General features: G+C 70.4%; 105 protein-coding genes, 1 tRNA gene and 1 pseudogene (2 of these 107 running past the window's edge). 26 read left to right on the plus strand and 81 right to left on the minus strand.

What is annotated here, in order from left to right; genetic code table 11:
- A protein-coding gene (locus tag SALPAC6_RS25200; protein ID WP_223874341.1) for a S1 family peptidase crosses the window boundary here: on the plus strand, positions 1-94 show its final stretch. 812 nt of this gene lie to the left of the window's left edge; 94 of the gene's 906 nt are visible here — the last part of the coding sequence; its start codon lies beyond the left edge, outside the window; it ends in the stop codon at positions 92-94.
- Between the two features lie 7 nt (positions 95-101).
- Here the strand turns inward: SALPAC6_RS25200 and SALPAC6_RS29885 are convergent, their stop codons facing one another.
- Both SALPAC6_RS29885 and SALPAC6_RS30915 read right to left on the minus strand, forming a co-directional pair.
- On the minus strand, positions 102-485 hold the full coding sequence (locus SALPAC6_RS29885) for a transposase family protein (protein ID WP_020493526.1): 384 nt from the start codon (positions 483-485) through the stop codon (positions 102-104).
- A 265-nt stretch (positions 486-750) separates the two neighbouring features.
- Positions 751-945 (minus strand): annotated as a pseudogene (locus SALPAC6_RS30915) (IS5/IS1182 family transposase); the annotation flags it as partial.
- A 285-nt stretch (positions 946-1,230) separates the two neighbouring features.
- Here SALPAC6_RS30915 and SALPAC6_RS26860 point away from each other — a divergent pair.
- A complete protein-coding gene (locus tag SALPAC6_RS26860) occupies positions 1,231-2,076 on the plus strand; it encodes an FG-GAP repeat domain-containing protein (RefSeq protein WP_223874456.1) in 846 nt (281 codons plus the stop codon).
- 106 nt (positions 2,077-2,182) lie between these two features.
- Here the strand turns inward: SALPAC6_RS26860 and SALPAC6_RS0101070 are convergent, their stop codons facing one another.
- Together SALPAC6_RS0101070 and SALPAC6_RS0101075 are read right to left on the minus strand one after the other, a co-directional pair.
- Positions 2,183-3,838, minus strand: coding sequence for a CocE/NonD family hydrolase (locus SALPAC6_RS0101070; protein ID WP_018251593.1), 1,656 nt, complete (start codon positions 3,836-3,838; stop codon positions 2,183-2,185).
- Positions 3,839-3,842: 4 nt separating this feature from the next.
- Positions 3,843-4,355 (minus strand): MarR family winged helix-turn-helix transcriptional regulator, encoded by a 513-nt coding sequence (locus SALPAC6_RS0101075; RefSeq protein ID WP_018251594.1) that lies wholly within the window; start codon positions 4,353-4,355, stop codon positions 3,843-3,845.
- 156 nt (positions 4,356-4,511) lie between these two features.
- Here SALPAC6_RS0101075 and SALPAC6_RS0101080 point away from each other — a divergent pair, with 156 nt between their 5' ends.
- On the plus strand, positions 4,512-6,638 hold the full coding sequence (locus SALPAC6_RS0101080; protein ID WP_018251595.1) for an MMPL family transporter: 2,127 nt from the start codon (positions 4,512-4,514) through the stop codon (positions 6,636-6,638).
- Positions 6,639-6,682: 44 nt separating this feature from the next.
- Here the strand turns inward: SALPAC6_RS0101080 and SALPAC6_RS25215 are convergent, their stop codons facing one another.
- Both SALPAC6_RS25215 and SALPAC6_RS0101090 read right to left on the minus strand, forming a co-directional pair.
- Complete coding sequence (locus SALPAC6_RS25215) at positions 6,683-7,090, minus strand: transglycosylase SLT domain-containing protein (protein ID WP_018251596.1); 408 nt, start codon at positions 7,088-7,090, stop codon at positions 6,683-6,685.
- Positions 7,091-7,147: 57 nt separating this feature from the next.
- Complete coding sequence (locus tag SALPAC6_RS0101090; RefSeq protein WP_018251597.1) at positions 7,148-8,563, minus strand: DedA family protein; 1,416 nt, start codon at positions 8,561-8,563, stop codon at positions 7,148-7,150.
- A 152-nt stretch (positions 8,564-8,715) separates the two neighbouring features.
- Between SALPAC6_RS0101090 and typA the strand changes: the two genes are divergently transcribed.
- Positions 8,716-10,584 carry a translational GTPase TypA gene (gene typA / locus SALPAC6_RS0101095; RefSeq protein WP_018251598.1) on the plus strand — a complete coding sequence of 623 codons (1,869 nt, stop codon included), beginning with the start codon at positions 8,716-8,718 and terminating at the stop codon, positions 10,582-10,584.
- Positions 10,585-10,653: 69 nt separating this feature from the next.
- On the plus strand, positions 10,654-11,502 hold the full coding sequence (locus SALPAC6_RS0101100; protein ID WP_018251599.1) for a serine hydrolase: 849 nt from the start codon (positions 10,654-10,656) through the stop codon (positions 11,500-11,502).
- A gap of 52 nt (positions 11,503-11,554) precedes the next feature.
- Here SALPAC6_RS0101100 and SALPAC6_RS0101105 read toward each other — a convergent pair whose 3' ends face one another.
- Entirely contained in the window at positions 11,555-12,352 is a 798-nt protein-coding gene (locus SALPAC6_RS0101105; protein ID WP_018251600.1) for a tyrosine-protein phosphatase, read from the minus strand.
- 205 nt (positions 12,353-12,557) lie between these two features.
- Positions 12,558-13,556 (minus strand): TerC family protein, encoded by a 999-nt coding sequence (locus SALPAC6_RS0101110; RefSeq protein WP_026189217.1) that lies wholly within the window; start codon positions 13,554-13,556, stop codon positions 12,558-12,560.
- A 450-nt stretch (positions 13,557-14,006) separates the two neighbouring features.
- Between SALPAC6_RS0101110 and SALPAC6_RS0101115 the strand changes: the two genes are divergently transcribed.
- On the plus strand, positions 14,007-14,306 hold the full coding sequence (locus tag SALPAC6_RS0101115) for an antibiotic biosynthesis monooxygenase family protein (protein WP_018251602.1): 300 nt from the start codon (positions 14,007-14,009) through the stop codon (positions 14,304-14,306).
- Positions 14,307-14,582: 276 nt separating this feature from the next.
- Here SALPAC6_RS0101115 and uvrB read toward each other — a convergent pair whose 3' ends face one another.
- On the minus strand, positions 14,583-16,685 hold the full coding sequence (uvrB, locus tag SALPAC6_RS0101120) for an excinuclease ABC subunit UvrB (RefSeq protein ID WP_018251603.1): 2,103 nt from the start codon (positions 16,683-16,685) through the stop codon (positions 14,583-14,585).
- A 355-nt stretch (positions 16,686-17,040) separates the two neighbouring features.
- On the opposite strand from uvrB, the gene SALPAC6_RS0101125 reads away from it, so the two are divergent.
- Positions 17,041-18,474 (plus strand): hypothetical protein, encoded by a 1,434-nt coding sequence (locus SALPAC6_RS0101125; RefSeq protein WP_018251604.1) that lies wholly within the window; start codon positions 17,041-17,043, stop codon positions 18,472-18,474.
- A 61-nt stretch (positions 18,475-18,535) separates the two neighbouring features.
- Here the strand turns inward: SALPAC6_RS0101125 and coaE are convergent, their stop codons facing one another.
- The 3 genes from coaE to SALPAC6_RS0101140 form a co-directional block, all read right to left on the minus strand.
- Positions 18,536-19,516, minus strand: coding sequence for a dephospho-CoA kinase (gene coaE, locus SALPAC6_RS0101130; RefSeq protein ID WP_188115263.1), 981 nt, complete (start codon positions 19,514-19,516; stop codon positions 18,536-18,538).
- A gap of 163 nt (positions 19,517-19,679) precedes the next feature.
- Positions 19,680-21,161: a 30S ribosomal protein S1 gene (gene rpsA / locus SALPAC6_RS0101135; protein WP_018251606.1), complete on the minus strand. Its 1,482-nt coding sequence runs from the start codon at positions 21,159-21,161 to the stop codon at positions 19,680-19,682.
- A gap of 389 nt (positions 21,162-21,550) precedes the next feature.
- Positions 21,551-22,360: a class I SAM-dependent methyltransferase gene (locus SALPAC6_RS0101140; RefSeq protein ID WP_018251607.1), complete on the minus strand. Its 810-nt coding sequence runs from the start codon at positions 22,358-22,360 to the stop codon at positions 21,551-21,553.
- A gap of 179 nt (positions 22,361-22,539) precedes the next feature.
- Here SALPAC6_RS0101140 and SALPAC6_RS0101145 point away from each other — a divergent pair, with 179 nt between their 5' ends.
- The gene (locus tag SALPAC6_RS0101145; RefSeq protein WP_018251608.1) at positions 22,540-23,118 is read left to right on the plus strand and encodes a dihydrofolate reductase family protein; all 579 of its coding nucleotides are present in this window, start codon (positions 22,540-22,542) and stop codon (positions 23,116-23,118) included.
- On the opposite strand, the gene SALPAC6_RS0101150 is transcribed toward SALPAC6_RS0101145, so the two are convergent.
- Positions 23,115-23,810: a helix-turn-helix domain-containing protein gene (locus SALPAC6_RS0101150; protein ID WP_018251609.1), complete on the minus strand. Its 696-nt coding sequence runs from the start codon at positions 23,808-23,810 to the stop codon at positions 23,115-23,117. The two genes, SALPAC6_RS0101145 and SALPAC6_RS0101150, sit on opposite strands and share 4 nt — an antisense overlap.
- A gap of 189 nt (positions 23,811-23,999) precedes the next feature.
- Between SALPAC6_RS0101150 and SALPAC6_RS0101155 the strand changes: the two genes are divergently transcribed.
- Positions 24,000-24,431, plus strand: a complete 432-nt coding sequence (locus tag SALPAC6_RS0101155) for a DUF3140 domain-containing protein (RefSeq protein ID WP_018251610.1) — start codon at positions 24,000-24,002, stop codon at positions 24,429-24,431.
- Positions 24,432-24,439: 8 nt separating this feature from the next.
- Here the strand turns inward: SALPAC6_RS0101155 and polA are convergent, their stop codons facing one another.
- The 7 genes from polA to SALPAC6_RS0101190 form a co-directional block, all read right to left on the minus strand.
- Complete coding sequence (polA, locus tag SALPAC6_RS0101160; RefSeq protein ID WP_018251611.1) at positions 24,440-27,139, minus strand: DNA polymerase I; 2,700 nt, start codon at positions 27,137-27,139, stop codon at positions 24,440-24,442.
- Between the two features lie 172 nt (positions 27,140-27,311).
- Complete coding sequence (locus SALPAC6_RS0101165) at positions 27,312-28,022, minus strand: ABC transporter ATP-binding protein (protein ID WP_018251612.1); 711 nt, start codon at positions 28,020-28,022, stop codon at positions 27,312-27,314.
- The gene (locus SALPAC6_RS0101170) at positions 28,012-28,935 is read right to left on the minus strand and encodes an ABC transporter ATP-binding protein (protein WP_018251613.1); all 924 of its coding nucleotides are present in this window, start codon (positions 28,933-28,935) and stop codon (positions 28,012-28,014) included. The genes SALPAC6_RS0101165 and SALPAC6_RS0101170 overlap by 11 nt, the downstream gene beginning before the upstream one ends.
- Positions 28,925-30,097, minus strand: coding sequence for a branched-chain amino acid ABC transporter permease (locus SALPAC6_RS0101175; protein WP_033666793.1), 1,173 nt, complete (start codon positions 30,095-30,097; stop codon positions 28,925-28,927). Before SALPAC6_RS0101175 ends, SALPAC6_RS0101170 begins: the two co-directional genes overlap by 11 nt.
- Positions 30,094-31,068 carry a branched-chain amino acid ABC transporter permease gene (locus SALPAC6_RS0101180; protein WP_018251615.1) on the minus strand — a complete coding sequence of 325 codons (975 nt, stop codon included), beginning with the start codon at positions 31,066-31,068 and terminating at the stop codon, positions 30,094-30,096. The genes SALPAC6_RS0101175 and SALPAC6_RS0101180 overlap by 4 nt, the downstream gene beginning before the upstream one ends.
- A gap of 67 nt (positions 31,069-31,135) precedes the next feature.
- The gene (locus SALPAC6_RS0101185; RefSeq protein ID WP_018251616.1) at positions 31,136-32,284 is read right to left on the minus strand and encodes a branched-chain amino acid ABC transporter substrate-binding protein; all 1,149 of its coding nucleotides are present in this window, start codon (positions 32,282-32,284) and stop codon (positions 31,136-31,138) included.
- 425 nt (positions 32,285-32,709) lie between these two features.
- Positions 32,710-33,330: an ANTAR domain-containing response regulator gene (locus SALPAC6_RS0101190; protein WP_018251617.1), complete on the minus strand. Its 621-nt coding sequence runs from the start codon at positions 33,328-33,330 to the stop codon at positions 32,710-32,712.
- Positions 33,331-33,429: 99 nt separating this feature from the next.
- Here SALPAC6_RS0101190 and SALPAC6_RS0101195 point away from each other — a divergent pair.
- Together SALPAC6_RS0101195 and SALPAC6_RS0101200 are read left to right on the plus strand one after the other, a co-directional pair.
- Positions 33,430-33,506 (plus strand) — tRNA-Leu (locus SALPAC6_RS0101195).
- A 477-nt stretch (positions 33,507-33,983) separates the two neighbouring features.
- Complete coding sequence (locus SALPAC6_RS0101200) at positions 33,984-34,463, plus strand: Lrp/AsnC family transcriptional regulator (protein ID WP_018251618.1); 480 nt, start codon at positions 33,984-33,986, stop codon at positions 34,461-34,463.
- 194 nt (positions 34,464-34,657) lie between these two features.
- On the opposite strand, the gene SALPAC6_RS0101205 is transcribed toward SALPAC6_RS0101200, so the two are convergent.
- From SALPAC6_RS0101205 to SALPAC6_RS0101230, 6 genes are all read right to left on the minus strand, one after another.
- Complete coding sequence (locus tag SALPAC6_RS0101205) at positions 34,658-35,656, minus strand: sulfite exporter TauE/SafE family protein (RefSeq protein ID WP_026189219.1); 999 nt, start codon at positions 35,654-35,656, stop codon at positions 34,658-34,660.
- Positions 35,657-35,752: 96 nt separating this feature from the next.
- A complete protein-coding gene (locus tag SALPAC6_RS0101210) occupies positions 35,753-36,223 on the minus strand; it encodes an RrF2 family transcriptional regulator (protein ID WP_018251620.1) in 471 nt (156 codons plus the stop codon).
- Between the two features lie 175 nt (positions 36,224-36,398).
- A complete protein-coding gene (locus SALPAC6_RS0101215) occupies positions 36,399-36,980 on the minus strand; it encodes a hypothetical protein (protein ID WP_018251621.1) in 582 nt (193 codons plus the stop codon).
- Positions 36,981-37,387: 407 nt separating this feature from the next.
- The gene (locus tag SALPAC6_RS0101220; RefSeq protein WP_018251622.1) at positions 37,388-38,272 is read right to left on the minus strand and encodes an acyl-CoA thioesterase; all 885 of its coding nucleotides are present in this window, start codon (positions 38,270-38,272) and stop codon (positions 37,388-37,390) included.
- A gap of 53 nt (positions 38,273-38,325) precedes the next feature.
- A complete protein-coding gene (gene pyk, locus SALPAC6_RS0101225; protein WP_026189220.1) occupies positions 38,326-39,774 on the minus strand; it encodes a pyruvate kinase in 1,449 nt (482 codons plus the stop codon).
- A gap of 368 nt (positions 39,775-40,142) precedes the next feature.
- On the minus strand, positions 40,143-40,967 hold the full coding sequence (locus SALPAC6_RS0101230; RefSeq protein WP_018251624.1) for an esterase/lipase family protein: 825 nt from the start codon (positions 40,965-40,967) through the stop codon (positions 40,143-40,145).
- A 264-nt stretch (positions 40,968-41,231) separates the two neighbouring features.
- Between SALPAC6_RS0101230 and SALPAC6_RS0101235 the strand changes: the two genes are divergently transcribed.
- From SALPAC6_RS0101235 to SALPAC6_RS0101245, 3 genes are read left to right on the plus strand one after another with little or no spacing between them, the layout of a single operon-like run.
- Entirely contained in the window at positions 41,232-42,206 is a 975-nt protein-coding gene (locus SALPAC6_RS0101235) for an ABC transporter ATP-binding protein (protein WP_026189221.1), read from the plus strand.
- Positions 42,203-43,054, plus strand: coding sequence for an ABC transporter permease (locus SALPAC6_RS0101240; RefSeq protein ID WP_018251626.1), 852 nt, complete (start codon positions 42,203-42,205; stop codon positions 43,052-43,054). Before SALPAC6_RS0101235 ends, SALPAC6_RS0101240 begins: the two co-directional genes overlap by 4 nt.
- A gap of 10 nt (positions 43,055-43,064) precedes the next feature.
- Entirely contained in the window at positions 43,065-43,316 is a 252-nt protein-coding gene (locus SALPAC6_RS0101245; RefSeq protein ID WP_018251627.1) for a helix-turn-helix transcriptional regulator, read from the plus strand.
- 89 nt (positions 43,317-43,405) lie between these two features.
- Here SALPAC6_RS0101245 and SALPAC6_RS0101250 read toward each other — a convergent pair whose 3' ends face one another.
- The 8 genes from SALPAC6_RS0101250 to trpC form a co-directional block, all read right to left on the minus strand.
- Positions 43,406-44,203 (minus strand): SGNH/GDSL hydrolase family protein, encoded by a 798-nt coding sequence (locus SALPAC6_RS0101250; protein WP_018251628.1) that lies wholly within the window; start codon positions 44,201-44,203, stop codon positions 43,406-43,408.
- A 155-nt stretch (positions 44,204-44,358) separates the two neighbouring features.
- Complete coding sequence (locus SALPAC6_RS0101255; RefSeq protein WP_018251629.1) at positions 44,359-45,864, minus strand: glutamate synthase subunit beta; 1,506 nt, start codon at positions 45,862-45,864, stop codon at positions 44,359-44,361.
- Positions 45,857-50,578, minus strand: coding sequence for a glutamate synthase large subunit (gltB, locus tag SALPAC6_RS0101260; protein ID WP_018251630.1), 4,722 nt, complete (start codon positions 50,576-50,578; stop codon positions 45,857-45,859). Before gltB ends, SALPAC6_RS0101255 begins: the two co-directional genes overlap by 8 nt.
- A gap of 194 nt (positions 50,579-50,772) precedes the next feature.
- Positions 50,773-51,960 (minus strand): FAD-dependent oxidoreductase, encoded by a 1,188-nt coding sequence (locus SALPAC6_RS0101265; RefSeq protein WP_018251631.1) that lies wholly within the window; start codon positions 51,958-51,960, stop codon positions 50,773-50,775.
- A 14-nt stretch (positions 51,961-51,974) separates the two neighbouring features.
- A complete protein-coding gene (gene lgt, locus SALPAC6_RS0101270) occupies positions 51,975-53,072 on the minus strand; it encodes a prolipoprotein diacylglyceryl transferase (protein WP_018251632.1) in 1,098 nt (365 codons plus the stop codon).
- Between the two features lie 106 nt (positions 53,073-53,178).
- The gene (gene trpA, locus SALPAC6_RS0101275; protein ID WP_018251633.1) at positions 53,179-53,982 is read right to left on the minus strand and encodes a tryptophan synthase subunit alpha; all 804 of its coding nucleotides are present in this window, start codon (positions 53,980-53,982) and stop codon (positions 53,179-53,181) included.
- Positions 53,983-53,986: 4 nt separating this feature from the next.
- Positions 53,987-55,219 (minus strand): tryptophan synthase subunit beta, encoded by a 1,233-nt coding sequence (trpB, locus tag SALPAC6_RS0101280; RefSeq protein ID WP_018251634.1) that lies wholly within the window; start codon positions 55,217-55,219, stop codon positions 53,987-53,989.
- A gap of 31 nt (positions 55,220-55,250) precedes the next feature.
- Positions 55,251-56,054 (minus strand): indole-3-glycerol phosphate synthase TrpC, encoded by an 804-nt coding sequence (gene trpC / locus SALPAC6_RS0101285; RefSeq protein ID WP_026189222.1) that lies wholly within the window; start codon positions 56,052-56,054, stop codon positions 55,251-55,253.
- Between the two features lie 467 nt (positions 56,055-56,521).
- Here trpC and SALPAC6_RS0101290 point away from each other — a divergent pair, with 467 nt between their 5' ends.
- The gene (locus tag SALPAC6_RS0101290) at positions 56,522-56,755 is read left to right on the plus strand and encodes a hypothetical protein (RefSeq protein WP_018251636.1); all 234 of its coding nucleotides are present in this window, start codon (positions 56,522-56,524) and stop codon (positions 56,753-56,755) included.
- A gap of 42 nt (positions 56,756-56,797) precedes the next feature.
- On the opposite strand, the gene SALPAC6_RS0101295 is transcribed toward SALPAC6_RS0101290, so the two are convergent.
- Genes SALPAC6_RS0101295 through hisI form a run of 3 tightly spaced genes read right to left on the minus strand, consistent with a single transcriptional unit; the run spans position 56,798 to position 59,354 of the window.
- Entirely contained in the window at positions 56,798-57,364 is a 567-nt protein-coding gene (locus tag SALPAC6_RS0101295; protein WP_018251637.1) for a Trp biosynthesis-associated membrane protein, read from the minus strand.
- The gene (locus SALPAC6_RS0101300) at positions 57,361-58,914 is read right to left on the minus strand and encodes an anthranilate synthase component I (RefSeq protein ID WP_018251638.1); all 1,554 of its coding nucleotides are present in this window, start codon (positions 58,912-58,914) and stop codon (positions 57,361-57,363) included. The genes SALPAC6_RS0101295 and SALPAC6_RS0101300 overlap by 4 nt, the downstream gene beginning before the upstream one ends.
- Complete coding sequence (gene hisI, locus SALPAC6_RS0101305) at positions 58,911-59,354, minus strand: phosphoribosyl-AMP cyclohydrolase (protein ID WP_018251639.1); 444 nt, start codon at positions 59,352-59,354, stop codon at positions 58,911-58,913. The genes SALPAC6_RS0101300 and hisI overlap by 4 nt, the downstream gene beginning before the upstream one ends.
- 118 nt (positions 59,355-59,472) lie before the next feature.
- Here hisI and SALPAC6_RS0101310 point away from each other — a divergent pair, with 118 nt between their 5' ends.
- The 3 genes from SALPAC6_RS0101310 to SALPAC6_RS0101320 are packed head-to-tail and all read left to right on the plus strand — an operon-like array spanning position 59,473 to position 61,589.
- On the plus strand, positions 59,473-60,210 hold the full coding sequence (locus SALPAC6_RS0101310; protein WP_018251640.1) for an ABC transporter ATP-binding protein: 738 nt from the start codon (positions 59,473-59,475) through the stop codon (positions 60,208-60,210).
- A complete protein-coding gene (locus SALPAC6_RS0101315; RefSeq protein ID WP_018251641.1) occupies positions 60,207-60,962 on the plus strand; it encodes an ABC transporter permease in 756 nt (251 codons plus the stop codon). Before SALPAC6_RS0101310 ends, SALPAC6_RS0101315 begins: the two co-directional genes overlap by 4 nt.
- A gap of 30 nt (positions 60,963-60,992) precedes the next feature.
- Positions 60,993-61,589, plus strand: a complete 597-nt coding sequence (locus SALPAC6_RS0101320) for a TetR/AcrR family transcriptional regulator (RefSeq protein WP_018251642.1) — start codon at positions 60,993-60,995, stop codon at positions 61,587-61,589.
- A gap of 61 nt (positions 61,590-61,650) precedes the next feature.
- On the opposite strand, the gene SALPAC6_RS0101325 is transcribed toward SALPAC6_RS0101320, so the two are convergent.
- Together SALPAC6_RS0101325 and SALPAC6_RS0101330 are read right to left on the minus strand one after the other, a co-directional pair.
- Entirely contained in the window at positions 61,651-63,417 is a 1,767-nt protein-coding gene (locus tag SALPAC6_RS0101325) for an ABC transporter ATP-binding protein (RefSeq protein ID WP_018251643.1), read from the minus strand.
- Positions 63,418-63,516: 99 nt separating this feature from the next.
- Complete coding sequence (locus SALPAC6_RS0101330; protein ID WP_050563424.1) at positions 63,517-65,394, minus strand: ABC transporter ATP-binding protein; 1,878 nt, start codon at positions 65,392-65,394, stop codon at positions 63,517-63,519.
- Positions 65,395-65,521: 127 nt separating this feature from the next.
- Between SALPAC6_RS0101330 and SALPAC6_RS0101335 the strand changes: the two genes are divergently transcribed.
- Positions 65,522-66,151 (plus strand): TIGR03085 family metal-binding protein, encoded by a 630-nt coding sequence (locus SALPAC6_RS0101335; RefSeq protein ID WP_018251645.1) that lies wholly within the window; start codon positions 65,522-65,524, stop codon positions 66,149-66,151.
- Positions 66,152-66,245: 94 nt separating this feature from the next.
- Here the strand turns inward: SALPAC6_RS0101335 and yczR are convergent, their stop codons facing one another.
- A complete protein-coding gene (gene yczR / locus SALPAC6_RS0101340) occupies positions 66,246-67,703 on the minus strand; it encodes a MocR-like transcription factor YczR (protein WP_020493528.1) in 1,458 nt (485 codons plus the stop codon).
- A 60-nt stretch (positions 67,704-67,763) separates the two neighbouring features.
- Between yczR and yczE the strand changes: the two genes are divergently transcribed.
- On the plus strand, positions 67,764-68,435 hold the full coding sequence (gene yczE, locus SALPAC6_RS0101345; RefSeq protein WP_018251647.1) for a membrane protein YczE: 672 nt from the start codon (positions 67,764-67,766) through the stop codon (positions 68,433-68,435).
- A 143-nt stretch (positions 68,436-68,578) separates the two neighbouring features.
- A complete protein-coding gene (locus tag SALPAC6_RS0101350; protein ID WP_018251648.1) occupies positions 68,579-69,040 on the plus strand; it encodes a hypothetical protein in 462 nt (153 codons plus the stop codon).
- A 34-nt stretch (positions 69,041-69,074) separates the two neighbouring features.
- On the opposite strand, the gene hisF is transcribed toward SALPAC6_RS0101350, so the two are convergent.
- The 10 genes from hisF to hisD all read right to left on the minus strand — a co-directional run bounded on the left by hisF (position 69,075) and on the right by hisD (position 76,496).
- Positions 69,075-69,842, minus strand: coding sequence for an imidazole glycerol phosphate synthase subunit HisF (gene hisF / locus SALPAC6_RS0101355; RefSeq protein ID WP_018251649.1), 768 nt, complete (start codon positions 69,840-69,842; stop codon positions 69,075-69,077).
- Between the two features lie 110 nt (positions 69,843-69,952).
- On the minus strand, positions 69,953-70,957 hold the full coding sequence (locus SALPAC6_RS0101360) for an NADP-dependent oxidoreductase (RefSeq protein ID WP_018251650.1): 1,005 nt from the start codon (positions 70,955-70,957) through the stop codon (positions 69,953-69,955).
- A gap of 5 nt (positions 70,958-70,962) precedes the next feature.
- Positions 70,963-71,412, minus strand: coding sequence for a MarR family winged helix-turn-helix transcriptional regulator (locus tag SALPAC6_RS0101365; protein ID WP_018251651.1), 450 nt, complete (start codon positions 71,410-71,412; stop codon positions 70,963-70,965).
- A 152-nt stretch (positions 71,413-71,564) separates the two neighbouring features.
- A complete protein-coding gene (priA, locus tag SALPAC6_RS0101370) occupies positions 71,565-72,290 on the minus strand; it encodes a bifunctional 1-(5-phosphoribosyl)-5-((5-phosphoribosylamino)methylideneamino)imidazole-4-carboxamide isomerase/phosphoribosylanthranilate isomerase PriA (RefSeq protein WP_018251652.1) in 726 nt (241 codons plus the stop codon).
- 16 nt (positions 72,291-72,306) lie between these two features.
- Positions 72,307-72,630 carry a hypothetical protein gene (locus SALPAC6_RS0101375; RefSeq protein WP_026189224.1) on the minus strand — a complete coding sequence of 108 codons (324 nt, stop codon included), beginning with the start codon at positions 72,628-72,630 and terminating at the stop codon, positions 72,307-72,309.
- Positions 72,623-73,291: an imidazole glycerol phosphate synthase subunit HisH gene (gene hisH / locus SALPAC6_RS0101380; RefSeq protein ID WP_018251654.1), complete on the minus strand. Its 669-nt coding sequence runs from the start codon at positions 73,289-73,291 to the stop codon at positions 72,623-72,625. Before hisH ends, SALPAC6_RS0101375 begins: the two co-directional genes overlap by 8 nt.
- The gene (locus SALPAC6_RS29610; protein WP_018251655.1) at positions 73,288-73,461 is read right to left on the minus strand and encodes a hypothetical protein; all 174 of its coding nucleotides are present in this window, start codon (positions 73,459-73,461) and stop codon (positions 73,288-73,290) included. The genes hisH and SALPAC6_RS29610 overlap by 4 nt, the downstream gene beginning before the upstream one ends.
- Before the next feature lie 31 nt (positions 73,462-73,492).
- Positions 73,493-74,104, minus strand: a complete 612-nt coding sequence (gene hisB / locus SALPAC6_RS0101390; protein WP_018251656.1) for an imidazoleglycerol-phosphate dehydratase HisB — start codon at positions 74,102-74,104, stop codon at positions 73,493-73,495.
- Positions 74,101-75,177, minus strand: a complete 1,077-nt coding sequence (locus SALPAC6_RS0101395; protein ID WP_018251657.1) for a histidinol-phosphate transaminase — start codon at positions 75,175-75,177, stop codon at positions 74,101-74,103. The genes hisB and SALPAC6_RS0101395 overlap by 4 nt, the downstream gene beginning before the upstream one ends.
- Positions 75,174-76,496, minus strand: coding sequence for a histidinol dehydrogenase (gene hisD / locus SALPAC6_RS0101400; RefSeq protein WP_018251658.1), 1,323 nt, complete (start codon positions 76,494-76,496; stop codon positions 75,174-75,176). Before hisD ends, SALPAC6_RS0101395 begins: the two co-directional genes overlap by 4 nt.
- A gap of 106 nt (positions 76,497-76,602) precedes the next feature.
- On the opposite strand from hisD, the gene SALPAC6_RS0101405 reads away from it, so the two are divergent.
- Positions 76,603-77,301 (plus strand): LON peptidase substrate-binding domain-containing protein, encoded by a 699-nt coding sequence (locus SALPAC6_RS0101405; RefSeq protein WP_018251659.1) that lies wholly within the window; start codon positions 76,603-76,605, stop codon positions 77,299-77,301.
- Here SALPAC6_RS0101405 and SALPAC6_RS0101410 read toward each other — a convergent pair.
- The 24 genes from SALPAC6_RS0101410 to mraZ all read right to left on the minus strand — a co-directional run bounded on the left by SALPAC6_RS0101410 (position 77,216) and on the right by mraZ (position 102,219).
- Positions 77,216-78,043 carry a DUF2567 domain-containing protein gene (locus SALPAC6_RS0101410; protein WP_018251660.1) on the minus strand — a complete coding sequence of 276 codons (828 nt, stop codon included), beginning with the start codon at positions 78,041-78,043 and terminating at the stop codon, positions 77,216-77,218. The two genes, SALPAC6_RS0101405 and SALPAC6_RS0101410, sit on opposite strands and share 86 nt — an antisense overlap.
- A 57-nt stretch (positions 78,044-78,100) precedes the next feature.
- Positions 78,101-79,522, minus strand: a complete 1,422-nt coding sequence (locus SALPAC6_RS0101415) for an AAA family ATPase (protein WP_018251661.1) — start codon at positions 79,520-79,522, stop codon at positions 78,101-78,103.
- Positions 79,523-79,584: 62 nt separating this feature from the next.
- Positions 79,585-80,772, minus strand: coding sequence for a hypothetical protein (locus tag SALPAC6_RS0101420; protein WP_018251662.1), 1,188 nt, complete (start codon positions 80,770-80,772; stop codon positions 79,585-79,587).
- Positions 80,773-80,819: 47 nt separating this feature from the next.
- Entirely contained in the window at positions 80,820-81,764 is a 945-nt protein-coding gene (locus SALPAC6_RS0101425; RefSeq protein ID WP_018251663.1) for an RluA family pseudouridine synthase, read from the minus strand.
- Positions 81,761-82,456, minus strand: coding sequence for a signal peptidase II (gene lspA / locus SALPAC6_RS0101430; protein WP_018251664.1), 696 nt, complete (start codon positions 82,454-82,456; stop codon positions 81,761-81,763). The genes SALPAC6_RS0101425 and lspA overlap by 4 nt, the downstream gene beginning before the upstream one ends.
- A gap of 62 nt (positions 82,457-82,518) precedes the next feature.
- Positions 82,519-82,938, minus strand: coding sequence for a TraR/DksA family transcriptional regulator (locus SALPAC6_RS0101435; RefSeq protein WP_018251665.1), 420 nt, complete (start codon positions 82,936-82,938; stop codon positions 82,519-82,521).
- 410 nt (positions 82,939-83,348) lie between these two features.
- On the minus strand, positions 83,349-83,666 hold the full coding sequence (locus tag SALPAC6_RS0101440) for a DUF167 domain-containing protein (RefSeq protein WP_026189225.1): 318 nt from the start codon (positions 83,664-83,666) through the stop codon (positions 83,349-83,351).
- Positions 83,656-84,204, minus strand: coding sequence for a hypothetical protein (locus SALPAC6_RS0101445; RefSeq protein WP_188115228.1), 549 nt, complete (start codon positions 84,202-84,204; stop codon positions 83,656-83,658). Before SALPAC6_RS0101445 ends, SALPAC6_RS0101440 begins: the two co-directional genes overlap by 11 nt.
- Positions 84,205-84,316: 112 nt before the next feature.
- Complete coding sequence (locus tag SALPAC6_RS0101450; protein WP_018251668.1) at positions 84,317-85,129, minus strand: DivIVA domain-containing protein; 813 nt, start codon at positions 85,127-85,129, stop codon at positions 84,317-84,319.
- A 41-nt stretch (positions 85,130-85,170) separates the two neighbouring features.
- The gene (locus SALPAC6_RS0101455) at positions 85,171-85,479 is read right to left on the minus strand and encodes a YggT family protein (protein WP_018251669.1); all 309 of its coding nucleotides are present in this window, start codon (positions 85,477-85,479) and stop codon (positions 85,171-85,173) included.
- A gap of 30 nt (positions 85,480-85,509) precedes the next feature.
- Positions 85,510-86,193 (minus strand): cell division protein SepF, encoded by a 684-nt coding sequence (locus SALPAC6_RS0101460; RefSeq protein ID WP_018251670.1) that lies wholly within the window; start codon positions 86,191-86,193, stop codon positions 85,510-85,512.
- Positions 86,194-86,380: 187 nt separating this feature from the next.
- Positions 86,381-87,127 carry a YggS family pyridoxal phosphate-dependent enzyme gene (locus SALPAC6_RS0101465; RefSeq protein ID WP_018251671.1) on the minus strand — a complete coding sequence of 249 codons (747 nt, stop codon included), beginning with the start codon at positions 87,125-87,127 and terminating at the stop codon, positions 86,381-86,383.
- 9 nt (positions 87,128-87,136) lie between these two features.
- Positions 87,137-88,252 carry a cell division protein FtsZ gene (gene ftsZ / locus SALPAC6_RS0101470; protein WP_018251672.1) on the minus strand — a complete coding sequence of 372 codons (1,116 nt, stop codon included), beginning with the start codon at positions 88,250-88,252 and terminating at the stop codon, positions 87,137-87,139.
- A 224-nt stretch (positions 88,253-88,476) separates the two neighbouring features.
- A complete protein-coding gene (locus SALPAC6_RS0101475) occupies positions 88,477-89,259 on the minus strand; it encodes a cell division protein FtsQ/DivIB (RefSeq protein ID WP_018251673.1) in 783 nt (260 codons plus the stop codon).
- A 32-nt stretch (positions 89,260-89,291) separates the two neighbouring features.
- Complete coding sequence (murC, locus tag SALPAC6_RS0101480) at positions 89,292-90,836, minus strand: UDP-N-acetylmuramate--L-alanine ligase (RefSeq protein ID WP_018251674.1); 1,545 nt, start codon at positions 90,834-90,836, stop codon at positions 89,292-89,294.
- Positions 90,833-91,939, minus strand: coding sequence for an undecaprenyldiphospho-muramoylpentapeptide beta-N-acetylglucosaminyltransferase (gene murG / locus SALPAC6_RS0101485; protein ID WP_020493529.1), 1,107 nt, complete (start codon positions 91,937-91,939; stop codon positions 90,833-90,835). The genes murC and murG overlap by 4 nt, the downstream gene beginning before the upstream one ends.
- Positions 91,939-93,363, minus strand: a complete 1,425-nt coding sequence (locus SALPAC6_RS0101490; RefSeq protein WP_397538794.1) for an FtsW/RodA/SpoVE family cell cycle protein — start codon at positions 93,361-93,363, stop codon at positions 91,939-91,941. Before SALPAC6_RS0101490 ends, murG begins: the two co-directional genes overlap by 1 nt.
- A gap of 209 nt (positions 93,364-93,572) precedes the next feature.
- Complete coding sequence (gene mraY, locus SALPAC6_RS0101495; RefSeq protein ID WP_018251678.1) at positions 93,573-94,697, minus strand: phospho-N-acetylmuramoyl-pentapeptide-transferase; 1,125 nt, start codon at positions 94,695-94,697, stop codon at positions 93,573-93,575.
- Positions 94,694-96,109: a UDP-N-acetylmuramoyl-tripeptide--D-alanyl-D-alanine ligase gene (locus tag SALPAC6_RS0101500; RefSeq protein WP_018251679.1), complete on the minus strand. Its 1,416-nt coding sequence runs from the start codon at positions 96,107-96,109 to the stop codon at positions 94,694-94,696. The genes mraY and SALPAC6_RS0101500 overlap by 4 nt, the downstream gene beginning before the upstream one ends.
- Positions 96,106-97,650, minus strand: a complete 1,545-nt coding sequence (locus tag SALPAC6_RS0101505) for a UDP-N-acetylmuramoyl-L-alanyl-D-glutamate--2,6-diaminopimelate ligase (RefSeq protein WP_450097613.1) — start codon at positions 97,648-97,650, stop codon at positions 96,106-96,108. Before SALPAC6_RS0101505 ends, SALPAC6_RS0101500 begins: the two co-directional genes overlap by 4 nt.
- Positions 97,651-97,741: 91 nt before the next feature.
- Positions 97,742-99,892, minus strand: a complete 2,151-nt coding sequence (locus tag SALPAC6_RS0101510) for a peptidoglycan D,D-transpeptidase FtsI family protein (protein ID WP_026189228.1) — start codon at positions 99,890-99,892, stop codon at positions 97,742-97,744.
- Positions 99,893-99,894: 2 nt separating this feature from the next.
- Positions 99,895-100,485: a hypothetical protein gene (locus SALPAC6_RS0101515; RefSeq protein WP_018251682.1), complete on the minus strand. Its 591-nt coding sequence runs from the start codon at positions 100,483-100,485 to the stop codon at positions 99,895-99,897.
- Positions 100,475-101,584, minus strand: coding sequence for a 16S rRNA (cytosine(1402)-N(4))-methyltransferase RsmH (rsmH, locus tag SALPAC6_RS0101520; protein ID WP_018251683.1), 1,110 nt, complete (start codon positions 101,582-101,584; stop codon positions 100,475-100,477). The genes SALPAC6_RS0101515 and rsmH overlap by 11 nt, the downstream gene beginning before the upstream one ends.
- Before the next feature lie 206 nt (positions 101,585-101,790).
- Positions 101,791-102,219 (minus strand): division/cell wall cluster transcriptional repressor MraZ, encoded by a 429-nt coding sequence (gene mraZ / locus SALPAC6_RS0101525; RefSeq protein ID WP_018251684.1) that lies wholly within the window; start codon positions 102,217-102,219, stop codon positions 101,791-101,793.
- A 350-nt stretch (positions 102,220-102,569) separates the two neighbouring features.
- Here mraZ and SALPAC6_RS0101530 point away from each other — a divergent pair, with 350 nt between their 5' ends.
- The 3 genes from SALPAC6_RS0101530 to SALPAC6_RS0101540 are packed head-to-tail and all read left to right on the plus strand — an operon-like array spanning position 102,570 to position 105,317.
- The gene (locus tag SALPAC6_RS0101530; protein ID WP_018251685.1) at positions 102,570-103,817 is read left to right on the plus strand and encodes a MurT ligase domain-containing protein; all 1,248 of its coding nucleotides are present in this window, start codon (positions 102,570-102,572) and stop codon (positions 103,815-103,817) included.
- The gene (locus SALPAC6_RS0101535; protein ID WP_018251686.1) at positions 103,807-104,529 is read left to right on the plus strand and encodes a type 1 glutamine amidotransferase; all 723 of its coding nucleotides are present in this window, start codon (positions 103,807-103,809) and stop codon (positions 104,527-104,529) included. The genes SALPAC6_RS0101530 and SALPAC6_RS0101535 overlap by 11 nt, the downstream gene beginning before the upstream one ends.
- Positions 104,526-105,317, plus strand: a complete 792-nt coding sequence (locus SALPAC6_RS0101540; RefSeq protein WP_018251687.1) for a TVP38/TMEM64 family protein — start codon at positions 104,526-104,528, stop codon at positions 105,315-105,317. The genes SALPAC6_RS0101535 and SALPAC6_RS0101540 overlap by 4 nt, the downstream gene beginning before the upstream one ends.
- Before the next feature lie 169 nt (positions 105,318-105,486).
- Here the strand turns inward: SALPAC6_RS0101540 and leuS are convergent, their stop codons facing one another.
- From leuS to mbhE, 7 genes are all read right to left on the minus strand, one after another.
- Positions 105,487-108,351, minus strand: a complete 2,865-nt coding sequence (gene leuS / locus SALPAC6_RS0101545) for a leucine--tRNA ligase (protein WP_018251688.1) — start codon at positions 108,349-108,351, stop codon at positions 105,487-105,489.
- A gap of 238 nt (positions 108,352-108,589) precedes the next feature.
- Entirely contained in the window at positions 108,590-108,946 is a 357-nt protein-coding gene (mnhG, locus tag SALPAC6_RS0101550; protein WP_018251689.1) for a monovalent cation/H(+) antiporter subunit G, read from the minus strand.
- A complete protein-coding gene (locus tag SALPAC6_RS0101555; protein WP_018251690.1) occupies positions 108,943-109,200 on the minus strand; it encodes a monovalent cation/H+ antiporter complex subunit F in 258 nt (85 codons plus the stop codon). Before SALPAC6_RS0101555 ends, mnhG begins: the two co-directional genes overlap by 4 nt.
- 3 nt (positions 109,201-109,203) lie before the next feature.
- Positions 109,204-109,590, minus strand: a complete 387-nt coding sequence (locus SALPAC6_RS0101560) for a Na+/H+ antiporter subunit E (protein ID WP_018251691.1) — start codon at positions 109,588-109,590, stop codon at positions 109,204-109,206.
- Positions 109,587-111,071 (minus strand): monovalent cation/H+ antiporter subunit D family protein, encoded by a 1,485-nt coding sequence (locus SALPAC6_RS0101565; RefSeq protein WP_018251692.1) that lies wholly within the window; start codon positions 111,069-111,071, stop codon positions 109,587-109,589. Before SALPAC6_RS0101565 ends, SALPAC6_RS0101560 begins: the two co-directional genes overlap by 4 nt.
- Positions 111,050-111,373 (minus strand): sodium:proton antiporter, encoded by a 324-nt coding sequence (locus tag SALPAC6_RS0101570; RefSeq protein ID WP_018251693.1) that lies wholly within the window; start codon positions 111,371-111,373, stop codon positions 111,050-111,052. The genes SALPAC6_RS0101565 and SALPAC6_RS0101570 overlap by 22 nt, the downstream gene beginning before the upstream one ends.
- Positions 111,370-114,120, minus strand: coding sequence for a hydrogen gas-evolving membrane-bound hydrogenase subunit E (mbhE, locus tag SALPAC6_RS0101575; protein ID WP_026189230.1), 2,751 nt, complete (start codon positions 114,118-114,120; stop codon positions 111,370-111,372). Before mbhE ends, SALPAC6_RS0101570 begins: the two co-directional genes overlap by 4 nt.
- 321 nt (positions 114,121-114,441) lie before the next feature.
- On the opposite strand from mbhE, the gene SALPAC6_RS0101580 reads away from it, so the two are divergent.
- Positions 114,442-115,343: the 5' portion of an AAA family ATPase gene (locus SALPAC6_RS0101580; RefSeq protein WP_018251695.1), read on the plus strand. It continues 157 nt past the right edge of the window; 902 of the gene's 1,059 nt are visible here — the first part of the coding sequence; its start codon is at positions 114,442-114,444; its stop codon lies beyond the right edge, outside the window.

A 115,343-nucleotide genomic window follows, 5' to 3' on the forward strand; every position in this document is an offset into this window, starting at 1 on the left:
GGAAAACACCCCGCCCGGCTGCAACGCAGCAGGATGGGCCACCGGCAGTCAGGTGAGTCAAGTTGTCCAGTCCGGGGACTACACCGGTGACTGAAGTAATCTCAGCGACTTTGCGGTAGGTACTTGTACTCGAAGTGGGTCAGGTGAAGTGCGGCGGCGACGATGTCGCTGATCCGGCGTGGGCTGGCGGTGGTGCGCCGGAGGGTTTTCCAGCGTCCGGTCAGGATCGCGAAGCCCCGTTCGCCCTGCCAGCGCAGTCCGCGTAGTAGCCGGTTGTAGGCGCGGTTGTCGGGAGCGAGTTGTTGCCTGCCGGTGGGTTGCTTGATCGGGACTTTGACGCCTTGGCCTGCGCCTTCGTAACCGGAGTCGGCCAGGGTGGGCAGGTCGAGTTCGGAAGCGGCCCAGTTCAGGGCGGCGGTGATGCCCTGCACTTGGGCGCAGGTGAGGTCGTGTAGGTGCCCCGGCATCACCTCGGAGGTCCACACGGGCAGTCCATCCGGACGCATGATCGCTTGAACATTTCCGCCGAAGTCGCGGGTGCTTGCCGCAATACCAGGCGTCGATCGTGTCGCCCTTGACGCTGACGGTGGTTTCAGCCACCCGGTCGCAGTCGAACAGTTTCCCGTCCAGGATCACGTACGACCAGCCGTCGTCGGCGACACGGCGCAGGGCCGCGTGCAGATCCTGGGCCTGCGCGGCCAGCACCGTGACGCCTTCAGCCAGGTACCGGTACGCGGTCGCGCGGGAGATCCCGAACCCGGCGCCCAGCAGGGTCACGTCCTCGCCTTTACGGAACCAGACGAGCACCAGGAGCGCTTGGTGGAAGCAGGTCAACGCGCGAGTGTCGCGTCGTGTCCCCTTGGCGTTGCGTTGCGCGGCCAGCAGCCGGCCGAGGTACTGCACGAGTTCCCTGGGGACGTCGGCCGTGGCACGATATGCGATCACGTGGGGTCCTCACCGTGTGGGTGATCTTGTGGTGAGAACTACCTACCGAGGGCCCCACGCCCACTTCCAGCACCGTCCGATCTCATCGCTTTCGCCCGTGTCGCACCAATCAACACCTTCGCGTCGCTGAGATCAGTTCACTGCATACCCGACCTGATCAACCAGAATCCCGGTGGGACGCTCCGTGGCTGGCACGGCACCGGCGACCTCACCGCCGACAACAAACTATTCACCAACTCATACATCGTCGGCGGCGGCTGGACCACCTCGTCGTACCCACGCATCATCACCGGCGACTTCAACGGCGACGGCCGCACCGACATCATGAACCACAACACCGCCGGCCAACTCCGCATCTTCCCCTCCACCGGCGACCTCACCGCCGACAACAAACTATTCACCAACTCATACATCGTCGGCGGCGGCTGGACCACCTCGTCGTACCCACGCATCATCACCGGCGACTTCAACGGCGACGGCCGCACCGACATCATGAACCACAACACCGCCGGCCAACTCCGCATCTTCCCCTCCACCGGCGACCTCACCGCCGACAACAAACTATTCACCAACTCATACATCGTCGGCGGCGGCTGGACCACCTCGTCGTACCCACGCATCATCACCGGCGACTTCAACGGCGACGGCCGCACCGACATCATGAACCACAACACCGCCGGCCAACTCCGCATCTTCCCCTCCACCGGCGACCTCACCGCCGACAACAAACTATTCACCAACTCATACATCGTCGGCGGCGGCTGGACCACCTCGTCGTACCCACGCATCATCACCGGCGACTTCAACGGCGACGGCCGCACCGACATCATGAACCACAACACCGCCGGCCAACTCCGCATCTTCCCCTCCACCGGCGACCTCACCGCCGACAACAAACTATTCACCAACTCATACATCGTCGGCGGCGGCTGGACCACCTCAGCATTCCCACGCATCATCACCGGCGACTTCAACGGCGACGGCCGCACCGACATCATGAACCACAACACCGCCGGCCAACTCCGCATCTTCCCCTCCACCGGCGACCTCACCGCCGACAACAAACTATTCACCAACTCATACATCGTCGGCGGCGGCTGGACCATCTCGTCGTTCCCACGACTCTTCTAACTTGACCTTTAACCTGCCGGGCGGCGACTCCCGCCGCAGTGGTTAGAGATCACGTTTGGGGCGGCGGCCAGGCCAGAAACTGGCCGGCCGCCCACCCACCTGAGGCCTACAACTCGCTCGGCACGTCCCGTGCAATGGGCAGGACCAATGCCGACGGGTGCTGCGGATCGTGCAGGATCTCCCGCCATCCGGCGCGCAGGGTGACCGCGGTGCCGAGCGGTTCGCCGGTGCCGGGGTTCCGCGCATACCGGGGGTGGGCCCCGCCGGAGATCTGCACCCGCAGTCGGTGACCGGCGGCGAACCGGTGGGCCACCGGCCACAACGGCACCGCGACGCGGACCGCGCCCGTCGGGTCGGGCGAGAAGGCGGGCGGCCTGACCCGGACCAGCCCGTCACAGACGTTCCAGGAGCGACCCCGGCGGTCCACATCGCACAGCCGCACGAAAACGTCCAGGTGAGGTAGCTCGCTGCGGACGAAGACCTCGGCCTGGACCGGTCCGATGACCTCCACTGCCGCCGTCAACACCGCGCTGGTCCAGGTCAGCACGTCGGAGCGGGCCTCGACGGGCCGGTTGTCCACCTTGCCGGCCTGCTGGGCCACCAGCAGCGGACCCCCCACCGAGGGGGTGGGATCGGCCGGGTCGTACCAGAAGCCGTCCGGGGCTGAGGCGGGCGACGGCGCAGCACGCAACGCGCCCTCCGGGTGTAGGTACCAGGGAGTCGGCGTGGCTGGGGGCGGCCAGTCCGGCAACTCCCGCCAACCGCCGCCGGGGCCGCCGACGTGCAGGCGGACCGGGGCACGAGCGCGCCCCGGATAGCCACCCAGGTGCTCGTCGAGCCAGTCCAGTCCGTCGCGGAGCGCGGCGACGAAGAGCCCCGGACTGCCGTGCGTCCACGGCCCGACGATGAGCCGGGGCGCGGCACCGGCGGCACGCAGGGCCGCGAAGTCGCGCAGCTGGGCGGGGAGAAAGATGTCGTGCCAGCCACCGACCATGGCTACCGGGGCGTGCACCTCGGCGAGCCGGTCGCCGAAAACCCGGGCCTGCCAGTAGGCCGCGTCGGGCGTGTGGTGGCGCAGCCACTCCTGGAAGAAGGGCACGGTCACGCCGGTGGCAACCCGGTCCGCCTCGGCCAACGGCAGGTGGGACAGGCCGGCGGCGAGCCGGGGCTGGCCACGCCGGAGTTCCCACTGCCGGGCGAGCCACCCGACGGTCTGCGCCTGGAGCAGCTCGACCCAGGTGAGCACGGTGTCCAGGGCGAAGGACTCACCCGGATACGTCGAGTCGCGGGTGCCGGAGGCGGTCACCACCGCGACCATCGCCCGAAGGTCCGCCCCGGCGTCGGCGGCGACGGCCCACTGGACGAAGCCCTGGTAGCTGGCCCCGAACATGCCGAACTCGCCGTTCCACCAGGGCTGTCGCCGTAGCCAGTCGAGGGTGTCGAGGCCGTCCTCGCGCTCGTGTACCAGCGGGTCGAACCGGCTGCCGGAGCCTCCGGTGCCCCGGCAGGACTGGATCACCACGTGGTAGCCCCGCTCGCCGATGAGCCGGCCGAGCAGCCGCATCGGCCCACCCCGCCCGTACGGGGTGCGGATCAGCACCGTGGGCGCGGCCGGGCGGTCCGGGGCGTAGTGGTCGGTGCGCAGCGACACGCCGTCGCGAGCCCGGACCGGGATGTCTCGGGTCAGCCTGACCCGGCGGGTACGCGGTGGCGGCAGGCGCAACACGGCCGTGGCTGCCCGGGTTGTCAGCGCCGCGAGCACGGCCTCAGCCGTTCGCCCGGCGTGGCTCGGGGCGGGCGGCCCGGACCGCGTCGCGGTGTTCGCGGAGCGTGGCCCGGACGGCCGTGACGAAACGGTGGACGGTCTCCAACTCGTCGTCGGTGAAGCCGAGCATCACCGCGTCGGTCCGGCGGCCGAGCGGTTGGAAGAACTCCTTCGCCACCTCGGCGCCACGGTCGGCGTAGTGCACCAGGACCTTACGTCGGTCGGTGGAGGTGCGGTCGCGGCGGACGTGGCCGGCGCGTTCCAGCCGGTCGAGGAGGGCGGTGACCGACCCGGAGGAGAGGTCGAGTTGTTCGCCGAGGCGACCTGGGGTGATCGGGTCGCCGTGCAGTTCGGCGTCCATGACGGCGATCAGGGCCTGCAGGTCGGTGGCACCGAGTCCGTGCAGGTTGGCGAAGGCATGGCCGACATGTTGGGCGTCCACCGCGTACCGCCGGAGCTCGTTGGCGATCTCCGCGATCAGTTGCTCGCGCCGGGTGTCGCGTCGCCGGTACATGCCCTGACCTGCCACGTCCCGATTTTCTCCTCGTCCTGGTGATGTGGTTGCAGCATAGCGGAGAGACCGATAATCTCGTTTATCGAGATACTCGGCAGTCGCGTATTCTCGACGTGAATTACCGAGCCGTCATCCCGTCGAGCCCACGAGGAAACGATGTCCGTCTTCACCCACGTCGCCCGGGGCAGGTGGGCCGCGTGGCTCACCGTGTTCGCCACGATCGTCCTCGGCGCCGCCGTCTTCGGGCTGCCGAAACCCGACAACCCCGCCCCCGTCTCCGCCACCGGTCTCTCCGACCAGTGGCAGTCCACCCAGGTCGAGCGGCTCCAGGAACAGCTGCCTGCCAGCGAGGTCCAGCCGGCTCTCGTCGTCCTCAGCCGCGCCGACGGCGGAGCGCTCACCGCCGCCGACCGGGGGACCATCACCGGGCAGGTCGACGAAGTACGCCGGTTCGCGGTCAGTGGGCAGGTGCCGCCACCGCAGGTCGCCCCGGACGGCTCGGTCGCCCTGATCGCCGTGCCGCTCTCCGCCGCCGAGGGGCAGGAGCGAACCGTCGAGACCATTGACGAGCTGCGAGCCGCGCTGGCCGACACCCCGGCAGCCCTCACCGTCGAGGTCACCGGGGCACCGGCCTTCACCACCGACCTGACCCGGGTCTTCGACGGCGCGGACACCACCCTGCTGGCGGTAACCGCCGCCGTGGTGGCGCTGCTACTGCTGGTCACCTACCGCAGCCCGGTCCTCTGGATGGTGCCGCTGGCGGTCGTCGCCGCCACCGAGCAGCTCACTCTGCGCGCAATCGAGACGATCGTTCCGGCGGTCGGGATCAACCTGCAGTCAGGGGCCGTCACCGGCATCGCCAGCGTCCTCGTCTTCGGCGCCGCCACCAACTACGCGCTGCTGCTGATCGCCCGCTACCGGGAGGAGCTGCGCCGCGAGGCGGACCGCTTCACGGCGATGCGAACCGCCCTGGGCCGCACCGCGGAACCCATCCTGGCCAGCGGCTCCACCGTCGTCCTCGGCGTTCTCACCCTGCTGCTGTCCGAGCAGGAGAACAACCGGGCGCTCGCCGTGGCCTGCGCCACCGGTGTCGTGTTCGCCATGTTCTCCGCACTCTTCGTGCTCCCGGCCGCCCTGGTGCTCTTCGGCCGTGGCCTGTTCTGGCCGTTCGTCCCGCGCCTCGGCAGCGCGGTCACCGAAGGCCGCCTGTGGGGCCGGCTCGGCAGCGTGGTCCTGCGCCGCCCGGCCTCCGTCGCGATCCTGGCGACGCTGCTGCTGGCCGGTCTCGCCCTCGGCGGCCTGGGCATCCGCACCGGGCTGTCGGAAACCGAGCAGTTCCGGGTCGAACCGGAGGCGGTCGCCGGAGCGCAGACCCTGGCCACCGCGTTCCCCGCCGGGACCACCCAACCGGTCGCGGTGCTCACCACCCCGGCCGCCGTTGATGCGGTCACCGCGGCCGCCGCCGCGGTGCCCGGTGTCGCCTCAGCCCGCCCGGGTAGCACCGGCGCCACCATCGCCCAGGTCGACGTGGTGCTGACCGCCGAACCCGGCACCGCCGCCTCCGACCGGGCGGTACGGGAGCTGCGCACAGCGGTCGGCGCGGTACCCGACTCCGCCCCACCCGCGGTTGCCGGCACCGGCCCCGTCGACGGAGCCCTGGTCGGCGGCGCCGTCGCCGCCGGCTACGACACCGCCGAGGCCAACACGCTGGACCTGCGGCTGATCCTGCCCATCATTCTGCTGCTGGTCGCCGCCGTCCTGGTGCTGCTGCTGCGCGGCCTGCTGGCCCCGGTGCTGCTGGTACTCACCGTGATCGCATCGTTCTTCGCCAGCCTCGGGGCGGCGTGGCTGCTCTTCGACCACGTCCTCGGCTTCCCCGCACTGGACAGCGGCGTGCTCCTGCTCGCGTTCGTGTTCCTCGTCGCCCTCGGGGTGGACTACAACATCTTCCTGGTGACCCGGGCCCGGGAGGATGCCCGCCGCACCGGGACCCGCGACGGGATGCTCTCGGCGCTCCGGGTTACCGGCGGCGTCATCACCAGCGCCGGGGTGCTACTCGCCGCGGTCTTCGCGGTCCTCGGCGTGCTCCCGCTGATCCTGCTCACCCAGATCGGAGTCATCGTCTGCATCGGTGTCCTGCTCGACACCCTGCTCGTCCGGACGGTGCTGGTCCCCGCCCTCGTGTTCCTGCTCGGCGACCGGTTCTGGTGGCCCGGCCGCCCGCCGGCGGTGGCCCACAGGCAGACCCCGGCCACACCGGCGCCGGTCTCCGCCCACGACTGACGACCCTCGTTCGGGCGCCTCCGGGTGGGCGGGCGCCCGAACCGTCAGTGGGCGAGACAGACGCACTCGGTCATCAGAACGCGCACGTTGCCCACATAGCGCGGATTCGGGATGGTGATCGCTCCCTCCCCGCTCGCCACCGCAGCGTGGCCGTAGTTGTAACTGGCGATCACCGCGTTGAGCAGGCACGAGCTCACCTCGGCCGAGCACAGCGCGGCGGCCAGCCGGTAGTCGCCGTCAAAGTGCAGGTCGCCGATGTACTTGGTCAGCCAGGCCAGGTAGTTCGCACCGAGATAGGCGTTGTCGCGGTGGTCCCACACGTCGTAGCGCTGCCCGAACCGTTGGTTCATCCAGTCGGCGGTCGCGGGCATCACCTGCATCAACCCGATGCCGCCGTCACAGGCGACGATCGTGGACTGCCAGCCGCTCTCCTGCCACGCCGTCGCCTTCACCAGAGCCGACGGAATCCGAATGTCCGGTGCGGAGGTGCGGCACTCCGGCTCGGCGCGTCACCCGCCGGAGACCCCCTGCGGCGGGCGCGACTCGGTTGCCGCCGGACCCGGCGAGTCAACGGCGTCCGGGGCCACACCGACCGCCCGGTCCCGGGTCACCCACGCCACCATGAACACGGCCGTCCACGCCACCCCCAGTAGCACCCCGGAGAGCGCGCTGCTGGCGGTGCTCAGGCCGAGGTACAGCCGGGCGCCACCAACGCCCACCACCCCGGCGGCAGCGCCGGTCCAGGCAGCGACCGCGACCGGCCAACGGGCACCCCGGGACAGCAGCCAGGCGAGGGTGCACAGGCTCGCGGCGATCACGGCGGTCTGGGTCGGGAACAACACCGGCGGGCCGGACCGGTCGGGTTGGACCACGTCGGCGGCGACCGCCAGCACCACCAACGGCATGCACGCGCCGACGGTGCCCAGCACGCTGAGCAGGTCCGCCCGCCAGGGTCGCTGCTGCCAGGCCACCCCCGCCGCCACCACCGACACGAACAGGATCACCACCGGGCCGCGCAGCGCCGAAACCACGGCCAGCGCCACCTCCACCGCCTCCGGCGTACGACGGGCGGCGAACCAGTCCGCGACGGCGCCGTCCACCACCGACAGCCCGCTGCGCCGGACCACCACGCCGAGCCCCCAGGCAACGGCGAGCCCCGCCAGGAACAGCAGCAGGAGGCCGGCAGCCAGGTTCAGCAGCAACGTCCACCCCGGACCGAGGGACCGGGCGAGCAGGCCGAACAGCGCACCGTAGCGACGGGTCAGGCCTCGCACCGGGGGCAGGCCGCTCGCCCGGGACAGCAGCGCCCGTACCGGATCCGGGTTTCGACCCAGCCAGCGCCCGGCCAGCAGCACCGCCAGCACCGCCCCGAGCAGCACCAGGACCGCGCCCGTGGCCTGGCCGAGCAGGTGCGAGACCGTCTCGTACGACTCGCCGGCCAGGTGTCCGGCGATCACCGAGCCCCCCACCCAGGTCACCACCCCACCCAGGTTCCAGGGCGCGAACCGTCGGTACGGCATCTGCCCTGCTCCGGCCAGCCGGGGCACCAGGGTCCGGGCGAAGGCCACCCAGCGGCCGGTGAAGACCCCGCGGCCCCCCAGCTTTCCGAGCATCGCGTCCGCGCGGCGCCACCGGTGTGGCCCGATGCGGGCACCGAACCGGCTGGCACGCAGCCGGGGTCCGTACCGGCGACCGGCCCGGAACGCCACCGCATCTCCCAGCACACCCGCGGCGATCATCACCAGCAGCGCCGGCCCCAGCGGCAGGGTTCCGGTGTGGGTGAGGAATCCGACCAGCAGCAGAGTGGCCTCCCCGGGCATCAACAACCCGAAGACGAGCGCCGTCTCCGCGGCCACGATCAACGCCGCGACCAGCAGGATCAGCCCCGGCGGCAGCTCCTGCAGCCGGTTCACCAGCTCATCCACCCATGCCCCTGGTCACAGGGGTCAGCTTGCCAGCGGTCGATCGCGAGTTACAGGCGTTTCGGTAGAGATCCGGGATACCCCTGGGGCGGCCTGGGAAGACCCGAGATGACCCCGACGCCGCGCCGGATCCGTGCAGGCGGAAGGATGGAGGCATGCAGCTTCGCACCGACCTCCGCAACGTCGCCATCATCGCCCACGTCGACCACGGCAAGACCACCCTGGTTGACGCCATGTTGCGGCAGGCTGGCGCCTACGGCGCCCGGGGCGAGGTGACCGAGCGGGTGATGGACTCGATGGATCTCGAACGCGAGAAGGGCATCACCATTCTCGCAAAGAACACCGGCGTGCGGTACGTGCCAGCCGACGGCTCCGACCCGGTGACCATCAACATCATCGACACCCCGGGGCACGCCGACTTCGGCGGTGAGGTGGAGCGCGGCCTCACCATGGTTGACGGGGTCGTGCTGCTGGTGGACGCCAGTGAGGGCCCGCTACCGCAGACCCGGTTCGTGCTCCGCAAAGCCCTGCGGGCGCGGATGCCGATCATCCTGGTGATCAACAAGGTGGACCGCCCCGACGCTCGGATCAAGGAGGTCGTGGACGACACCTACGAGCTCTTCCTCGACCTGGACGCCGACGATTCACAGATCGACTTCCCGATCGTCTACGCCTGCGCCCGCGACGGACTCGCCTCCCTCACCCCGCCCGCCGACGGCGCTGTTCCCCAGGACAGCCAGAACCTCGAGCCGTTGTTCCGCACCCTGCTCGACACCATCCCGCCGCCCACGTACGACGAGCAGGCCCCGCTCCAGGCGCACGTCACCAACCTCGACGCCTCGCCGTTCCTCGGCCGACTCGCCCTGTGCCGGGTCCGGCAGGGCACGATCACCAAGGGCCAGACCGTCGCCTGGTGCCGCACCGACGGCAGCAGCCAGCGGGTACGCATCTCCGAGCTGCTGATGACCGAGGGCCTGGAGAGCAAGCCGGCCGACTCCGCCGGGCCGGGTGACATCATCGCCGTCGCCGGCATCCCGGAGATCATGATCGGGGAGACGCTCGCCGACGCGGAGGACCCACGGCCGCTACCGCTGATCACCGTTGACGAGCCGGCCATCTCCATGACCATCGGCACCAACACCTCCCCGCTGGTGGGCCGGGCCAAGGGCGCCAAGGTCACCGCGCGGATGGTCAAGGACCGGCTGGACCGGGAGCTGATCGGCAACGTCTCGCTACGGGTCCTGCCGACCGAACGGCCCGACGCCTGGGAGGTACAGGGCCGCGGCGAGCTGGCCCTGGCCATCCTGGTCGAGCAGATGCGCCGCGAATCCTATGAGTTGACCGTCGGCAAGCCGCAGGTCGTCACCAAGGAAATCGACGGGAAGACCTGTGAGCCGGTGGAGCGGCTGACCATCGACGCGCCCGAGGAGTACCTGGGCGCGATCACCCAGCTACTGGCCACCCGCAAGGGCCGGATGGAGCAGTTGGTCAACCACGGCACCGGTTGGATCCGGATGGAGTGGCTGGTCCCGGCGCGGGGTCTGATCGGATTCCGCACCCAGTTCCTCACCGAGACCCGGGGCACCGGCATCCTGCACCACGTCTTCGAGGCGTACGAGCCCTGGTTCGGCGAGCTCCGGACCCGCAACAACGGCTCACTGGTCGCCGACCGGACCGGCACCGCCACCTCGTTCGCGATGATGAACCTGCAGGAACGCGGCACCCTCTTCGTCGAGCCGAGCACCGAGGTGTACGAGGGCATGATCGTCGGAGAGAACTCCCGCTCCGACGACATGGATGTCAACATCACCAAGGAGAAGAAGCTCACCAACATGCGTTCGTCGACCGCCGACGAGACGGAGAAGCTGATCCCGCCCCGCAAGCTCTCCCTGGAGCAGGCCCTAGAGTTCTGCCGCGAGGACGAGTGCGTTGAGGTGACCCCGGCCGCGGTGCGGATCCGCAAGGTGCTGCTCGACCAGACGCAGCGGGCCCGGGCGGCGGCCCGCCGCAAGCACTCCAGCTGAGGCTACGCCGGGGCGCCGACACCGCGAGACGCGCGGAGGGCGCCCCGGCCTACCAGCTACCCTCAGTAGGTGATCTTCGCCGGTCTCGATGCGCACCTCGACCGGATGCCCGGCACCGTCTCGGCCTACCTGGCTAGTCTCGACGCCACCCCCACCTGGACCCGGCACCCGGACACCACCCACTACGCGGCCAGCACGATGAAGGTGGCCGTGTTGGTGGCGCTCTACCGCGCCCTGGAGGCCGGGCGCCTCGCCCCGGACACCGCCGTACCGGTCCGCAACGAGTTCGACTCGGCCCAACCCGGCGCCGCTCGGTTCTCCTGCACCCGCCCCGTCCACACCGACGACGACGTCTGGGACCAACTCGGCGGTACCGCCCCGCTATGTTGGCTGGCCGAACGCATGATTGTCCGATCCAGCAACCTCGCCACCAACCTGCTCCTGGACCAGGTCGGCCTGCCGGCCGTCGCCGACGTCTGGGCCCGGGCCGGAGCCCGGCACAGCAGCACCGGCCGCGGAATTGAGGACCTTGCCGCCCGTGCGGCCGGCATCACCAACCTGGTCACCACCGCCGACCTCGCCGCACTCCTGCGCGGCCTGGCGCGCGGCGCCACCCGGCCCGGCCCACTGGCCACACCGGAGAGCTGCGCCGCCATGCTCGACATCCTCGTCGCTCAGGAGCACCGCGAGGATCTCGCCGCCGGCCTGCCCGCCGGCACCCGGATCGCCCACAAGAACGGCTGGGTACGTGGTGTGCGGCACAGCGTTGGGGTCGTCTACCCCGACGACGCGCCCCCGTACGTCCTCGCCGTCTGCAGCACCGGCGACCACCCCGACCACCGCCCGGACGAGGATGCCTGTCAGCTCATCGCCGACATCTCCGCCCGTGCCTTCGCCCACCGCCACCGGCTCGGCTGAGCCGGGGCGCCGCCGCTTCGGAGGGCACCAGTTCGCCCCGCCACGGGGTAGGTCACTCCAGCAGCCGCGCCCGCAACGCCGCCACCAGTTCGTCGTTCACCCCAAGCCCGTCACGCAGGTACGACCCGAACGACCCGTACACCCGCCGCGCCTCGTCGTACCCGGCGTCAAGGTACTCGTCGCGTACCTCCAGCACCGGTCGCACCACGGTGACGTCCAACGCCGGGCTCCGCCGACGCATCCCGGCGAGGAGCACCTCCCGCAGGCTCTCGGTGAGCGCGTTGTTGGCGAGGTAGTCCGCCCGGATTGTGGCCTCGTCCACCCCGAGGGCGTGTAGCAGCACCGCCGTCAACCAGCCGGTGCGGTCCTTACCGGCCGAGCAGTGGTAGAGCAGGGGCAGGTTCGCCGCCTCCGCCGCCAATCGCACCGCCGCACCGTAGCCGGCCCGGGCCGACTCCCCGGTCACGAACCAGCGGTAGATGGATCGCATCGCCGCCGGAGTGCCCTCCTGCGCCAGCTCCGCATACGCGCTGAGGTCGTGACCGAGCAGCACCGCCGACACGTAGGTGAAGACCGGATGCGCCACGTCGTACACCGGCAGGTGGATCACCTGAGGTTCCCCCGGCAGCCGGTCCGGCGGGGCCACCGCCGCCTCCGTGGCGTCCCGCAGGTCCACCACACAGGCCGGCATACGCTTCGCCAGCACCGGTAGGTCCTCGTCAGTCAGCCGCCCCAGCGCCGGGGTACGCAGCAGCACCCCGGTGCGCACCCGACGGCCCCCCGCGCCGACCAGACCGCCGAGGTCACGTGCGTTCGGCGCGCCCACCAGCGCCAACTCCCGACCGGTCATACCGGTATTCCGCTCCGCCTGCGAGCCCCACTCGCCCGCACACCCGCCACAGAGGGCCACTCGTCCACGCAGTCTCCAATCGCCCGCCAGTCTCCTCCAGGGTGCCCGATGACGATCACGGCGGTACACCCCGGCACGGCGGTGGTGGCACCGGCTGCGGCGGGCCGTTGCGCCGCGAAGCTGGACCAGGTTCCAAGGTCGGTCCTCAGTCGCGGACCTGGACCAGGTTCCGACGTTGGTCCCGGGACGACTTCACCAGGCTTGCCACCGTCGCCAGCGTCAAGGTACCCAGGATGACCGTCAACGAAAGCCAGATCGGAATGTGTGGGGCCCACCCGACGTGCTCGCCTCCGTTGACGAACGGCAGGCTGTTGTCGGCCAAGGCTTCCAGCACCAGCTTGACGCCGATGAAGCCGAGTACCACCGCGAGGCCGTGGCTCAGGTAGATCAGCCGGTCCAGCAGGCCACCGAGCAGGAAGTAGAGCTGCCGCAGGCCCATCAGGGCGAAGACGTTCGCGGTGAACACCAGGTACGCCTCCTGGGTGATACCGAAGATCGCCGGAATCGAGTCGAGCGCGAAGATCAAATCTGTCGTGCCGATCGCGATCATCACGACCAGCATCGGGGTGAACACCCTTCGCCCGTGCTCGTACGTGGTGAGCTTCGCGCCGTCGTAGTCCCGCGAGATCGGCAGCGCCCGGCGGCTCCACCGAATCAGGACGTTCTCACTGAAGTCATCCTCATCCGAATCGCCCTGTCGAGCGAGGTTGATCGCCGTGTAGATCAGGAAGGCACCGAAGATGTAGAAGACCCACGAAAACTGGGAGATCAACGCCGCGCCGGCGGCGATGAAGCCACCACGCATCAACAACGCGAGCACGATGCCGATGAGCAGGACCTTCTGCTGGTAGACCCGGGGCACACCGAAACGAGCCATGATGATCACGAAGACGAAGAGGTTGTCCACCGACAGGCTGTACTCGGTGAGCCAACCGGTGTAGAACTGCCCCGCCGCGCTCGGCCCGGAGACGAGCCAGATTCCCGCACCGAAGACCAGTGCGAGGGCGACGTAGAAACCGACCCAGAGACTCGACTCCCGCATGCTGGGTTCGTGTGGGCGACGACCAATGATCAACAGATCAATGATGAGAATCGCGGTCAGTGCGACGAGCGTCCCCGCCCACACCAGTCCGGACACGTCCAAGGCTCAACCTCCGGCAGACACGCAACAATCGGCGCACCGTACGCCCGGAAGGGGGTGGGTGTGCCGATGACGCCGACTATGGTGACTGTCGGAGGTCTCTTCCGCCACCGCCCCTGCCGGGGCGACGACCGACGGAGCCGGGTCAAGTACCGGGTTCGGCAATCGACCGTGCTGACGACTCCATCGCGGGGGAATACTCCCCTCCGCCGTTCATTGTCGCCCACCGTGCGGAGCCACCGCACGTCGGGCGGGCGGTGTCCCCTGCACGCCCGCCAACTGCCTGGTCACAGCGGTGAGGCGTGCGGGCGAAGGTACCGTTCGGGAGGCTGTCGAGCTGCCCCACCGAGAAGACCGAGAAGCCCGGGCTGATGGTAGACGGCCCGGTTGGCCCCTGGCGATCGTGACTACCCGGACGGTGGGCCGGCTCCGCCACCGTGCGAAGCTGCTCACATGGTGCTCGAAGTTGCATTGATCGACGTGCTGCCAGGACATGAGGACGCCTTCGCAGCCGCATACACCAAGGGACGCCCGGTGCTGGCCGACACGCCCGGCTGCCGCTCGGTACGAATGACTCGCGGCGTCGAGTCCCCGTCCCGGTTTGTCCTACTGGTCGAGTGGGACTCGGTCGAGGCGCACGAACAGAACTTTCGTGCCTCCGACCGGTTTGCCCGGTGGCGGGAGCTGATCAGCCCGCACTTCGCCGATCCGCCGCGGGTCGAACACTTCACCGACGTGCCGGGCGGACGATGACTGCCCGGACGACCGGTACCCCAACGGCCGGGCCCGTCGACAGGTGACCAAGCATTGACCTGGGCGCGACCAAGGATGTCGCACCCAGCGCTTACGGTATCCCCACACGCGCTGACCGCTGGCCCCGATGCGCTCGGGGGCACCGGGTCCGGTTGGTCGCGCCGTTCGCACCCGAGTGCACGCCGCCGGCCCGGCGACCAGCGGCGTGACACCCCGTCGCCGTAGAGATACCGGCTGATCGGGGGGCGGGTGACGACGGTCAACAACGCTGATGGGTCACGACACGCCTGCGGCGTCCATCCCGCGCAGTTCCTTCTTCAGCTCCGAGATCTCGTCGCGAATTCGGGCGGCCAACTCGAACTGCAACTCCCGCGCAGCGGCGAGCATCTGGCCATTCAGCTCCTGGATCAGCTCAGCCAGCTCCGAACGGGCCATTCCCTCCCGGGCCGGCCCGGCGGCGGCTCGGCTACGGCTACGGGCCTCCTTCACCGGCGCCTTGCCCCGAGAGAGCTGCCGGGCCGCTCCACCGACCCGGGTGTCGGTCTCCTCCGCCTCCCGGTAGATGTCATCGAGAATGTCATGAATCTTCTTGCGCAGCGGCTCCGGACTGATGCCGTGCGCCTCGTTGTGCGCGATCTGCTTGGCCCGGCGCCGGTTGGTCTCCCCGACCGCCTCCGCCATCGACGGAGTGATCTTGTCGGCGTACATGTGCACCTGGCCGGAGACGTTACGCGCCGCCCGCCCGATCGTCTGGATCAATGACCGGCCGCTGCGCAGGAAACCCTCCTTGTCGGCGTCGAGGATGGCGACCAGCGACACCTCCGGCAGGTCGAGCCCCTCCCGTAGCAGGTTGATGCCGACCAGCACGTCGTAGTCACCTTTACGGAGCTCCCGCAGCAGCTCGACCCGACGCAGCGTGTCCACCTCGGAGTGCAGATAGCGCACCCGAATGCCGTTCTCCAGGAGGTAGTCCGACAGGTCCTCGGCCATCTTCTTCGTCAACGTGGTGACCAGCACCCGCTCATCGCGCTCGGTACGCAACTTGATCTCGTGCATCAGGTCATCGATCTGACCCTTGGTCGGCTTGATCACCACCTCCGGGTCGACCAGGCCGGTCGGTCGGATGACCTGCTCCACATACTCGCCCTGCGCGTGCTCCAGTTCCCACGAGCCGGGGGTGGCCGACAGGAAGACCATCTGGCCGACCCGCTCCAGGAACTCGTCGAAGCGCAGCGGCCGGTTGTCGGCGGCGCTGGGCAGTCGGAAGCCGTGGTCGATCAGCATCCGCTTGCGGGACGCGTCGCCCTCGTACATCCCGCCGATCTGCGGGATTGTCACGTGCGACTCGTCAACCACGGTGAGGAAGTCGTCCGGAAAGTAGTCGAGCAGGCAGTGTGGCGGACTGCCGGGCAGCCGGCCGTCGATGTGCATCGAGTAGTTCTCGATGCCGGAGCAGAAGCCGACCTGCCGCATCATCTCGATGTCGTACGTCGTCCGCATCCGCAGCCGCTGCGCCTCCAGCAGGCTTCCCCGCTGCTCCAGCTCGGCCAGCCGCCCACCTAGCTCAGCCTCGATGTCACGGATCGCCCGCTCCATGCGCTCCGGCCCGGCCGCGTAGTGCGTGGCGGGGAAGATCAGTAAGTGGTCGACCTCCCGGACCACATCGCCGGTGAGCGGGTTGAGGTAGTAGAGCCGCTCCACCTCGTCCCCGAACAGCTCGATCCGGACCGCCAGTTCCTCGTAGGCGGGAATGATCTCCAAAGTGTCACCCCGCACCCGGAATGTGCCCCGCTGGAAGGCCATGTCGTTGCGGGCGTACTGAATGTCGACCAGTCGGCGCAGTAGCTGGTCGCGATCCAGCTCCTGACCGGTCACCACCCGGACGGCACGGTCCAGGTACTCCTCCGGGGTGCCCAGGCCGTAGATCGCCGAGACAGTGGCGACCACCACCACGTCGCGGCGGGTGAGCAGCGACATCGTGGCCGAGTGGCGCAGCCGCTCCACCTCCTCGTTGATCGAGGAGTCCTTCTCGATGTAGGTGTCGGTCTGCGGAATGTACGCCTCGGGCTGGTAGTAGTCGTAGTAGGAGACGAAGTACTCCACCGCGTTGTTCGGCAGCAGCTCGCTGAACTCCTTGGCCAGCTGGGCACAGAGTGTCTTGTTCGGCGCCAACACGAGCGTCGGGCGCTGCAGCCGCTCAATCAACCACGCTGTGGTGGCGCTCTTGCCGGTGCCGGTCGCACCGAGCAGCACCGTGTGCCGGTCGCCACGCCGGACCCGCTTCTCCAGATCGTCGATCGCGGCCGGTTGATCGCCGGCCGGCTGGAAGTCACTGACGACCTGGAAACGGCCGTCAAGCCGGGGAATGTCGAGCGCCATGGCCCCACCGTACGCTCGGTGGCCGACACTCCGGGACGACTACCGACCTTCGGTGATCAGCTTCGATATTCTCGTTGTCGGCCCCCAGCTGGCGAGCTACGCTTCTCGGGTAGGCCGCTCGCGGCGGCCGACCGGGCCGGCACCGGGCCCAGGACGGCCCCCCTACCCCCGGCACGTGGTCGCAGCACCCGCTTCCGGCGTGCGCACCCGACGTGGTCGCGCTGACCGCGCTGACCGGCCGCCGCGAGCGCACATCCGCGTCAGGAGTCGGCGGTGTCGTCGTACCGCATCCGCGCCGGCCGCCGCGAGCGCACATCCGCGTCACCAGTGACCGGCCGACTCCGTTCAACATCCCGTGGAGTCCTCCGCCCGCACCCGCCGTTCCCGCCGCACCCCCCGGCATCGGCTCCCGCCCCACACCCGGCCCATCTCGACCACGTCCGACGACACCCAGACCGGCCAGTTCCCCCGGGTCACCGGCCGCCGTCTGACCATCCTCCGTACGCTCGCCTCGGTTGCCCTGCTCGCCGCCACAGCACTGGTCCTCGGGCTGAGCTGGGTACCCGACCCAACCGAGCCATCCCGCCCGCCAACCGCCGACGAGCAAACCCGACTCGCCGCGGTACGGGTCACCAACTACCGCGACCTACGAGCCGGTGTGCACCTGACGGCGGGGACCGGAGCCGCCCGGACCGATCTGGTCGGTTGGGTCGACTGGTCCCGACCGCTGCTCTACCTCGATCTCGGTGGTCCGGGTGTGGACGCCCAACGGGGTCTGCTCCAGGCGACGCCCGCAGTGCTGCTGCTCCGCCCGGACCCCACCACCCCGGTGCCCCCGGCACCGGCGCCCCCGCCTCTGGTACCCCCCGCCGACGGATGGCGGCTGGCGGGCCCGCCGGCTGCCGACCGTCTCCGGCCGCTGCTCGACCTACTCTTCGCGCTCGCCACGGACCGGGTCGACCCACCGGCCGGGGAGACGGCACGGTGGATTGCCAGCGCCGACGGGGCAGACGTCCTCGCCGCCGGGCTACCGCCGGCCCAACCCGGCGCACCAACCCCGCCCGCCACCGAGGTCCACTGGTGGGTGGATCGGGAGGCGCGGCTACACCGACTGGAGGCCCAGCTCCCCGACCTCGGCCCGGTCAGTGTACGGCTGAACCGCGCCGACCGACCGTCGCTACGTCCGGTGGCGGCCCTCGGTGGGCAGGCCGGCACCCCCCGACCGCTTAACACTGCCGAACGCCGCCGCCTGGCGTCACTCCCCACCCAACTCCGCGCCGCGCGCGAGGCACGCGCCACGCTCACCGCACCGCTCGGCTCGGCAACCAACCTTCGCGGGACGGGATGGATCAACTGGAGCCGACGCAGCGCATACCTCGCGGTGGATGACCTTGACTCCCCACGTCGGCGAACCCTGCTCCGGCACGAACGTGGGCGCACCACCCAGACCGAGCTACCAGCAACCGTCAACGCCAGCGTGGACCCCGTGCTGCCACCGCTGCCCGTCCCCACCGCCGGCTGGGAACCCGCTCCCGACGCCGGGCTTACTGCCCTGCTTGACGCCGCGCTGAGCGCGACGACCCCCGCCGAAGCGAGCACGGCGCGGCGGATTCGGAGCGATCTGCTGGGCGACACCGAACTCGACGTGGTCGAGGTGGTGGCGGCCGCCGGCGAACCGATTCGCTACTGGCTCGACCGTTCCGGGCTCCCCCACCGGCTCCAGCTCCCAACGGCAGCCGGGACCTGGGCGCAGGTGGACCTCACATTCGAGGACGGTGCCGCCAGCTGACCCCCTCGACGCACACCGACACCGACCCCGGGCGGCGCAACGCGTCACCGCCGCGAGCCCGTCACGGCCGTCCGCCGGGCCAGCCCGCCTCCCGGACATAGACGCGCACCGGGCGCGCCGGGTCGGCACTGCCGTGCACCCGTTCCGGCCGGTGTGACGCGTCCCGCCCCGTCTCGGGGAGCCGGGGAAACCCCGCCTCCGCGAGCTGTTCGGCCAACGCTCCGTCCGCGTCACCGAGGCGCGGCACGGTGAGCTGGATATCGATCACGTCCACCGCGTCTGACTCTGGCACCGCGGTCGAGCCGATGTGGTCGATCCGCAGGTCGGCTGGGGTGACAGCGCGGTGGATCCGGGCGGCCAGCCGAGCGTACTGCTCGGGCCAGGTCTGGTCGGCCTCGACGCGCCCGGATCGAGGCGGCTGGGCGACCCGCCGGTCGCGAAGATTGACCGCGTAGGGCAGCAACCGGTCGGCCCAGAGCGCGTCGACCGCGCGGTGCAGTTCGTCGCGGGTTCCGTCGTTGGTCAGCAACACGTCCGCTGCTGCGCGGCGCTGAGCGTCGTCGGCCTGCGCGGCGATCCGCCGCCGTGCCTCGGCCGGCGCCATCCCCCGGTCGCGGGTCAGCCGCTCCAATCGGATCGACAGGGCCGTCTGCACCACGACCACCAGGTGATACGTGGGCCCGAGCCCGGACTCGACCAGCAGCGGTACGTCGTTGACGACGACCGCGTCGGGTGGCGCCGCGGCTACCAGCTCGGCCGTACGGGTCCGGACCCGTGGGTGGATGATCGCCTCCAGGGCGCGGCGGCCCGGTTCGTCGGCGAAGACCAGGGAGCCGAGCGCCGCCCGGTCGAGCGCCCCGTCCGGGCCGAGCACCCGATCACCAAAGGTGGCGACGATCTCCGCGAGCCCTTCGGTGCCCGGCTCCACCACCTCGCGGGAGAGTTGGTCGGCGTCCACGATCACCGCGCCCAGCCCCGCCAGTCGGTCCGCTACGGCGCTCTTGCCCGACCCGATCCCACCGGTCAGTCCCACCATCAACACCGGACCAGTCAACCGGATCAGCCGCCAGCACGCCACACCGGTCCCGGCTCACCCCGGTCGGCAGAAACGGCGGAGCCCCGCCCCGACGATCTGTCGATCGCCGAGACGGGGCCCGTTGTCAGTACGGCTCCGGCTCGCCGCGGGGCGGCCCAGAGCCCTCGGATCACTTGCCGCCGGCGAGCTTCTCCCGCAGGGCGGCGAGCGCCTCGTCGGTGGCGAGGGTGCCGGACGGCTCCTCCGCCTGCCGGCTCGGAGCCGCGGTCGTCGTGGTGGTCGGGCCGACGGCCGGCGGGTTGGCCGCAGCCTCGGCGTCGGCGGCGCGGGATGCCTGCACCTGCTTCTGGTGCGCCTCCCAACGCTGACGCGCCTCGGCGTACTGCTGCTCCCAGGTCTCGCGCTGCTTCTCGTAGCCCTCGAGCCACTCGCCCGTCTCGGGGTCGAAGCCCTCGGGGTAGATGTAGTTGCCCTCGGCGTCGTAGGTCGCCGCCATGCCGTAGAGGGTCGGGTCGAAGTGCTCCTCGCCCTCGACGAAGCCCTCGTTGGCCTGCTTGAGCGACAGCGAGATCCGGCGCCGCTCCAGGTCGATGTCGATGACCTTGACCATGACCTCGGAGCCAACCTGGACGACCTGCTCCGGGATCTCCACGTGGCGCTCGGCCAGCTCGGAGATGTGGACCAGGCCCTCGATGCCGTCGTCCACCCGGACGAACGCACCGAACGGCACCAGCTTGGTGACCTTACCGGGCACGATCTGCTGGATCGCGTGGGTGCGGGCGAACTGACGCCACGGGTCCTCCTGGGTCGCCTTCAGCGACAGCGAGACCCGCTCGCGGTCCAGGTCGACGTCGAGGACCTCGACCTCGACCTCCTGGCCCACCTCGACCACCTCGGACGGGTGATCGATGTGCTTCCAGGAGAGCTCTGAGACGTGTACCAGGCCGTCCACGCCGCCCAGGTCAACGAAGGCACCGAAGTTGACGATCGAGGAGACAACGCCCTTCCGGACCTGCCCCTTCTGCAGCTTGTTGAGGAACTCGGTGCGCACCTCAGACTGCGTCTGCTCGAGCCAGGCCCGGCGGGACAGGACCACGTTGTTGCGGTTCTTGTCCAACTCAATGATCTTGGCCTCGAGCTCACGGCCGACGTACGGCTGGAGGTCCCGCACCCGACGCATCTCGACCAGGGAGGCCGGCAGGAAGCCGCGCAGCCCGATGTCGAGGATCAGGCCGCCCTTGACCACCTCGATAACCGAGCCACGGACGACGCCGTCCTCGTCCTTGATCTTCTCGATGGTGCCCCAGGCGCGCTCGTACTGCGCCCGCTTCTTCGAGAGGATCAGCCGCCCCTCCTTGTCCTCCTTCTGGAGAACAAGGGCCTCAATGTGGTCACCGACCGAGACGACCTCGGCGGGGTCCACGTCGTGCTTGATCGACAGCTCCCGAGAGGGGATGACGCCCTCGGTCTTGTAGCCGATGTCGAGCAGGACCTCGTCCCGATCGACCTTGACGACGGTGCCTTCGACAATGTCGCCGTCATTGAAGTACTTGATGGTCTCGTCGATCGCGGCGAGGAAAGCCTCTTCGCTTCCGAGATCGTCGACGGTGACCTTGGTGGCGCTCGAGGGGGCCTCGATGCTGCTCGTCATGTGGGCGGTTGCTCCGGTCGGATGGTGTGTCATCACGGATGTGAGCCGCGGTGACCTGTTCGCGCAGACGGACCCGCCGCCGGACACACCGTACGATCACTGCGCGGGATCATGATGTGGCTCCGTCGACCGCGCACCTGCTCCCTACCGAGGCACACAATCCGCGAGCGCGTCGTCTAGCCTACCCTCTGCATTACCACAGCGTGCAAGGCCTCCCACCCGCTCACCATCGCGCCACCTGCGAAAGCGGATTATCGTCGAATAACGCGCCCGACCTGCCACCCGAATCACACCGCCCCCACCGGCACCACCCAGCGGACGCGCCCGGCAGCACCGAGGCCGCACCCTCGCCCACCTATTGCCAAGACCATGCTTCTGTCGCTGGGTCATCAGGTGGCGGGCCGCTCGGCGACGAAGATGGCGGTCCCCGGGATCAGCCGGCCCCGCAACGGGCTCCACTGACCCCAGGTTTCTTCGTGCCCCGGCGGCCACTCCGGTTCCACCAGGTCGCGAAGGACGAAGCCGGCCGCACTCAGCTCCCGGATCCGATCGCCGACGGTGCGGTGCGCCTCAATGTAGGTCGGCACTCCCGCCGAGTCCTCTTCCAGGTAGGGGCGACGGTCGAAGTAGGAGTGCACCACAACCAGACCGTCCTCGCCGGCGTCATCCACAAAAACCCAGCGCAACGGATGGGTAACCGCGAAGACCCAGGCTCCGCCGGGTCGCAGCACCCGAAACACCTCGCGCATCAACGTCGCCGAGTCCGCGACAAACGGAACCGCACCAAACGCGGAATGTACGGTATCGAAGACGCCCGCCCCGAACGGCAACGCCAGGGCATCAGCCTGCACGAGCGGGATCCGCACGCCCGAGCGCTCGGCGGCCAGCCGGGCCTGCCGCAACATGCCGGCGGACAGGTCGAGCGCCGTAACCTTTGCCCCCTGCCCGTCCAGCCAGCGGGAGCCCGCGGCCGCGCCACAGCCCAGCTCCAGGAGCCGAGTCCCACCAACGGCACCGAGCAGCCTCGCCTCCGCCTCCCGTAGCCCCTCGGGACACCACACAAGATCAACATCCCCGAGGAACGCGCCGTGCTCCGCCTGATAGCTGTCGGCGTCGTGGTCCCACCACCGTCGGCTCGCCGCCCGCCCCTCAGCCGCTGACACCACACGTCGGGTGACCGCCGGTTCGGACTGCTGCATCCTGCCAACGGTACGGATCGTGGCAACCCCCGCGCGCAGCGGCCGTCGTTTTCGTCCAAGACCCCGACGGTGGCGGTGCCTAGCATGGGCGGCGCGCTCCACCACGGTGCGTCGGCCCGGCACTACGGCTGTTCGATCGACATGGTGACGCTGGTCGCCTACCCATGGGAGCACGAGACATGCGTAAGCTGGTCTACACCGGGTTCATCTCGCTCGACGGCGTCTTGGACTCCCCCGGCGGCGGGCCGGGTGAGGAGCACCGCAGCGGCGGTTGGGTGTTCAAGGACATCGAATTCCTACCCGAGGTCTTCTCGCTCAAGGGCGAGGAGCTCAAGGAGACCTCGGCGCTGATGTTCGGCCGCCGAAGCTACGAGGCGTTCGCCCCGATCTGGCGCGACTCGGACGACCACGCTGACTACCGGGAACTACCCAAGTATGTCGTCTCGACCACGCTGCCCGACGACGCCCTCGTCCCGGGATGGGGACCGACGACGGTCCTACGATCAACCGACGAGGTTGTCGAGCTCAAGCAGCGCGAGGGCGGCGCGATATTCATCCATGGCAGCGCGGACCTCGCCCGACGGCTCTCCGACGCCGGGTTGATCGACCGGTACCACCTGCTCTGCTTCCCACTCCTGCTCGGCGCCGGGAAGAGCCTGTTCAGCACGGCGGACAAGGCCAAGCAGGTACTGCGTCTCCGGGACACCGCGGCCTACCCGAACGGTGTCGTCAAGCTGCTCTACGACGTCGTCCGCTAACCCAGCTCCAGGGCGATCGGGCCGCCAGCACCCGCGCGGAGTTGCCGCGCCGTACGGCCCACGTACCGGCGCAGCGCACGAGCCAGGTGCGGCTCGTCGACGTACTCGAGCCGGGAGACGACATCGGCTACCGGGGCCGCGGCGGCCAGGAGTGCCGCCGCCTCGCGTACCCGTTCGACCTGCCGTACGGCGCCCTGGGTGAGCCCGGTCGCCGCTCGGAATCGACGTTCGACGGTCCGCTGCGAAACCGTTGGCCGGTGGCCTCGGCGGACCGCGGTGACGATCGGGTCACGGACTATGGCTCCCGTACGGACCAGGCGGTTTACCAGGGCCTCGGCGTCATCCGCGCCGGGAGTCTCCCAGCGGACGCCGGCCAGCCGGAAGGTCCGGCGGGTGGTGTCGGGAAGCTCGGCACCGCCGTCCACAAGAGCCGGCGTCGACACGGCCCGGAGCGACGTACCGACGGCGAAGTCGATCCCGACGAAGCTCGCGCCCTCCGGCACCGGTGCGGCACTGGTCTTCGTCTCGGGTCCGGTGATGGCCGCGTACGCGATGCCCTGCCGTTCCCAGAACACCAGGCCCCAGCAGACCGTCGCTACCGAGGTCATCTCCACGACCCCGGTACTCGTGCCGGACCACACGGCGTCAATCCAGGACGAGTCGGACCCGCGGGTCTGGAGTTGTAGGGCCACCGGACGAGGATAAGGGGGCGCTCACCGTACCCTCGCTGACTCACCGGAAACTGGACAAGGCGAACCGGCGCACCGCCCGACCTGCCGTTCCCGGATGCCGCTTTGGCGGGGCCGTCGGGCCGTTTCCGCAGATCCGGACCGGGTATCCCGGACCTGGCCGGACCGGCTTCAGACGGGAGGTGCCACGCCGTGAGCCGTCGGAACGACCCACAGCAGACGTACCAAGAGTTCACCGCGGCGGTGAACATGCGCCCCGGTGAACTGTCGACGTGGCTGGAGACCGAGAAGTCCAAGCATGTGGGCTGGCGGAGACGGGGCGACCAGGGCAGTGAGACGGTCGGCCACCGCTCCGGCCGACGGATCCTCGACCTGCTCCGGCGTCGGCGGGGTGACCTCTCCGAGGACGACTACCGGCACATGCGGAAAGTTGTCGGCTATGTCCGCCGGCACATGGCGCAACGGCCCAGCGGCGACGTTCGGGACACCCGATGGCGGTACTCCCTGATGAACTGGGGGCACGACCCCACCAAGGGCCCGCTGCCGCCACCGGGGGGCCCGTCCCGCAAGGCGCTACGCCGGCATGGTGCCCCACCCCGGGAACGCCGGGGCCCCGGCCGGTAGCGGGCCGATCAGTGGTCGGCGCTGTTCCAGTCCCGCCCCTCGCCGACCGACACCTCCAGCGGCACGGACAGCGGGTACGCCCCGCCCATCTCCCGCCGGACCAGCGTCTCCAGTACCTCCCGCTCCCCGGGGGCCACCTCGAAGACCAGTTCGTCGTGCACCTGGAGCAGCATCCGGGAACTCAGCCCGGCATCGCGCACCGCCGCGTCAACGTTCATCATCGCCACCTTGATGACATCGGCGGCAGAGCCCTGGATCGGAGCGTTGAGCGCCATCCGCTCGGCCATCTCCCGCCGCTGCCGATTGTCGCTGACCAGGTCGGGCAGGTAGCGGCGACGGCCGAGGACGCTCTCGGTGTAGCCGTCACGCCGGGCCCGGGCCACCACCTCCCGCAGGTAGTCGCGCACCCCACCGAAACCGGCGAAGTAGGTCTCCATCAGCCCGCGCGCCTCTTCTGCGGTAACGCCGAGCTGCTGGGAGAGGCCGAACGCGCTCAGCCCGTAGGCCAGGCCGTAGTTCATCGCCTTGATCTTGCGCCGCTGGTCGGGGGTGACCGTCTCGACCGGTACCTGGAAGACCGACGAGGCGGTGGCGGCATGGAAGTCGTGGCCCGAGTTGAAGGCGTCGATCAGGGCCTCGTCCGCTGACAGGTGCGCCATGATCCGCATCTCGATCTGGCTGTAGTCGGCCGTGAGTAGGCACTCATACCCTGCGCCGACCACGAACGCCCGGCGGATCCGCCGCCCCTCCTCGGTGCGGATCGGGATGTTCTGCAGGTTCGGCTCGGTGGAGGAGAGCCGGCCGGTGGCCGCCACGGTCTGGTTGAAGGTGGTATGGATTCGACCGTCGTCGGAGACCGACTTGAGTAGCCCGTCAACCGTGCTCTTCAGCTTCGCCACGTCCCGGTGACGCAGCAGGTGCCCGAGCACCGGGTGCGGGTTCTGGCCGTGTAGCCACTGCAGGGCGTCCGCATCGGTGGTGTAGCCGGTCTTGATCCGCTTGGTCTTGGGTAGCCCCAGCTCGCCGAAGAGGATCTCCTGCAGCTGCTTCGGGGAGCCCAGGTTGAACTCCCGCCCGACCGCCTCGTAGGCACCCTGCGCGGCGGCCTTCACCTCCGCGGCGAAGTGCGCCTCCAACTCGGAGAGGTATTGCGTGTCGGCGGCGATGCCGGTGCGCTCCATGCCCGCGAGGACCCGCATCAGCGGTAGCTCCACCTCAGCCATCAGCCGGGCCGACTGCTCACCGTCCCGCGACAACTCCGCGTCGATCGCCTCGGCGAGGTCGAGGGTAGCCCGCGCCCGCAGCATCAGGTTCTGCTCTGCCGCACCGTCATCGCCCAGGCCGTCGAGGGTGAGCTGGCCGGCTTCCGGCAGGTCAACCCGCAGCTCCCGGTGCAGATAGCGCAGGGCCAGGTCGGTCAGGTCGTAAGAGCGCTGGTCGGGCCGGGCCAGGTAGGCGGCGATCTGCGTGTCTCTGGTGATGCCTTGGATCGACCACCCGCGCGCGGCGAACGCGAGCACCGCCGGCTTGCTGTCGTGCAGCACCTTCGGTCGACTCAGATCAGCCAGCCACCCCGCCAGGGCGGCCTCGTCGGCGGCGTCGAGACGGCCGGGGTCGCACCACGCCCCGGCCCCGGCGGCGGTCGCCAGCGCCATGCCGGTCACGTCGGCGAGGTGCCGCCGGTTGGGCCCGGTGTCGAGCGTGACGGCGAGCCCGACCGGCGTGTTCGGTGTCGCGTGCGCCCCCAGCCAGGCGGCGAGCGCCCCCGGCTCGACGAGGAGCTCCCCCGCCAGGTCGAACCCTGCCTCGGCTTCCGGCTCAACAGCCTCCAGGTACTGGTAGAGCCGATCCCGAAGGATGCGGAACTCCAGCGTGTCGAAAACCTGGTGCACCGCCTCCCGGTCCCAGCCAGCCCAGCGTGTCTCCGCCAGTGGCAGGGGCAGCTCCAGGTCGGCGACGAGGCAGTTGAGCTCGTGATTACGGATCACATCGGCGAGTCGCTCCCGCAGATTTGCCCCGGCCTTGCCCTTGATCTCGTCGGCCCGGGCGACGACACCCTCGACCCCGCCGTAGGCGGTGATCCATTTGGCGGCGGTCTTCGGGCCGACGCCCGGGACGCCGGGCAGGTTGTCGCTGGTCTCGCCGACCAACGCGGCGAGGTCCCGATAGCGCTGCGGGGGTACCCCGTATTTCGCCGTCACCGCAGCCGGGTCCATCCGGGCCAGGTCGGAGACGCCCTTGCGGGGGTAGAGCACCGTGACGTCGTCGTCAACGAGTTGGAAGGCGTCCCGGTCTCCGGTCGTGATCAGGACCGACATCCCCTGTTCGCGGGCCTGCCGGGTGAGCGTGGCGATCACGTCGTCCGCCTCGTAGCCCGCCAGCTCGACCGCCGGGACGCGCAACGCCGCCAGGATCTCCTTGACCAGGCTGACCTGGCCCTTGAAGTCGGCCGGGGTCTCGCTGCGGCCAGCTTTGTACGCCGCGTACCTCTCGGTGCGGAAGGAGTGCCGGGAGACGTCGAAGGCAACGGCGATGTGCGTCGGCTGCTCATCCCGAAGAACGTTGATCAGCATGGAGGTGAAGCCGTAGACCGCGTTGGTCGGTTGCCCCGTCGTGGTGGAGAAGTTCTCGACCGGGAGGGCGAAGAACGCCCGGTAGGCCAGGGAGTGTCCGTCAACGAGGAGCAGGCGCGGCTTCGTGGCTGTCACGGTGGCGACTCTAGTCCGTGCCGCCGACAGGGCCGGGCGGCGGCACCGGGACGCCGGTGCGGAAAGTCACGTAGGGCGCGGTCGTCCTCGTGGGGGTGACCCGGACCCGCCGCGGCGAGCGGCGGCCGGTCGTCCGGTGCGGGACAACCGGCCGCGTGGGCGGCGACGCCGATCAGGCCACGCCCAGATACGCCTCCTTGACCGATGGGTCGTGCAGCAGGTCCTGGCCGGACCCCTCCTTGACGATCCGGCCGGTCTCCAACACGTACCCTCGATGCGCCCTGGAGAGCGCCTGCTGGGCGTTCTGCTCCACCAGGAGGATCGTGGTCCCCTGCTGGTTGATCTCCACGATGATGTCGAAGATCTGCTGAATGATCATCGGGGCGAGCCCCATCGACGGCTCATCCAACAGCAGCAGCTTCGGCCGAGCCATCAACGCCCGCCCGACCGCGAGCATCTGCTGTTCGCCGCCGGAGAGCGTTCCTCCCAGCTGACGACGCCGCTCCGCCAGCCGCGGAAACAGCTCGAACACCCGCTCCAGGTCGGCGGCGATTCCCGCATGGTCCCGGCGGGTATACGCTCCCATGTCGAGATTGTCCAGGACCGTCATACCCGGGAAGATGCCACGTCCCTCGGGCGACTGGCAGATGCCCCGCCGTACCCGCAGATCGGCTCGGAGGTTGGTGATCTCCTCCCCGTCGAAGCGGATCGCCCCCTGACTGACGGCCCGGAGTCCGGAGATTGCCCGCATGGTGGTGGTCTTACCCGCGCCGTTCGCGCCGATGAGGGCAACCACCTCACCCTCGTTCACGTGCAGGCTGATCCCGTGCAGCGCCTCGATCCGGCCGTACCGGAGGGTCAGATCGTTAATCTCAAGCAGCATCTGCGGGCTCCCCCAGGTACGCCGCGATCACCTTCGGATCGTCCCGCACCTCGGCGGGCGCCCCCTCAGCGATCTTCTTACCGAACTCCAGCACCACGATCCGATCGGTGACCCCCATGACGAGGCGCATGTCGTGCTCGATGAGCAGCACCGTGAAACCGCGATCCCGGATCTTGCGGATCAGTTCGAGGAGCTCCTCCTTCTCCGCCGGGTTGAAGCCGGCCGCCGGCTCGTCCAGGCAGAGCAACTTCGGCTCGGTGGCCAGCGCCCGCGCGATCTCCAACCGGCGTTGGTAACCGTACGGAAGGTTGCGGGCCAGGTCGTTGGCACGGTCGTCAATGCCGACGAAGCGCAGCAGTTCGTACGCCTTACGCTCGCCGGCGCGCTCCTCGAGCGTGTGCCGCGAGATACCGAACACCTGGGCGCAGGAGCGGCGAACCTGCTGCCAGAACCGCACCAGCCCGGCGGACGAATCGACCGTGGGCAGTTCCTCTGGCTTCGGCTTGACCCGGTACAGCCGGAACAGCGCACCGACCACACTGGTGCGGTGCTGGGAGTCCGCACCGACCAGCACGTTCTCCAGCGCGGTCATCTCCGGGAAGAGCCGGATATTCTGGAACGTCCGGGCGATTCCCATCTGGTTGATCCGGTGCGGCTTCCGTCCGCTGACCTGCTGCCCGTCGAACCGGACCTCACCGGAGGTCGGTCGGTATACCCCGGTCATCGCGTTGAAGCAGGTGGTCTTGCCGGCCCCGTTCGGACCGATGAGCCCGAGGATCTCACCCTTGTACAGGTTGAAACTCAGATTGTCCAGCGCCACCACACCGCCAAAGCGGAGCGTGACCTCGTCCACCTCAAGCAGCACCTCGGGCTTGGCGGCGTCCTCGGGCGATGTCTTCTGCTTAGGCAACATGTACCGGGGCCTCCTTCGCCCTGTCCTGCAGCTCGCGTGTTCGTCGCCGACTCGGCAACAGACCCTGCGGGCGCAGCAGCATGATGAGCACCAATGCTAGGCCGAAGGCGAGGACCCGGTACTCCGAGAAGTCGCGGAACCGCTCCGGCAGGTACGCGAGCAGGAAGGCACCGACCGCCACGCCCGCCATGTTGCCGGAGCCACCGACCACCACCATCGCGACGAACAGGATGGAGAGCTGGACGTTGAAGGTCTCGGGCTGGATGAAGGCCGACCGACTGGCGAAGAGCAGACCGGAGAACCCGCCCAGGGCAGCACCGATGGCGAACGCCCAGAGCTTGAACTTGAACGGGTAGACGCCCATCACCGCGGCGGCGTCCTCGTCCTCCCGGATGGCCAGCCACGACCGCCCCACCCGGCTGTGCTCCAGTCGCCGGACCAACAGGACCATCAGCAGCACCACGCTCAACGCCAGCCAGTACCAGGGCTTGATGTCAAGCAGGCCGAAGACCTTGTTGTCGGGCGACGGCGGGCCCTCCGGGCCGGGAATGCCGGGCACGCCCTGCGCCTCGCCGGCCCACCCCGAGTTCTTCGCGACGATCCGAATGATCTCGCCGAAACCCAACGTCACGATGGCCAGGTAGTCACCCCGAAGCCGCAGCGTCGGCCAGCCCAGCAGGACGCCCGCGACCAACGAGAAGGCCAACGCGATCGGGATGCAGATCGCCCACGCGATCGCCCAGTCCTGGGAGAGGCCGAACTGATCCTGCAACGCCCCCACAACCGGCGACTCGGCCGACCCGAACAGCGCCACGCTGTAGGCGCCCACCGCGTAGAAGCCGACGTAGCCAAGGTCGAGCAGGCCAGCCAGCCCGATCACGACATTGAGCCCGATCGCCACCAGAACGTAGAGGGCGCAGACGAAGAGCACCCCAGCCCAGTTGGCGCCGCCATCGATGGAGTCGGTCCGGAACCAGTCAAGCCCCGGGATGATCAGGTTCGTCCCCGGGATGTCGCCGAGGAACGGCAGGTAGTAGAGGAAAGCAACGCCCGCGAGCAGCGTCAGCCAACGCTGCCAACGGGGCAGCGCACGCCACCGGTCACCCATTTCCCCCAGCACGTGTCGGCGCCGCTCGTTGAATTGTCGTAGTGCCTCTGTCATGCCCTCGCCTTTCCGAGAGACTCACCGAGCAGGCCGGTCGGGCGGAAGATCAGCACCACCACGAGCACCACGAAGGCGGCCACATCCTCCCAGGTGGATCGGGTCAACGTCGCCGCGTACACCTCGATGACCCCGAGTAGCAGGCCACCGAGCAGCGCGCCACGGAGGTTGCCGATACCACCGAGCACCGCCGCGGTGAACGCCTTCAGCCCGACCACGAAGCCGATGTCGAACTTGGTGATCCCGTACCGCATGTTCCACAACAGGGCCGCGGCGCCCGCCATCAATCCACCCAGGACGAAGACCAGCATGATCACTCGGTCCTGGTGCACCCCCATCAGCGCGGCGGTGTCTGGGCTCTGCGCCACGGCCCGCACCCCGCGGCCGTACCGCGTCCGGTTGATGAACTGGTCCAACCCGTAGAGCATGGCGAGGGCGGAGACCACCATGATGATCTGCACGTTGGTGATGTCGGCACCCGCCACCGAGAGCACTGTCTCCTGCTTCAGCAGCGGCGGAATCCCGATCACGAGTCGGTTCTCGGTGAATCCACGCCCCGAGAAGAACCCGGCCATCCACAGCGCGAAGATCTCCACCAGGACGAGCGAGAGCCCGATGGCGGTGATTAGGAAGATCAGCGGCGGCGCGTTCATCCGGCGTAGTCGCCGGTAGGCGACCCGTTCGACGGTGAGCGCGGTGGCACCCGAGGCCAGCGCACCGACCACCAGACCGATGAGCAGGTAGACGATCGCCATCCCGATCGGCGGGTTGTCGGCCACCCCGAGCAGCGACCAGGTGCCGAGGATCGCGAAGGTACCCACCATGAAGATCTCAGAGTGCGCGAAGTTGATCAGACGGAGCACACCATAGACGAGCGTGTACCCCAGGGCGACGAGGGCATAGATCGCCCCCTTGGACAAGCCGTCAACAGTGTGCTGAGCGAGGTCGCCGAATAAGGCATCGAAATTCACGGGTTTCTCCCCTTTGGCACCGTTGCGCGGCCGGGGAAAGCCCCGGCCGCGCAACGGTCATCCTGGCTCAGCTGAGCTTGATCTCCTGCTGGGCCGCGATCTCACCGCCCTTGATCTCGTAGGCCCAGATCACCACCCGGGACTCGTCCACGTCACCGTTGTCGGCGAACTTGAGGGACTTCGAGACCCCCTCCTTGTCGTAGGAGTCGACCCACGCCAGCAGATCCGCACGCGTGGTGTTGCCCTCGGCCAGGCCCTCGATCAACACGTTCGCCGCGTCGTAGCCCTCAGCGCCGTAGGAACCCGGAGGCCCGCCGTACTCCGCTTCGAAGTCAGCGCTGAAGGTGCCACCGGCCTTGTCCGGCGGCAGGCACGGGCAGGTCACGATCACACCCTCGGCGCTGGCCCCGGCGCCCTCCGGGAAGGACGGGTCGTAGAGACCATCGAAGCCGAGGAAGGTCGTCGTGATGCCGGCCTCCCGCAACTGCTTCACCAGCGGAGCCGCCTCGTTCGTGTAGCCGCCGTACGCGATCGCGTCCGGCGCGGCAGCCTTGATCTTCGAGATGGTGGCGGCGAAGTTGACCTGCTTCTCCTGCACCTGGTCGGTGCCGCCCGCCAACGCACCGAGAGACTTGGTCAGCTCGTCGGCGATGCCGGCGCCGTAGGTGGTGCCGTCATTGATCACGAAGACCTTCTTGGCCTGCACCACGTCCCGGAAGTAGACGGCGGCGGCGGCACCCTGGACGGCGTCGTTACCGACCACCCGGTGGAACACCTCGTTGCCGCCCGCGGTCAGCTCGATCGCGGTCGCCGACGGGCTGACCATCACCATTCCGGCCGCCTCATAGACAGCCATCGTCGCCTTGCTCTCACCGGAGAACGCGCCACCGATGACGCCCAGGAAGGACTCGTCGCCGGTGACCTGGTTCGCGACCGGCGTGGCCTGGGTCGGGTCGCCCTGGGTGTCGAACTCCTGCAGGGTCACCTCGCAGTCCGGGTTCGCCTCGTTGTGCTGCTTCACCGCAAGCAGTGCGCCGTCGCGCGACGGAATCACCAGACCTGAGTTCGGGCCGCTGAAGGCGCCGAAGATGGCGATCTTGCCACCGCAGTCACTGCTGCCGGCGGTGTCGTCCTCCTCCGCCTGACAGCCCGCCGCGGCAATAAGGGCTGCCGACAATCCAACGGCGCCGAGCGCCCGTACGTACTTACGCCTCACGGCTACAGACCTCCTCCAGTTGCAGGAGCCCGAGCATACCCGAGGCAGGCGACCACACCAGTACGGCAGCCTCCCCACCTCAATGTGAGCCCGCACACCTGCTACGGCTCGTGATGGCGGATCGTACTGGGTCGATAAACGGTCCCGGAAGGCCTCGAAGCCACGCTTGTCAAAACGTTACTAATGCATATGCCGATGCGATCCGAACCCGTAACATCCTTCACGACCGGCCGGAGGCCGCGAGCACATCGGCGGTGACCAGCCCATTCGACCACCACCAGCAACACCGGCATCAATCGATCCGGCAGGAGAAAAGATCAACTTCTGGCTCGGTTCGCGCCGGGACGCACCCGAACGTACGGACGCCACGGCGGCGCCAACCCCGGCCGCAACGACCGTCGGGGAGAGAGGGAGAGGGACCGGAGCTACTGGGCCGGACGGGTTACCTCGCCACCGGCGGTCTCCTGGAGGATCCGCTCGGCGACCTCCTTCATGGTCATCCGGTGGTCCATCGCGGTGCGCTGGATCCACTTGAAGGCTTGCGGCTCGGTCATCCCGTACGTGGTCATCAGCGCACCCTTGGCACGCTCGATGATCTTGCGGATCTCCAACCGGTCGGTAAGGCCAGCAACCTCCGCCTCCAGGGCGGCGACCTCCGAGTAGCGCGACAACGCGATCTCTACCGCTGGGACCAGGTCGCTCTTCTGGAAGGGCTTGACCAGGTACGCCATCGCGCCGGCTGCCCGTGCCCGCTCCACCAGGTCCCGCTGGCTGAAGGCGGTCAGGATGATGACCGGAGCGATCCGCTCGCCGGCGATCCGCTCGGCGGCGGCCAGCCCGTCCATAATGGGCATCTTGATGTCGAGGATGACCAGGTCCGGCTTCAGCTCCTTGGCGAGCCGAACAGCCGTCTCACCGTCACCGGCCTCACCGACGACCTCGTAGCCTTCCTCGACGAGCATCTCGGCGAGATCCAGCCGGATTAGCGCCTCGTCCTCGGCGATCAGGACCCGCCTGCGCTCAGCGTCCGTCTGCGTCTCGGCCACGAGCAACTCCCACCAGTCCGTACCGACACCCGACCGGGTGCCGCGCCCCTTAGCCTAGTAGGTACTCTATAAGCCGACACCGAGGCTGTCGGTGGCGCTGTCCCCGTATTCCAACCGGTAGAGAAACGGAGCTCAAACCTCCGACAGTGTGGGTTCGAATCCCACCGGGGACACCACCCCACCGTGGCGTGGGCGGCGGTTGGCACATGGCGAGCGATGAAAGCTGCGGACCACGGCCCCGGTGGGGAGCGCAACGACGGCCACCCGGCCCGCCCGCTCCGCAGCAATGCGCAGGGCCCTTCGCCGCCGGGTAGCCGGCAGCCGCACCAGACCACCGGCGGGAGTGCGCGCTCGGCCAGCACCTCGACCGCCGCACCATCACCGCGCTGACGCTGCTTCAGCGTCTCCGCCGCCCGGCGGGGCGGGCTGGGTGACGAGCCGTAGCACCAGCTCGCAGGGCACCGTGGGGCTCCGGAGGGGCTGCTCGAAGCCTCGTCGATGGGCGACGAGTCGCCCCTCGACCGCGCGTTCGCTTCGGCATCCGGAGGCCATCACGGGGGCAATGAACATCTGACTCCGCAGGACCATCCTCTCGAACCAGGTTCGACGACTCTGCCATTGAAACTTGCAAAAGTTCGAGTAAGGATGTCACCATGGCCTCTTCCCCGAGTACGGCACAGCGCTACGCGAGCCTCGATGACACCGACCGCGCGATCCTGACGGAGTTGGCCGCGGACGGCCGCCTCCCGAACAACGCCCTCGCCGAGCGAGTAGGGGTGGCGCCGTCGACCTGTCTCGCCCGAACCAGGGCGCTACGCGGATGTGGGGCGATCCGCGGCTTCCACGCCGAAGTGGATCCGGCGGCGATGGGCCTGCCGCTACAGGCGCTGATCTCGGTACGACTCTCCGCCCACGACCGGGCCGTGGTGGACGCCTTCCGAGCCCGATCAGTAGGCCTACCGGGGATGGTGGCGGTGTTCCACGTGGCCGGTGCGGACGACTACGTGCTGCATGTCCGGGCCGCGTCGGCGGACGCGCTGCGGGACTTCGCGCTCGACCACCTGGCAGTCGATCCGGCGGTACAGCACACCCAGACCAGTCTGATCTTCGAGCAGGCACGGGGCCTGGGGTAAGACGAATCACCGCCTCGGTGACGCGCCGAAACAGGATCTTCACGTCCATGTCACGCCTGAGACGCGGACCGCGCCTAGTTTTGGTGTCGGTGGTGGTTGGCACTCCCGGTCGGGACGGGTCGGGGGCTGCCAGGTTGTGGTGCACCGGGCCGGCGTCGACGGATTCCGCGAAGCCGGTCCGGTGCCTCACTCGCTCACCCAGCCCTACGGACCGGCCCAGAGTCGGCCACCGCCTCCCGGGACGGTTCGGTGTCGGCCTCACCCCAGGGCGGTTCGGTAGCGCTATCACCGCGAGACCGCGTGGCGCCGCGGGCAGCGGCGACGACAGCCCGGGCACGACGGGCACGTAGCAAGGACCGGAGCGCGAACGCGAACGCGACCCCCCAGGCGAGCGCCAGCAGGGCATATCCCGCGGACCGCACGCCCGCACCGAGATCGAGAGCGTGCATCAGCGTACGAGCGTTGGTCAGCACGATCACACCGCCGACCACCGCACCGAGCAGTTGGGCCGGGACGAGGCGTACCAGCCAGGCGGCCACCGGCGCCGCGATCAGACCACCGGCCAGTAGCGCGAGCACCATCGGCAGCAGAAAGCCCTCGGAGCCGAGCCCGATCAGGAAGCCGACGCTGGCCGCACCGGCGACGAGGAACTCGGCGGTGTCCACCGATCCGATCACCCTGCGGGGTTCGAGTCGCCCACTGACCAGCAGCGCGGGGGTCGCCACCGGACCCCACCCCCCGCCGCCGGTCGCGTCAACGAAACCGGCGACCAGTCCCAGGGGGCCGAGGAAGCGGCCGCGCAGCCGGCCGGCCCGTCGTTCGGTGCGCAGCGGTCGGGCGAAGCGCACCAGCAGGTACGCCCCGAGGGTGAACAGAATTGCCGCCATCCAGGGTGCGGCGGCAGCGGTGGAGAGCGCGGACAGGAAGGTCGCTCCGGCGAACGCGCCAAGGGCACCGGGCACAGCGATCCGCCTAACAACGCGCCAGTCGACATTGCCGAACCGCCAGTGCGCCACACCCGCGGCGAGCGTGGTGCCCACCTCAGCAAGGTGCACCGAAGCCGAGGCCGCGGCCGGCGCGACACCGGCGAGTAGGAGCAGTGTCGAGGAGGTCAGCCCGTAGGCCATGCCGAGAGCGCCGTCAACGAGCTGCGCGGCCAACCCGACGAGCGCGAGGATCAGCAGCCTACGCACCACGCCTCCCTCATTTTCGGATATCTCCTATCGACTTGGTCGACAATGCGGGATGAGTGGGGCCTGGGTCAACCATCTGCAACGGCGAGTCTCGGCTCAGGTCCAGGCGCGCGGGTCGGCGACCAGTTCGGTAACCCGCGATGGAAGGGCGCCGTCGGCCACGTCGGCTACGGTGACCAGCTCAAGGATCTGGCGTTCGCTTGCCCGCAGGGCGATCCACACATCCTGCAGGGCCCGCGCGGCACCGTGGTAACCGAGCTGCTCCGGGCGCTGCCCACGGACATGGGCCAGCGGACCATCGATCACCCGAATAACCTCGGCGAGGGAGATCTCGCCCGCCGGCCGCGCCAGCCAGTAGCCTCCCTCCGGGCCCCGCTGGGCCTGCACCACACCGCCCCGACGCAGCTGCAACAGGATGCTCTCCAGGAACTTCGGCGGGATCTCCTGGGCTCGGGCGATCTGGTCGGCTGTCACGAGCCGCCCTCGGCCAGTCGAGGCACCGCCGGTCGCCGAGGCGAGCTCGGCAACCGCGCGAAGGGCATAGTCGACCCGGGCGGAGAGACGCATGGCAGACAGGCTAGCCGGCTCGGCCGCCAACGACCGACCATCCCTCGGCCCACCGAGCCGAAGCCTGTGCCCGGGCTGCCCAGACATGGCTGATGGCCGGCGCCCTGGTTCGGGTGCCGGCCACCAGTTTCTTTCCCCCTTGTATGGGTTGGGTCGTGTGTGTGGTGCGGGTGGGTCAGCTGGTCCAGTGCTCGGCGACGAGGTCGGCGGCCTGGGTCTCCCACTGGGCGTAGTGGAACGGGAACGCCGACACCTGCACCGTCTGCGCGGCCTCGGTCAACGGCATGTCCTGCCAGCCCTCGACCTGCTTGAGGCCGTTGAGGAAGGCGGTGGTGGAGTAGGCGGGGTCGGTGATCTGCTCCACGCTGCCCCAACCGGACGACGGGCGCTGCTGGAACAGGCCCTGCGAGTCGTGGTCGTTACGCGCGCCCAGGTGGCCCAGGTTCTCCAGCTTCGACTCCTGCAAACTGGTGGCGATCGCCACCACGGCGGCCCGCTCGTCCATCCCGGCGGCCTTCGTGGCCTCGATGATGGCCTTCACGTTCGACACCTGCTCATCGCCCAGGGCGATGCGCGACTGTGTGCCCTGGGTGCCGTGCGGGATCAGCGCGCTGATGTCGGGTTTATCGGCCTGCACGGCAGCGGAGGCCGAGGCGGGGGTGGGGTCGGTGAGGGTGGCCAGCGGGCCGGCGACGACACCGGTGGACAGGGCCAGACCAGCGATACCCAGCACGCTACGACGCAGAATCGTGTTCATGAAGGATTGCTCCATTCGGGGGTCGACACCCCACACCCGAGGGGGTTCGGGGTGGGTGCGAGCACCGTCCGGCGCTCAACGAAACTAAGGGGAAGAGGTCGGCGACCGCGGGCCTCATCGGGGGCACACGCACGGCGCCGGGTCCAGATGTAACGACCGGCCGGCCACCATCATTCCCGGCGGCCCATGCCCGGCGTCACCCGCCCGAGCGGGGCACCTCCACGGCCGTACGCAGGGTGTAACGCCCCCACGCCCACCGAGATTCCACCACCACCGTGCCCCCGACCACACCCCACACGGGCACAAAACCGTCATCAGGCGCAGTCGACGTGAGCTGTTCGGGCACGGCCCTTCTCCAGCGGTGAATCGGTGGAAAGGGGCCGTGCCTCCTCCTGAAAAGCAAAGCGTCAGGCCCCGACCTTACGCAGTAAGCCTTCCTGCACGGCGCTGGCGATCTGCCGGCCGTCCCGGGTGAACATCCGACCGGCCGCCAACCCGCGCCCCCCGGACGCCGACGGGCTCCAGCAGTCGTAGAGGAACCACTCGTCGGCGCGGAACTGCCGATGAAACCAGAGGGCGTGATCGAGACTCGCGCCCACCACTCCGCCGGGCCCCCACACCTCTCCATGCACCGACAGCACCGAATCCAGCAAGGTGAGGTCGGAGGCGTACGTCAGAGCGCAGGCGTGCAGCAGCGGATCATCCGGGAGCTTGCCGTCGATCCGCATCCACACCCGCTGGTTCGGCTCGGCCGGACGGTCACCAGGGCGCACCCAGCCGGGCTCGCCGACGTAGCGGACGTCGATCGGCCGGGGAATCAGCGCCCAGATACCCAGCCGCTCCGGGTAGCGGGCGAGCCGGTCGCTCATCGTCGGCACCTCGTCCGGGCCGGGCACGTCCGGCGGGGAGGGGGCGTGGTGGTCCAGCCCCTCCTCCTGACGTTGGAAAGACGCCGACATGAAGAAGATCGGTTTGTCGTGCTGCAGCGCCACCGACCGGCGGACGGAGAAGGACCGACCGTCGCGGACACACTCGACCTGGTAGTCGATGGGCACACTTGGGTCGCCCGGCCGTACGAAGTAGCCGTGCAGGGAGTGCACGAAGCGCTCCGGATCAACCGTCCGCCCGGCGGCAACCAGCGCCTGACCGGCGACCTGCCCCCCGTACACCCGCTGTGGGCCGACCTGCGGGCTCATCCCCCGGAAGGCTCGCTCGCCGGTCGGGCTGAGGTCCAGCACCTCCAGCAGTTGATCGACCGCGGCCTGACCGACCACCGCGCCGGACTCGCCCACCGGGGCCTCCAGTCGCAACCGCGGGGATCGCGGGCCCGGTTCGCTCCGAACGCTCACTGGAGCGCCCGGGCCGCAGCGAGGTCAACCAGCGACCCGAGCTGGTGCACGCGCAGGGTGTTGGTCGAGCCGGGGGTTCCGGGCGGGCTTCCGGCGACGATCACGACGTAGTCGCCGGGGTTGGCCAGACAGAGGCCGAGCAGCGCCTCGTCAACCTGCCGAAACATGGCGTCGGTGTGCTCAACGAAGGGCATCAGGAACGTCTGCACCCCCCAGGAGAGCGCAAGCTGGTTGCGCACCTCCGGCACCGGGGTGAACGCGAGCAGCGGCAGGCCGCAGTGCAGCCGGGAGAGTCGCCGGACGGTGTCGCCGGTCTGCGAGAACGCCACCAGGGCCTTGGCGTCGATCGCCCGGGCGATCGACGACGCGGCGATGGTGAGCGCACCCCCGTGGGTCCGCGGATCGTGCTGGAGCCGAGGCACCGAGATCGAGCCCGCCTCCGTCGTCGCCACGATCTTTGCCATGGTGCTCACGGTGAGCACCGGGTACTTTCCGACGCTGGTCTCACCGGAGAGCATCACCGCGTCCGCGCCGTCGAGCACGGCGTTGGCCACATCGGAGGCCTCAGCCCGGGTAGGCCGCGAGTTCTCAATCATGGAGTCGAGCATCTGGGTGGCGACGATGACCGGCTTGGCGTTCTCCCGGCAGAGCTGCACCGCGCGCTTCTGCACCAGGGGCACTTGGTCCAGCGGCATCTCCACGCCGAGGTCACCCCGGGCCACCATGATCCCGTCGAAGGCCAGGACGATCGCCCCGAGCTGATCCACTGCCTCCGGCTTCTCCACCTTGGCCAGCACCGGCCGGTGCACGCCCTCCTCGGCCATGATGGCGTGGACCAGCTTGATGTCGTCGGCGGAGCGGACGAAGGAGAGCGCCACCAGGTCGACACCGAGGCCGAGGGCGAACCGCAGGTCCTCGGTGTCTTTCTCCGAGAGCGCGGGGACGCTGACCGCCACATTTGGCAGCGACACACCCTTGTTGTTGGAGACCGGTCCGCCTTCGGTGACCAGGCAACGGATGTCGTTGCCGGTGACGTCGGTGACCTCGATCGCGACCCGGCCGTCGTCAATCAGCAGCCGGTCGCCGGGCTTCACCTCCTGGGGAAGCTTCCGGTAGGTGCAGGCGACCCGGTCCCGGGTGCCGAGAATGTCCTCACTGGTGATCACCACCGAGTCACCGGTGCGCCACTCGTGCGGGCCGTCGGCGAACCGGCCAAGCCGGATCTTGGGGCCCTGAAGATCGGCGAGAACCGCGACCGGCCTCCCCGCCGCCTCGGCTGCCTCCCGCACCAGCCGGCAGACCGCCTCATGATCGGCGTGACTTCCGTGGCTGAAGTTGAGCCTCGCCACATCCATTCCGGCCTCAACAAGGCCACGAATGCGTTCCGGCGAGGAGACGGCGGGGCCAAGTGTGCAAACAATCTTTGCGCGGCGTGTCACGCCCATCAGGCTAATCTCTCCTCCGGGCCGGTCCTCGGGCCGACCCCTGTCGCAATGCGAACACGTTCTCCGACGCTGCGCGGCTGCACGGCCGGCAGTGGATAGCCACCGGGAACGTCGTGGGGGGCGGGCGTCGGCGACCGCGTGCCCCGAGATCGTACCGCCCGCGGTAAGCCTGGGAGAAAGGCATGGGTGAACAGCGCACAGACATTCGACCTCGGTCGCTGGCTTCCGTTCCCCGCCCCACTGCGAGCAGGAAGTCACACACCTCGATTGGTCCGAAGTAGCTCGGCATGCGACCCGGGATACCAGCAGAGCAGCCGGCACAGCCCGGTGGGGTGGTCGGCGCGCCGACCACCCCACCGGAAACACTCCTAGACGGCCCAACAGTTGGGGTGGATCGACTCGTCACGCAGCGCCTGCCGGATCACCGTGTAGGTGGTCCCGTCCAGCGCCAACCCGAGGTGCCCGACCACCCGCAGCGGACACCAGCCCTGAATCAGCACGTTGCTCGCCCCGTCAGCCAGCGCGGCGTTGTCCACCGGCCGCACCAGCTGATCCTGCCACGTGCGGATCGTGGTGTAGCTGACCGAGCCGGGGGTGTCATCACCAGCGTTCAGGTTGGCGAGGAAGTCCGAGCCGATCGCCATCTGCTGACAGGCCACCACACCGGCGCAGCTGCCGAGCCCGAGGAAGGCGATGATGTTGGCCACGTAGGTCCCGTGCTGCGGGCTGCCGAGGCTGACGTACCGGCCGACCGCTCCGGTGCCACCGAGCCGCTTCAGGTAGTAGCGGGCCACCAAGCCCCCCTCGGAGTGCCCCACCAGATCCACGCGGGCGGCACCGGTGGTGGCGCGCACCTGGTCAACGTAGTCGGCGAAGGCGCGGGCCGAGGTCGGGATGTCGCCGAAGCCCAGCCCCGGCAGTTCGTAGATGAAGGGACGGAAGCCGTCGGCGTCCAGGCGCGCGGCGAGGGGCGAGTACGCGAAGGCGAAGCCACTCAACCCGCCCACGATGATCACGGGGTTGTCGGCTACGTCAGCCGGGCCGGCTGCGGCGGGACTGCTCGCCGGGGCGTGGTGAGTGGACGTTTGCTCCGTCGCGGTACCGGCGGGCGCCGCGCTGGCGGCGACGCCCGGGACGGCGATCGTGGCGCCGAGCGCGAACGCGAGCACGATGGCGGTCTTTCGAAACAACATGGATGCACCTCCATGAGGGTGGTGGGTGCGGTGCGTGTCCGATCGACCGGTGCGAACGATGATGCGGGCAGAAATCATTATTCGTCAATATCTAGCTACCCCTCAGTAACCTGTTGTTCCACCTACGGCACACTCCGGCTGTCCAGACAAAGGCCCCATAGGGGAAAGCAGCTCGCGGAACCATCGCACCACGGCGCAGGCACCACCCCTACAGGAGAGAGTCGCTATACCTAGAACCGTAGTATAAGTGCTATCTTCCAGAGTATGACTACAGTCGAACGGTCGGAGGCTGTCGAGGCCCCCCGAAATCCCGACGATCATCTGGTCCTCGACGTTCGAGACCTACGCATGCGCTACGGCACTGTGGACGTGCTGAACGGCATCGACCTCACCGCCCAGCGCGGCGAGGTGATCGCGCTGCTCGGGCCGAACGGTGCCGGCAAGACCACCACCATCGAGATCCTTGAGGGGTTCCGGCTGCCCTCAGCCGGCTCGGTCCGGGTGCTCGGCGTTGACCCCGCCCGTGGGGACGAGCGGTGGCGTGCCCAGGTCGGCGTGGTGCTCCAATCCTGGCGTGACCACGGCCGGTGGCGGGTCCGGGACCTCCTCTCCCACCTCGGCGACTACTACGCGCCGTACGCGACCGACCGGATCCAGCGCCCGTGGCCGGTGGACGACCTGCTGGCGGCCGTCGGGCTGACCGCACATGCCAACGCTCGGGTGTCCCGGCTCTCCGGCGGGCAACGGCGGCGGCTCGACGTAGCGGTCGGCATCGTGGGCCGGCCAGAGCTGCTCTTCCTGGACGAGCCGACGGTCGGCCTCGACCCGGCGGCCCGGCGCGAGTTCCACGAGCTCGTGCACCGCCTCGCCGACCTGGACCGCACCACCATCCTGCTGACCACCCACGATCTGGCCGAGGCGGAGAAGCTCGCCGACCTGATCATCATCCTGGCCAACGGCCGGATCATCGCCCGGGGCTCGCCGGACCAGCTCTCCCGCCGCCTGACCACCGATGCGGAGATCCGCTGGACCTGCGATGGCCAACGTCATGTACACGCCACCACGGACGCCACCAGTTTCCTGCGCGACCTGCTCCGCGAACGCGGCGACCAGGTGCGGGAACTGGAGGTACGCAGAGCCAACCTGGAGGACGCGTACCTGGCCCTGGTACACGAGGAGGAGACCGGAATCCGTACCGGCTGGGCCGAACGGGTGTGGCAGCAGGAGGAGAACCGATGAGCCCGAAGACCACCGCACTCCGGGCCGGCCTGCGGCGCGGAGCCATCGAGTTGCGCAGCACCTTCACCAACTTCCAGGACCTGTGGAACTACTTCTTCCCCACGGTGGTGCTGCTGGTTGCCGTCTTCTTCATGCGTGGGGCGACCGTGCCCGGCACCGACTTCTCCCTCGGTGCGCGGACACTGCCCAGCGCGCTGGGCATGGGCCTACTCTTCGGCGGGCTGCTCGGGTTGGCCCAGCACCTCGTCGTGGACCGGGAGGACGGCACCCTGCTGCGGGCCAAGGCCATCCCGAACGGGATGCTCGGCTACCTGGTCGGCAAGCTGGTGCTGGTCTCGTCGGTCGCGATGATCGGCCTGGTCGTCCAACTGGCCCCCGGGATGCTCTTCCTGGACGGGCTACGGCTGGGCGACCCCAGCGCCTGGCTCACCCTGGCCTGGGTGGTGCCGCTCGGGCTGGTGGCGACCCTCCCGCTGGGCGCGATGATCGGTTCTCTGATCGAGAACCCCCGCAACATGGGGCTGGTGATCCTGCCGGTGACGGGCCTCATCGCCGTCTCCGGCATCTTCTACCCGATCAACGGCCTGCCCGGCTGGCTCCAGGGCACCGCCCAGGTCTTCCCGCTCTACTGGCTAGGCTTGGGCATGCGCTCCGCGCTGCTCCCGGCCGACCTGGCGGCGGTCGAGATCGGCGGGTCCTGGCGCCATCTGGAGATGGTTGCCGTCCTCGGGGCGTGGGCGGTGCTCGGACTCGTGTTGGCGCCGGTGCTGCTGCGCCGGATGGCCCGCCGGGAGTCCGGCTCGCGGGTCGCGGCTCGCCGGGAGCAGGCCATGCAGCGGGTCGGATGAAAGGGCATCGATGAGCGAGACCGTGCACAACCGGATCGCGGTGCTGCGCGCCGAACGGAGTATCTCCCGACGGCAGCTCGCCGACGCGCTCGGAGTGCACTACCAGACCATCGGCTACCTGGAGCGGGGGGAGTTTCGGCCCAGCCTGCACCTGGCGCTGCGAATCGCCGCGTACTTCGAGGTGCCGGTCGAGGTGGTCTTCTCGATCGAACCGTTTCCCCGCATCGGCGACGCCGCCGTCGGGAACCGTCGCCCCGCGTGAGCCCGGGGCGGCGGCCAGCACCGCCGACGTCCGCACCTGCCCACGGCCGGTCGGCGGTCCAACAGGGACCGCCGACCGCCGGGCCGGGTTCAGCCGGTGACGGCGTTCAGCGCCGGCAGGTAGCCGTCGCGGTAGCCCTCGTCGTTGGGGTGGTACGCCTCGATGATCCTGGTGACGTCGTTGATCCAGGGTTCGTCGCCGCAGACGCCATGGCCGGCGAAGTAGGAGCGGGGGTCGGCGAAGGTGGCACCGGCCGCGGCGGCGCGGTCGGCGGTGATGCTGGTAAGGAGGTCAGCGGCGTCGTTGAGCTGCTGCCGCTTGGTGGCGCTCATCCCGAACAGGCCACACCAGCCGGTCTCGAAGAGGCGCGGGTAGCCGAGCACGATCAGCCAGGCGTTCGGCGCCCGATCCCGGATCGCCGCATAGGTGGCGTCCAGCCGGCCGGGCAGGGTGGTCTGGGCGAAGTCCCGGGCCTCGTCGATGGCCTCCGTGCAGGCCGAGGTGCTGCCGAACCGACAGGTGAGCATCACGCTGGCGAAGCCGGCGTCATTCCCACCGATGGTGACCGTCACCATCGTGGTACTGGCGCTGAGCGAGTCGACCTGGCTGTTGATGACGTCAGCGGTGACCGCGCCACCACAGGCCGGGAACTGGAAGCTGGTCACCGCATTCGCCGCAGCCCAGCGCGGGGCGTAGGACTTCTGACTGCGCAGGCAGCTAGATCCGTCGTACGGGCCGGCGCCGACGCCGGAGGAGTACGAGTCGCCGAGCGCGACGTAGTTGATGGTCGCGGCCTGCGCGGTGCTGGGGACCAACACCGCGCCGACGACGGCGACGCAGAGGGCGACCAGCGCCGCCAGGGCGCGGGCGGGTGCACGGGGTGGCATGTGGACCTCCACAGGGCCGGGGGTGGTGGAGCCCAGGGACCGCGCGCGTGGCCAGGGTAGAGCTTGTTACTAGCTGGTAATACTACCGAAGCAATTCGCTAAAGTGAATATGATGCACCGCCGGCCGCCCCCGGCCCCAGCCCCTCGCCCGCCCCTCAGCCGGCCAGCGGCCGAGCGTCCGAATCCACCGGCGCCGGCAGCGAACCCCGCCCGTCCAGGTACGAGTGAATGGCGGCTGCGGCGGCCCGGCCCTCGGCGATCGCCCACACGATCAACGACGCGCCCCGGTGCATGTCCCCGGCGACGAAGACGCCGTCCACGTCGGTCTGCCAGTCCGAACGGGCCGCCACCGCGCCCCGCTCGTTGCGGGACACCCCGAGTTGCTCAAGCAGCGGCTGCGGCTCGGTGCCGTCGAAACCGATCGCCAGCAGCACCAGGTCGGCCGGCAGCTCCCGTTCGGTGCCCGGCACCGGGGTGACGATCCGCCGGCCAGCACTCTTCTCCACCCTCACCTCGGCGATCCGGACCGCCCGCACCGCCCCGCTGCCGTCGTCCACGAACTCCTGCACGGCGACGGCGAAGACCCGCTCCCCACCCTCCTCGTGCGCCGGGTACTCCCGCAGAATCCACGGCCAGGTCGGCCACGGATCCCGCGCCTCGTCCCGCTCCCGGGACGGCTGCGGGTAGAGGTCGAGCTGGTACACCGCGGCGGCGCCCTGCCGGTGGGCGACGCCGAGGCAGTCCGCGCCGGTGTCCCCGCCACCGATGATCACGACGTTCCGGCCGGCCGCATCGATCGGCGTGCCGTCCGGCAGCACCGCGGCGGCCGGCGGCTTGTCCCCCGCGGCGGCGACCACCCGGTTGGCCGCGACGAGGTGTCCCATTGCCTGGTGCACCCCGCGCAACGATCGCCCGGGGGTTGCCGGGGTGTCCCGGCTGGCCAGGGCACCGCAGGCGAGCAGTACCGCGTCGTGCTCGGCCCGCAGCTGCTCGGCGGTCACGTCGCTGCCGACCTCCACCCCGGTCCGGAAGCGCACCCCCTCGGCGGCGAGCTGCGCCAGCCGCCGGTCGATGTGCTGCTTCTCCAGCTTGAAGTCCGGGATGCCGTACCGCAGCAGGCCACCGAGGGCGTCGTCCCGCTCGTACACGGTGACCGCGTGCCCGGCCCGGGCGAGCTGCTGCGCGGCGGCGAGCCCGGCGGGCCCGGAGCCGACCACCGCCACCGAACGGCCACTGGCCGGCGGCACCGACCAGGGCCGTAGCCCGCCGCGGGCGACGGCAGCGTCGGCGATCTCCACCTCGACCTGTTTGATCGTGACCGGCTGCTGGCCGCCGAGGCCGAGTACGCAGGCCGCCTCGCAGGGCGCCGGGCAGAGCCGACCGGTGAACTCCGGAAAGTTGTTGGTGGCGTGCAGCGTCTCCACCGCGGCGTCCCAGCCACCGGTGCGGACCAGGTCATTCCAGTCTGGGATGCGATTGCCCAGCGGGCAGCCATCGTGGCAGAACGGAATGCCGCAGTCCATGCAGCGGGTGGCCTGCTCCCGGATCAGCTCTTCACCTGCCGGTGGGTAGACCTCACGCCAGTCCTTGATCCGCACCGGCACGGGACGGCGGGCGGGAAGCTGCCGGTCGTACCGCAGGAAACCAAACGAATCAGGCACGAGCTACCTCCTGGACGGCCACCCGCGCGACGGGCGACACCGGCGTGGACGGTGCGGACGACGCGGACTGCGCTGCCGGCGCCGCCAGGGCACTCATCACCGCGTCATCCACGTCGTAGCCGGCGGCTTCGGCAGCCCGCATGATCTCCAGCACCCGGCGATAGTCCCGCGGCACCACGGCGGTGAACTCCTCCACCGCCTCCGACCAGCGCTTGAGCAAATCCTCGGCGACCGCGGAGTCGGTCTCGGTGTAGTGCCGCTGGACCAGGTCGTAGAGGGTTGCCTGCTCCTGCTCACTCAGGGGCGTCAGGTCCACCAACTCCGTGTTGACCCGCCGACGATCCAGCCGCCACACGAACGCGGTCCCCCCGGACATCCCGGCCGCGAAGTTTCGCCCCGTCGGCCCCAACACCACGACGGTACCGCCGGTCATGTACTCGCAGCCGTGGTCGCCGACACCCTCGACGACAGCAGCCGCCCCGGAGTTACGTACCGCGAACCGCTCCCCCGCCCGACCGCGGAGGAACACCTCACCCGCGGTGGCGCCGTAGAGGATGGTGTTGCCGGCGATGATCTGATCCTCCGCCCGCCGGCCCGGCATGGCCTCCGCGTTGACGAAGGGGGCGGCCCGATCCGGGCGGAGCACCAACCGTCCACCGGAGAGTCCCTTGCCGACGTAGTCGTTGGCGTCGCCGTGCAGGCGCAGGGTGACCCCGGATGGCAGAAACGCACCGAACGACTGCCCGACGGTGCCGTGCAGGTCGAACTCGATCGTGTCGGTGGGCAAGCCAGCCCCGCCGTGGCGACGGACCACCTCGCCACCGAGCATCGCGCCGACGCTGCGGTGCTCGTTACGCACCGGCACCTGCGTCCGCACCCGGGTGCCGGAGCGCAGCGCCGGCTCGGCGAGCGCGATCAGCTCGTTGTCCAAGGCCAGCCCGAGACCATGGTCCTGGGCGCGGACGCCCCGCCGAGCGGCCTCCTCGGGGAACTCCGGCAGGCGCAGGATGGGGCTCAGGTCGATACCGGCCGCCTTCCAGTGATCAACTGCGGGAGCGACATCGAGCAGTTCGGTCCGGCCGATCGCCTCGTCGATCGAGCGCAGACCCAGCTCGGCGAGGTACCCACGGACCTCCTCGGCGAGAAAGAGGAAGAAGTTCTCCACGAACTCCGGCCGGCCGGTGAACCGCTCGCGCAGCACCGGGTTCTGGGTGGCGATACCGACCGGGCAGGTGTCGAGATGACAGACGCGCATCATCACGCAGCCCTCGACGATCAACGGGGCGGTGGCGAAGCCGAACTCCTCCGCCCCGAGCAGGGCCGCGACCAACACGTCCCGACCGGTCTTGAGCTGGCCGTCAACCTGCACGGTGACCCGGTCCCGGAGCTTGTTGAGCAGCAGGGTCTGCTGCGCCTCGGCCAGGCCCAGCTCCCACGGGGTGCCCGCGTGCTTGAGCGAGTTCAGCGGGGACGCACCGGTGCCGCCGTCGTGCCCGGAGATGAGGATGACATCGGCCTTCAGCTTCGCCACACCCGCCGCCACCGTACCCACCCCGACCTCGCTGACCAGCTTGACGTGCACCCGCGCCGCCGGGTTGACGCACTTGAGGTCGTGCACGAGCTGGGCCAGGTCCTCAATGGAGTAGATGTCGTGGTGTGGTGGCGGAGAGATCAGGCCGACGCCCGGGGTGGCGTGGCGAGTCCGGGCGATCCACGGCCAGACCTTGCTTCCGGGCAGTTGGCCGCCCTCGCCGGGCTTGGCACCCTGCGCCATCTTGATCTGCAGGTCATCGGCGTTCACCAGGTACTCGGTGGTGACCCCGAACCGACCGCTGGCGATCTGCTTGACCGCGGAGCGGCGAGCTGGGTCGTGTAGCCGCTCGACATCCTCACCGCCCTCGCCGGTGTTGGACTTGCCGCCGAGCCGATTCATCGCGATCGCGAGGGTCTCGTGCGCCTCCACCGAGATCGACCCGTAGGACATGGCACCGGTGGCGAAGCGCCGAACGATCTCGCTGGCCGGCTCGACCTCGTCGATCGGCACCGGCGGGCGCACTCCGGTGCGGAGCGTGAACCGACCCCGCAGCGCACCCCCCTGGGCGGCCAGCGCGTCAACTTTCGAGGTGTACGCCCGGAACACGTCGTACTGCCGGCTGCGGGTGGCGTGCTGGAGCAGGAAGACAGTCTCCGGGTTGAACAGGTGCAGCTCGCCCTCACGCCGCCACTGGTACTCGCCGCCGACATCCAGCCGGTCGGTCGTCGCCGTCCCCGGCTCCGGCCAGGCGTGGGCGTGTCGAGCGGCGACCTCAACGTGGATCCCGTCCAGGTCGACCCCGCCGATCTTGCTGGGAGTGCCCCGGAAGTACCGCTCGATGAGCTGGCTGTCCAGCCCAACCGCCTCGAAGACCTGGGCGCCGCAGTACGACGACACGGTCGAGATGCCCATCTTGGACATAATCTTCAGAACGCCCTTGCCGAGCGCCTTGACGTAGTTGCGCACCGCGGTGCCCGACTCGACACCGGCCAGCGCCCCCGTCGAGATCATGTCTTCCACCGACTCGAACGCCAGGTACGGATTCACCGCCGCCGCGCCGTACCCGACCAGCACGGCCGCGTGGTGCACCTCCCGGCAGTCGCCGGACTCCACGATCAGCGCCACCTGGGTCCGGGTCTGTTCCCGAACCAGATGCTGGTGCACCGCCGCGGTGAGCAGCAACGACGGGATCGGGGCGAGATTGGCGTTGGAGTCCCGGTCGGAGAGGACGAGGATGCGTACGCCATCCTCGATGGCCTCGGAGACGTGCCGACAGATCTCGGTCAGCCGCGCCCGGATGCCCGCGCCGCCCTCCCGGATCCGGTACAGGCCGGAGACCCGGACCGCCTTGAAACCGGGGAGGTTCCCATCTTCGTCGATGGAGAGAATCTTCGCCAGCTCGTCGTTGTCGATCACAGGATAGGGGAGCACGAGCTGCCGGCAGCTCGCCGGCCCCGGCTCGAGCAGGTTACCCTCCGGCCCGATCGTGGTCTGGAGACTGGTCACCAACTCCTCCCGGATGGCGTCCAGCGGCGGGTTCGTGACCTGGGCGAAGAGCTGGTGGAAGTAGTCGTAGAGCAGCCGCGGCCGGGTGGACAGCGGGGAGATCGGGGTATCCGTTCCCATCGAGCCGATCGGCTCGGCGCCGACCCGCGCCATCGGCGCGAGGAGAATCTTCAGCTCCTCGTCGGTGTAGCCGAACACCTGTTGCCGGCGACGTACCGAGTCGTGGGTGTAGACGATGTGCTCCCGGGCCGGCAGGTCGGTCAGCTCGATGAGGCCGGCGTGGAGCCACTCCTCGTACGGCTGGGCCGCCGCCAGCTCGGCCTTGATCTCGTCGTCGTGCACGATCCGGCCGCCCACGGTATCCACCAGGAACATCCGACCGGGCTGCAGGCGCCCCTTGGCGACCACGGTGGCCGGATCCAGGTCCAGCACACCCGCCTCGCTACCGAGCACGACCAGCCCGTCGGAGGTCTGCCACCAGCGGCCGGGACGGAGGCCGTTGCGGTCCAGCACCGCCCCGACAATCTCGCCGTCGGTGAACGCCACCGACGCCGGACCGTCCCAGGGCTCCATCAGGCTGGCGTGGAACCGGTAGAAGGCCCGTTGGTCAGCGGGCATGTCCGGGTCGTTCTCCCAGGCCTCCGGAATCATCATCAACACCGCGTGCGGCAGGCTTCGCCCCGCCAAATGCAGCAGCTCCAGGACCTCGTCAAAGTTGGCCGAATCGGACGCCCCCGGCGTGCAGACCGGGAAGATCCGACGAATGTCGCCGGGCAACGCCGCACCGGCTCCACCGGCGAGCATCGACTCTCTCGCCTGCATCCAGTTCCGATTGCCACGGATGGTGTTGATCTCGCCGTTGTGGGCGATGAACCGGAACGGGTGCGCCAGGGGCCAGGACGGGAACGTGTTCGTGGAGAAGCGGGAGTGCACCAGCGCGATGGCGCTACACATCCGCTCGTCGGTCAGCTCCGGGTAGAACTCCGGTAGCTGGTCCGGGGTGAGCATGCCCTTCCAGACCATCGTGCGGCCGGAGAGCGACGGAAAGTACGCCGCCACGCCGCGCTCCGCCGACTCCCGCTCGGCCTGCTTGCGGACGCGGTACGCCACCCGCTCCAGCTCGATGCCGGTCAACCGGGAACCAGCCGGGCCCGTCGCCGAGTCGGTGAGCCGGTGCGCGGTGACGAAGAGCTGCCGGACCCGGGGCATCGCCGCGAGCGCCGTCGCGCCCAGACCCGCCGGATCCACCGGCACATCCCGCCACCCAAGCAGGTCGGCGCCCTCGACCAACGCGTACTTCTCCACCACCCGGCGGGCCCGGAGCTCGGCCTCGTCGTCATCGGGCAGGAAGACCAGGCCGGTCGCGTACTCGCCGATCGGGGGCAGCGGGAAGTCCACCACCGCGCGTAGTAGCGCGTCCGGCACCTGGATCAGGATGCCCGCGCCGTCGCCGGTATTCGGCTCCGCCCCCCGGGCACCCCGATGGTCCAGCCGGCGCAGCGCGGCGAGCCCGTTCGCCACCACCCCGTGCGACCGCCGGCCGCGCAGATCCGCCACGAACGCGACCCCGCACGCGTCTCGTTCGTACGCGGGGTCGTAGAGCCCGCCGGTGGACCCGTTCGGGCCGGAGTGCGGGACCTGCTGCGGGATGCGGTGCGGGTACGGAACAGCCACCCGGGCCTCCTGTCGTCACTCAGGCTGAAACTTGGTCGGGACGACGTCGGCCCTCAAGGGTCATTTGAGTCTACGTTAGGGGGGGCCGCACAAGGCCAGTGCAGATTGATCACACCTTCCAGAGTGTGAGAAAGCACCTCTTCCTCACCACACCGCCCTCGGCGGGCTCCCCGCCGGTTGGCGTCCGGAGCCGGTCAGGACGGGGGATGCCACTGGTCGGCGGTCGTGCCGGCGCTGCCCAGCAGCCGGGGAGTGAGGGCGCCGAGGACCGCGTCGCGGGCGCGGAGCGCGAGCCGACCACGGGCCTGGAGCACCGCCGACATCCGTCGGGTCTGCCGAACCGTCGCCGCCACCCGGGGCCGTCGGGTCCGGTCGTAGGCGACGACCGCGTCCGGCAGCCGGGACTCCCGGAGCAGTGCAGCCAGGGTGGCGGCATCCTCGAAGGCGAGGCAGGCCCCCTGCCCCAGGTGCGGGGGCATGCCGTGCGCGGCGTCACCGAGCAGCACCGCCCCGCCCGGACCGGTGGGAAAGCCGTACGTGCGGGGCAGCGGGCGCAGCTCGCGGATCTCCCGTTGGACCAGGTCGGCCGGGTCGGTGGCGTCGAGTAGATCGGCGATGGGTGCGGGCCAGCCGGCGTACCAGCGACGCAGCAGGGCGAGCTGGGTCTCCGGCGACTCTGGCCGGGGCGCACCGGCGGCGGTGGCCACCCAGTAGATCCCGCCGCGGCTGGAGGCCCCGGACGAGCCCCGTTCCCCGAGCGACACGTAGATGAAGCGGTACCCGGCACCGAGGATCTCCCCGGTCGGCGGCAGGTCGGCGGGGAGTTGGTGCGCCCGGTACCACGGGATCACCGCCCGCCACGCGGCCGAGCCGCAACTGACCACCGCGGCCTCCGGTGCGAGTTGCGCCCGAGCCACGCTGTCGAGACCGTCGGCGGCGACCACCAGGTCCGCCTCGTAGGTATGTCGGCCGTCACCGACCGACGGTCGGGCGCCCGGCTCCGCGCGAACCGAACGGAGGGTCACGCCGGTCCGCAACTCCACACCCTCGCCCAGCCCGGCCATGAGCGCGTCGTGCAGGTCCTCCTGGTGCACCACCACCGGGCTTCGGTCCGCCGGGACCGGACGGGGCCGCACCAGCTGGTGTCCGTCGGGTCGGCGCACCCCACTGCTCGCCAACGGGGTGGCGATCGCGTCGAGCCCGGCCGCGAGGCCGAGAGCCCGCAGTGCGCGCACGCCGTTGGGCCAGAGCACCACCGCGGTGGGTTCCGGACGGATCCGGTCGGCGCGCTCGACCAGCGTGACCTGCCAGCCGGAGCGCGCCAACGCGCCCGCGACCGCAAGGCCACCGACACCGGCGCCGACCACGACCGCGCTCCGCATGCGGCCCTCCTCGCTCAGCTGTCGCGTTGGTCGGCGGAGCGGGCGGCATCCGCCGGCCGGTCGGTGGGCGGGTCGTCACGTGAGCCCCCGATCTCCGACCGCGACGCTGTCTCGCCCGTCTCCTGCCAGTGCCGGAACTGCTCCTCGGCGACCACCTGGTAGCCCTCCGGCGCCGCCGGCTGGGCACTCGCCTCGCGAGCGGAGAGGTCGACCTGCGACACGTCAGACTCGGGCACGGACACCAGCACCTCACGGATCGGGACCAGGTACTCGCGCGGTCCGCGCACCCGCAGGAAGTAGATCAACGCAGCGAGGAAGACCACCGCCGCGGTCCAGACGTTCAGCCGTACGCCGAGGATCGTGTTCGCGTCGTCGGTACGGATCATCTCGATCCAGAACCGGCCGGCCGTGTAGCCCAGCACGTAGAGCGCGAAGGCCCGGCCGCGGCCCAGCTTCAGCCGCCGGTCGAGGAGGAAGACGAAGGCGGCCACACCCACGTTCCACAGCGCCTCGTAGGCGAAGGTCGGATGGTAGAGCCCCGCCTCGAGGATGGGCGTCCCGGCGTCGTCACGCAGGGCCCGGCCCGTCTCCGGGTCCATCCGGTGGATCTCCAGGCCCCAGGGCAGCGTGGTGCGCCCGCCGTAGAGCTCGTTGTTGAACCAGTTGCCGAGCCGCCCAATCGCCTGCGCCAGCGGCAGCCCCGGGGCGAGGGCATCCGCCACCACCGCGAACGGAATACCGAGCTGACGGGCGGCATACCACGCACCAAGCGCGCCACCGGCCACGGCACCCCAGATACCAAGACCCCCCTCCCAGATGGCGAAGGCCTTGAGCGGCTCGCCACCGGTGCCGAAGTACTTCTCCGGCGAGGAGATCACGTGGTAGATCCGGGCCCCGATGATGCCCGCCGGCACCGCCCACACGGCGATGTCGAGCACCGCCCCCGGCGCCACCCCGCGTTGCCGCAGCCGCCGCTCGGTGACCCAGCAGGCCACCACGATGCCGACGAGGATGCAGAGCGCGTACGCACGAATCGGCACCGGGCCCAGCTGCCACACGGCGGTGGTCGGACTGGGCAGGGCCGCCAGAGGGGTCTGCGAGGCGAGGGTCACGAGTGCACAGGCTACCGCCGATCGGCCTTGCCGTGGCACCCCGGCCCGCGCGGCCGGTGGTGCGCACCTCCCGACCCGTCGGGCCGGTCGCCGGCCAGGGCCGGCGTCAGCGAGCCGGGCTCCGGACGCCAGCAGCGAGTTCGGCGCTCAGCTCACGCAGGGCGGTCAGCCCCGCCGGCAGACTGGCGGCATCGAGCAGGCAGCGGATCAGGGCACTGCCGACGATGACGCCGTCAGCGAACCCGGCCGCCGTACCGGCCTGCTCCCCGGTGCCGATCCCGAGGCCAATGCCGACCGGTAGGTCGGTAACCGCCCGAACCCGGGACGCCAGCACCGGAGCCGCCGCCGAAGCCTGCGTACGGGCCCCGGTGACCCCCATGATCGCGGTCGCGTAGACGAATCCCCGGCAATGCTCGACGGTCATCTGCAGCCGAGCGTCGGTGGAGGAGGGCGAGACGAGGAAGGTCCGGTCCAGCCCGTACGCGTCGGAGGCGGCCAGCCACTCCTGCGCCTCGTCGGGAATCAGGTCAGGCGTGATCAGCCCGGTGCCGCCCGCCGCGGCGAGGTCCCGGGCGAAGGCGTCAACACCGTACTGCTCGATCGGGTTCCAGTAGGTCATCGTCACCACGGGCGCGCCGGTCGCGGCCACCGCGTCGACGATGCGCAGCGTGTCGGCGACCCGGACCCCACCGGCCAGGGCGATGTCACTGGCCCGTTGGATCACCGGACCGTCCATCACCGGGTCGGAGTACGGAATCTCCACCTCGATGACGTCCACGCCCGCCTCGACCATGGCGGTCATCGCGGCGATGCTGCCCTCGACGGTCGGGAACCCGGCGGGCATACAGCCGACCAGGACGGCCCGGCCCTCAGCCCGAGCCTGGTCGAACGCAACCCCGATGCGACTCACGCTGTCACTCCTTGTCGAGGACGCCGAAGTACTCCCCGGCGGTGTGCACGTCCTTGTCACCACGGCCGGAGAGGTTGACCACCACCACCGGCTCCCGGCCCAGCTCGGCGGCGAGTTCCGGGGCGATCGCGACCGTGCCGGCCAGCGCGTGGGAGCTCTCGATCGCGGGGATGATGCCCTCGGTACGGCAGAGCAGCTCGAAGGCGGCCATCGCGTCGGCGTCGGTCACCGGCCGGTACGTCGCCCGGCCGGTGTCGTGCAGCCAGGCGTGCTCCGGCCCGACGCCCGGGTAGTCCAACCCGGCCGAGATCGAGTGCGACTCGACGGTCTGACCATCGGCGTCCTGCAGCACGTAGGTCCGGGTCCCGTGCAGCACGCCCGAGGAGCCACCGGTAATGCTGGCCGCGTGTCGACCGGTCGCCGGCCCGTCCCCGCCGGCTTCGAAGCCGTACAGGCGCACGCTCGGGTCATCGACGAAGGCGTGGAAGACACCGAGCGCGTTGGAGCCGCCGCCGACGCACGCGGTGACCGCGTCGGGCAGCGCACCGACCAGGTCAAGGCACTGCTGGCGGGCCTCGTCGCCGATGCCCCGGACGAAGTCGCGGACCAGGGCGGGGAAGGGGTGCGGGCCGGCCGCCGTACCGATCAGGTAGTGGGTGTTGTCGACGTTGGCGACCCAGTCCCGCATCGCCTCGTTCATCGCGTCCTTGAGCGTGCGTGACCCGGCGGTGACCGGCACCACGGTGGCGCCCAGCATCCGCATGCGCGCCACGTTCAGCGCCTGCCGTTGGGTGTCCACCTCGCCCATGTAGACCACACACTCGAGATCGAACAGGGCGGCCGCGGTGGCGGTGGCCACCCCGTGCTGGCCGGCGCCGGTCTCGGCGATGACGCGCCGCTTGCCCATCCGCTTCGTCAGCAACGCCTGGCCAAGCACGTTGCGCACCTTGTGCGCCCCGGTGTGGTTGAGGTCCTCCCGCTTCAACAGCACCTGTGCGCCGATCTTGGCGGAGAGCCGCCGGGCCGGGTAGAGCAACGAGGGGGTGCCGGCGTAGTCGCGGAGCAGGGCGGCGAACTCGGTCTGGAACGACTCGTCCCCCATCGCGGTACGCCAGGCGCCGTCGAGCTCGTCCAACGCGGCCACCAGGGCCTCGGGGACGAACCGGCCGCCGAACCGGCCGAAGTGACCGGTGGCGTCCGGGTATCGACCGGTCGCGGCGGGCATGTCGACGCTCATCGCGGCTCCCTTCGTTCTGACCAGCGCGCGCTCAGCGCGCCGGACGGGGTGTCGCTGGGTGGTTACCGGCGTTGACCAGCTCGGCCACCGCCTCACGGGGGCTCTTCTGGGTAACCAGGCCCTCGCCGACCAAGACCGCGTCGGCACCGGCCGACGCGTACCGGATGAGGTCATGGGGACCGCGCACCCCCGACTCGGCGATCTTGACAACCCGGCTCGGCAGGCCGGGCGCGATCCGCTCGAAGACCGACCGGTCGACCTCCAGCGTACGCAGGTCGCGAGCGTTGACTCCGATCACCTGGGCGCCGGCCTCCAACGCCCGGTCCGCCTCCTCCTCGTCGTGCACCTCGACCAGGGCGGTCATGCCCAGCGACTCGATCCGCTCCAGCAGGCCAACCAGCACCTTCTGCTCCAACGCCGCCACGATCAGCAGCACCAGATCGGCGCCGTGCGCCCGCGCCTCATGCACCTGGTAGCTGGAGACCACAAAGTCCTTCCGCAGCACCGGAACATCGACCGCGGCCCGGACGGCGGCGAGATCATCCAGCGAACCACCGAACCAGCGCCCCTCGGTGAGCACGCTGATCGCCCGGGCACCACCAGCGGCGTATTCGCTGGCGAGGTCGGACGGATCGGCGATCTCCGCCAGCCGCCCCTTGGACGGCGAGGAGCGCTTCACCTCGGCGACCACCGCCACGCCGGGCCGACGCAGGGCCGCATACGCATCCAGCGGTGGCGGGGCGGCGGCGGCCAGCTCTCGAATGCGCTCCAGCGGGACCTGCTCCTGTCGCCGAGCCACATCCTCGCGTACTCCGGCCAGAATCTCATCCAGCACGCTGGGCTTCGCCGAACCGGCGTCGCTTCCGCCCACGTGCGCATGCTCCGCAGTCACCAACGCTCCCCTCTCCGGGCGTCATGGGCCGATGCTAGGCGGCGTACCCGATACCGGCTGCCGGGGGTATGGCGCTTCTCACGAATCGGCTTGCGGCATAATGCCCAACCTCCAGTGAAGGTGAGCTCACACACAGCCATCACCTCCCGGCCGCCGATCAAGGGCGATGATCATCGACCACAGTCAGCCCGAGTATTGACGTGACGCTATCCGGCGAGCTGATCATCAGCCGGGCGCACCGGGGCGGGGCTGTGAGCAAGCTCAAGGCCAGCGGACTCTTCCCAGGTCAGTGCCGCGAAGGCAGAGTTGACGCGGCGGACACTCCGACGAACGTGAGTCGACGAGCATTTCTCTCGGGCAGACTCGATTCAGCGTCCGCCCGCGCCACCCACCGACCTCCGGGATTGATCATGAGCACTGAGAGCATCGGCCTCACCACCATCTCCCGTACGGTCGCCTCGCTCGCCGTCGGCGTGGTGCACACACTCGAACGCGCCGTGGTCGGCGAGGCGCAGATGCGCACCGCACGGGGCAACGCGTGGGAGGCCGTCTGCGCCGACCGGGCCCGCGCCGACCAGCGGGCCGAGTTGGACCGGATCATCGCCGAACTCACCGCGGACCGCGACCCGCAGCCAATGGGCTGAGTCGGCAGACCAGCCGGACCGGCCGCGGTCGGTGCGGAGCAGTCAGTCGTCCGTCGGATCCGCACCCCGATCCAACGCGTCCCAGGCGTCACCGGTGCTCCGGCCCGACACCGGGCCGGTCGCCGCCCCCGCTGACCGCTCGTATCGAGCGCCCATCACCGACCATCGGTCCCCCCGGGCCGCGGTCAGCACGCCGGCGACCGCGGCGCACCCGCCGCCGAGCAGGCAGAGCAGTGGCCACTGCCGACTGACCGCGCCGCTGAACCCCGCGAGCAGGCCATACCCGCCACCAGCGGCCACCACCGCCGCGAGCCCGGTCAGCACGCCGCCGAGGAGCCGCCGCACCCGCCCCCGGGTGGCCAGCACCGCGCCCCATCCGGCGAGGGTGACCAGGGCCAGTGCGGGCAGCCAGGGAAGTAGCTGCGCACCGGTGCGGGCAGCGCGGACCGGTGGCAACGGGGCGGGGCGGGGCTCCAGCTCGACCACCCAGGCCCGGGTCACCGCCCACATCGAAAGGCCCGCTCCGGCTACCCCGAGGAGCACGGCGTAGACCAGTTCCCGCCGGCCGGTCCGGGGCTGCCCCGGACCGGCCTCCTCCCGAGCACTCACCGGGCCGCACGCAGGGTCTCGGCCGCGGCGATGGCGGCCAGCACGGCGGCAGCCTTGTTCCGCGTCTCCTGCTCCTCGGCGGCCGGATCGGAACCCGCCACCACACCCGCGCCGGCCTGCACGTAAGCGCGCCCACGATGAATCAGGGCGGTACGGATCGCGATCGCCATGTCGAGGTCACCGCCGAAGCCGAAGTAGCCCACGGTGCCGCCGTAGAGCCCACGCCGTACCGGCTCCAACTCCTCGATCAGCTCCATCGCCCGAACCTTGGGGGCACCGGAGAGGGTGCCCGCCGGGAAGGTCGCGACGAGCGCGTCAAAGGCGGTGCGGTCCGCGGCGAGTACACCGACCACCGTGGAGACGATGTGCATCACGTGGCTGTACCGCTCGATCGTGGCGAACTCGGGCACCTCGACCGTGCCGGGTCGGCAGACCCGCCCCAGGTCGTTGCGGCCCAGGTCCACCAGCATCACGTGCTCTGAGCGCTCCTTGGGGTCAGCGAGCAGTTCGGCGGCGAGTTGGGCGTCGGCCTCCGGCGAGTTGCCGCGCGGTCGGGTGCCGGCGATCGGATGCAGCAGGGCACGCCGCTCTCCGTCCACCTCGGTGGCCACCTTCAGGTGCGCCTCGGGAGACGAACCGACGATGTCGAAGCCATCGAAGCGCAGCAGGTACATGTACGGGCTGGGGTTGGTGGCCCGCAGCACCCGGTACACGTCGAGCGGGTCGGCCTCGGTCGCCCGTTCAAAGCGCTGCGACAGCACGATCTGGAAGCACTCACCGGCCCGGATCGCCTCCTTGGCCGCCACCACCGCCTTCTGGTAACCGCTCTCGGGCGTACGGCAGCGCACGTCTCCGACGGGCGCCGCGCCAACGGTGGAGGCCATCGGCGGAATCGGCCGGGACAGCGCGGCAGTCATCGCGTCCAGCCGCCCGACCGCGTGGTGGTATGCGGCGGTGATCGCCGCCGCCCGATCCGGCGCCTCCGGCGGCGGCAGGATGGCGTTGGCCACCAGGAGCGCCGAGCCGTCGTAGTGGTCGAGCACCACCAGATCAGTGGCGAGCATCATCCCCAGCGCGGGCAGGCCGAGGTCGTCCTCGGTGCGTTCGGGCAGCCGCTCGAAGTGCCGGACCAGGTCGTACCCGAGATAGCCGACCATGCCCCCGGTCAACGGCGGCAGCCCGACGGTGTCGTCGGGAGGTGGCCCGGCGAGAGCGGCGACGGTGTCCCGAAGCACCGCGACCGGGTCGCCGGCGGTGGGTAGCCCCGTCGGGGGCTGACCCGTCCACACCGCGACGCCGTCGCGTTCGGTCAGGGTGGCCGCGCTGCGGACCCCGATGAAGGAATACCGGGACCAGGTCATGCCGGTCGAACCGACGCCTTGCTCGGCGGATTCGAGGAGGAAGGTGCCCGGACCACCGGCCAGCTTGCGGTAGACGCCGACCGGCGTCTCCGCATCGGCGAGCAGCCGCCGGGTGACCGGCACGACCCGCCTCCCGGCGGCCTGCTCGGCGAAGGTCGTCGCGTCCGGACGGACGGTGCCGTCGGTCATGACCGAACCTGCCGTTCGTCGCCGGACACACCCGTGACCGGCAGGTTGTTGTGGAAGCAGGATCGCCGGCCGGTGTGACACGCCGGACCGACCTGGTCAACATCGACCAACAGGGCGTCTCCGTCACAGTCGAGGGCGACAGCGCGGACGTACTGGTGATGTCCGGAGGTCGCGCCCTTGACCCAGTACTCACCGCGGCTGCGGGACCAGTAGGTGGCCCGACCGGTGGTCAGCGTCCGGTGTAGCGCCTCATCGTCCATCCAGGCGAGCATCAGCACCTCGGCGGAGCCGTACTGGCGGACCACCGCGGCGAGGAGCCCGTCCGACGTTCGGCGCAGGCGCGCGGCGATGGCCGGGTCCAGGTGGGACGGCCGGGCCGGACCGCCGCTCGGGTCCGAGCCGGGCAGGGCGCCGGGCGACGGCGCGTCAGGTACGGGCATAGTCACCCATTCTCCGATACCCGACGGGCGGGTGGTACGGCACCCGTGCGCCTTGCTCACCCAATGAAATTCACCTACCGTTGAGTTCAACGATAGGTCTTTGCCCAGGAGGTGCGCAGTGCAGGACGCCATCGCCCTTCGCGACCTGGTTGTCGACCGGGGCGGGCGACGGGTGCTGTCCGGAATCAACGCCACCGTGCCGTGCGGGACGGTGACCGGCCTGCTCGGGCCGAGCGGCAGCGGTAAAACCACGCTCCTGCGGGCACTGGTCGGGGTGCAGGTCGTCACCGCTGGCACGGTCACCGTCCTGGGGCACCCGGCTGGCGCCCCACAGCTACGCCGGCGGGTCGGCTACCTGACCCAGGCGCCGAGCGTCTACGCGGACCTGACCGTCCGGGAGAACGCCCGCTACTTCGCCGCCCTACAGGGGCGGGGCAGCGCCCAGGCCGACCAGGCCGTGACCGACGTCGGGCTGCGGGCAGCCGCCGGCCAGCTGGTCGCCACCCTCTCCGGCGGCCAGCGCAGCCGGGCCTCACTGGCCTGCGCGCTGGTCGGCGACCCGGAGCTGCTCGTGCTCGACGAGCCGACCGTCGGTCAGGATCCGGTGCTACGAGCGGAGCTCTGGGCCCGGTTCCACGCGATGGCCGCAGCCGGCACCACCCTGCTCATCTCCAGCCACGTGATGGACGAGGCCGCCCGCTGCGACCGGCTCCTGCTGATTCGCGAGGGGCGGCTGATCGCGAACGACACACCAGCGGCGGTACGCGCGGCGACCGGCGTGGACGATCTGGAGGAGGCGTTCCTGCGGATGATCCAGGCAACCGAGGCCGGCACGGCCGGGCAGGAGGCGTCGTGAATCCCCGAATCCTCGCCGCCACCACCGGCCGCATCCTGCGCCAGCTGCGCCACGACCGGCGCACGGTGGCGCTGCTCGTGGTCGTGCCCGCGGCGCTCCTCACGGTGGTCTACTACATGTACGCTGACCAGCCGACACCACCGGGCCAGCCGGCGCAGTTCGATCGAATCGCGCTGGTGCTGCTGGGGTTCTTCCCCTTCATCATCATGTTCCTGGTGACCAGCATCGCCATGCTGCGCGAACGCACCAGTGGCACACTGGAACGGCTACTCACCACCCCGTTGGGCAAACTCGACCTGCTCTTCGGGTACGGCATCGCGTTCGGCCTGGCCGCCGTGGTGCAGGCGGCGATCGCAGCCGCGGTGGCCTACTGGCTGTTCGATCTCGACACCGCCGGTAGCAGCGGGCTGGTCATCCTGATCGCGGCGGTCAACGCCGTGCTCGCCGTCGCGCTCGGACTCTTCTGCAGCGCCTTCGCCCGGACCGAGTTCCAGGCCGTACAGTTCATGCCGGTCGTGGTCGCCCCGCAGCTGCTGCTCTGCGGGCTCTTCGTGCCCCGCAACGAGATGGCCGGCTGGCTCCAGACGGTCAGCGACGTCCTGCCCCTGTCGTACTCGGTCGAGGCGTTGCAGGAAGTCGGCTCGAGCGCCGAACCGACCGCAACGATGTGGCGCGACCTTGCGATCGTGGGCGGCGCCACGGTGTTGGCGCTGGTACTCGCCGCCGCCACCCTGCGACGACGCAGCGGCTGACCCGGCGACGGCAACGAACGAAGGGCGACGATGGTACGACGGATCGGACGGCGACCCGGCAACCCGGACACCCGGGCGACGATCCTGGCGGCGGCCCGGACCACCTTCGCCGAACGGGGCTTCGACAAAGCCTCCATCCGTGCCATCGCCGCCACCGCCGGCGTGGACCCGGCGCTGGTGCACCACTACTTCGGCAGTAAGGACAAGCTCTTCCTCGCCGCGATGAACGCTCCGGCCGACCCGGCCGAGGTGGTACCGACGGTACTCGCCGGTGACCCCGACCAGGTCGGGGAACGGCTGGTCCGCGCCTTCCTCGGCATCTGGGACTCCCCCGCCGGCACCCCCGCGGTGGCGCTGCTGCGCTCGGCGGTCAGCAACGAGTGGACCGCGCGGCTGCTCCGCGAGTTCCTCACCACGCAGGTGCTGCGCCCGGTCCTCGACCACCTCGTCGTGGATCCGGCGCAGGCACCGCTCCGCGGGTCGCTGGTGGCCAGCCAACTCTTCGGCCTGGCAATGGCGCGCCACGTGCTCCGGCTCGAGCCGATCGCCAGCGCTGCCCCCGAAACACTCATCGGCTCCGTCGGCCCCACCATGCAGCGCTATCTCACCGGCCCGCTGGAGGGCTAGCCGCCCCGCTGAGGGGCTGAGTCGCCGCCGCTGAAGGGCTGCGTCGCTCGCCCCGCCGCAATCACCGGGTCTGCTCCAGCCACGAGGCGTAGAGCTTCCCGTACACCGACTCGGCGTCGCGGACCAGCTCCTCGTGCGCACCCCGCTGCACGATCCGCCCTCGATCCACCACGATCACCTCGTCGGCTGCCTGTGCCGTGGAGAGCCGGTGCGCGATGGCGAGCGTTGTCCGGCCCCGGGTCACCGCGTCCAGGGTGCGTTGCAGACGCACCTCGGTCGCCGGATCGACCGCGCTGGTGGCCTCGTCCAGCACCAGCAGATCCGGGTCGGCGACGTACGCACGGGCGAGCGCGACCAACTGCCGCTCGCCCACACTCAACGCCTCACCACGCTCCCCCACCGCGGTGTCCAGGCCCGCCGGGAGGCCGTCCAGCCAGTCCGCCAGCCCCAGCTCCACGAAGGTGGCGATGAGCTGCTCGTCGGTGAGGTCCGGCCGAGCGAAACGGACATTCTCTGCGACCGTGGCGTCGAAGAGGAACCCGTCCTGCGGGACCATCACCACCCGCGAACGCAGCGAGCCGAACCGCACCTCCCGCAACGGCACCCCGGAGAGCAGCACGTCCCCCTCGGTCGGATCCATCAGCCGGGTGAGCAGCTTCGCGAACGTCGTCTTCCCACTGCCGGTCTCGCCGACCACCGCCACCCGGCTCTTCGCCGGAATCTCCACCGAGATGTCGTGCAGAACCGGTGCGCCCCCCGGATAGGCGAAGCCCACCCCGACGAACCGGATATCCAAGGGACCCGGCGAAAGCTCCCGCCCCGCCTCGCCGGGGTCCGCGACATCCGGCTCGGCATCCAACACGTCAAGTACCCGCCGCCAACCGGCGATCGCGTTCTGCGCCTCGTTGAGCACCTCAGTGGCGATCTGCACCGGCTGCACGAAGAGGGTCACCAGGAACAGGAACGCGGTCACCTCCCCGACGCTCAACGTGCGGTCAGCGCCGAGCAGCACCCCCAGCACCACCACGCCGGCCAACGCCAACCCGGCCGCGATCTCCCCGACCGAGCTACCCAGGATGCTGATCCGGATAGCCCGCTGCTGGGCCCGCCGCTGGCTGTCGATCGCCTCGTCGAGCCGGCGCGCGGTGCGCCCGGAGATGCCGTACGCCCGGATCACCGACGCGCCCACCACGCTCTCGGCGATCGCGCCGAGCAGCGTGCCGGTGCGCTGCCGCACCATCCCGTACGCGCCGGCGAGCCGCCGCTGGATCCGCCGGATCACGAACACCGCCGGGCCGAACGCCGCGTACACCACCAGGGTCAGCTGCCAGGAGTACGCGAGCATGACCGCTGTGGTGACCACCAGCTGACCGAGGTTGATCAGCAGGATCACACCGCCCCACTGAAGGAACTGGGTGATCTGGTCGACATCGCTGGTCACCCGGGACACCAACGACCCACGCCGCTCGGACTGCTGGTGCAGCATCGACAGGTCGTGGACGTGTCGGAAGGCGCGAACTCGTACGTTGGAGAGGGCTGTCTCACTGACCGTGAACAACCGCCGCATCATGAGGTACCCGCAGGTAGTGGTCACCACGAGCACCGCCGCGGTGACGGTCACCACCGTCCAGATCACATCCAGGCGGAGGCCGCCGGCGATGCCGTTGTCGATGCCCTGCTGCACCGCCACCGGCACGGCCGCCCGACCAACCATGTAGACCAGCGCCAGGCCGAGCGTGCCCGCCAACCCGACCCGCAACTCCGGGGAGAGCGCCAAGCCTCGCCGCAGCGTCCGCCAGGTCGACTCAGCCGCCGCCTCCGGCGCCATGGTGCTACTACTCACCGGTCCCACCCTTCGCTCGCGACTGCGGGGCTCGCAAGCTCACTCCTCGCACTCACCGGTCCCACCCCTTCGCTCGCGACTGACTCACCGGTCCACCTCCAGCTCGAGGCCGGTTGTCAGCGGCGGCGGGACCTCGTCGTACTCCTGCTGCTGGGCCTGCTCCACATCGGCCTGCTCGTAGGCGGTGACCAGCTCGGCGTAGCCGGGCACGGTGGCGAGCAGGTCGGGGTGCGTGCCCCGGGCTACCACCCGCCCGTGCTCCAGGTAGACCACCTCGTCGGCCAGGGCGATGGTCGCCCGCCGGTAGGCGACCACCAGGATCGATGTCGCCGCTTTTCCCGGCTCCGCGGCGCGCAGTCCGGCCAGGATCGCCGCCTCCACCCGCGGATCGACCGCGCTGGTCGCGTCATCCAGCACCAACAGACGCGGCCGACCAACGAGGGCCCGGGCCAGGGTGAGCCGCTGCCGCTGCCCCCCGGACAGCGACGTGCCCCGCTCGCCGACCCGGGAATCCAGGCCCTCCGGGAGAGCGGCGACGAAGCCGTCCGCCCCGGCCAACCGCAGCGCCGCCCACACCTGCTCATCACCGAGGCCGGGCCGGTCCAGGGTGATGTTCGCCCGCACCGAATCATCAAAGACGAACGGCACCTGCGCCACGAGTGCGACGGTACGGGTCAGCGAGTCCGCGGTGAGGTCACGTACGTCCACCCCGTCCACCTCGACGGTGCCCGCACGCGGGTCAACCAGCCGAACAGCGAGCGAGGCGATGGTGGACTTCCCCGCGCCGGTCGGCCCGACCAGGGCGACCGTCCGCCCTGCCGGAACGGTGAAACCGACCTCACCCAGCACCTCGGTGCCGGGCAGGTGCGCCTCGGCCGGCTCGTACGCGAAGTGGACGTCGCGGAAGGTGAGCGTTGCCGGACCGGCGTCGTCGGGGTCGAGCGTCCTCGCGCCGTACGGCATCTCGCCGGTGGCGTCGAGGACCCGCCGGACCCGTTCCCAGCCGGCGACGCTGCGCGGCAGCTCGGCCAAGACCCAGCCGATCGCGCGGACCGGGAACGCCAGCACGGTGAAGAGGAAGGCGACGCTGACCAGCTCGGCCACGCTGATCGCGCCCTGCCGCAACCGGAGAGTGCCGACCACCAACACGGCGAGCGTCCCGAGGCCGGGCAGGGTTTCCAGCATGGGATCAAAGAACCCGCGCAGCCGCCCCACGGACACCAGCGCATCCCGCAGGTCGCGGGCGCGCGCGGCGAACCGCTCGGTCTCCTGCGCCTCCCGGCCCATCGTCTTGACCACCAGCGCGCCGTCGAAACTCTCGTGGGCGATGCCACTGACCTCGGCCCGCAGCCGCTGGGCGCGGTCCTGCCGGGGCGCCATCCGGCGGGAGTAGACGACGTTGACGGCGAAGAGCGCCGGGAAGACACCCAACCCGACCAGGGCGAGCGCCCAATCGGTGACGAAGAGTGAGACCACCGCACCGACCAGCATCACCAGCGTGCCCACGGCGAAGGGCAGCGGGGCTACCGGGTGCCACGCGGCCTCGACGTCGGAGTTCGCGTTGGACAGCAGGGTTCCGGTGGCGTTGCGCTGGTGCCAGGAGAGCGGCAGGTCAAGATACCGGCGGGTGACCTGACGACGGTAGGCGGCCTGGAGCCGAAACTGCATGTAGCCGGCCCCGAGTCGGCGGCCGAGGATGCCGACCACCCGCAGCACGCTGAGCCCGAACAACGCAACGGCGGCCAGGGCGAGCGCAGCGGCGGGCACCGAGCCCTCGGCGATCGCCGGAACGACCACGTCGCCGACCACCGCACCCACCACGTACGCGCTGGTGACGACCAGCAGCCCGAAGAGCACACTGGAGCTCGCCGCGACCGCGAAGATCCTGGGTTGCTCCCGAATCGCCCGGCCGAGGACGACCAGCCCCCGCCACAGCACGTCCCGACTCGTCCCGCTCGCCACGTTCTCCCCCGCCGTAAGTCGCCATTATCTCTCTCATCCTTACCCGCTGGAACCCGGTCTGCCGAGTCGGGCGGGCCCCGGTGCGGTGCAATCGGCACAGCGAGCGTGTTGGGCCTACCATCAGGACATGCCGCAGTACGCCCGATCGGAGCGAAAGACACTCGCCGACCTGATGCAGACGCTGGGACCGGACGCACCCACGCTCAACGCGGGTTGGACCACCCGGGACCTCGCCGCCCACCTGGTGCTCCGGGAACGCCGCCCGGACGCCGCTGGCGGCATCCTGTTACCGCCGCTACGCAAGTACGCCGAGCGGGTCCGCCGACAGCTCGCCGCCCGCCCCTGGGATGGCCTGGTTGACCAGGTACGTCGGCCGCCGGTGTGGAGCCCGATCAGCAATCCGCTGCTCGACGAGGCGGCCAACACGATGGAATTCTTCATCCACCACGAGGACGTTCGCCGGGCAGAAGCCCACTGGCAGCCCCGCGACCTGCCGGCGGGGCTGCAACAGGCGTTGTGGCAGCGGGCATCGGGGCTGGCCCGGCTGACGCTGCGCCGTTTCCCCGCCGAGGTGCTGGTCCAGGCCCCGGGGTACGGGCAGCGAGCCGCCGGTCGGGGCGGCGAGCAGCTCCGGTTGGTGGGTGCCCCCAGTGAGTTGGTGCTCTTCCTGAGCGGACGGCAACGGGCGGCGCGGGTACAGATCGACGGCCCGACGGGCCCGGCAGACCGGCTGCGCGACGCCCAGCTGGGGCTGTGAAACGCCCGTACGATCGACAAGCGCCGCCGGCCAGCCGTGCCTGAGCCCGCCGGATGGCGGAAGCATCACCGTCTGGGCTGGCGCTGCGCGCGGTTCAGGCGATGACCGCTGGCTCCGACCACTGCGGCCGGCCGACGCGGTCCAGGCCGTAGCGGGCGGCGGCGATCCGGTCGACCGCCTCCACCAGATCGGCCTCGGGAAGGGTGAACGGCAACCGCAGGAAGCGCTCCAGCGTCCCGTCCAGACCGAACCGGGGGCCGGGGGCGAGGCGAACGCCCACCTGCTCGGCGGCGCGGGCGAGTGCGCTGGAGACCGGACCGTCGAGCTCCGCCCAGAGGTTGACTCCGCCCTGCGCCACGGTCACCCGCCACTCGGGCAGGCGCTCGGCGAGGGCACCGAGCAGGACGTCCCGCTGGGCGGTGAGCTGGGCTCGCCGGGCCGCCACGATCGCCGGCCCCTGCGCCAGTAGGTGGACGGCGACCAGCTGGTCCAGCACCGGACTCGCCATGTCCACCCCGATGCGGACGGCGGCGAGCCGCTGCACCTGTGGCGCGGACGCACGGATCCAGCCGATCCGCAGCCCGCCCCAGTACGTCTTGCTCATCCCCCCGATGGTGAGCACCCGGGAGTGTCGGTCGAAGCTGGCCGTGGGCGGGGGCATCACCACACCGTCCAGGGACAGGTCAACAAACGATTCGTCGATCACGAGTTCGGAGCCGACGGTGTGCGCGGTGGAGACCAGCCGTTCCCGTAGCTGGGCCGACATCAGGTGGCCGGTCGGATTCTGAAAGTCGGGGATCAGGTAGGCCAGCTTGGGCCGCCCCTGGCGGAGGGCGCCAAGCAGGAGGTCAGCGTCCCAGCCAAGGGCATCCGGGGCGAGGCCGTGAGTGCTGATACGCGCCCGCCGGGCGTGCAGCGCGGCCAGGGCGTTCGGGTAGCTGGGCGCCTCCACCAGGACACTGCTGCCCGGACTATGTGTGAGACGGAGCACCAGGTCCAGGGCGTGCTGGGTGCCATTGGTGACCATGACCTGCTCGGGTGAGGTGGGTAGGCCCCGATCGTCGTACGTGCGGGCGATGGCCTCCCGCAGTTCGCTGATACCGATCGGGTGGTAGCCCGCCCCACCCAGGTAGCGGGGCAGGTCCGCGGCGGCGGCCTGGGCGGCGGGCAGCAGCTCGGGCGGGGCGGCAAGGGCCGCGACTCCAAGATCAAGCATCTCGCGGCCGTCGAGCGGGGTCCAGAGGCCGCACCCCGCCATCCGATGGTTGCCGGGGAGCATGGTCCAGCTGCCAGCACCTCGCCGGCTGGCGAGATGGCCGCTGTCGCGAAGCTCCCGGTAGGCCGCGGTGACCGTGGTCCGGCTGATCCGCAGCGCCTCCGCCAGCTCCCGCTCGGCCGGCAGCCGAACGCCCAGCGACAGCCGCCCATCGGCGAGCAGCCCCCGGACGGCCGCGGCCAGCGCCGCGTAGTCGGGGCTACGTCGACGGCCGGGAAGCGCATGCCACTGACCGAGCAGCCGGGCCAATTGGGTTCCGCGTATCTGACTCGTCATGGGGCCACTCCAGCAACATTGGCTCTACTGGTTACTTGATTGGCTACTAGATTGGCACGGGTGAACCAGATTGGCAATCTCAGCTACCGGCCCGCGCGACGGCTGACCCAGCTCTACGCTGGGCTCACCCTCTACGGCGTGAGCCTGGCCCTGATGATCCGCTCCGGCCTCGGCCTGGACCCCTGGGACGTCTTCCACCAAGGGCTCGCCGGGCACACCGGGCTCTCCTTCGGCACGGTGACCATCGCGGTCGGGGCGCTGGTGCTGCTGCTGTGGATCCCACTGCGGCAGCGGCCGGGCCTCGGCACGGTCAGCAACGTGGTGGTGATCGGTCTCGTGGTGGACGCCACCCTCGCCCTGCTACCGGCGGACCTGCCGCTCGCCACCCGAACCGCCCTACTCGTCGGCGGGATCGTCGCCAACGGCACGGCGACCGGACTCTATCTCGGCGCCCGGCTCGGCCCCGGCCCCCGCGACGGCCTGATGACCGGCTTCGTCGCCCGCCGGCCACGATTCTCGATCCGGCTCGTCCGCACCACCATCGAGGTCGCCGTACTGGGGCTGGGCTGGCTGCTCGGCGGCGCGGTCGGCCCCGGCACGGTGGCGTATGCCCTGACCATCGGCCCGCTGACCCAGTTCGTGCTGCCCCGCGTGACGGTCCCTCCTCCGCCCAACCCCACCCCGCCCAGCCCCACCCCGCCCACCTCCACCCCAGTCCCGGCTCCCGGTTGAGCCGTGCACTCCCGCGCACCGTCCCCGTCACGCCCGCCCCCCAGCGGCTGTCCGGCCTACCGGTAGCGACGCACAGGACGACCCGTTGTAGTCCAATGGGAGGAGGTGTTTCCTTTCCGGCGGGGGATCGGCACAATCTGGCCATGGGGGAGAGACAGTGGCAGTGGACGGACGCTTGGATCTTCGTTTCGCTGGTGATCGCACATGGCGCCGGCCGGCACCGCCGAGCGGTGTCCAGCCGGCGGCCCCTGGGGGTCCGTCTCACCGACGTTCTCTCCACCGCCGACCACCTCAACCGCGCCATCCCCGAACGGCAGGAGGTCGAGGTGGCGATCCGCCGGTTGGTCGGCGCTGGCCTGGTCAGCGTCACCGACGGCTGGTTCCGGATCACACCGGAGGGCGAACGGCTCTGGCGCACCCGCCCCCACGCCGGCCTGGCCACCACAGTCGACACCGTGCAGGGCGCGTTGAGCCGTCGGCACACCCCGGGCGACGCGGACTGGCATCTGGACGAGGCCGAGCACGCGGCGGCGGTCCAGGAGTACGCGGTACGTTCCATCCCGACGCCGCGACGTTCCGTCGAAAACCACGCCCGCCGGGACTGACCGGCGTGGCCCGCCCGATGGCGGACGAAACGGGTTAGCGAACCGGGTGACCGGCCCCGCGAAGCGCGTCCTTGACTTCGCCGACGGTGAGTTGGCCGAAGTGGAAGACGCTCGCGGCGAGCACCGCGTCAGCACCGGCGTCAACCGCCGGCGGGAAGTGGCCCGCCTCGCCCGCGCCCCCGCTGGCGACCACTGGCACGTTGACCACCGCCCGCACCGCGCGGATCAGCTCCAGGTCAAAGCCGGTCTTGGTGCCGTCGGCATCCATCGAGTTGAGCAGGATCTCACCCGCACCCAGCTCGGCGCCACGCCGCGCCCAGTCGATGGCATCGATGCCGGCACCACGCCGGCCGCCATGCGTGGTCACCTCGAAACCGCTGGCCATCGCGGCGGAAGAGGTGCGCCGTACATCGAGGGAGAGCACCAGTACCTGCCGACCGAACCGCTCCGCGATCTCAGCGATCAGCTCGGGGCGGGCGATCGCGGCGGTGTTCACGCCGACCTTGTCCGCGCCCGCGCGCAGCAGCGCGTCAACGTCACTGACCTGCCGCACCCCGCCACCGACGGTGAGCGGAATGAAGACTGACTCCGCGGTGCGGCGGACCACGTCCAACATCGTGCCGCGGTCGCTCACCGAGGCCGTGACATCCAGGAACGTCAGTTCGTCAGCGCCTGCCCGGTGGTACGCCGCGGCCCGCTCCACCGGGTCACCCGCGTCCCGCAGGTTGAGGAAGTTGACGCCCTTGACCACCCGCCCGGCGTCTACGTCAAGGCAGGGAATCACGCGTACGGCCAGGGACATGCCACCAGCCTAGCCAACGCGATCCGCCGGTGGTCGACGTGTGCCACCGGTCATCGGCGGATCGCGTTGGGACGCTGCGTCCTACCGCCGAGGCGGGGCGGAACCCCTGCTCACATCCGAACCAGCATCTTGCCAAGGTTCTCGCCACGGAGCAGGCCCAGGAAGGCCGCCGGAGCGTTCTCGATGCCGTCGATGATCGTCTCGTCGTACGTGAGTTTCCCGTCGCGCAGCCAGCCGCCGACCTCCTGCACGAACTGCTCGCCCAGCTGCCCGTAGTCGGAGACGATGAAGCCACGCAGGGTGAGCCGCTTGCTGATGATCATCGCCAGGTTGCGCGGGGCGGCTGGCGGCTCGGTCGCGTTGTACTGCGCGATCATCCCGCAGATCGCGGCGCGGCCGTTCGGCCGCATCGCGCCGATCGCCGCCTCCAGGTGCTCGCCGCCCACGTTGTCGAAGTAGACGTCGATCCCGTCCGGCGCGGTGGAGTGCAGCGACTCCCGCACCGGTCCGTCGTGGTAGTCGAAGGCGGCGTCGAAGCCGAGCGCCTGCAGCCGCTCGACCTTTGCCGGCGAGCCGGCGCTGCCGACCACCCGGCTAGCCCCGCGAAGCTTGGCGATCTGGCCGACCATGCTCCCCACCGCGCCGGCCGCCCCGGAGACGAAGACGGTCTCCCCCGGCTGCATCGCGGCGACCTCGAGCAGTCCGGCGTACGCGGTGAGCCCAGTCATTCCCAGCACCCCAAGGTACGTGCTGACCGGGGCGAGGGCAGGGTCGACCTTCCGGACGGTCGTGGCGTCCAGCAGCGCGTACTCCCGCCAGCCGAGCCCGTGGAGCACGGTGTCCCCGAGGGCGAAGCCGTCGGCCTCGCTCGCCACCACCTCACCGACCGCCCCACCGTCGAGTGGCGCGTCCAGCGCGAACGGCGGGACGTAGGAGGCCACGTCATTCATCCGCCCCCGCATGTACGGGTCGACGGAGATGAAGGTGTTCCGAACCACGATCTGCCCCGGGCCCGGGGTGGGGATGTCGGTGGAGACCAACCGGAAGTTCTCCTCGGTCGGCCAGCCCTGCGGCCGCGAGGCTAGCTGGATCTCACGGTTGTCGGTCTTGCTCATGAGTGCTACCGCTCCTTGTGTTGGTGGATCGTTCTGGTGATCCGAGTGAGGGTGTCGCGCAGGACGACGAGATCGTCGGCGTCGAGCCCGGTCGCCTGGGCAAGCTGGCGTGGAACGTCGGCCATGCGCCCGCGCAGGGCCCATCCCGCCGGGGTCAGCTCCACCGCCACCCGTCGCTCATCGGCCGCCGATCGGCGCCGGACCACCAGGCCCGCCGCCTCCAGCCGCTTGAGCAGCGGGGAGAGCGTTCCGGAGTCCAGCTGCAGCCGGGTGCCGAGGCCAGAGACCGTCGGCGGCGGCTCCTGTTCGCCCTCCCAGAGCACCAACAGCACGAGATACTGCGGATAGGTCAGCCCGAACTCGGCGAGGATGGGCCGGTAGACATCGACCATGGCGCGCGACGCGGTGTAGAGCGCGAAACACACCTGCCGCCGCAGCACCAGATCATCGGTCACGCAAAAAGAGTAGCGCGCAGTTCAGTTGTGCACCACTGAACTGCGCGCTACGCGCCTCCTGGCTCCGCAACCACCGGTACGAGGAAGAACACAACCCACCCGCGGACCCAACATCTCGGCGGGCGCCAGCGTGGCAGGAGCGCCGGGTGAAATCAGGCGTCGGCCAGGGTCCGCAACGCCTCGGCCACGGTGAAGGCACCCGCATACAGCGCCTTGCCGGCGATTACCCCCTCCACCCCGACCGGCTCCAGGGCAGCCAACGCACGCAGGTCGGCCAGGGTCGAGACACCACCGGACGCGATCACCGGAGCGCTGGTGCGGGCGCAGACCTCACGAAGCAGCTCCAGGTTCGGCCCGCGCATCATGCCGTCCTTGGTGATGTCGGTGACCACGTACCGGGATGCACCGGCCCGGTCCAGCCGCGCCAGCACCTCCCACAGATCACCACCGTCCCGGGTCCAGCCCCGGGCGGAGAGGGTCTGCCCGCGCACGTCGAGGCCGATCGCCACCCGGTCGCCGTACTCGCCGCAGACCCGATCGCACCACTGGGGATCCTCCAGCGCGGCAGTGCCGATATTGACCCGAGCAGCCCCGGTCGCCAGCGCAGCCTGTAACGACGCATCGTCCCGCACTCCGCCGGAGAGCTCCACCCGCACGTCCAGGCGACGCACCACGTCGGCGAGCAGCTCCGCATTGGAGCCCCGGCCGAAGGCCGCATCCAGGTCAACCAGGTGAATCCACTCCGCTCCGTCCCGCTGCCAGGCCTGCGCGGCCTCGAAGGGATCGCCGTAGACGGTCTCGCTACCGGCGGCGCCTTGCACCAACCGGACCGCTTGCCCGTCAGCGACATCGACGGCGGGCAAAAGGGTGAGGCTCACAGAAACTCTCCTCGGATCAGGAACGACGGTCCAAGGCGATCACCACGATCGCCGGCAGTACGAGCAGCAGGAGCGCGACCAGCCCGAACCGCAACGCAAGATCATCTACCAGGGTCCAGATCATCAGGATCACGGCCACCGTCGACAGCACGATCGCAGCGCGCTCGCCTCGGGTTCGCCGAGGCAGCCGGCCGATCCGCCCCCGGCGTACCGTCGGGGTCAGCCGACGAAGCAGCGCGCGCCGCTGAGCCTGCCGGGCGAGCTGCCGCTGCCGCATCGCCCGCCGCTGTGCTGCCTCCGCCTCCCGGGCAGCCCGACGCCGCGCCCGCTCCTTACTCACTGACGCCCCCGGCAGAGTGGCCGGTCGCCGGCTGGACGCTCGACGAGAACGTACTCAACCAGTTGCGCAGCAGCGCGGCACCCGTGTCGGCGGACTTCTCCGGATGGAACTGGACGGCGCTGAGTGGACCCCGCTCCACGCCCGCCACGAACTCCGCCCCGTGGTCGGCGGTGGTCACGGCAACACCGGCAGCGGCCAGCGCGGCCACCCCGTCCGCCGCGTATGAGTGGACGAAGTAGAACCGGCTCTGGGCCAAGCCGGCGAAGAGCACCGAATCGGCCGGCGGAGCGACCGTGTTCCAGCCCATGTGCGGCAGCCGCGCAGCGGGGAGTTTCCCCACCTGCCCGGGCAGCAGCCCGAGCCCATCAGTCACCACACCATGCTCGGCACCACGCTCGAAGAGAACCTGCATGCCGACGCAGATACCGAGCACCGGACGGCCGTCGGCGACCCGCTCGACAATCACCGGACCGGCACCCAGCGCCGCTATTCCCGCCATGCAGGCGGCGAAAGCCCCGACGCCGGGAACCACCAGGCCGTCCGCCTCGGCAGCAGCGGCCAGATCGTCGGTCACCGTCACCTCCGCGCCGGCCGCCGCGAGGGCGCGTTCCACGGAGCGAAGATTCCCCGACCCGTAGTCCAGCACCACGACCCGGCTCACGAGCCCTCCCCCGGCAGCAACCACAGACCCCCGGCGACCGCCGCCAACATGGCCAGCGCCGCGGTGGTGAGCACCACCGCACGCGGCACCCCCTGACGGTGCAACGAGAGCGCCCCGCCGACCAGCACCCCAGCCAGAATCAGCAGCAGGGTCGGTAGCAGCCCAGCCATCAGCGCCGCCCTCTACTCACGACCACGGTCCTCACAATCTTCCCTTCGTGCTGGGCACCACGCCGGCAAACCGGGGGTCCACGGCCGTCGCCTCACGCAACGCCCGGGACACCGCCTTGAACTGGGCCTCCACCACGTGGTGGGCGTCCGGGTGCCCGCCCGGCCGGGCCGCCCGCAGCACGTCAACGTGCAGCGTGACCCGGGCCGACTGACCGAAGGACTCCCAGACGTGTCGGGTCATGCTGGTCGGGTAGACCGGTCCGATGTACGGGGCGAGCGCCGGCTCGTCGTGCACGACGTACGGCCGACCCGAGAGGTCAACGGCGGCCCGGACCAACACCTCGTCCATCGGAACGGTAGCCGAGCCATACCGCCGGATGCCGGCCCGGTCACCCAGCGCGCGATCAACCGCGGCGCCCAGCGCCAATGCCGTGTCCTCCATCGTGTGATGTGCATCGATGTGAAGGTCGCCGACGGTGTGCACGGTGAGGTCAAACCCGCCGTGCCGGGCGATCTGGTGCAGCATGTGGTCGTAAAAACCGACCCCGGTCTCGATATCGGCCTTGCCGCTACCGTCGAGATCGATCTCGACGAGAACCTTGGTTTCCTTGGTGACCCGCTCGACCCGGGCAGTACGACTCATGATGAAAGCTTCTCCACAGCGATCAGGAAGGCATCGGTCTCGGCAGGGGTGCCGGCGGTGACCCGCAACCAGCCGGGCAGGCCGACATCACGAACCAGGATCCCGGCGTCGAGCAGGACCTGCCACGCGGCGCGCTGGTCCCCGCCGACCTCGAACAACACGAAGTTGGCGTCGCTGTCGGCGACCCGGTGCCCGCGAGCACGGAGCTCGGTCACGATCCGGTCCCGCTGCACCTTGATCGCCGAGACGGTGCTCAGCAACTCGTCGCGATGCGCCAGGGCGGCCCGCGCCGCCGCCTGAGTCAGCGCCGACAGGTGGTAGGGCAGCCGGACGAGTTGCACGGCCGCCACCACCGCCGGGTCGGCGGCCAGGTAGCCCAGCCGACCGCCGGCGAACCCGAACGCCTTGCTCATGGTACGGGTCACCACCAGCCGGGGGTGGTCACCCAACAGCGACAGGGCGCTGACCGTGCCGGCCCGGGCGAACTCCGCGTACGCCTCGTCAACCACCACCATCCCCGGCGCCTCGGCCAACACCGCGGTGACCACGGCCAGGTCCAGGACAGTACCGGTGGGATTGTTCGGCGAGCAGAGAAACACCACGTCCGGACGGTGCTCACGGACCTGCGCCACCGCCTCGGCGACGGTCAGCCCGAAGTCGACGCCGCGCCGGGCCGGCGCCCACCGGGTGCCGGTGCCGAGCGCCAGCAGCGGATGCATCGAGTACGCCGGCAGGAAACCGAGCGCGGTTCGTCCCGGCCCACCGAATACCTGGAGCAGCTGTTGGTGGACCTCGTTGGAGCCGTTGGCCGCCCATATTTGATCAAGATTGAACCCAGCACCCAGGTACGCCGCCAAGTCGCCACGGAGCGCCACCGCGTCCCGATCCGGGTACCGGTTGAGGTCCCGCAGCTCGGCGGCGATCGCCCTGCCGATCGTCTCGGCCACCGCGTCCGGCACCGGGTACGAGTTCTCGTTCGTGTTCAACCGAACCGACACGTCCAGCTGCGGCGCCCCGTACGGGGTCAGGCCGCGTAGGTCCGCCCGGATCGGCAGATCGTCCAGGCTGGTCACGATGCGCCCTCCGACAGCCGAGCGGTGACCGCCTGACCGTGTGCCGGCAGGTCCTCCACCGTTGCCAGGGTGACCACGTGCGGCGCCACGTCCCGCAGCGCGTCCTGCGTGTACTCCACCAGGTGGACACCGCGCAGAAAGGACTGCACCGACAGACCCGACGAGTGCCGGGCGCAGCCCCCGGTGGGCAGCACATGGTTGGAGCCGGCGCAGTAGTCGCCAAGCGACACCGGTGACCAGGCACCGACGAAGATCGCCCCGGCGTTGCGCACCCGCAGCGCCCACTCGCGGGCATTCTCGGTCTGGATCTCCAGATGCTCGGCCGCATAGGCGTCCACCACCCGCAGCCCGGCCGCCAGGTCCGCAACGAGAACGATGCCGCTCTGCTCCCCAGCGAGCGCGGTGCCGACCCGCTCGGTGTGCCGGGTCGCCGGTACCTGCCGGGCCAACTCCTGGTCCACCGCGTCAGCCAGTTCCACCGACGGTGTGACCAGCACGCTCGCCGCGAGCGGGTCGTGCTCAGCCTGGCTGATCAGGTCGGCGGCCACATGCACCGGATCGGCGGTGTGGTCGGCCAAAATCGCGATCTCGGTGGGGCCGGCCTCGGCGTCAATGCCGACCAGGCCTCGCAGCAACCGCTTGGCGGCGGTGACCCAGATGTTGCCCGGGCCAGTGATCAGGTCAACCGGCGCGCAGAAGGCGGTGCTGTCGGGGTCAACCGGACTGCCGTACGCGAGCATCGCCACCGCCTGCGCGCCGCCGACGGCGTACACCTCGGTCACCCCGAGCAGGGCGCAGGCGGCGAGTACCCGCGGGTCGGGCAACCCGCCGTTGTCCTTTTGCGGTGGACTGGCCACGACCAACGAACGCACCCCGGCCTCCTGCGCGGGCACCACGTTCATGACCACCGTCGACGGGTACATCGCCAGGCCACCGGGCACATAGAGCCCGACCCGATCAACTGGCACCCAACGCTCGGTGACCGTGCCACCAGGTACGACCTGCGTGGTGTGGTCGCTGCGGCGCTGCGCGGCGTGCACCCGCCGGGCCCGGTTGATCGACTCCAGCAAGGCGACGCGGACCCGCGGGTCGAGCTTCCCCTCGGCCTCGGCGATCACCTCCTCCGGGACCCGCAGCACCTCCGGCGAGACCCCGTCGAACCGCTCACTCGCCGCCCGGATCGCCGAGTAGCCATGCTCCCGCACCTCCGCCACGAGCGGGCGGATCTGCTCGACAGCCGCGGAGACATCGAGCCGGGCACGGGGCAGCAGGCGGCGCGGGTCACGAACCCCGCCACGTAGGTCGATCCGGTGCAACATCCTTGCAAGTCTAGGCGGCTCGAGTCCGGGCTGACCGGCACGCCCACACGACGAGACGATGAGCCGAGACACACCCTCCGGAGGCCGATCGGGCTACCCTCGATCCGTGACTGCACGGCTGCCGGTGTTCCCGCTCGGGACCGTCCTCTTCCCCGGCCTGGTGCTGCCGCTGCACATCTTCGAATATCGATACCGCGCACTGGTGCGCCACCTACTCGCCCTGCCGGAGCAGGCGCCGCGCGAGTTCGGCGTAGTGGCGATCCAGGCCGGTTGGGAGGTCGCTCCCACCGCCCCGGACGGCCGCCCGTTGCCCGACGACGACCTCACGCTGCACGAGGTGGGCTGCACCGCCGAGCTGCGTCAGGTGACCGAGCTGCCGGACGGGGGCTACGACATCGTCACCGTGGGTCGGCAACGGTTCCGGATAGACAGCATCGACCGGGCCAGCGCGCCCTACCTGACTGCCGAGGTCCAATGGTTGCCCGAGCCGCACTCCCCGGATGAGGCCGGAGAGTTGTCCGTCCAGGTGACCACGGTCTTCCGGCAGTACCTGGGCCTGATCCGGGCTGACCCGGAGGAGGCCTCGGAGCAGCTCCCGGAGGATCCGACGGTCCTGTCGCACCTGGTCGCCGCGACGGCCGCACTGACCCTTGCCGACCGGCAGCGGTTGCTCGCCATCGACGACACCGCTGCCCGGCTCCGCGCCGAGCTGAGGCTGCTCACCCGCGAGGCGGCTCTGCTGCGCCAGGTCCGGGCGGTTCCGGTGCCGCTGAAGGAGTTGGCGTCTCCACCGACGCCCAACTGACGCCTGGCCCGGTTGACCCGTCGGGGGTTGGCTCCGGGCGCAACGACGGCCAACGGGACCAGCCCGCCAGCAGGGTGTAGCCGACCGCCGCACCAAACGCGGGCAGCAGCACGTTGCCGTACGGCACCGGCAGTAGACCCACCCACTCCACTCCCCCGGCCCGCAGCCGCGCGGGTTGTCCGAACGTCTGCCCCTCCGCGGCGGTCGCCAACAGGTGCTCGAAGGTGGCCAGCCCCACCCGTTGGCCGACCTGCCAGGCGACCAGCGCCGCGCCCAGCGACCCCAGCACGGCGGCAGCCAGTCCGATCGGACCCCGGGAGCGGCGCAGCAGGAACCAGAGGCCGACCGCGACCAAGAGGCCGAAGCCGAGACCGAGCAGGCTGAACCAACCGTCGGCAGCAATCGGCTGCTCCGGCTGCGACTCGCCGTAGACAGCGCCCGACTCGGTCTGCATCACCGGGGTGTCGGGGGCCAGCGTGGCCCAGAGCAACCCCAGCGGGACACCGAGGATCACCACTCCGAACGCTCCCGCCGCCGCCCACGAGAGCTGCGGCCGAAGCCGGGGCTGCGGCGCCTCGGCAACTGGCGGCGCTCCGTACCAGGTCAACGCGGCGGGCGGCACCGGTCCGGCGGCCGAAGCACGATCCGGGTACGGCGAGGTGGGGCCATCGCCCGGCGACTCGCCGTACGGCGGTACGGCCCTGGAACCGGGCCGGTCGGGGTCGGGGGTGTCCGCGCTCACCCGGTGATCCTCTCAGGAGTGGCGGCGCCGTGTGGCGCCGGTGGACGACACGCCCACTCAGCGGGCGAACGGCTCCAGCATCACCGCGGCGGCGCTCAGCCACGCCTCCCGGGTCGCCGGCTGAAGCTGGTGGTACTCGATTGACGAGCCGGACTCCAGGATCGGGTCATACGGCACCACGGTCACCGCCCGAGTCCGGGTGGCGAAGTGTCGTTCCAGGTCGGCGCGGAGCGCACTGCGCCCCGGCGTCGGGCACGAGATCAGGGTCACCGCGTTGTCGGCCAACTCCCCCATGCCCACCTCGGCTAGCAGGTCGAGCATCCAGTCAGCGCTGAAGGCGGCGTCCTCCCGCGGCACCGTGGTGACCACGAGTTGGTCGGCCGCCTGCATGACGGTACGCCAGTTGGGGCTCTCCACGTTGTTGCCGGTGTCCACACAGATCACGTCGTGGGTGCGGCGGAGCAGCTCCAGCACCCGCCGGACGGTGAACTGGTCCAGCCGCTGGGCGAAACGGGGGCTCTCCTCACCCGCCAGCACGTCGTACGAGCCGTCCGAGGCGTGCCGGAGATAGTCGTCGAGCTGGTCCAGCAGCTCCCGCCCCTCCTTGATCTCGATGTGCGCGAGGTCGCCGATCAGGTGCCGGATGGTGCGGGCATGCCGGGCGCTGCCCGCACGCAGCCCGAGCGTGCCCCGTAGCTCGTTGTCGTCCCAGGCCAGCACGCCTCGGCCACGCACGCTGCCGACGGTCGCTGCGGCCAGCACGGTCGCAGTGGTTTTGTGCACGCCACCCTTGGGATTCGCGAACGCCAGCACACGGGGGCCACCGAGCTCCCCCCGAAGTACGGTGGCCGCGCGTTCCGATCCACTTGTCGCTGCGGGCTGCCGCCACTCCACCCGGGCATAGCCCCGGCCTACCGCGGGCTGGTGCGCCGGCTCCGACCGATACGCCGGCACAGACCGATAGTCGTTCTCAGAGCGATACCCGGAATCAGCCTGATAGGCCGGCTCGGACCGGTAGCCGTTCTCTGCCGGCGGCGCGTGCCGGTAACCATTGTCGAGCAATGCGTAGCGGGACGGCACCGGCGGTGACTCCGGTTCGGAGTAGCGGGGCTCGGGCCCCGGAACCAACGGGGTCCGAAAGCCCGGAGCGGCCCCATCCGCCGGCTCGGCCGGAAATCCCGGCTCGGCCCGATATGCCGGCTCACCTCGGTGCCCCGCGTCCCGCGGATCAGCCCCGTAGGTTCGTGCCTCCGCGCCATACGGCAACTCGGCGGGCGTCGAGCCGGGGCCCGGCACGCGGGCCGCGTAACCGTTGCCGGCGGCCCGTCGCGGCAATGGCTCGGCTGGGGCCGCAGGCTCCGACCGTTCCGGCCCGGCTGGCTCAGCCGCGCGGCTACCGAGCCGCGCCCGGTCGAGCAACGCCCGCCACCGCGGTGCCGGTTCGGCCGGCTGACCCCAGCCGGTCTCGCTGCCCTCCACGGCTCGCCCTCCCAGCTTCGTGCTGCCCCGCCTGACAGGCTACGAACGAAAGCCTATTAGGGCTATACCGGTCCGCCTGCCACCGGGCCGACCGCCCCTTCCGAAACCGGCTCGGATGCCCCGCCGCCGACCGCGTTCGCCGAGGTAGCCGGCGTGGGTGACGCCGCGTCAGCGTAGCCGGAGCTGGGCGAAATCAATGGTGACTTCCTCCCCTCCGGGGCTGGGTCGGCAACAGTCTCCTCCGTCGGCGTCGGCGGGCTGGGGGGGACCGGCTCGGGATCCGGGGTGGGGGTGTCCGAATCCGGGGCCTCCGGAGTGAGGGTGGCCGGCGTGGGGGTGGTGACCGGATCTGGGACCACCGGATCGGGAACAACCGGGCCGGGAACAACCGGGTCGGGAACAGCCGGATCGGGAACAACCGGATCGGGGGTGGCCAGATCAGAGTCCGTGAGGGGGTGCGCAACCACATCCTGCTCCGGCAGGGGTGGGGTGAAGACGGTGCGGTCCAGCCGACGCACCTCCGGCGCGGGGTCAACGACCCGCACATCCGGCTGGGACGCCACCTGACGCAGCTCCACCGGCTCTGCGCGAACCACCGCCGCGTAGACACAGGCACACCCGCCGCGGTATGCCTTGGCTTCGGCCTCCGCCATCTGCGCCGCGCTGAGATACAGCGTGCGCTGCTCACGCTGCTCCGGCCTCCCGTCACTGACCGCGGCGGCCCGGGCCCGATAGTCACCCGCCTCCCGTTCCTTACGAGCCGCCAGGTCAGCCATGGCGGTGATCACGTCACCCGGCAGGCCCGGCACGCCGATCCGGACAACCTCGGTCTGCCGCTCCGGTAACGGCACCCGGCCGATGACAGCGGCGACCGGCACGTCACCGAAGACGCTGGCGGCCTGATGCGGCGTCAGGTACGTCGACAGTGAGACCAGCGCGAAGGTGTCGTCCTCCGGAGACGGGGACGCTGTCGGTAGGGCCGCCAAGTCGTCCGTGGCGTCCTGCAGGTAGCCGGGAATTGACTCCCCGGCGGCCACCCCGACCCGGGTGACCCCGTCCGCGGTGGGGGCGCCGGCCGGCGGAGCACCAATCGCCCACACCGCGGTGGCCGTCACCGCAAGGCAGGAGAGCAGCACCGCCGCGAGCAGGACCCCGGATTGGGCAGGGCCCTGGCCCAGCCGGTTCGCCGCGCCCACGAGGTGGGGTAACAGCCGCTGGTCCAGCTGCCGCAGCAGGTCACCGGAGCGCACGGACGGAGGCCCCCTCGTCGCGTTGGATCGGTCAGGTCATCGCGCGATTAGTCCCGCAGGATTCCCAGCGCGCGGTCCAGGTCGTCAGGGTAGTCGCTGACGAAGCAGACCTCCGCCCCCGTTCGGGGATGGCGGAACCCCAGCTCCCGGGCATGTAGCCACTGCCGATCCAGGCCGAGCCGCTTGGCGAGGGTGGGATCGGCTCCGTAGGTGAGGTCGCCCACACAGGGATGACGCAACGTCGAGAAGTGCACTCTGATCTGGTGCGTACGGCCCGTCTCCAGCCGCACGTCCACCAGGCTGGCCGCCGGAAACGCCTCAAGCGTGTCGTAGTGGGTGACGCTGGGCTTACCACCTGAGACCACCGCCCAGCGGTAGTCGTGGTGTGGGTGCCGATCGATCGGAGCATCGATGGTGCCGCGCAACGGATCGAGGTGCCCCTGCACCACGGCGTGGTAGCGCTTCTCCACCTCGCGGTACTTGAACGCCCGCTTCAGGACGGTGTAGGCCTGCTCGCTCTTGGCCACCACCATGATCCCGGTCGTGCCGACATCGAGCCGGTGCACCACGCCCTGCCGCTCTGCCGCGCCGCTGGTGGCGATCCGGTGGCCGATCGCGGCAAGCCCACCGACCACGGTCGGTCCGGTCCAACCGGGGCTGGGGTGGGCGGCCACGCCGATCGGCTTGTCCACCACCACGATGTCGTCGTCGGCATACACCACGCGGAGGCCGGACACCGCCTGCGGCACGACGGTCGGCGGAGCCGCCGGCGCCGGCAGCGTCACCTCGAGCCAGGACCCGGCCCGAATCTTGTAGGAATTAGCCCGCTCCACGCCGTCAACCAGTGCGGCACCCGCGTCAACCAGGGCCGCCGCGGTCGTCCGGGAGAGCCCGAAGAGCCGCGCGACGGCCTGATCGAGGCGGAGTCCGTCGAGTCCGTCCGGGACTGGCAGCGATCGTTGGCCACCGCCGGCCGTGTACGCCGCCGTCATGCCCGCTCCCGCGGCGCGGTGGGGGTTGCCCGTCGTCCGTCCCGGCCGAGCCGGCTACCGTCGCGCTGGCGGCCGGTCAGTTCAAGGAGCACCGCGAGGCACACGCCGCAGACCAGGGCGCTGTCGGCCACGTTGAACACCGGAAATGCCCGGCCGTACGGCTCGAGGACACTGATCATGTCGACCACGTGACCGACGAACCAGCCCGGAGCGCGGAAGATCCGGTCCATCAGGTTACCGAGGGCCCCGCCAAGCACCAGCCCCAACGACACCGCCCAGGGTGAAGAGCGCAGGCGCAGGGCCGTCCAGAGAATCCAGCCGATCACGAGGATGGTGATCAGCGAGAAGATCCAGGTGTGGTCAGCGCCGATGCTCCACGCTGCGCCGCTGTTGCGGGTGAGGCTGAGGTAGACCAGGCCGCCCAGGAGCTCGACCGGCTCCCGACCCTCCAACGTCTGTAGCGCCAGATGCTTGGTCCCGAAGTCGAGCGCCAGCACGGTGAGGCCGATGCCGAACAGGATCGACGCGGCACGGCGGCGGGTCGTCGCACCGGCGGCCTCGACGGGCCGGTCCGCCTCGACGGGCCGGTCCGCCTCGACGGCACCGTCCGGCTCGGAGGCCGGGCTGCCCACCGGCTCGGCGGATCCGGCCGCCTCAGCGCGGCCGGATCCCGGGGTCGGTCCTGCGGTCATCTGCTCCCCATCGACGCTCGCGGCGGCGGCGCCGCCTCACCGGGCTGCTGAGGAGCGAGGTCTCAGCGTCGCTCCGCCAGCTGCTTACAGGTCACGCAGAGGGTCGCCGACGGGAAGGCAGCCAGCCGCTCCACCGGGATCGGGTTGCCGCACCGCTCGCACCAGCCGTAGCCACCCTCATCGAGCCGCTCCAGCGCCCGCTCGACCTGCGTGATCCGTTCCAGGATGCTGTTCGCGAGGGAAATCTCCTGCTCCCGCTCGAACGTCTTGGTGCCGGTATCGGCCTGGTCATCCCCGGCCGAGTCGGTCAGCCGGTCGCGCTGCAGCTCGGTGATCTCGCTCAACGTCTGATCATACTCGGCGCGAAGCTCGTCTCGCCGCGCTGCCAGGGCTACCCGGATCTTCTCGGTCTCCGCTGCGCTGCGGGTGGACTTGGTCGCCGGCTTACGGCCGGCGGTCCTGGTGTCGGCTGGCTTCGCCATCGTCGCTCCCTTAGCCGCGGAGCCGCGGAGGACCGCGGCACCTGGACAGAGGCCGCCGCGTTCGGCGCCCCCAGGTACAAAACGGGCGCGCAGCCATACGGCCGCGCACTCCGGAGGTTCGCAAGGATACGGAACGTACAGGCGTCCGACAATGTGGCGCACCGACGCCCTGACGCCCACCCCGAATTAACACATCTCGGGCAAAAAGAACGCTAGCAGACCGATCGCTCCGGCCCTCGCCGTAATCGCCAAACCCACGCCGCCCGCCGCTGCCAGGCTCCGACTCGCGCAGCAGCCTCGGAAGCGTCCGCCGTCGCGGGTATCGGGCGGAGAACCGAGGGCCGGGCCACATACCAGGGGCCGGCCCAGGTACCAGAGGCAAGGCCAGGGCACGTGGTGGCCACCCCGCCCTATCCGTCGCGGAGCTGGTGCAGCGTCTGGGTGATCTCGGCGCCGACCCCACCGACATAAAAGATCTTGTTTCGGCTGGCCGCCCCAGCGCCCAGCGAAACCGCTCTCCGCCGGACTCCGAGCGCTTCGGCGAGGGCACGGCGCGCCGCCTCGGTGGCCTGCCCTCCCACCGGTGGTGTCGTCACCGCGATAACCAGAGCAGGGCCATAAGGACCCAGATAGCGGCCCCCAACCCGGGACCGAGACGATCCCGGCTTGATCCGGACCGCGACGGTCAACGAGTCACCGCCGCAGGCGGTGGGTGCCTCAGGCACCAGCGCCGCCGCTGGCGATCCGCCCTTCCTCGGTCAACAAGGCGGCGACCGGGGCGCAGTGGGCACACGGGGTAAAGCCGAGGTCTACTGCCTCGGCGACGGGAAGCGGCTCGGGCCCGCCGAGTAGCCGAGAACAGCCGGCCAGGTGGTAGCGGGGGTGGCCGTCAACCACCCACACCTCCCGGTCGAGTCGGGACAGCCGTGCTGCCTCCATCGGGGAGACCGACTGTGCAGCTGGCTCGTCGTTCGCAACCGGCTCGGCGACTGTGACCGGCGGCCCGGGTGGTTGCCGCCACCCGGTGCCGCCATGGTCGATCGGCGGGGGAAGATCCTGGCCAGGAAGCATGACGCCACCCGGCTGCCGGTCGGCGCTCCCACCGCCTCGATCAGCCTCGTACGGGGTCCGCTCCGCCGCAGCCCGGGCCGCGGCTGCCTGGCGGGCACCCACGACGAGCGCGACGGCGGCCAGCAGACTGGCGGCGATGGAGACGATCAGCAGGAGGCTGGATCCATCGGCGAGGCCAGCCACCAGCAACACCACTGCAACGAGAATGAGCAGGATACTGGCGACTATCAAAGCCCACTCCCGCGTCTCGTTCCGATTCTGAGCGAGACCGGGCGACCGTCAGCGCGACGACCGCCGGCCGGTGTGGTCAGCGACCGGCTTCCAGCGCACCAGGGCGACCGCCGCCGTAGGAGCCGGCGAGCCCCGCAGCGGCGAGGCCGTTTCCACCACCGGCACGCCCTCCACCATCAGTCCGGTCAATCTCGACATCCGGGCCCTGCCCACGGCTGTCAAGGTCACGCAGCTGACTCTCCAGGTACGCCTTGAGGCGGGTGCGGTACTCGCGCTCGAACTGCTTGAGCTCCTCGATGTGCTTCTGCAATGCGGTGCGCTTGGTGTCCAGGCCACCCATGGCCTCCTGGTGCCGCTGGCGGGCGTCCCGCTCCAGGGCGTCGGCCTTGGCTCGCGCCTCGCGGGTGACCTCCTCGGCCTTGGACCGAGCCTCGGAGAGCACCTGGTCAGCTTCCCGTCGGGCGTCGGTGACGTGATCGTCGGCGGTCCGCTGGGCCATCATCAGCACCCGGAGCGCCTGCTGCTCGCCGTCGCCGCCGGCCGGCACGGCACCAGCGCCGCGGACCTGCTCCAGCTCCGCCTGCATCGCGCGGGCTGCCTGCTCGGCCCCGGCCTTGTCCCGCTGGACCCGGTCGAGCTGGGCCTTCACGTCATTGAGCTCCGCGGCGAGCCGGGCGTCACCGGCGGGGCCGACCGGACCGGCGGGGCCACCGCCACGGCCACCGCGCTCCACCTGAGCGCGCAGCTCGTTGTTCTCCTCGATCAGACGGGCCAGCTCACGCTCGACCTCGTCCAGGAAGGCATCGACCTCCTCCTCGTCGTACCCCCGCTTGCCGATCGGCGGCTTTTTGAAGGCGACGTTGTGAACGTCGGCCGGGGTCAGCGGCATCGAAACTCCTCGGGTCAGTTGCGGCCGCGAAAGCGCATCGGTCATCCAGCGGTCCTGTTGATCGACGGCCCTAACACGAACTCCATCAGCACGAACAGGATAACCAGGAGCACAAGGGAGGCCAGGTCGATGCTCACGGTACCAATTCGCAGCGGAGGGATCACACGCCTCAACGCGTGGAGCGGGGGATCAGTGACGCTCCACACGGTTTCCAGCCCCGCCGACGCCCCACGCCCTGGTTGCCAACGCCGGCCATACTGAAGCACAGCACTCAACACAAATCGGGACAACAGGATAAGAAGAAAGACAAACAAGACCAGATACAGAACCTGGAGCAGGATTGACAACACGGCTGGCGACGTCCCTTGCACTCGGGCTGATCAACTGAGGCTGAAGAAGCCGCCCTCAGCGATCTTGGCTTTGTCCTCCGCGGTGACCTGGACATTGGCCGGCGAAAGCAGGAACACCCGGTTGGTCACGCGCTCGATCGTACCGCGCAGCCCGAACGCCAGCCCGGCGGCAAAATCAACCAGTCGCCGCGCATCCGCCTCATCCATCTCCGTCAGGTTGATGATGACGGGGACACCGTCTCGAAAGTGCTCGCCGATCGTCCGCGCCTCGCGGTAGGTCGTCGGGTGCAGCGTGGTGATCTGGTAGCGCTGCTCCTCCTCCGCCGGCACCCGCTCCCGGACCGGCGCCTGCGGCGCCAGGGCCAGGTTGTCGCGGGTGTGGTAAGTCAGCGCTCCAGACGACTCGGGGGCGGGCCGGGTGATCGACCGGACGCTGGTGCGTTCGACCCGCTCCGACTGCTCACCCTCCTCATGGTGATCCACGTCACTCGAGCGGGCCGCGGCCCGCTCGAGACGCCCCCGGTCACCGAGCCGCGAACGGGGCGGAGCAGCCTCCTCGACATCGTCGTCGTCTCCGAAGTCCTCGGAGTATCGGCTCGACCGATACCGTGACTCGAGGTACCCCCCCTTGTCGTAGCCACCATCGTCGTAGGCCCGCTCGTCGTCCTCCTCGACCAGACCGAGCCAGACCCCCGCCTTGCGCAGCGCACCCATCCCGCGCCCTTCCCATCCGCCCTACGGCACGCACCCCCGTGCCGTGTCGCCTGCCGCAAGTGGATCATCTCTGCTCGCCGGATCGACACCCCCCGGGCGCGCGCTTCGCGTCGCGCGCCACAACCCCGACGAGAGGAATGCCACTCCCACCAAACAACACCGATGTAATTTGCTCCTGGCGGTCAGGCTACCGCAGCGTGGGGCGCATTCCGAGTAACGCGCTGCCCACCCGGACATGTGTCGCGCCGTGCCGGATCGCCGATTCAAGATCCCCACTCATACCAGCCGACAACAACGTCGCCTGCGGATGCTGGACCTGGAACCCGGCCGCCACCTCCGCCAACCGGGCGAAGGCCCGGTCCGGCTCCCAGCCCAGCGGCGCCACCGCCATCAACCCGCCGAGCCGCAGCCCGTCGGCACCGGCCACCAGCTCGGCCACCGGATCGAGCCCCACGTCCGGGTCGGCGGAGTCGGGCAACGCACCGCCACGACCCACCGCCCCGTCGATGCTGACCTGAAGGAGCACCTCCAACGGCCGATCCCGTTCTGCCACCGAGGCCCGATCCAATGCCCGGGCCAACCGGACACTGTCGACCGACTGCACCACATCGGCGTATCGGACCACCGACTTCGCCTTGTTCCGCTGCAGCTGGCCGATGAAGTGCCACCGGGGCGTCACCCCCGCCGCAGCCACCTCGGCGGCTTTCGCCGCGGCCTCCTGGTCCCGGTTCTCCCCCACCTCGACGGCCCCGAGACCCACCAGGGCGACAACGTCACTCGCCGGGTACGTCTTGGTCACCGCGATCATGGCCACCTCCCCGGGGTCTCGACCGGCCGCCGCGCAGGCGTCGGCGATTCGGGTACGGACTCGGGCAAGGCCAGCTGCGAGATCGGCGTTCCGGTTGGTGGGCGCCGCGGCGGGGGTGTTGGTCATCGGTGGGGCTCAGGAACCGTTCTTGAGGAAGTCGGGAACATCGACATCGTCGAAGAGAACCCGACGCGGCGACTGCTGCGGGGCGGGGGTGGTGGACGGCGCCGGTACCGCTGGCGTGGCCGGTGCCGGCTGATTCTGATTCGTCTTGCGGGCCGGCTCGGCCGCCTTGTATGCGGGCGCGCCTCCGTCGAAGCCCGCGGCGATGACGGTGACCCGCACCTCGTCGCCGAGGGCATCGTCGATCACCGCACCGAAAATGATGTTGGCTTCCGGGTGGGCCGCGTCGGTGACCAGTTGCGCCGCATCGTTGATCTCAAACAGCCCCAGGTCGGAACCGCCAGCGATCGAGAGCAGCACGCCGCGCGCACCGTCCATGCTCTGCTCCAGCAGCGGGCTGGAGATGGCCGCCTCGGCCGCCTCCACCGCCCGGTTCTCACCCCGGGCACTACCGATTCCCATCAGCGCGCTGCCGGCACCGCTCATCACACTCTTGACATCGGCGAAGTCCAGATTGATCAGACCGGGAGTGGTGATCAGGTCGGTGATCCCCTGGACACCGGAGAGGAGCACCTGGTCCGCGGTGCGGAAGGCATCCATCATGGAGATGTTCCGGTCACCGAGCGCGAGGAGCCGGTCGTTCGGGATCACGATCAACGTGTCGCACTGGTTCCGCAGCTCGTCAATGCCGGCCTCAGCCTGCACCTGACGGCGCTTGCCCTCGAACGAGAACGGCCGGGTGACCACGCCGATGGTGAGCGCGCCAAGCTTGCGGGCGATGTTCGCCACCACCGGAGCGCCGCCGGTGCCGGTGCCACCGCCCTCACCGCAGGTCACGAAGACCATGTCGGCGCCCTTCAGGACTTCCTCGATCTCGTCGCGGTGATCCTCGGCCGCGTTCTTTCCGACGTCCGGATTGGCACCGGCGCCCAGGCCACGGGTCAGTTCCCGCCCCACGTCGAGCTTGACGTCGGCGTCACTCATCAACAGTGCCTGCGCATCGGTGTTGATCGCGATGAACTCGACGCCCTTGAGCCCAACCTCGATCATTCGGTTGACGGCGTTCACGCCGCCGCCACCGATACCGACGACCTTGATGACCGCCAGGTAGTTGTGCGGAGGTGTCATCTGAAGGTCCTTTCCCCCTCGAGATTGGCATGGGCCGCGCCACTCGGCTTGCCCAGGATCAACGGTTGACGACGCGGCCATCACCAGGGCTCGGTGTAAACCCTCACCCTCTACTAGAGGGTTACATTTATGTCAACCACTGATCCTCTTCGGGGCAACGTAAGCGCCTCCGCCCAATGTGCCAAGCAACCCGGCGGCGTGTCGCCCGGCGGGCAGATCACACATCACCGGACGGTCACCACGTCCGGAGCGCTGACATCGATCGTGGCCGCCGCCCCGTTCAGCAAAGCGGTGGCGACTCGCGCCTTATCTTCCCCCCGGGTCGCGTCCCCCCACACCACCCGCCGCTCATCGCGCAGGTGAAGCATGAGTCGGGCCAGCCCTTCCACCGTGATGTCCACGAGTTCGGCCCGTAGCTGCGGGGTGAGCTCGGCGAGCACCGCCAGAGCGGCCTGGGTCTCCGGATCGGCCGGCCCCGGCGCTTCCAGCCGGATCACCGGTAGGCCGTCGGGGGGAGCCGACAGCCGACGGAAGACGACCCCCGCGGCATCCACGACGAGAAACTGGCCCTCCTGCGGCACCACCGCCGCACCGGTCCGCTCGGTTAGCCGGACCACGAGGGCATCCGGCCAGTCCCGCGTCACGTCAACCCGCTCGACCGCCGGCAGGCCACCGATGCGCTCCGCGGTGGCCGCAAGGTCCACCTGGACCAACGGCGTGCCGTCGGGCACACCGGCGACGTCACGCACCTCGACCGGGGTCACCAACTCGACGCCCTCCACCCGCACCTCACGCACTCCGAACAGGCCAGTGCCGACCAGCACCCAGCCGACCAACCCCGCCAGCGCCAGTCCGCCAGCCGTGAGCGCCCAGGGCAGGACCGCTCGCATTCGGCGCCGCCGGGCCCGGGCCATGAACCGTCGGGTTGAGGCGGGCACCGCGTCCCGGCCGGCCCGAACCAGTTGCCAGCGGCGGACCGGCCCCCGGCGGCCGGCGACCCCCTCCACTCCGGAGGTACGCCGACGCGTAGGCCCCGAGCTCATCCGGCGGTGGAAGTATCTGGAGTGGAGCTACCCGGGACGCCGGGTACGGTGCCCCCCATCGTCGTCGCACGCCCAACGTCACCGCCGGGCACGGTGCCGGTCGAGCCCGCCGCGTCCCGCTTCGACAACGCGTCGAGTAGTTGGTCGCCCATGAGTGAACTGGGCGGCGCGCCCATCGTCACCACGACATCGCCCGGCTTGGCCCGGCGGGCCACCTCGATCGGCGCCGCCTCCCAGGAGTCCACGAAGACCTTCCGGTCGGCCGGCAACGGCACCGCCTCGATCAATGCCGCTGATCCCTCCCCCGGCTCCCGCAACTCCCCGGGGCCGAAGACCTCCAGCAGCACCAACTCATCAGCGATGGCGAGGGCCGCGGCGATCTCCGCCTGCAGATCCCGGGTGCGGTAGAGCCGGTAGGGCTGGAACACCACAATCAGCCCTCCGTCACCGGCCACCTCCCGCAGCGTCCGCAGGGCCAGCGCAATAGGTGTCGGGTGGTAGGCGTACTCGTCGTAGACCAGCACATCGTCCGCGACACCCTTACGCTCGAAACGCCGCCGCACGCCGGGAAAGGCCGCCAGCGCGGCCTGCGCCGCCTCCAGCGGCAGGTCCAGCAGGTACTCGGCGAGCACCGCCGAGGCGCTGTTGAGACCCATGTGTCGCCCCGGCACCGGCAGCCGGAACTCGCCCAACGACCGGCCATCGATCTCGGCGAGGTAGCGGATACCCCGGGTGGACGAGGCCATCTCGGTCAGCCGTAGGTCCGCGTCGGCCGAGGTGCCATAGGCGTACACCCGCCGCCCCTCGGCCCGCAGCGTCTCGGCCAGTCGCCGGCCACCCGCGTCGTCAGCGCAGGTGATGATGAAACCATCCGGGTCGGTAAGGCGGGCGAAGTCAGCGAAGGCCGCTTCCAGATTGGCCAGGTCGCCGTAGGTGTTCAGGTGGTCGGCCTCAATATTGGTGATGATCGACACGAATGGCCGATAGATCAGAAAGGAGCGGTCGCTCTCGTCCGCCTCCACCACGAAGTACTCCCCCGTACCGTGGTGTGCACCGGAACCAACCTCGGATATCTCCCCGCCGATCACGAAGGACGGATCCACCCCGGCCTGCTGGAGCACCATGGTCACCATTGAGGTGGTGGTGGTCTTGCCGTGGGTACCCGCCACCGCGACCGTCCGCCGGCCGGTCATCGCCGCGGCAAGCGCCTCGGAACGGTGCAGCACCCGCAGACCCCGACGGCGCGCCTCCACCAGCTCGAGATGGTCGGGCGGAATTGCCGAGGAGTAGACGACGGTGTCCACGCCATCGAGGTTGGCCAGCTCGTGACTCATGTGGATGGTGCCACCCAGCGCCCGCAGGCCCGCCAGGGATGGCCACTCACGCAGTTCGCTGCCGGAGACCGAGATCCCGCGGGTGAGGAGGAGCCGGGCCAGGCCGCTCATCCCGATCCCACCCGCCCCGATCAGGTGGATGACGCCGAGGTCCTCCGCGGTCAGCCGACCGGCCGGCGAGAACCTCGCCGCACTCTTCCCGCTCACCGGACCACCGCCTCATAGACAAAGTTGAGTAGTGCTTCGTCGCCGTCGCGATGCCCGTACGCGGCCGCGGCAGCCCCCATCGTGGCCAGCCGGTGCGGGTCACGGATCAACGGGATCACCGTGCTCTCCACCCAGGCTGGCGTCAGCTCGGCGTCGTCAACGAGTAGTCCGCCCCCAGCCTCCACCACCGGCAACGCGTTTCGTCGCTGCTCCTGGTTGCTGTGCGGGTACGGCACATAGACCGTCGGCAGCCCCACCGCCGCCACCTCTGCGCAGGTCATCGCCCCGCCCCGGCCGAGCATCAGGTCGGCCGCGGCGTACCCCAGCTCCATCTGCGACAGGTAGGGCAACGTCACGTACGGTGCGGGTAGGTCGGTCGGCACCGACACCGCCTCATTGCGTGCACCGACCACGTGCAGCACCTGCACTCCGTTCCGGGCCAGCTCCTTGGCTGCCCCACTGACCGCCAGGTTGATCGAGCGGGCGCCCTGCGATCCGCCGGCGACGAAGAGCACCGGCAGGTCCGGACGGAGACCGAAGTGGGCGCGGGCGGCGGTGCGCATGGCGGCCCGGTCCAGACCGGCGATGCCCCGGCGCAGCGGCACTCCCACCACCCGGGCCTCGCGCAGCGACTCGGCCTGCGCCGGCTGGTGCGGGAAGCCCACTGCGACGTGCTTGGTGAACTTCATGCCCAGCCGGTTGGCCACCCCCGGCGGCACATTGACCTCGTGGATGACGATCGGCAGCTCACGTCGCCAGGCGGCGAGGTACGCCGGGACCGAGACGTACCCGCCGAACCCCACCACCGCATCGGCCTGCACCTCGTCGATCACCTTGCCGGCTGCCCGGGCCGCGGTCCACATCCGGCCCGGGGTTTTCACCAAGTCCAGGTTGACCGAGCGGGGAAGCTGGTACGCGGGGATCTGACGCAGGTCATACCCGGCGGGCGGGATCAGCTCGTTCTCCAGCCCCTTCGGGGTGCCCAGGCAGGTGATCCGGATGCCGGAGTCGTGCCGGCGCAGGCAGTCGGCGAAGGCGAGTAGCGGGTAGATGTGCCCCCCGGTGCCACCTCCCGCAAGCACCACCGAACGCAGCGGACCCATCACCGTCTCCTCTCCTCCACCGACCCGCGCCGGGCCCGGTTCGCCCGGGCGGCACGCGGAGCGGCCTGGTCGTCTTCATACCGCCCCCGGGGCGCCCGGACCCGGGGAGCTGGTGGGGCGCCCGGGCGACGCCGGCCGGGAAGCGGCGGCAACGGGGCCCAGACTAGTCGGACCCATCGGGCCGGCGGACGGGCATGCAGGGCTCTCGCCGCATCAGGTTCGGCCCGGGCGAACGAGGCGAGCATGCCGACCGCGGCGAGCGTGACGACCAGGGCGCTCCCGCCGTCGGAGATGAACGGCAGCGGCACGCCGGTCAGCGGCAGCAACCCGATCACACCACCGATGTTGATCACTGCCTGGCCGATCAGCCAGGCGGTAGCCGCGGCGGCGGCGAGCTGCCGGAACCGGCCGGTCACCCGGCGGGCGATCCGCAGCCCGGTATACGCGAGCACCGCGAAGAGCGCCACGACCACACCGCACCCGACGGCACCCAGCTCCTCAGCGATGATCACGAAGATGAAGTCATTCTCCATCGCCGGAAGGGAGCCCCACTTCAGGGAACTCTTGCCCAGCCCGGTGCCGAACCAGCCCCCGTGCTCGATCGCGTACCGTGCTTGGAGCATCTGGTAGCAGTCGTGCAACTTGCAGGTGTCAAGCGGTGGCGGGTTAACGAAATTCGTCAGCCGCGCCAGCCGGAAGTTATCCCCGCCCTCCTCGCCCGCACTGCTCGACCCAGCACCGAGTGAAGCGACCGCCACCAGCAGACCGACACCGAACAGGCCGATCGCGCCCAGCATCGCGAAGACCCGCAACCGCACCCCGGCCGCCCAGAGCAGCCCGACGACCAGGGCCAGCAGACAGAGCATCGTGCCCAGGTCGTTGTAGCCGACCAGGACGAACAGCAGCCCCAGCACCGGGAAGAGCGGCGTGGCCAACTCCCGCCACCAGCCGAGCTTGGCGCCCTTGCGGGCGAGCACGTCCGCCCCCCACAGGACGAGGGCGAACTTCGCCAGCTCAGAGGGTTGGAGCTGGAACGGCCCGATGTACAGCCAGTTTATGTATACGGAGAACGGGCCAACCTGTTCGACACCGGCCAGTGAGCTGAGCGCGAGCAACAGGTTCAGGAGCAGCAGCAACCCCACCGTGCCCCAGAGGGCCGGCCAGGCGACCGCCTGGAAGGTGCGAACCGGCAGCCGCTGGCACGCCCAGAAGGCCACGATCCCGAACACCGCGAAGATGGCCTGCTCGGTCAACGACGCGGTGGCATCGCCGCGCTCGGCAAAGTCTTCCACGCTGGTCGCCGAGAAAACCATGGTGAGACCGATCAGCAGCAGCAGGCCGGCGCTGAACAGCAAAAGGTAGTAGGAGGCCAACGGCCGGTCCAGCAGGCCACGCAGCGCGGCCAGTCCGCCGGCGGCGCTCAGTCCGCTCAGGGGCGGAGCATCAGGAGGTTCCTTCGGTGGCCGCGCTGCCGGCGGACCCTCGACGGTACGCGTACCTCCCGGCAGCCAGCGCCGCCCCGTCCCCGAGCTGTCCTCAATTTCTGGTCCCTCCCCCACCCGCCCATCATCGCGGGTGGGGGAGGTGCGGCCCCCGCAACCGTCTCCTCGGCGTGTCGAGAAATGCGGTCCGGTCAACCGACGTTGGCTAGGTACTCGCTGTAGAAGAGGCCCAGGGCTATCGCCACACCGATGCCGGCGATGATCCAGAACCGCACCACGATGTTGACCTCGCTCCAGCCGGCGAGCTCGAAGTGGTGCTGCAACGGCGACATCCGGAAGACCCGCTTGCCGGTGGTCCGGAAGGAGATGATCTGGATCACCACAGACATCGTGATGATGACGAAGAGTCCGCCGATGATCGGCAGCAGCAGGATCGTCCGGGTCGACATCGCCATCCCGGCGATCAGACCACCCAGGCCCAGCGCGCCGGTGTCTCCCATGAAGATCCGGGCCGGCGAGGTGTTCCACCACAGGAACCCGACGCAGGCGCCGGCTGCCGCGCCGGCGATCAACGCGATCTCCAGCGGGTCCCGGACCGCGTAGCAGTACTCCTGGGTGTAGTTCGGGTCCGCGCACCAGTGCCGGTACTGCCAGAAGGCGATCAGCGCGTACGCCGCGAGCACCATCACCGACGCGCCGGTGGCCAGACCGTCCAGACCGTCGGTGAGGTTGACGCCGTTGGTGGCGGCCATCACCACGAAGATGAAGAGAATGACCGCGCCGACCTTGGTGAGCTCCAGTGCGGGGATGTCCCGAATGAAACTCAACGTCGTGCTGCCGACCGTCTCGGTGTTGGTCAACGTGCCCTGAGAGTCGGTCATGGTGCTCGGGAAGTAGAGCGCGACCACCCCGAACACCGCCCCGACCAGGATCTGGCCGAGCAGCTTGCCGCGCTTGTTGAGACCACCACTGTGCCGCTTGCGGACCTTCAGGAAGTCGTCAATGAAACCCACCGCGCCGGAGAACACCATCAGCCCCAGTAGCACCAGCGCCGTGATGGTCGGTTCGACCTGAGCGATCTGCGCGTCCGGCAGCGTGGTCAGGGCCAGGTGACCGGCGACGTACGCGATAACGGTGGCCAGGATGAAGACCACCCCACCCATCGTCGGCGTCCCCTGCTTGCCCTGGTGCATCACCGGCCCCTCGGCCCGAATGGGCTGGCCGGCCTTCAACCGGGTGAAGACCTTGATCGCAATCGGAGTGCAGAACAGCGAGACCAGGAAGGCCACCCCGACCGCGACGATGACCGCCCTCATGCCAGGCCACCGTCCGCTCCCGCGCCCCGATCGGGCACGGCGTCGACGCGCAACGCGTCCGCCACCTCCCAGGTGCGGTACCGCGAGCCCTTCACCAGGACGACGTCACCGGGCCGCAGGTCTCCCCGCAGCACCTCGACGGCGCCCGCCTGATCGGTGAGCTGCACCGATTCTCCTTCCCAGTCACGTACCGATGTTGCGCACTGATGGATTGGTGCCGCCGCCTCGCCCACCACGAGCAGACGGTCCACCCCGAGGTCGGCGGCGAGTCGGCCGACCTCGGCATGCCCGTCCTGCTCGTACGGCCCCAGTTCGGCCATGTAGCCGAGCACCGCGATGGTGCGCCGCCCCCGAAACCCGGCCAGCGCCCGCAGGGCAGCGGCCATCGAGGCGGGGTTGGCGTTGTACGAGTCATCGATGACGGTGACCCCGTCCACCCGCTCGAAGACGTCCATCCGACGACTCGAGACCAGCCCGAGCTCACCCAGGACGGTCGCCAGCTCGGTCAGCGGCATTCCCAGTTCCCGGGCCACCGCGGCGGCGGCGAGCGAGTTGGACACCTGGTGCCGGCCGGTCAGTCCGAGCCGCACCGGCGCGCGCCCCTCCGGTGTCACCAGCGTGAACGATGGCCGGCCCCGCTCGTCCAGCACCACGTCAACGGCGCGTACATCCGCATCGGCCGCCTCACCGAAGCGGACCACCCGCGCCCGGGTTCGCGTCGCCATCGCGGCGACGAGGTCATCGTCGGCGTTGAGCACGGCCAGCCCCTCGGCCGGCAGCGCCGCCACCAGTTCCCCCTTCGCCAGGGCGATGGTCTCCCGGGAACCGAACTCACCGATGTGGGCCACCCCCACGTTGAGCACCACGGAGATCTGCGGCGGTGCCACCTCGCAGAGGTGGCTGACATGCCCCACCCCGCGGGCCCCCTTCTCCAGCACGAGGTAGCGGGTGCCCGGGTCGGCCTGGAGCGCCGTGTAGGGGTGCCCCAGCTCGTTGTTGAACGACCCGGGCGGGGCGACCGTCGGCCCGAGTCGAGCGGTGAGGGCAGCGATCAGATCCTTGGTGCTGGTCTTGCCCGAGGAGCCGGTGAGGCCGACGACGGTCAGCTCGGGCAGCCGGTCCACCACCGCGCGGGCCAGTCGCCCCAGCGCTGTCCGGGCGTCGGCTACCAGCACCATCGGCACGCCGGGGAGCACCCGGGTGCCGAGCACCGCCACCGCACCCGCCCGGATCGCTCCTTCGGCGTAGTCGTGCCCGTCCACCCGTTCCCCGGGGAAGGCGACGAAGAGCCCGCCCGGGCCGACCTTGCGGGAGTCGAACTCGACCGAACCGGTGACCGCGACGCCCGGGTCAGCGGCGACCAACCGGCCGTCAACCGCCGCCGCCACCTCGGCCAGGCTCAGCCGGATCACGGCTGCCCCGCCTGGTCGCCAAAGCGGGCCCGCAGCGCGGCGGCCAGCTCAGTGCGGTCGTCGAAGGGATGCATCTGCCCACCAACCTCCTGCCCCTGCTCGTGCCCCTTGCCCAACAGCGCCACCACGTCCCCGGGCGCAGCGAGCTGCACCGCCTCCGCGATCGCCGCACGCCGACCGGGCACCTCCAGGACCTGCACCCCGGTGTCGGCGCGACGCACGCCGGCGAGCACCTCAGCCCGGATCTCGGCGGGATCCTCGGTCCGCGGATTGTCGTCGGTTACCAGCACCACATCCGCTCCCTCCGCGGCGGCGACGCCCATCAGGGGCCGCTTGCCCCGGTCCCGGTCGCCGCCGGCGCCGAGTAGGCAGATCAGCCGGCCGGTACTGAACTCCCGCAGGGCGGCGAGCGCGGCGACGATCGCGTCGGTCTTGTGCGCGTAGTCGACGACGCCGCGCACCGGGCCGGGGGATGGCACCAGCTCCAGCCGACCGGGCACGCCGCCGCAGTCGGCCACCCCCGCGACAGCGACCCGCGGCTCCACCCCGGCCGCCACCAGCACGGCGACGGCGAGCAGCGCGTTGGCGACGTTGTGCCGACCGGGCAGGGCCACCCCGGCGGGCAGGATCAGCCCGTCCGGACCGTGCAGGGTGAGGCGTTGCGCGTACCCCTCGCCACCGACCTCGTCGGCCCACCAGGTGGCGGAACGGTCGCCGGCCGCGGAGTAGGTCACGGTGGCGGGTCGGCGCAGCGGGAACAGCGCCGGATCGTCGTGGTTGAGCACCTCGACCTCGCAGCGGCCGTCGAAGAGCTTCGCCTTGGCGGCGAAGTAGTCCGCGGAGTCAGCGTGGAAGTCGAGGTGGTCGGAGCCGAAGTTGGTGTAGCCGCCGACGGTGAACCGGACGCCGCCGACCCGCCCCATCGCCAGGGCGTGGCTGGACACCTCCATGACCACGGCGGTGACGCCGCGCTCCCGGGCGGCGGCGAGCATGGCGTGCAGGTCGGTCGCCTCGGGCGTGGTCCGGACACTGTCGATCACCAGATCACCGAGGCGGGTCTCCACGGTGCCGATCAGGCCGGTGGTGTGCCCGGCCGCCCGCAGCCCCGACTCGACCAGGTACGCCGTGGAGGTCTTGCCCGCGGTTCCGGTCACCCCGATCACCGTCAACCCGCCGGTCGGGTCGCCGTACACCACACTGGCCAGGTCCCCCAGCACCGCCCGCGGGCTCGGCACCACCAGCATGGGCAGACCGGCTTCCGCGGCCGCCGCCGCGCCATCCGGGTCGGTCAGCACGGCCACCGCACCAGCCTGGGCCGCGGCCGGGACGAACTCGGCACCGTGCCGCCGGGCACCGGGAAGGGCCGCGTACAGGTCGCCGGGGCGGACCTCCTGGCTGGCGTGCGTCACCCCGGTGACCGTCGGTTCCGCTGGACCGGACCGGAGGTCGACGGCGTCCGCACCGGACTCGGCGGCGAGCCGAGCGGCGAGATTACCGAGCCGGATTCCGGTCACGCTACGAGGGCGAGGATTGCCGGACACGGCGTCAGACCCTACCCGGTCGTCCGGTTCCGGCCACACAGCCGCCCCGGTGGTTCGTCGGCACTCACCGATGATGTCCCGTCTTCGCTGTTCAGCGAGGAAAGACGTCAAAGTTGGGCGGCGGTGCCGGCGACTGCGGCACCCGATAGTGCTGCAAGGTGAACCGCATCATGTCGGCGAAGACCGGCGCGGCGATGTCGCCACCACCGCCACCGGGAGTGTGGGCGAAGACAGCGATCACGTAACGGGGCTTCTCAGCCGGGGCCATCCCGATGAACGACGCCACCTCACCGGGCTGCTTCCGCCCGTCAACCCGTCGCGTGCCCGTGCCGCTCTTCCCCGCCACCCGGTAGCCGGAGATTGCCGCGGCCTGTCCGGTCGCGCCGTCAACCGTGGTCACCGCCTCCATGATGGTCCGCAGCTCGGCAGCGTTCTCCGGGGTCAGCACCTCCCGGGTCGTCGGCGCCTCCGGCGTTGTCCGCTCTCCCTGCGGCCCGATGATCTCCTTCACCAGCTGCGGCGCGACGTACGTGCCGTCGTTGGCGATGGTCGCGTACACGGCAGCCATCTGGATGGCGGTGACGTCCACACTGTGCCCGATCGGCACCGACCCGTACGACGAGTCACTCCACTGGTCGACGGGGAGCAGCGCACCACTCGCCTCGCCGAGCAGCCCGACCCCGGTCGGCTCACCGAGCCCGAAGCGCTTCTGGTAGTCGATGAGCCGGTCCGGACCGAGCTGGTCGGCGATGGCGATGGTGCCGACATTGGACGAGTACGCCATCATCCCCGCCAGGCTCATCCGTCTACCGTTCACCGGGTGCGTGTCAGAGATACGCGTGTCGCCCTTGAGTACGCTGTTCGCCACCGGGAACGCCGTCTGCGGGGTGATGACGCCCTCCTGGAGGGCAGCGCCGAAGGTGATCGCCTTGTGCACCGACCCCGGTTCGACCACGAACCCGGTCGCCACGTCGACCCGGTCGGCCGGGTCGCTGTCGCGCCAGTCCGCGACGTCGTAGGTGGGGTAGGAGGCCTGGGCCAGCACCTCGCTGGTGCCCACCTCCAGGATGACCGCGGTGGCGGTCGAGCCGGTGACCGCCGCCATCGCCTCGGCCAGCTTGGCCTGCACCACGTATTGCAGGTCCCGGTCGAGGGTGAGGCACAGCGAGCTGCCCGGTTTCGCCTCCGTCGTCTCGCTGAAGCCCCCGGGGATCTGCGCGCCCCACCCCGCCTCGTAACGTTCCAGCCCGTCCTTGCCGGCGAGCACCTCGTCATAGCCGGCCTCGAGCCCTTCCAGGCCGGCCATGTCCTGGCCGGTGAAGCCGATCAGGTTGGCGGCCAGGTCCCCGCCGGGGACCTCCCGTCGCTCATCTCGCTTGGTGTCGACACCCTCCAGCTTCAGGTCCTCGATCTGCTCGGCCAGATCAACGTCCACCCCCCGTTTGAGGTAGACGAACTCCAGTTCGCCACCGCTGGGTTGCTTGCGTTTCCGCATCTTCTCGGCGAGCTCCGCCGCCGGGATGTCGAGCGGCTCGGAGAGCGCCTGCGCGGTGGTCACCGGGTCGTCGATCTGGGTCGGGTCGGCGAAGACATACCGGGTTTCGACACTGTGCGCCAGCACCTCGCCATCCCGGTCGTAGATCGAGCCACGCGGCGCCGGCAGAACAACGGACCGCAGCCGGTCCTCGATTCCGGCACCGGCGTAGTCCGGGTTCTCCACGACCTGCAGCGCGACGAGCCGAATACCGATGAGGGTGAACAGGGCCAGCGCCAGCGCGGTGCCGAGCCGCAGCCGACGGCCGGGGTCGGCCAGGCGGGGTGGCCTCAGCCGGCGGCGTCGCGTTGGCCGAGCTGAGGTTGGGCGCGGCGGGCGTCGCCGCGGCGGTGGCTCCTCCGCCGGTGGACGCCGGGGCACGGTGCGCACCACGGAGGTGCGACGCGGCGGGTTCGTCCGCCGGGCAGCACCGGCCCGCCCACCGCTGAGCACCTGGAGTGCCGGACGGAACGGGTCACCGGAGCGACTGCTATCTCCTCGCGGTGTCCGACGGGGCTCGGCGCGACCTGCGCGGGCGTCCCCCAGCCGCTGCTCGCCGATGCTGCGACCGCGAGGGGTGTAGGCCCGGGCCCCGGAGATGCCACCCCCCGACTCTGCCGGTCGGGGATCGGCCGGACTGTCGGTGCGGGACGGGCCGCGCCGGGACCCTTTGGCGTCCCGGCGCGGCTCCTCCGATCTCGGCGGCACAGCTATCCCCCGGTACCCGGCTGGCCGACCCCCGCCGCGGGCCCGCTGCCCGGCTGCGGCACATCAATGGCCGCGCCGCCGTCGGGAAGCTGGATATAGCCCGGCTCGAGCTCGACCAGGCCAAGCTTGCGAGCGGCTTCGAGCAGATTGCCCGGCGCCTCCGCCTCGGTGATCTGTTGGTTCAGCTGCTGCTGCTGCAGGTTGAGGGTGGTCTGCTCCCGCTGGAGTTGAGACAGCCGAATCGCGTTCTCGTTGATCTTGGTGTTGACCAACAGGATGCCGAGCACCCCACCGACCACCAGGACCACCACCAACGTGGCGAACGGCGCGCGCGGCACCGATACCGGCGCCGGTGGCGCCACCCGCAGCCGGGTCGTTCGGGTGTTGGCAGTCCGCGCGCTCGGGCGTAGCGCCGCGGTGCCCTGGGTCGGGAACGCTCGCGTGCCCCGCGCGCGGGTCGTCCCCGGCCGCCCCGCCGGGGGCGTCTGGGCGCCGGCGCGCGTGGTCCGCTCCGCCGCGACCCGGCCCCCCGACCGCGGCGTGCGCTGCCCGCCGCCGGCGCCGTTCCGGCGGTCGCGCTTGTCAATCGTCATGTCCCTCCCCCTCGTCATCCGTCGTCCCTGTCCCGTCGTCCCCCGAGGCCAGCCGCCGCACGGCCGACCCCGTCCCCGGTTGGTGCATCGCTCGGACCCGCCGCCGGTACCGTTCGCGGTCGGTACGCTGGCGCTGCTGCAGGGTCGGGTCGAGCCGTTCGGCGGCCCGCAGCCGCACCGAGGCGGCCCGTGGGTTCACCGCGACCTCCGCCTCGCCCGGCAGCTCCGCCCCTCGGCTGAGTAGCCGGAAGGTCGGGCCGGTCCCGGGCAACTCGACCGGAAGGTCGATCGGACCCTTGCTGCGAACCCGATCCGCGAGCGCCACCTTGGTGAGCCGGTCCTCCAACGAGTGGTAGGACAGGACCACCATCCGGCCCTCGATCGTGAGCCGGTCGAGCGCCGCCGGCAGCGCCGTCTCCAACGCCGCCAACTCTCGGTTCACTTCAATCCGTAGCGCCTGGAAGGTGCGCTTTGCCGGATGACCACCGGTGCGCCGGGCCGGCGCGGGGATCGCCTGCCGGACCAACTCGGCCAACCGCGCCGACGAGGTGATCGGGGCCCGGTCCCGCTCCTGAATGATCGCCGACGCGATCCGCGGCGCGAACTTCTCCTCGCCGTAGACCCGCAGCACCCGGGCCAGGTCCGGATGCGAGTAGGAATTGACCACCTCCTCGGCGGTCACTCCCCGGCTCTGGTCCATCCGCATGTCCAACGGGGCGTCCTGCGCGTAGGCGAACCCGCGATCGGGCGCGTCAAGCTGCAACGAGGAGACCCCGAGGTCAAAGAGGATCCCGTCCACCACCGGATGGCCGAGCCGGTCGAGCACCTCGGGCAACTCGTCGTAGACGGCGTGCTCCAGGTGGACCCGATCAGCGAAGCGGGCCAGTCGCACGCGCGCGTGCGCCAGCGCCTCGGTGTCCCGGTCGAGCCCCACCAGCATGGTCCGCGGATGCGCCGTCAGGATCGCCTCGGCGTGCCCGCCCAGCCCCAGCGTGGCATCGACGTAGACCGTCTGACCCGTCCGGTCCAGCGCGGGAGACAACAGCTCGAGACAGCGCTCAAGCAGCACCGGCACGTGTACACCGCGCAGCTCCCCCATGTCGCCCCCCACTGGTTCCGTCCCGTCTGTCGTGCCGTGCCTGTCGTCGGACGGTGCCCCCCGCCGTCGTACCACCAGATCCCCATCCGCTCCCGCCGACCTTCCGGCAACGGCCCCCGATCGGATCGTGCGCCTGGCACCGGGGAAGGGATGCCAGGAACTCGAAAGCGGCTGGAGATCTCGCGGTACGCCAGGCGCCGTCGCGCCTACAGACCGGGCAGCACCCCCTCCTCGATGTCAGCGAATTCGTCTTCGCTCTCGGCGAGGTAGCTCTCCCAGGCGACCCGGTCCCAGATCTCCACCCGGGTGTGCGCACCGATCACCACCAGATCCCGGTCGAGTGCGGCGTACTCCCGCAGGTGACCCGGGATGGTCACCCGACCCTGCTTGTCGGGGACCTCGTCGTGCGCGCTGGCGAAGAAGACCCGGCTGTAGGCCCGGGCCGCCTTGTGCGTCATCGGCTGCGCGCGCAACTGATCCGCGATGCGCTGGAACTCTGACGTCGGGAAGACATAGAGGCAACGCTCCTGCCCTTTGGTAATCACGACACCCCCCGCCAGCTCATCCCGGAACTTCGCCGGAAGAATCAGCCGACCCTTGTCGTCCAGGCGTGGGGTGTGGGTGCCGAGGAACACGGCCCAACCCCCTCGCCCTTCACGCGGCGTTCGCGGCGCCGCTGACCCCCGGGCCGGTGGGCCCTCCCGGCCGCACCATCGGGCCCCACTCTACTCCACTTCCCTCCACCCGCAACCAGAATCGCCCGCGTGGCGCGGCTGCCGCCCCGCCAAAACCGCACGTCAGAGCGGGTGGAGCGGAGTGGAGGGCGGCACCGCCCCGGGGACCGCCCACCATCCGACATAGATCGAATCCACTCCCTACCCCGATCCACTCGACCGCACCGGGGAACGAGCCGGACCGTTCCGCCCCAGCAGCGATCTGGAGAGTCCGCGGGTGGAGTAACCTCGCTCGCGTGACGGACGCGAGAATGCCCCTACGGGCGAAGGTGGCCAGCTCTGTGTCGCGGACCGCCGCGGCCCTGTCGCGGGCCGCGGGCCGCGGGGACGGATCGGTCATCGGTGGTTGGATCGGCCTCAAAATCGACCCGGAACTCCTCGCGCACCTCGCCGCGGGCCGCGCCATCGCCCTGGTCTCCGGCACGAACGGCAAGACCACGACCACCCGACTCGCCACCGCCGCGGTCGGCGTGCTCGGCAAGGTCGCCACCAACTCGTTCGGCGCGAACATGCCCACCGGGCACACCTCGGCGCTCGCCAAGGCCGGCAGCACCCCGTACGCGGTGCTCGAGGTGGACGAGCACTACCTCGCGCAGGTGCTGGACGCCACCGACGCCCACGTGGTGGCGCTCCTCAACCTCTCCCGCGACCAGCTGGACCGGGCCCGGGAGGTCGCCATGATGGCGCAGCTCTGGCGCGCGGCGCTGATCCGCCACCCCGACCTGCGGGTCATCGCCAACGCCGACGACCCGATGGTGGTCTGGGCCGCCACCCCGCCGACCAATCACGACCCGCGCATCACCCCACCCAAGGTCGTCTGGTTCAGCGCCGGCCAACGTTGGCACGACGACTCCTGGGTCTGCCCCGAGTGCGGCTCGACCATCGCGCGGCAGGACAACCAGTGGTGGTGCACCGGCTGCCCGCTGCGCCGGCCACAGCCGCAGTGGTCCGTCGAGGACGACGGCGTGATCGACCCGACCGGCGCCTGGCACAAGGTCCAGCTCCAGCTCCCGGGCACGGTCAATCTCGGCAACGCCGCCACCGCCCTCGCCGTTGCGGCGGAGTTCGGCGTACGTCCGGTTGACGCCGTACTCCAGCTCAGCTCAGTCACCTCGATCGCCGGCCGCTACGCACAGGTCGAGCGAGACGGGCGGCTGATCCGCCTGCTGCTGGCGAAGAACCCGGCCAGCTGGCTGGAGGCGTTCGACATGGCCGACGAGGCGCCGACACTGCTCTCCATCAACGCCCGCGATCCGGACGGGCTGGACACCTCCTGGCTCTTTGACGTCGACTTCAGCCCCCTGCGGGGTCGGCAGGTACTCATCACCGGTGACCGAGCGTTCGACCTGGCCGTCCGACTCGACGTGAACAACGTGCCGTTCCAGCACGTACGCTCCTTCACCGAGGCGATCCAGTCGGTCCCGTCGGGCCGACTGGAGGTCATCGCGAACTACACCGCGTTCCAGGACATCCGAGCGGAGTTGGACCGTGTTCTCTGACAGCCTGCGCATCGTCTGGGTCTACCCGGATCTGCTCTCCACCTACGGTGACCGGGGAAACGCACTCATCCTGGCCAGCCGCGCCCAGCGGCGCGGCTACCCGGTCGAGGTACTGGAGGTCCGCTCCGACCAACCGCTGCCCGCCACCGCCGACATCTACCTGGTCGGCGGCGGTGAAGACGGTCCCCAGGCGCTCGGCGCGCAGCGGCTCATCGCCGACGGGGGCCTGCACCGCGCCGTCGCGCAGGGCTCGGTGGTCTTCGGCGTCTGCGCCGGCTACCAGATCCTCGGCTCCTCCTTCTTCGCCAAGGGCACCAAGTACGCCGGCCTGGAGCTGCTGGACCTCTCCTCCGACCGGGGCCCCTCCCGCGCCATCGGTGAACTGGCCGGCACCATCGACCCACGGCTGGATCTGCCGCCGCTGTCCGGTTTCGAGAACCACGGTGGGCGTACCCACCTCGGCCCAGAGGTGTCACCGCTGGCCCAACTGACCGCTGGAATCGGTAACGACACCCGGACCGAAGGGGCCTGGCGGGGCAAGCTGCTCGGCACCTACTCGCACGGACCAGCCCTGGCCCGTAACCCGGCCCTGGCCGACCTGCTGCTGCGCTGGGCAGTCGGCGTCAACCAGCTCCCCCCGCTGGATGACACCTGGTCGAACCGGCTCCGCGCCGAACGCCACGCCGCAGTGGCCGCCGCCGCCCGACCATGACCCACGACGGCCGCCGCGACACCCCCCGCGGCGACCACCACGATCCGGGCGCCCCCCACCACCTCGACCGCCGGGAGCCTGCCGCTGTCCCGCCCCGCTGGTGGCGGGGGCGGGGCCCGGCGGCCTACCGGTTCGGCCTGCTACTGCTCCTGCTCGCCGGGTTCGGGGTGGCGCTGCTCGTGGTTCCCCGCCCGGACCCGACCGCCCTGCCCCACCTGGCCAACCAGTTGGGCGGGTACGCCCCGGTCACCGCGATCGCTGGCGGCACGCTCCTGCTTGTTGCGCTGGTTCCCCGCACCGTCATCACCCTGGCAGCCGGTGCCCTCTTCGGTGCTGTGGAGGGGGCCGCGTACGCGCTCGGCGCGGCACTGCTGGCAGCCGCCATCGGCTTCACGGTCGGTCGGTTCCTCGGTCGGGAGTTCGTCGCCGACCGGATTCGCGGTCGCCTCGCCCGGCTGGACGGCTGGTTCACCCGACAGAACGTGCTCGGCGTCGTCACCGTACGACTGCTACCGATCGCCGGCTTCGGCCTGGTCAGCTACGGCTACGGCACCACCGGGGCGCGGGTGTTGCCGTTCCTCGTCGGCAGCGTCGTCGCCTCCGCGCCGACCGCCTTCGGATACGCCGCCGTCGGCGCCGCGGTCACCTCGCCCGGCGAGGTCAACTGGTTCGCCGCCGCCCCGGCCGGGCTCGGCCTGATCGCCAGCGCGGTGCTCATCCACCGCTGGTGGCGCGCCGAGCGGGCCAGTGTGGCACGCCGCCCAGGACGGACTCCACGTCGGCGCTGACCAACGCCCCCAGGTCGCGGCGGGGTCACGGCCGGCAAGCTGGGTGCACAGCCGCGCCGTGGGGTGCCGGGGCAACACCCACATCAATCATGGAGTTGTGGTGGGACGGCCCGGAGAGCGCCGCCCCACCACAACTCCATGATCAGCAGTGCGGGCCAACAAACGGACCTCAGGCCACCACGGAGACCATTCGGCCGCGGACCACGATGACCTTACGGGGTTCCTTGCTGGCCAGCGAGCCGGCGACCGCCTCCAGCGCCGCCGCCCGGACGCTCTCCTCCGTCGCGTCGGCCGGCACCTCGATCCGACCCCGCACCTTGCCGTTGACCTGCACCGGGTACGTCACCGACTCGGCCACCAGCAGGGCCGGGTCGGCGACCGGGAAGTCGGCGTAGGTCAGCGAGGTCGGGTGGCCCAGCCGGCGCCACAGCTCCTCGGCGACGTGCGGCGCGAACGGCGCCAGCATCAGCACCAGCGGTTCGGCCACCTCGCGCGACGTCTCCGGCAGCCGGGTCACCGCGTTGGTCAGCTCGATCAGCTTTGCGATCGTGGTATTGAACCGCATCGCGTCCATGTCACCCCGGACCCCGTCCACGATCCGGTGCAGGAGTCGGCGGGTCGCCTCGTCGGCCGGGGTGTCCACCACCCGGGACGCGCCGCTGCGCTCGTCCACAATCGCCCGCCAGACTCGCTGCAGGAACCGGAACGACCCCACCACAGCCCGCGTCTCCCAGGGGCGGGAGACCTCCAGCGGGCCCATCGACATCTCGTACACCCGGAACGTGTCCGCCCCGTACGCGGCGCACATCTCGTCCGGTGTCACCACGTTCCGCAGGGACTTGCCCATCTTGCCGTACTCGCGGTTGACCTGGACATCGCCCAGGTAGTAGGCGCCGGAGCGCTCGACCACCTCCTCCGCCGGCACGTACGCCCCACGCGCGTCGGTGTACGCGTACGCCTGGATGTAGCCCTGGTTGAACAGCTTGCGGAACGGCTCGAAGCTCGACACGTGCCCCAGGTCGTACAGCACCTTGTGCCAGAACCGGGCGTAGAGCAGGTGCAGTACGGCATGCTCGGCGCCGCCGACGTACAGGTCGGTGCCCCCGCAGTCGCCCTCGCCACGCGGGCCCATCCAGTACCGCTCGGTCTCCGGGTCAACGAAGCGGTCGGCGTTGGTCGGGTCCAGGTAGCGCAGCTCGTACCAGCAGGAGCCGGCCCACTGCGGCATCACGTTGGTTTCCCGGGTGTAGCGCTTCGGACCATCGCCCAGGTCCAGCTCCACCTCGACCCAGTCCCGCCGTCGCGACAGCGGCGTCTCCGGATTCGACTCCGCATCCGCGGGATCGAAGGTGCGGGGTGAGAAGTCATCCACCTCGGGCAGCTCGACCGGCAGCAACTCCTCCGGCAGGGCGATGGCGGCGCCGGTCTCGTCGTACACGATCGGAAACGGCTCACCCCAGTACCGCTGTCGGCTGAACAGCCAGTCCCGCAGCCGGTAGGTCACCGCGCCCGAGCCGTGGCCCTCCGCCTCCAGCCAGGCGATGGTCCGGGCCTTGGCCTCGGCGATGCCCAGGCCGTTCAGGTCCAGGCCGCGTTCGGGTACCGCGCTGTTGATGGCCGGACCGTCGCCGGTGTACGCCCTGCCGGCAAAGTCCTCCGCCGGCGCGACGGTACGGACGATGGGCAGGTCGAACACCTCGGCGAAGGCCCAGTCCCGCTCGTCCTGACCGGGCACCGCCATGATCGCGCCGGTGCCGTAGCCGGCCAGCACGTAGTCGGCGATGAAGATCGGAATCTGGGCCCCGGTGACCGGGTTGGTGGCGTACGCGCCGATGAAGACGCCGGTCTTCTCCCTCGTCTCGGCCTGCCGCTCGAGGTCGGTCTTCGCCGCGGCCACCTTGCGGTAGCCCGCCACCGCCGCCCGCGGGCTGGCCTGCCCGCCGGTCCAGGCCTGGGGAACCCCCGCCGGCCAGGCCGCCGGTACCAGTTCGTCCACCAGGTCATGCTCGGGCGCCAGCACCAGGTAGGTGGCACCGAAGATCGTGTCCGGCCGGGTGGTGAAGACGCTGATCCGCTGCTCTCCCCCCGGATCCGAAGCCGAGGCCGAGGTGGGGAATTCGATGTGCGCGCCGATGGAGCGGCCGATCCAGTTCCGCTGCATCAGCTTGATCGGCTCGGGCCAGTCCAGCTTCTCCAGGTCGTCCAGGAGCCGGTCACCGTACGCGGTGATCCGCATCATCCACTGCTTCAGGTTCCGCTTGAAGACCGGGAAGTTCCCCCGCTCGGAACGGCCGTCGGCGGTGACCTCCTCGTTGGCCAGCACAGTGCCCAGCCCCGGGCACCAGTTGACCGGGGCCTGCGAGACGTACGCCAGCCGGTGTTGGTCAACGACGGCCCGCTGCTCGGCATCGGTCAGCTCACCCCACGGTCGCCCGTCCGGGGTGCGCCGGGAGCCGCCGGCAAACTCGGCGATCAGCTCGGCGATCGGGCGGGCCCGCTTCGCCTCGCTGTCATACCAGGCGTTGTAGATCTGCAGGAAGACCCACTGGGTCCAGCGGTAGAAGTCGGCGTCGATGGTGGCCACCGAGCGGCGTTCGTCGTGGGCCAGCCCCAGCCGGCGCAGCTGCGCCTTGTACCGGGCGATGTTCGCCTCGGTGGTGGTACGCGGGTGGGTGCCGGTCTGCACCGCGTACTGCTCAGCGGGGAGCCCGAAGGCGTCGAAGCCCATCGCGTGCAGCACGTTCCGCCCGGCCATCCGCTGGTAACGAGCGAAGCAGTCGGTGCCGATGTAGCCCAGCGGGTGACCGACATGCAGCCCGGCACCAGACGGGTACGGAAACATGTCCAGTACGTACAGCTTCTCCGCTGCTGCCCGCGGATGCTCGGGGTCGGCCAGCGGGCCGGTCGGATTGGGGGCGTGGAAGGTGCCCTCGCGTTCCCAGGTGTCCTGCCAGCGGCGCTCGATCTCGTCGGCCAGAGCCGCCGTGTAGCGGAAGGGGGGAATCTCGCTGGCCGGTGCGGCTGCCTCAGTCATGGCTCTCCTCGCTTCAGTCGGCGCGGATGGTCTCGTGCGGTGTCGGTCGACGCTCGCCACCGGCCGGCGGGACCGGGCCGGCGACGGGCACAAAAAAGCCCCTCGCACAGGAGGGGCCGCCGTGCTGTCGCGCGCTCAGCGCATCAGCACGGCCCGATAAGAAGCAGGAAGACTCCGGCCATGCCCCGGAGTGTACCCCGCCGGCCCCCGGGAGCGCGCCCGCGGCCACCCGGGCTGGTCATCCCCGGCCCGCCCGCCGGCGCACCGCTGGGACCCGCCCACCGAGTTCGTCGTAGCGCGTGCTCTCGGCCAGCGGGCTCCCCGCCCGGTAGGCGGCGCGGGCCAGGGCGTACCCGCCGACCGGCGCCGAGACGAGTTGCAGCCCGACGGCGACCAGGCCCACCAGCACCGTCCGGGGGCTGGGCAGCAACAGCAACACCGCCAGCAGGACGCAGATCAGGCCCAGGCTGCCGGACTTCGCGACGGCGTTCATCCGGTTGTAGACATCGGGCAGTCGGATCAGCCCAAGGGAGCTGATCACGATCAGGCTGACGCCGATGACCAGAATCACGGAGGCGAGCAGCATCCGGATCATGGCCGCCGCCGATGCACCAGGCGGGCCAACGCGACCGTGGCCAGGAAGCTGACCAGGGTGCCGGTGAGGACCAGGTCCAGCAGTCCGGGCGTGTCCAACCGAACCGCCAACACCGCCACCGCCGCCAGGAACACGAAGAAGCCGTGGTCGAGCGCGGCGGCGCGGTCGGCGTCAGTGGGGCCGACAATCAGCCGGCCGAGCACCACGGTCATCGACAGAGCGAGCACCACCAGCACCACGTCGAGCAGGAGCATCCGTCACCCACCTCCCTCACTACCGGTCCGGCCGCCGCCGACCGGTCGGACGGCAGCCAACAGCCGCCCCTCCAGCTCCGCCACGGCGCGGCGAAACGCCGTCGCGTCCGCGGCGTACATGCCGTGCACCCACATCACCCGCGGGTCCCGCCGCACCGCCAGCGCGAGGGTGCCCGGGGTCAGGGTGACGAAGAGCGTGAGCAGAGCCACCTCGGTGTCGGTCCGGGCGCACAGCGGAACCCGCACCACCGCGGGCTGCAGCCCCAGGCCCGGAGTGACGATCTCCCGGGCCACCACCAGGTTCGCCTGCACCAGCCGACCCGCGAACCAGGCCAGAAACCCCGCGATTCGCGCGGCCCGGACCGCGGCCCGCCACACCACGCCACTCATCGCCCGCTCACCGCCCGCACATACCCAGCCGGCTCCAGCAGTCCCGCCGCGGCGGCGTCGGCCACCTGCAAGAGCGGCCCGCCCAACGGCCCGAGCAACAGCGCGCACCCGCCGAGCGCCAACGGCGGTCCGAGCAGCGCCAGGCCGGGGCGGGCGGTTCGCTCCCGGGCCGCTCGCGGCACCTCGCCCCAGAACGCGATGCCCCAGATCTTCAGCATCGACAGCAGCGTCACCAGGCTGACCAACACCGCCACCATCAGCACGAACCAGTCACCGACCTCGTTGGCGGCTCGCAGCACCAGAAACTTGGCGAGGAACCCGCCGAACGGGGGCAGACCGGCCAGGGACAGGGCGGCGACGCCGAAGGCCAACGCGAGCAGCGGGTTGGACGAGGCCAGCCCACCCAGCCGGCTCAGCCGGTCGGTGCCGCGGGTGGCCCGTACCACCGCCGCGCACAGGAACAGTGCCGCCTTCACCAGCACGTACTGGGCCAGGTAGAAGATGGCGGCGGCGAGACTCGCGGCGGTGAACAGGGCGAGCCCAAGCAGCACGTACCCGATCTGGCTCACCATGTGGAAGGCCAGCACCTTCCGCATCGAACCGACGCCGATCGCGCCGAGCACCCCGATCACCATGGACGCCAGCGCCACCGCCACCAGCAACGGGTGGTACGCCGGATCACCGCCGTACAACACAGCGTAGATCCGGATGATCGCGTACAACCCCACCTTGGTGAGCAGGCCGGAGAAGAGCGCGACGACCACCGGTGACGCGACCGGGTAGGCGCGGGGCAGCCAGTCGTGCAGCGGCACGAGCGCGCCCTTGAGCGCGAACGCCAGCAGCACGACACCGCCGGCGACCGCGGCGGCGGGGACCTCCCGGGCCATCCCGGCGAGGTCCGCGAGCCCGACCGTACCGGTGACCCCGTAGAGCAGTCCGACACCGGCCAGCAGGATCGTGGAGCCGAGCAGACTGGTGGCGACGTACACCCGGCCCGCGCCGGCCCGCCCCGGGCCGCCGGAGAGCGCCAGCAGCACGTAGGACGGAACGAGCATGACCTCGACCAGCACGAACAGGTTGAACAGATCGGTGGTGAGGTAGGCGCCGTACGCGCCCGCCGACAGCACCATCGTCAGCGGCAGGAAGGCCTGCCGGCGATCGTCCCCGGTCCCGGCGGCGGCCACCAGGCAGGCGAGCACCACCGTCGCCGAGACCGTGACCAGCAACGCGCTCAGTGGGTCGGCCGCCAGGGTGATCGCGACAACCGGCGGCCAGTCCCCGACCCGAAGCACCGGGACCTCGCCGTCGCAGGTCGCCAGGAGCAGGACGACACCCACCGCGATGACCGCTGCCGTGGCGAGCAGCGCCACCACCCGTCGCAGCACCAGCCGGCCGGGGAGAGCGAGCAGGACGGCGGCGGCGAGTAGCGGACCCACCAGCGGAACAATCAGCAGGACGCTCACCGCGGCCCCCCGTCCCACGTCTCCGGTGGTCGACTCCCCCGCCGGGAGGCGCGGCGCAGCAGCCGCAGCAGGTAGACGGTGATGCCGAAGGTGATCACAATGGCGGTCAGGATGAAGGCCTGGGGCAGCGGGTCGGCGCTCTCCGAGCCCCCGCCGTCAGCCGGCGGCTCGCGCCGGTGCAGCCCGCCGGCGGCCAGCAGAAGCACGTTCACCGCGTGTCCGAGCAGCACGAAGCCGAGCACCAGCCGCAGCTGCCCGGGGCGAAGCAGGAGGAAGACGCCGGCCGCCACCAGCACCCCGACAATCAGCGGCCCGCTCATCGGTCTCGCTCCCGAACCGGCCCGGGCGCAGGTCCGGCGGGCGCGCTGTCCAGTCGACGGACCGCCGCCACAACCAGGGCCAGCACCATCAGGTACACACCCAGGTCGAACAGGAGAGCCGACGACACCGAACCGACGCCGGGCAGGGGGAGCTTGACCGGGGTCAGGAAGGCCCGGCCCACGGCCAGCGGCGCCATGCCCGCGACGAGCGCCAGTAGCAGGCCGACAGTGAGCAGTGGCGCTCCCCGAAGGCGGCCCAGCAGCGGCGCTCCCGCGGGGTGCGCCAGGTGGCCGAGTCCGACCGCGGTACCGGCGAGCAGTGCGGCGATGAACCCACCCCCGAGCTCCTGGTGGCCGCGGAGGAACAACACCGCGGACGCGGCGAGCATGACCGGAGCCAGTACCCGGTATGCCAGCTCGAGGACCGGATCGACGGCGTGCCGTACGGCGTCAGGGCGATGCCGTACGGCTTCGGCCGGCCGGGCAAACCCGATCAACCCAACCGCGACCACCGCGAGTACGACCGCCTCGCCGAAGGTATCCAGGGCCCGGAAGTCGACGAGGATGGTGTTGACCAGGTTCTGCCCACCGGTGGCCGAGGATGCCTCCCGCAGGTACCAGGCACCGACGGGCGACAGGTCGCGGCGGCCGGTCAACGCCGCCGTCGCCGCCGTCGCCGCCACCCCGGCGAGCACTGCCAGCCCGATGCCAGCGATGATCCCCACCCGACGGCCCGGCGCGACCAACCGGCCAGGCCGGCCCCGCAGGGCGAGCATGACCACCACCGTGGTGAGCACCTCGACCAGCATCAGGGTGAGCGCCACGTCCGGTGCCCCCGTGGCGAGAAACCAGATTGCCAGGATCAGGCCGACCGCGCCGGTCAGCGCGACCGCCGCGAGCGCCGAACGGGTGGTGACCAGGCCGGCGAGGGTGACCAGTAGCAGCCCGAACACGAGCCAGTCCCCGGGCCGGGTGGCATCCGGGTGCCGGGCAGGTAGCGGGCCGAGCAGCAGCGCGGCGACCGCCGCCAGCGCCACCACGGCGAGCAGCGGCCGGGCCAGATAGGGAGCGGGCGCCGTGACCTGGGCGGGTCGGGCCACGACCGCCCCTAAGCGCACCAACGCGCGCCGCCACCGCTCGAGGTGTCCGGTGAACGGAGAGGTGGTCGGTATCGCCGCGAGCACCGGATCGGTCCGGCGCCGGTACCAGAACAGCAGCGTCCCGAGCAGGACGGTGAGTACGGAGAGCCCGAGCGCCGGGGTAAAGCCATGCCAGAAGGCCAGGTAGGGCGCCTGCCCCTGGGGCCGGGCATCGCTGGCTGCCCGCTCCACCATCGGGCTGAGGAAGGCGACGGCGGGGCCGAGAGCGGTGGCGAGGACCGCCGCGACAGCCGCCGGAGCCAGGAAGGACCAGGCCGGTTCGTACAGCTCACGCTGCCGGGTCGGGCCGGAGAGGACACCATGGACCAGCCGCGCCGCGTACGCGAAGGTGAGCGTCGCGGCGAGCACCGCCAGGCCGGCGGCGATCCACCCGAGCCAGGGCACCTCGTCCACCGTGACGAGCGCCTCGAAGATCGCCTCTTTGCCGACGAAACCGATCGTCGGCGGCAGGCCGGCCAGCGACATGGCCGCCAGCACGGTGAGCGTCACGGTGATCGGCATCGCCCGCCACAACCCGGACAGGGCCCGGATATCCCGGCTGCCCGCCTGCCGGTCGATGATTCCCACCAGCATGAACAGCGTCGCCTTGAACAGGGCGTGCGCGATCGTGTACAGGATCGCCGCCGCGTCCGAGGCGGGCGTGCCAACGCCGATGACGCTGACCAGCAGGCCGAGCTGGCTCACCGTGGAGTACGCGAGCAATGCCTTGAGGTCGTGTTGGCGGAGCGCCAACAGCGCGCCGACGATCGCGGTGAGCAGCCCGAGGCCGATCAGCGTGAGGTCCCACGGCCACTGACCGCCAAACAGCGCCGAGAAGCGCATCAGCAGATAGATGCCCGCCTTCACCAGCGTGGCGGCGTGCAGGTAGGCGCTGACCGGAGTGAGGGCGACCATGGCACCGGGCAGCCAGAAGTGGAACGGCACCTGCGCCGACTTCGTGACGGCCGCAAAGATCACCAGGGCACCCGCCGCCCAGGCGGGTCCGGTCGCCAGCCGGCCCGGATCGGCCAGGATCAGATGAAGGTCGCTGGTGCCGAGGCTCGCGGTAAGCACGACCACCGCCACCAGCAGCGCCACGCCACCGGTGGTGGTGACGACGAGGGCCTGGATCGCCGGCCCGCGGGCCTGCGGGCGACCGTCCTGCCCGATGAGGACGAAGGACAGGATGCTGGACAGCTCCCAGAAGGCGAAGAGCAGCAGCAGGTCGTCGGCGAGCACCAGGCCCAGCATCGCCCCGGCGAACAGGGTCATCGTCACGTACACCCGGGTGTGCCGGCTGTCCGGGCTCAGATAGCGCGGACAGTACGCCATCACGGACGCGCCCACTCCCAGCACCAGCAGGGCGAAGATGAGACTGAGGGCGTCCATCCGCAGCTCCGCGTACACCCCCAGTGACGGTAGCCACGGCCAGGAGATGGTGACCGCCTGGTCGGCGAGGAGCACGGGGCGCTGGGAGATAAGCAGCCCCGCCCCGGTCAGGTAGCCGACGGCGAGCACATACCCGGCGTTTCGCCCCCACCACCAGGTCAGCACCGGCGCTGCGGCGGCGAGGAGGAACTGCCCGCCGAGGACGACAGCGAGAATCATGCCGGCCCGCAGCAACCGGGCCGGCGTCGCCAACGAGCACCCGGCACCGCCACGGCTGCCATCGCCTTCTCCCTACTCCGCCGACCGCGTCGGGGCTGCGGACTACCCGTCCGGCGCCCTTCGACACCTATTCCGACGGACGAATAAGCCGGATGTATGCGATGGAACACCGGTGGCGGTCGGCTGTGGTGACAAACATCGCTAGCCTGAGAGGCCAGTGAGATTTCTGCGGCAGACGAGGCTTGCGCGTGACCACGCGCACCAACGGCGGGTCCGGCCGTGGGTGAGGGAGCCGCCGTCGAGGCGACGAGGAGGACGTCCGTGACACAACAGACCCGGGACGAGGTGGACGGTCTGCTGCCACACGATGAGTTCCGCGCCGTCGGTGACGCCATCGTGGGGAACATCGAACAGGTCATCGAGGGCAAGACCGCCACCGTGCAGCTCGCCCTCGCCGTTCTCCTCGCCGAGGGCCACCTGCTCATCGAGGACGTCCCCGGAGTCGGCAAGACCAAGCTGGCCAAGGCACTGGCGCGCTCGATCGACTGCTCGGTACGCCGCATCCAGTTCACCCCCGACCTGCTACCCAGCGACGTCACCGGGGTCAGCGTCTACAACCAGGAGACGCACGACTTCGAGTTCCGCCCCGGCGCTGTCTTCGCCAACCTGGTGGTTGGCGACGAGATCAACCGAGCCTCGCCGAAGACCCAGTCAGCGCTGTTGGAGTGCATGGAGGAGCGGCAGGTCACCGTGGACGGCGTGACCTACCCGCTGCAGACGCCGTTCATGGTGGTCGCCACCCAGAACCCGATCGAGATGGAGGGCACGTACCCGCTGCCGGAGGCCCAGCGCGACCGCTTCACCGCCCGGATCGCGATGGGGTACCCGGACGCCGGGGCCGAGTTGGCGATGCTCGACGGGCATGGTGCCACCGACCCGCTGGAGTCGCTCCGGCCGGTCTCCGACGCCAGCACCGTCAGCCGACTCATCACCCACGTCCGGCAGATTCACGTCGCCGACGCCGTCAAGCGGTACGCGGTGGAGCTGGTCACCGCCACCCGCGAGGCTCCCGACCTCCGCCTCGGCGCGTCCCCCCGAGCGACCCTCCAGTTACTGCGCACCGCACGCGCGGTCGCCGCGCTCGAGGGGCGCGACTACGTCCTCCCCGACGATCTGCAGGTACTGGCCGTACCGGTGCTGGCGCACCGAATCATCCCGACCGC

The organism is Salinispora mooreana (genome assembly GCF_000379065.1).
GTDB classification, from domain to species: Bacteria; Actinomycetota; Actinomycetes; order Mycobacteriales; family Micromonosporaceae; genus Micromonospora; species Micromonospora mooreana.

Excerpts from the sequence above, each read along its gene's own strand:
- SALPAC6_RS0101075 (WP_018251594.1), bottom strand. The coding sequence starts at position 4,355 with ATGTACCGGCGACGCGACACCCGGCGCGAGCAACTGATCGCGGAGATC.
- SALPAC6_RS0101080 (WP_018251595.1), top strand. The coding sequence starts at position 4,512 with ATGTCCGTCTTCACCCACGTCGCCCGGGGCAGGTGGGCCGCGTGGCTC.
- typA (WP_018251598.1), top strand. The coding sequence starts at position 8,716 with ATGCAGCTTCGCACCGACCTCCGCAACGTCGCCATCATCGCCCACGTC.
- SALPAC6_RS0101105 (WP_018251600.1), bottom strand. The coding sequence starts at position 12,352 with ATGACCGGTCGGGAGTTGGCGCTGGTGGGCGCGCCGAACGCACGTGAC.
- SALPAC6_RS0101115 (WP_018251602.1), top strand. The coding sequence starts at position 14,007 with ATGGTGCTCGAAGTTGCATTGATCGACGTGCTGCCAGGACATGAGGAC.
- uvrB (WP_018251603.1), bottom strand. The coding sequence starts at position 16,685 with ATGGCGCTCGACATTCCCCGGCTTGACGGCCGTTTCCAGGTCGTCAGT.
- rpsA (WP_018251606.1), bottom strand. The coding sequence starts at position 21,161 with ATGACGAGCAGCATCGAGGCCCCCTCGAGCGCCACCAAGGTCACCGTC.
- SALPAC6_RS0101140 (WP_018251607.1), bottom strand. The coding sequence starts at position 22,360 with ATGCAGCAGTCCGAACCGGCGGTCACCCGACGTGTGGTGTCAGCGGCT.
- SALPAC6_RS0101145 (WP_018251608.1), top strand. The coding sequence starts at position 22,540 with ATGCGTAAGCTGGTCTACACCGGGTTCATCTCGCTCGACGGCGTCTTG.
- SALPAC6_RS0101165 (WP_018251612.1), bottom strand. The coding sequence starts at position 28,022 with ATGCTGCTTGAGATTAACGATCTGACCCTCCGGTACGGCCGGATCGAG.
- SALPAC6_RS0101170 (WP_018251613.1), bottom strand. The coding sequence starts at position 28,935 with ATGTTGCCTAAGCAGAAGACATCGCCCGAGGACGCCGCCAAGCCCGAG.
- SALPAC6_RS0101175 (WP_033666793.1), bottom strand. The coding sequence starts at position 30,097 with ATGACAGAGGCACTACGACAATTCAACGAGCGGCGCCGACACGTGCTG.
- SALPAC6_RS0101200 (WP_018251618.1), top strand. The coding sequence starts at position 33,984 with ATGGCCTCTTCCCCGAGTACGGCACAGCGCTACGCGAGCCTCGATGAC.
- SALPAC6_RS0101210 (WP_018251620.1), bottom strand. The coding sequence starts at position 36,223 with ATGCGTCTCTCCGCCCGGGTCGACTATGCCCTTCGCGCGGTTGCCGAG.
- SALPAC6_RS0101215 (WP_018251621.1), bottom strand. The coding sequence starts at position 36,980 with ATGAACACGATTCTGCGTCGTAGCGTGCTGGGTATCGCTGGTCTGGCC.
- pyk (WP_026189220.1), bottom strand. The coding sequence starts at position 39,774 with ATGGGCGTGACACGCCGCGCAAAGATTGTTTGCACACTTGGCCCCGCC.
- SALPAC6_RS0101230 (WP_018251624.1), bottom strand. The coding sequence starts at position 40,967 with ATGTTGTTTCGAAAGACCGCCATCGTGCTCGCGTTCGCGCTCGGCGCC.
- SALPAC6_RS0101235 (WP_026189221.1), top strand. The coding sequence starts at position 41,232 with ATGACTACAGTCGAACGGTCGGAGGCTGTCGAGGCCCCCCGAAATCCC.
- SALPAC6_RS0101240 (WP_018251626.1), top strand. The coding sequence starts at position 42,203 with ATGAGCCCGAAGACCACCGCACTCCGGGCCGGCCTGCGGCGCGGAGCC.
- SALPAC6_RS0101245 (WP_018251627.1), top strand. The coding sequence starts at position 43,065 with ATGAGCGAGACCGTGCACAACCGGATCGCGGTGCTGCGCGCCGAACGG.
- SALPAC6_RS0101250 (WP_018251628.1), bottom strand. The coding sequence starts at position 44,203 with ATGCCACCCCGTGCACCCGCCCGCGCCCTGGCGGCGCTGGTCGCCCTC.
- SALPAC6_RS0101265 (WP_018251631.1), bottom strand. The coding sequence starts at position 51,960 with ATGCGGAGCGCGGTCGTGGTCGGCGCCGGTGTCGGTGGCCTTGCGGTC.
- trpB (WP_018251634.1), bottom strand. The coding sequence starts at position 55,219 with ATGAGCGTCGACATGCCCGCCGCGACCGGTCGATACCCGGACGCCACC.
- SALPAC6_RS0101290 (WP_018251636.1), top strand. The coding sequence starts at position 56,522 with ATGAGCACTGAGAGCATCGGCCTCACCACCATCTCCCGTACGGTCGCC.
- SALPAC6_RS0101300 (WP_018251638.1), bottom strand. The coding sequence starts at position 58,914 with ATGACCGACGGCACCGTCCGTCCGGACGCGACGACCTTCGCCGAGCAG.
- hisI (WP_018251639.1), bottom strand. The coding sequence starts at position 59,354 with ATGCCCGTACCTGACGCGCCGTCGCCCGGCGCCCTGCCCGGCTCGGAC.
- SALPAC6_RS0101320 (WP_018251642.1), top strand. The coding sequence starts at position 60,993 with ATGGTACGACGGATCGGACGGCGACCCGGCAACCCGGACACCCGGGCG.
- SALPAC6_RS0101325 (WP_018251643.1), bottom strand. The coding sequence starts at position 63,417 with ATGGCGCCGGAGGCGGCGGCTGAGTCGACCTGGCGGACGCTGCGGCGA.
- SALPAC6_RS0101335 (WP_018251645.1), top strand. The coding sequence starts at position 65,522 with ATGCCGCAGTACGCCCGATCGGAGCGAAAGACACTCGCCGACCTGATG.
- yczR (WP_020493528.1), bottom strand. The coding sequence starts at position 67,703 with ATGACGAGTCAGATACGCGGAACCCAATTGGCCCGGCTGCTCGGTCAG.
- SALPAC6_RS0101350 (WP_018251648.1), top strand. The coding sequence starts at position 68,579 with ATGGGGGAGAGACAGTGGCAGTGGACGGACGCTTGGATCTTCGTTTCG.
- hisF (WP_018251649.1), bottom strand. The coding sequence starts at position 69,842 with ATGTCCCTGGCCGTACGCGTGATTCCCTGCCTTGACGTAGACGCCGGG.
- SALPAC6_RS0101360 (WP_018251650.1), bottom strand. The coding sequence starts at position 70,957 with ATGAGCAAGACCGACAACCGTGAGATCCAGCTAGCCTCGCGGCCGCAG.
- SALPAC6_RS29610 (WP_018251655.1), bottom strand. The coding sequence starts at position 73,461 with ATGGCTGGGCTGCTACCGACCCTGCTGCTGATTCTGGCTGGGGTGCTG.
- hisB (WP_018251656.1), bottom strand. The coding sequence starts at position 74,104 with ATGAGTCGTACTGCCCGGGTCGAGCGGGTCACCAAGGAAACCAAGGTT.
- hisD (WP_018251658.1), bottom strand. The coding sequence starts at position 76,496 with ATGTTGCACCGGATCGACCTACGTGGCGGGGTTCGTGACCCGCGCCGC.
- SALPAC6_RS0101425 (WP_018251663.1), bottom strand. The coding sequence starts at position 81,764 with ATGACGGCGGCGTACACGGCCGGCGGTGGCCAACGATCGCTGCCAGTC.
- lspA (WP_018251664.1), bottom strand. The coding sequence starts at position 82,456 with ATGACCGCAGGACCGACCCCGGGATCCGGCCGCGCTGAGGCGGCCGGA.
- SALPAC6_RS0101435 (WP_018251665.1), bottom strand. The coding sequence starts at position 82,938 with ATGGCGAAGCCAGCCGACACCAGGACCGCCGGCCGTAAGCCGGCGACC.
- SALPAC6_RS0101450 (WP_018251668.1), bottom strand. The coding sequence starts at position 85,129 with ATGCCGCTGACCCCGGCCGACGTTCACAACGTCGCCTTCAAAAAGCCG.
- SALPAC6_RS0101460 (WP_018251670.1), bottom strand. The coding sequence starts at position 86,193 with ATGGGTGCGCTGCGCAAGGCGGGGGTCTGGCTCGGTCTGGTCGAGGAG.
- SALPAC6_RS0101465 (WP_018251671.1), bottom strand. The coding sequence starts at position 87,127 with ATGACCAACACCCCCGCCGCGGCGCCCACCAACCGGAACGCCGATCTC.
- ftsZ (WP_018251672.1), bottom strand. The coding sequence starts at position 88,252 with ATGACACCTCCGCACAACTACCTGGCGGTCATCAAGGTCGTCGGTATC.
- murG (WP_020493529.1), bottom strand. The coding sequence starts at position 91,939 with ATGGGTCCGCTGCGTTCGGTGGTGCTTGCGGGAGGTGGCACCGGGGGG.
- mraY (WP_018251678.1), bottom strand. The coding sequence starts at position 94,697 with ATGAGGGCGGTCATCGTCGCGGTCGGGGTGGCCTTCCTGGTCTCGCTG.
- SALPAC6_RS0101515 (WP_018251682.1), bottom strand. The coding sequence starts at position 100,485 with ATGACGATTGACAAGCGCGACCGCCGGAACGGCGCCGGCGGCGGGCAG.
- rsmH (WP_018251683.1), bottom strand. The coding sequence starts at position 101,584 with ATGGGGGAGCTGCGCGGTGTACACGTGCCGGTGCTGCTTGAGCGCTGT.
- SALPAC6_RS0101530 (WP_018251685.1), top strand. The coding sequence starts at position 102,570 with ATGCCCCTACGGGCGAAGGTGGCCAGCTCTGTGTCGCGGACCGCCGCG.
- SALPAC6_RS0101540 (WP_018251687.1), top strand. The coding sequence starts at position 104,526 with ATGACCCACGACGGCCGCCGCGACACCCCCCGCGGCGACCACCACGAT.
- leuS (WP_018251688.1), bottom strand. The coding sequence starts at position 108,351 with ATGACTGAGGCAGCCGCACCGGCCAGCGAGATTCCCCCCTTCCGCTAC.
- mnhG (WP_018251689.1), bottom strand. The coding sequence starts at position 108,946 with ATGATCCGGATGCTGCTCGCCTCCGTGATTCTGGTCATCGGCGTCAGC.
- SALPAC6_RS0101555 (WP_018251690.1), bottom strand. The coding sequence starts at position 109,200 with ATGCTCCTGCTCGACGTGGTGCTGGTGGTGCTCGCTCTGTCGATGACC.
- SALPAC6_RS0101560 (WP_018251691.1), bottom strand. The coding sequence starts at position 109,590 with ATGAGTGGCGTGGTGTGGCGGGCCGCGGTCCGGGCCGCGCGAATCGCG.
- SALPAC6_RS0101570 (WP_018251693.1), bottom strand. The coding sequence starts at position 111,373 with ATGAGCGGGCCGCTGATTGTCGGGGTGCTGGTGGCGGCCGGCGTCTTC.
- mbhE (WP_026189230.1), bottom strand. The coding sequence starts at position 114,120 with ATGATTCTCGCTGTCGTCCTCGGCGGGCAGTTCCTCCTCGCCGCCGCA.